Genomic DNA, 114,129 nt, shown 5'->3' with positions numbered 1-114,129 from the left:
AGCGGCGCCCGCGCCGCCCCGCGCCCCGCCCCCCGGAGGGCACACCGGCCCCCGCGGAGCTGGCCAGAATGGCGCGCTTCCAACTGGCCGCCGCCGCCCGCGTCGCCCGCTGGGCCGACGTCGCGCTCGGCCCGGGCAGCGACGGCGCGGGAGACGGCAAGGCCACCCTCGCCGACGCGACCGCCGAACGCGCCGCCGGGGACCTCGGCCTGACCGCCGCTCAGGTCCGCGCCGACTGGGACATCGCCCGCCTCGCCGGCCTCGTCGAGGTACACGGCGACAGCGCCCGCCCCGGCTGGCGGCTGCGCGCGTGGGACCGCGACGACAGCGCCGTGCTGCGCGGCTGGGTCGCCCTCTTCGACGCCTGGTCGCTCGCCTACCCGGAGCCCGCGGACCACGAGCCCGCCGCCGTCGCCGAGGTCGTCTCGGCCATGCCCCAGGTGCTCTCCTTCCTCCAGCTCTCCGCCGGGCCCGTCCCCGTCGAGCAGCTCCTGGACCTGCTGGAGCAGCGCGTCACCGAACTGCGCACCGAACGCTGCGAGATCCCCTACGGGCCGCAGCCCGAGCCCGTCGAGCCCCCGCGGTCCGAGGACACGCCGCTCGCCCCCCTCCTGGACTGGGCCCTGCACGCCCTCGCCTCCGTCGGCGCCCTCACCTACGGCGAGGGGCACGCCACGCTCACCCCGCTCGGCAGCTGGGCGGTGTGGGTCAAGCTGGAGCAGATCTGTGTGGCCGCGCAGAGCCCCGCCGGGAACATCGAGGCCGTCGCCGAGGAGATGCTGCGCGGCTGCGCCCAGCTCCGCCCGAACGCGGCCCGCGCCGAGTACCGCGCCTGGCTCGCCGCCCGCCCGGTCGGCAGCGCCGTCACCGAGCTGATCGCCGCCGCCCGCGGCGACGACGCCCTGCTGCGCGGCCTGGCCTTCGAGGCACTGCGCGTGGTCGGCGCCCCCGCCGAGCCCGACGTCCGCGCCGTCGCCGAGGAGCCCACCCTGCGGCCGTACGCCCTGCTGTGGCTGGCCGAGCACGACGGCGCCGACGCCGAGGACGCCCACGAGGTGCTCACCCGGCAGGAGGCCACCTGGCTGTGGGTGGACACCGCGGCCGCCGTCGCCGACCACGGCGAGGCCCCGATGCTCGTGCGGCACCTGGAGTCCGCCGTGCAGCCCACCGTGCCGATGCTCCTCGACGAGGTCCGCGCCGTCGGCCACCCCCGCACCGTCCAGGTCCTGGTCGCCCTCGCCGCCGCGCATCCCGACCCGGCCCTCGCCAAGGCCGTGCGCCGGGCCGCCTTCCAGGTGCACACCGGAGGGAACTGACAGGTGCCCACCGGAGGGAACCGACAGGTGGGCACCTGGGGGGACCGAGGAGTGCCGTAACGAACACCTGGACGCCGGAAAAGTCCTTGCACGGCCCCGTTAGACTTCTCCCATGGCCATTCTCCTCGCGCATTAGACGGCGGGAACGTCCTCAGCCGCCCACCCGTCGAAACCCATATCCGCCCTGGAGTCTGTCCGTGATCTCCGCCTCCGGTATCGAGCTGCGCGCCGGCGCCCGAGTCCTCATCGAGTCCGCCACCTTCCGGGTCGCCAAGGGCGACCGCATCGGCCTGGTCGGCCGCAACGGCGCCGGCAAGACCACCCTCACCAAGTGCCTGGCCGGCGAGGGCATCCCCGCCGGCGGCCAGATCACGCGCTCCGGTGAGGTCGGCTACCTCCCGCAGGACCCCCGCACCGGCGACCTCGACGTCCTCGCCCGCGACCGCATCCTCTCCGCGCGCGGCCTGGACGTCCTGCTGCGCAAGATGCGCGAGAACGAACAGCGCATCGCCAACGGCCAGGGCGCCACCCGCGAGAAGGCCATGAGGCAGTACGAGCGCCAGGAGACGGAGTTCCTCACCAAGGGCGGGTACTCCGCCGAGGCCGAGGCCGCCACGATCGCCGCGGCGCTGAACCTGCCCGACCGGGTCCTCGGCCAGCCCCTGCACACGCTCTCCGGCGGTCAGCGCCGCCGTATCGAGCTGGCGCGCATCCTGTTCTCCGACGCGGACACCCTGCTGCTCGACGAGCCCACCAACCACCTCGACGCGGACTCGATCATCTGGCTGCGGGACTACCTGAAGACCTACCGCGGCGGCTTCATCGTGATCTCCCACGACGTCGACCTGGTCGAGACGGTCGTCAACAAGGTGTTCTACCTGGACGCCAACCGCGCCCAGATCGACGTCTACAACATGGGCTGGAAGCTCTACCAGCAGCAGCGCGAGGCCGACGAGAAGCGCCGCAAGCGCGAGCGGCAGAACGCCGAGAAGAAGGCCGCGGCCCTGCATTCGCAGGCCGACAAGATGCGCGCCAAGGCCACGAAGACGGTCGCCGCGCAGAACATGGCCAAGCGCGCCGACAAGCTCCTCGCCGGCCTCGAGGCGGTGCGGATGCAGGACAAGGTCGCCAAGCTCCGCTTCCCCGAGCCCGCGCCGTGCGGCAAGACCCCCCTGACCGCCGAGGGCCTGTCGAAGTCGTACGGCTCGCTGGAGATCTTCACCGACGTCGACCTGGCCATCGACAAGGGCTCCCGGGTGGTCATCCTCGGCCTCAACGGCGCCGGCAAGACCACCCTGCTCCGGCTCCTCGCCGGCGTCGAGCAGCCCGACACCGGCGCGGTCGTGCCCGGTCACGGCCTCAAGCTCGGCTACTACGCCCAGGAGCACGAGACCCTCGACGCCGACCGCAGCGTCCTGGAGAACATGCGCTCGGCCGCCCCCGACATGGACCTCGTGGAGGTCCGCAAGGTGCTCGGCTCCTTCCTGTTCTCCGGCGACGACGTCGACAAGCCGGCCGGCGTCCTCTCCGGCGGCGAGAAGACCCGTCTCGCCCTGGCCACGCTCGTGGTGTCCTCCGCGAACGTCCTGCTGCTCGACGAGCCGACCAACAACCTCGACCCCGCCAGCCGCGAGGAGATCCTCGGCGCCCTGCGCACCTACAAGGGTGCGGTCGTCCTCGTCACCCACGACGAGGGCGCCGTCGAGGCGCTGCAGCCGGAGCGCATCATCCTGCTGCCGGACGGCGTCGAGGACCTGTGGGGTGCCGACTACGCGGACCTCGTGGCCCTGGCCTGAGGGTCATCGCCGCTTGATCGAATGTGTGATCAACGGCGTATGGATCATTCGGCCGACCGGTGATCCACCATCTGAGTGAGATCTCCTCGTACCGTCGTGTGTCCTACATCCATTTCGCGGCCGAGTCCTTCATCGACAAGGGCTCGGCCGTCGTACGTCTCTGACCTGCCGGTTGTCGAGAGAACCCGTTCGGCGGTACGAATGCCCCGTCGTGGAATTCCTGATTCCACTTGTGGGGATGCGCTCCTGTCGTCAAAACCCTGTCTCACGGACCTTGCCGAATGGGTGGCCATCGCGCCCCGGAGGGGTGATCATGAGGAGACCAGAGCGCACTTCCCATGAGGAGGCACGGGTGGCCGAGACTCTGAAGAAGGGCAGCCGGGTGACCGGCGCCGCGCGCGACAAGCTCGCGGCAGACCTGAAGAAGAAGTACGACTCCGGTGCGAGCATTCGGGCACTGGCCGAGGAAACCGGCCGCTCGTATGGCTTCGTGCACCGGATGCTCAGCGAGTCGGGCGTCACGCTTCGTGGGCGTGGCGGCGCGACACGGGGCAAGAAGGCCGCCTCGTCCTGACCCGGGCGGCCCATCGGCTTCGATGGTGGCCACCCGGTCGGTCGGCTGACCGGCCGGGTGGTTACTGTGCAGTCACTTAGCTTGTACGTCTGCTCTGCTGACCGCACTCATCGGAGGCGCCCCATGGCCACGCCCGCCAAGGACCTCGGTCCCGTACTCGACAAGGACGGCGTCCGGCTCACCGTCGACGACGCGATCGCCACGGTGACGCTGACCAACCCGGCCAAGCGCAACGCGCAGAGCCCCGCCATGTGGCGCGCGCTCGCCGAGGCCGGGCGGGTTCTGCCGGGCTCCGTCCGCGTCGTCGTGCTGCGTGCCGAGGGGCAGTCCTTCTCCGCCGGCCTCGACCGGCAGATGTTCACGCCCGAGGGCATCGAGGGCGAGCCGACGTTCATCGACCTGGCACGCAGCAGCGACGGTGAACTCGACGCGAGCATCGCCGGCTTCCAGGACGGTTTCACCTGGTGGCGGCGCAGCGACCTCATCTCCGTCGCCGCTGTGCAGGGGCATGCCATCGGCGCGGGCTTCCAGCTCGCCCTCGCCTGTGACCTGCGCGTCGTCGCCGACGACGTGCAGTTCGCCATGCGCGAGACCAGCCTCGGACTGGTGCCGGACCTGACGGGCACGCACCCGCTCGTCGCCCTCGTCGGCTACGCCCGCGCCCTGGAGATCTGCGTCACCGGCCGCTACGTCCAGGCCGAGGAGGCGGTCGCCACCGGCCTCGCCAACCTCGCCGTCCCCGCCGACCAGCTCGACGCCGCCGTACGGGACCTCGCCTCGGCGATCCTGGCCGCGCCCCGCGACGCCGTGATCGAGACCAAGGCCCTGATCCGCGGGGCGCAGGGGCGTTCCTACGACGACCAGCGGGCCGCGGAGCGGGCCGCGCAGGCCCGTCGCCTGCGGGACCTCGCCGGCCTCGGCGAGTGACCCCTCAGACGATCGCCGTGACCAGCACCGCCACCGTCGGGTGATCCGGTAGCGCCTCGGCGACCACCGCCCGGACCTCCCGGGCCACCTCCACGGCCCGGTGGTCCGCGCGCACCGCGATCTCGACGCGCGCGTGGCGGCGCGGCAGGGTGCCCTCCCGGTGCTGTTCCTCGAGGTGCACCGCGCGGCCCAGGCCGGCGGTGAGGCGGTCGACGCCGGGGACCGACAGCGCGGCGGAGGCCGCGCGCGTCTCGTCCCCGGCGGCCGGCTCCCCGGCAGGCGGCTCCTCGGCGGCCGGCGGCCCGGGCGGCGCCACCGGGGCCGGTTGCGGTACCTCGTCCAGCAGGGACGTGACCCGCAGGTCCACCTCCGTGACCCTCAGGCCGAGCAGCTCGGCCGCCGCGTCCGCCAGCGTCGTCCGCACCCGGGCGGCCGTCACCGGCAGCGGCTCGGCCGGTGACGCCGCGAGGTCCGCCGTCACCCGCAGCGGGCCGGGCGGCAGGGCGCTCGGCGGCGGCGGGACGACGGGCTCGTCCGTGTCCTGCGGATCGGCGAGGCCGATGCGGAGCGCGTCCAGCCGTGCTCCGCGCAGTTCCCCCGCGGCCCGCCGCAGTGCCGTCTCGGCGGCCTCCTCCGAGATCCACGCGCCGTCGTGCGGCCCGCCCAGCGGCAGCAGCCTGCCCAGCCCCAGCCGGTGCCGTACCGTCCGCGTCCATCCGTCCGCCGTCATTCCTCCAGCCTGCCGCATCCCGGGCGCGCTGCGGCGTTGCGCCACTTACCGTGGTCACAGGACGACGAACCGAAAGGGACGTGCGGCGATGACCGACATGACGCAACCGAACCGGACGGGGACCCCGGGAGTCGAGACGGAGGTGCCGGAGACCTCCGGCACGCGGAAGGCGCAGATGACCCGGCGCGGCGGCGGAGACCCCGGCGCACGGGGCCGGACCACGATCGCCGACGGGGTCGTGGAGAAGATCGCCGGGCTGGCCGCCCGGGACGTGCTCGGCGTCCACGCCCTGGGCAGCGGGCTCAGCCGCACCTTCGGGGCCGTGCGCGACCGGGTGCCCGGCGGCTCGAAGTCCGTGACACGCGGCGTGAAGGTCGAGGTCGGCGAGGTACAGACGGCGCTCGACCTGGAACTCGTCGTCGACTACGGCGTGTCGATCTCCGACGTCGCCCGCGCCGTGCGGGAGAACGTCATCGCGGCCGTGGAGCGGATGACCGGCCTGGAAGTGGTCGAGGTCAACATCGCCGTGAGTGACGTGAAGCTGCCCGAGGAAGAGGACGAGGAGCCGGAGCCCCGGCTCCAGTGACCGGCGGGCGAGCGGACAACCGTGAGGGGAGCGCACGATGAGCATGGCCGTGGTCGGCATGATCGCCGGAATGGCCCTGGGCTTCGCCGGCTATTTCGGCGGCTTCGGAGCCTTCCTGCTGGTGGCCGCCCTGGGAGCCGTCGGTTTCGTGGTGGGCCGGTTGCTGGAGGGGGACCTGGAACTGGGTGACTTCTTCCGCACCCGTGACGACCGGCGGCGGTGACGGCGTTGACCACGGTGCGCGAGAGCGTCGGCGAGCGGGGCGGCCCGCGCGGCGCCGTCGCGCCGGGGGAGCGCGGGGCCACCCGGATCGCCGACCGGGTCGTGGCGAAGATCGCCGCGCAGGCGGCCCGTGAACGCCTCGGCGACCGGTCGAGGCGGGCCGCGTCCCCGCACGCCACGGTCGTCGTCCACCACGGGACCGTCCGCGTCCGGCTCCATCTCGAACTCGACTACCCCTGCGACATCGGGGCCCGGTGCGCGGATGTGCGTCGACATGTCGCTTCCCGGGTACGCGCGTTGGTGGGCATGGAGGTTCCGGAGGTCGCCGTTCACGTGGAACGGCTGCACCTGACCCCGGCACACGGCGCGGTACAGGGGAGGACGCGATGAGCGAGCCCCAGGGCTCCGAGGGCATCACACAGCGGCTGCCGGTGATCGAGAGAGCACCGGAGGAGGAGCCCGACCACGGACCGCCACCGCCGACGGGCGGTCAGGGCCGCTTCTGGTCCGCGCGCCGCGTCCCCGCCGCCGTCGTGGCGGTGCTGCTGCTGGCCGTCGCGGGCATCTTCCTCTACGACATCGCGTCCGTCCGGGCCCACCGGCCCGCGATGGCCTGGCGCCGCGAACTCGCCCGGCAGCTCGCGCAACGGCCCCTCGACGACCTCTGGGTCCTGATCGGTGCCGGGGTCGCCGCGGCTCTCGGCCTCTGGCTGATCGCGCTGGCCTGCACCCCCGGCCTGCGCGGCGTCCTGCCGATGCGACGCCTGCATCCCGACGTCCACGCCGGCCTGCACCGCGAGGCCGCCGCCCTCGTCCTGCGCGACCGCGCCATGGAGGTGGCCGGCGTCCAGTCGGTGCGCATCCGCCTGCGCCGTTCCCGCGCCGACGTCCGCGCCGTCTCCCACTTCCGTGACCTGGACGACGTGCGGGCCGACCTGAACGCGGCCCTGGAGTACGCGATCGAGGGGCTGGGGCTCGCCCGTCCCCCCGCGCTGTCGGTCCATGTCCGGCGACCCGGGCGAAAGGGGTGAGCGGGATGCTCCGCATCGTCAACCGCGTACTGATCGGGCTCGTCGGGCTCGTGCTGATCGTCGTCGGCGGCTCGGTGCTCGCCGTCGGGCTGGGCGCGCCGCCGCCCTCCTGGTGGATCCACGACGGGCGGCACGACGTCCTGCTCAGCGACGCCGAGCGGACCAAGTGGCAGGGGCACGGTTGGTGGTGGCCGACCGTTCTGGCCGTCCTCGCGGTCCTCGTGCTGCTCGCCCTGTGGTGGCTGACGGCCGTGCTGCGCCGCCGCCGTCTGACCGAGGTCCTGGTCGACACCGGCGACGGCGAGGGCGCGCTGCTGCGGGGCCGTGCCCTGGAGAACGTCCTGGCGGGCGACGCGGCCGAACTCGACGGCGTGGCCCACGCGCAGGCCCGGCTGACCGGCCGCCGTACCGCCCCCGGTTCCCGTGTACGGCTCCTGCTGGAACCCCATGTGGACCCGGCGGCGGCCCTGCACCACCTCGCCACCGGGTCCCTGATGCGCGCCCGCGCCTCGGCGGGACTCGCCGCACTGCCCTCCGAGGTCCGCATGAAGGCGGTCAAGCACCGTGCGGAGAGGGTCAGTTGAGGCTGCGGTCCCGGTTCAGAACCCGTGCCGCATACCGCCGTCGACCGGCACCATGATCCCGGTCAGGTAGGAGGCGGCCGGCGACAGCAGGAACGCCGCCGTCCGCCCGAACTCCTCCGGCCTGCCGTAGCGCCGCAGCGGGATACGGGACTCATGGGCCGTCCGCGTGGCCTGCGGGTCCGCGGACATGCCGTCGAGCTCGCGGACCCGGTCGGTGTCGATCCGGGCCGGCAGCAGCCCGACGACCCGGATGCCGCGCGGCCCCAGCTCGTCGGCGATCGACTTGGCGAACCCGGCGAGCCCCGGCCGCAGACCGTTGGAGATCGTCAGCCCCGGAATCGGCTCGTGCACCGAGCCCGACAGCACGAACCCGATGACACCCCCCGCCTCCAGCTCCTGCGCCGCCGCCCGGGCCAGCCGCACCGCGCCGAGGAACACCGACTCGAAGGCGGCCTCCCACTGCTCGTCGGTGTTGTCGGCGACGAACCCCGGCGCGGGGCCGCCCACGCTCACCAGGATGCCGTCGAACCCGCCGAACCTCTCCCGCGCGGCCTCGATCAGCCGGGTCGGCGCCTGCGGATCGGCGTTGTCGACGGCCACCCCGAAGGCGTTCGGCCCCAACTCGCCCGCCGCGTCGGCCACCCGCTTCTCGTCCCGGCCGGTCACGACGACCTTCGCGCCGTCGGCCACCAGCTCCCGTGCCGCCGCGTTGCCGAGGCCGCGCGTGGCCCCGGTGACGACGTACACCCGGTCCTTCAGTCCAAGATCCATGGCCCCTATCCTGCCTCCCCGTCCCCGTCACCGGACAGGGCGAGGGCGGTGTTGACCAGACCGACGTGGCTGAAGGCCTGCGGGAAGTTGCCCAGCTGACGTCCGCTCACCGGGTCGTACTCCTCGGACAGCAGTCCCACGTCGTTGCAGAGGCCCACCAGCCGTTCGAACAGCTCCCGTGCCTCCTCGCGGCGGCCCGTCATGTGCAGGGCGTCCGCGAGCCAGAACGAGCACACCAGGAACGTGCCCTCGTCGCCGGGCAGCCCGTCGACGGTCGTGCCGTCCGTGCTGTAGCGGCGCAGCAGGCCGTGGTGCCCCAGCTCGCCGCGGATCGCCTCGATGGTCCCGGTGACCCGTGGATCGTCCGGCGGCAGGAAGCCCAGGCGCGGGATCAGCAGCAGCGCGGCGTCGAGTTCGCGGGAGCCGTAGGACTGCGTGAAGGTGTTGCGTTCGGCGTCGTAGCCCTTCTCGCACACCTCCCGGTGCACCTCCTCGCGCAGCGCGCGCCAGCGGTCGAGGTCCCCGCCGAGCTCCGGTTCCTCCTCCAGCGTCCGTACCGCGCGGTCCGCGGCCACCCACACCATGATCTTGGAGTGGACGAAGTGGCGTCTGCCGCCGCGGACCTCCCACAGCCCCTCGTCGGGCTGCCGCCACTCCTCGCACAGCCAGTCCATCAGCGCCCGCTGGATCGACCACATGTGCGGCCGCGGGGGCAGGCCCGAACGGCGGGCCAGCGCCAGCGAGTCCATGACCTCGCCGTACACGTCGAGCTGGAGCTGGTTGACGGCCTCGTTGCCGATCCGTACGGGCGCCGAGCCGTCGAAGCCCGACAGCCACGGCAGCTCCGTCTCCGGCAGCCGCCGCTCGCCCGCGAGGCCGTACATGATCTGCAGGTCGGCCGGGTCGCCGGCGACCGCGCGCAGCAGCCAGTTCCGCCAGGCCTCCGCCTCCTTGCGGTAGCCCGCCGCCAGGCCCGCGTTGAGGGTCAGGGTGGAGTCGCGCAGCCAGCAGTAGCGGTAGTCCCAGTTGCGCACACCGCCCGGCTCCTCGGGCAGCGAGGTGGTGGCGGCGGCGACGATGCCGCCGGTCGGCCGATAGGTCAGGGCCTTGAGGGTGATCAGGGAGCGGACGACGGCGTCGCGGTACGGGCCGTCGTAGCGGCAGCGTCGCACCCACTTGCGCCAGTCCTTGACGCTGGCGTGCACCGCCTTGTGCGGGTCGACGAGGGGTGGCCGCTGCTGGTGCGAGGGATGCCAGGTCAGGACGAAGGCGACCTTCTCCCCCTCCTCGACGGTGAACTCCGAGTACGTGGTCAGGTGCTCGCCCCAGGTGCGCACGGACGGCTCGCTGCGCAGCCACACCGAGTCCGGCCCGGCGACCGCGACGCGGTGCCCGTCGGACTTGCGCATCCACGGCACGATCGAGCCGTAGTCGAAGCGCAGGCGCAGCGTGCTGCGGACGGTCACCCTGCCGCTGAGACCCTCGACGACGCGCACCAGATCGGGGGCGCGGTCGCGTTGCGGCATCAGGTCGGTGACGCGGATCGCGCCCTCGCCGGTCTCCCACTCCGTGTCCAGTACGAGGGTGTCCGGGCGGTAGGCGCGGCGGGTGCAGGGCCCGTCGGCGTCCTTGGGGGCGATGCGCCAGTGGCCGTTCTCCTCGTCGCCGAGCAGCCGGGCGAAACAGGCCGCCGAGTCGAAGCGGGGCAGGCACAGCCAGTCCACGGAGCCGTCCCGGCCGACCAGGGCCGCGGTCTGCTCGTCGCCGATGAGGGCGTAGTCCTCGATACGGGGATGCACGAAGGTGCGGGTTCCCGGCCTGCGGAGCGGGCAATCAGGGGGTGGGCCGAGGGAGTGAGTGCGCCGGGGCGGACCGGCGGGTCACACCGAAGCGGGGGTCGCCTCCGCCTCGGCCTCCTGGGCCGCCGCCGCCCGGTCGCGGCGCTCCCGGCGCACCAGGACCCACCAGCCGTACGGCACACCGGCCGCGAACAGCCACCACTGGATCATGTACGCGTAGTTCAGCGGGGCGTCCTCCTTGCCCGGGTCGGAGATCTGCTCCGGGCTGCCGCCCTTCGGCTCGGGCGCCGTCTGCTGGATGTAACCGCCGAGGACCTCGGCGTGCAGGCGCCGGGCCTGCTCCTCGCTGTTGATCAGCATGATCTGCCGGGCCGGCAGCCCCTTGAGGTCCTTGATGCCGCTCGCCGACGTCGTCTCGTCGGGCATCAGCCGGCCCTGGACGGTGACCTGGCCGCTCGGCGGCGCGGGAACCTTGGGGAAGGTGGTCTGGCTCGGGCCGTCGGAGGGGATCCAGCCCCGGTTGACCAGCAGCACCCGGCCGTCCGACAGCACGAAGGGGCTCAGGACGTGGTAGCCGACCTCGTCGTCGGAGTTGGTGCGGCGGCGGACGACGACCTCGTGCGCGGTGTCGAAATGCCCCTTCGCGGTCACCGTGCGGTAGCGGTCGTGGGTGGTCACGGCATGCCCGGGCGAGGTCAGCTCCTCCACGGGGACGGGCTTGGCGTGCAGCGCGTCCGACACCAGCTGGTTGCGCGCGGAGCGCATCTCGTAGCGGTGCATCTGCCAGATGCCCAGCCTGATCATCGTGGGGATGAGCAGCAGGGCGACCAGCGTGAGGATCACCCACTGCCGGGTCAACAGGAAGCGGTACACCCCACGACCGTACCTCTCGGGCCGTGGGGTGCCGTCGCCAGGGGTGTGCCTCAGACGCGGTCGACGATGCCGGCCTTCCCGGCCGCCCGGGCGCAGTGGGCACCGCAGTACCACTGGCCGTCGGCCTCGACGCCCTGACCGATGATCTGCACCCGGCAGTGCTCGCAGATCGGTGCCATGCGATGGATCGCACAGGAGAAGCAGTCGAAGACGTGCACCGCGCCCTGCGCGTGCACCTCAAAGCTCATTCCGTAGTCATTGCCGCAAACTTCGCATCTCGCCATGGGCCACAGGGTGGGCCGTCGGCGCCGCGCGGGCGAGCGGGCGCCGGGCGAGTCGCGCGGCAATCACCCGTCCGTACGGGTCACTCGTCCGCCGGTTCGACGTCCCTGAGCAGCTGTCCGAACGCCGCCTCGTCCACCACCGGCGTCCCGTACTGCCGGGCCTTGACCACCTTCGACGTGCCCGAGTCGGGGTCGTTGGTGACCAGCAGGCTGGTCAGCCGGGACAGGCTGGTGGCCACATGCAGGCCGGCCTCGGCCGCGCGGTCCTCCAGCAGTTCCCGCTCGACGGAGGTGTCCCCGGAGAAGGCCACCCGCATGCCCTGCTTGAGCGGTTTGCCGTCTTCGTAGCGGCCCGGGTTGGGATGGGGGCATGCGGGCCTTTTGCGGGAGGGGCGCCAACTCGTCGGACGGTAGCCGCCGTAGCCGCCCGCCTGGCGGGGCACCGGCCGGTCCGTGAACTCCGTCAGCGGCCGGCACTCCAGCAGCGGCAGCCGTACGCCGCCCGCCGCCGCGGCCCGCAGGCTCGGCCGGAACGCCTCCGCCAGCACCCGCGCGTCGTCCAGCGCGTGGTGCGCGCGCCGCTGCACCACGCCGAAGTGGGCGGCCAGCGACTCCAGCTTGTGGTTGGGCAGCGGCAGCGCCAGCTCCTTGGAGAGCGCGATGGTGCACAGCCGCTGCCGCACCGGCGCCTCCCGCCGGGCGCGCGCGTACTCCCGCGCGATCATCTGCCAGTCGAAGACCGCGTTGTGCGCGACGAGCACCCGGCCCTCCAAGCGGGTCGCGAACTCCTCGGCGATGTCCGTGAAAAGAGGCGCGCTCTCCAGCACCTCGCTCGTCAGACCGTGGATCCACACCGGGCCCGGGTCTCGCTCCGGGTTGACCAGCGTGTACCAGTGGTCCTCGACCTCGCCGTGCGCGTCCAGCCGGTAGACGGCTGCGGAGATGATGCGGTCGTCCCGGGCCAGGCCGGTCGTCTCCACGTCAACGACCGCGTATCCAGGGGGATACGCCGCCGGCCACCCGGTGGGCAAGGACGCTGCGGTCGTGGGGTCTTCGAGCATGGTCCCTGAGGATACGGGCCGCGACTGACAGTCCCGTCCAACAGGGGCTCCACGTACGGAATGTCCGTTCTCGCGGCAATGGGGCCTTCCCAATCCACGCGCACGCCCCGTTCGTTGGTCGAGCCCCTGTGCGATGCCGGTGGGGGCCGCGAGAGCGTCGGTGCGCGTGCGAACGGCGTTCGGGTGGCATCCTCCGGGTGTGACCGAACCAATGCACAGCGGCGAAGCCCACGGGGGCGCACTGGGACAGCGGCTGAACTGGCTGCGCGCGGCCGTGCTCGGCGCGAACGACGGCATCGTCTCCACCGCCGGCCTCGTCGTCGGCGTGGCCGGCGCCACCGACAGCCGCTCCGCGCTGCTCACCGCCGGCCTCGCGGGGCTGCTCGCCGGGTCGATGTCGATGGCCGCGGGCGAGTACGTCTCCGTCTCCACCCAGCGCGACTCCGAGGTGGCCGCCCTCACCCTGGAGAAGCGGGAGTTGCGCGAACAGCCGGAGGCCGAGCTGGAGGAGCTGACCCAGCTGCTCCGGGAGCGCGGCCTGTCCCACGACGTCGCCCGGGAGGCGGCCGAGCAGCTGACGGAACGTGACGCGCTCAGGGCGCACGCGCGCGTGGAGCTCGGCATCGACCCCGACGAGCTGACCAATCCCTGGCACGCGGCGTGGGCGAGCTTCCTCGCGTTCACCGTCGGCGCGCTGCTGCCGCTGCTCGCGATCGTGCTGCCACCCGCGGGGTGGCGGCTGTGGATCACCGTGGTGTCGGTGCTCGCAGCCCTCGTCCTGACCGGGTGGAGCAGCGCCCGCCTCGGCGCGGCCGAGCCGGGCCGCGCGGTGCTGCGCAACGCGGTGGGCGGGGCGCTGGCCATGGGGATCACCTACGCGGCGGGGGCGCTGCTGGGAGCGGTCGGGGTGTAGCCGCGCACCGCGCCGCCCGGGCCCTTTGGCGGAGATCACCAAGAAGCAAGCGCGTACCCCGGCCCATACTTGTGGGTAACAACGTCTGGCCCTCAGCGACCAGCGGTTCTACGGTGCCCCCATGCCGAACCTGCCCGATGTCGTGCTGTGGTCGATCCCCGCCTTCGTCCTGCTCGCCGTGGTCGAGATGATCAGCGTCCGTCTCCATCCCGACGAGGACGCCGCCGGATACGAGGCGAAGGACGCCGCGACGAGCGTCGGCATGGGACTGGGCAGCCTCGTCTTCGACTTCCTGTGGAAGATCCCGATCGTCGGCGTCTACGGGGCGGTCTACGAACTCACGCCCCTGCGCGTGCCGGTGTTGTGGTGGACCGTCCCGCTGATGCTCCTCGCGCAGGACTTCTTCTACTACTGGTCGCACCGCGGCCACCACGTCATCCGCATCCTGTGGGCCTGCCACGTCGTCCACCACTCCAGCAGGAAGTTCAACCTGACGACCGCGCTCCGCCAGCCCTGGACGTCGTGGACGGCCTGGCCGTTCTACGTCCCCCTCGTGGCCGCCGGCGTGCACCCGGCCGCCGTCGCCTTCTGCTCCTCGGCCAGCCTTGTGTACCAGTTCTGGATCCACACCGAGCGCATCGACAAGATGCCCCGCTGGTTCGAGTCCGTCCTCAACACCCCGTCCCACCACCGCGTCCACCACGCCTCCCAGGGCGGCTACCTGGACCGCAACTTCGGCGGCATCCTGATCGTCTGGGACCGCCTGTTCGGCTCGTTCGTGGCCGAGGCCGAGCGACCCGTCTACGGGTTGACCAAGAACATCGACACGTACAACCCGGTCAAGGTGGCCACCCACGAGTACGCCGCGATCATCAGGGACGTCAGGGCGGCGGAGAGCTGGGGCGAACGCGCCGGGCGGGTCTTCCGCGGCCCGGGCTGGCGGCCCGCCCGCCTCGCGCCACCGGCCCTGGTGACCGGACCGGCCCCGGCCGAAGGGACCGCGGCCGCGTGAGACCGGACGACAGCGCATCCGCACCCCCGGCCGCGAGCCTCCCCGGGCCCCGCCCCGGCGTCCCCGGGGCCGACAGCCCCTGGCCGGCCCGGCTGCTCGGCCTCTTCGTCGTGGCCACCCTCACCGACCTCGTCTCCCTCGCCGTCGGCTTCGAGCCGGGGCACACCGTCGCCAAACCCCTGCTCATGCCGCTCCTCGCGGCCTACGCCGGCGTGCGCGGCGCCCCCCGGCTCCTGCTCGCCGCCCTTCTGTTCGGCTGGGGCGGCGACGTCCTGCTCCTGTCCGACGCCGACCCGGCCTTCCTCGCGGGGATGGCCTGCTTCGCGGCGGGGCACGTCTGCTACCTCGCCCTCTTCCTGCGCCACGGCGCCCCCCACGCGCGGGCCCGTCTTCTCGCCCCGGTCTACGCCGTCGCCCTCGCCACCACGGTCGCCCTGCTGTGGCCGGACCTCCCGGCGGACCTGCGCGTCCCGGTCGCCGGCTACAGCACCCTGCTCACGGCCATGGCGTACGGCGCCGCCACCCGGCTCGGCCCCCGGGCCGCCGCCGGCGGCGCGCTCTTCATGCTCTCCGACACCCTGATCGCGACCGGCGTCGCCGACTGGCCACAGCCGCCGCGGCCCGACCTGTGGATCATGCTGACCTACGCCGCCGCCCAGTTCCTGCTGGTCCAAGGCGCCCTCGACGAGCGGCCCGCGACGGCGACGGCGTACCGTGAAGTGCGCTCGACCACCCCCTGAGCGCGCCCACGACACCGCACGAGAAGGATCCTCGCCATGCGCGCCACCACCATCCACGCCCCGTACGACATGCGCGTGGAGGACGTTCCCGAGCCCGTGGTGCAGCTGCCCACCGACGCCGTCGTGCGGGTGCTGCGCGCCTGCATCTGCGGGAGCGACCTGTGGGCGTACCGCGGCGAGGCCGCCCGGCAGCCGGGGCAGCGGATCGGGCACGAGTTCCTCGGTGTCGTGGAGGAGACCGGCAGCGAGGTCGCGGGCTTCCGGCGGGGAGACCTCGTGGTCGCCCCGTTCATGTGGTCCGACGGCGTCTGCGACTACTGCCGGGAGGGCCTGACCACCTCCTGCGAGCACGGCGGCTTCTGGGGCTCCGTCGGCTACGACGGCGGCCAGGGAGAGGCGGTGCGCGTCCCGTTCGCCGACGGCACCCTCGTGCAACTGCCCAAGGAGGCCGCCTCCGACGAGCACCTGCTGTCCGCCCTGCTGACCCTCTCCGACGTCCTGGGCACCGGCCACCACGCGGCCCTCGGCGCGGGCGTCCGCCCGGGCGCCACGGTCGCCGTCGTCGGCGACGGAGCCGTCGGCCTGTGCGCGGTCCTCGCCGCCAAGCGGCTCGGCGCCGAGCGGATCATCGCCCTCGGCCGCCACGAAGTGCGCACCGACATCGCCCGCCGTTTCGGCGCCACCGATGTCGTCGCCGAGCGCGGGGAAGCGGCCGTCGAGGCCGTGCGCGCACTCACCCGCGGCCAGGGCGCGCACGCCGTGGTCGAGGCCGTGGGCACCGAGCAGTCCATGCGCACGGCGGTCGAGATCACCCGCGACGGCGGCGCCATCGGCTTCGTCGGGGTGCCGCACGGCAGCGGCACCGGTCTCGACCTGGGCGTCATGTTCGACCGGAACATCGCGCTGCGCGGGGGAGTCGCACCCGTGCGCGCGTACATCCCGCAACTGCTGCCCGACGTCCTCGACGGCACCGTGGACCCCTCGCCCGTCTTCGACATGACCGTCGACGTCGAGGGCGTGCCCGACGGCTACAAGGCGATGGACGAGCGCACCGCCCTCAAGGTCCTCGTCACCAACGGCTGATCGGCGCTCGACGTCAGGACCAGCGGATCGGCAGCGGCAGCGCCGTGAGCAGACCCGACACGGCGACCACCGCGCCGAGGGCGACGACCTCCGCGCGGGCGGGAGCACAGGCCGTGAGCGGGTCGGCGGCGCGGCGCAGCCGCAGCCGCGCCCACCCGGCGAGCACGGCGACGGCCGCCACCAGGATCACCTTGGCCAGCAGGGTGCGCCCGTAGGCCGTCGTCGTCAGCTGGTCCAGGATCGTCGCCGACGGCATGCGGCGCAGCGAACTCCACACGCCCGTCGCGGTGATGACGGCGAGCAGCACGGCCGCCACGCGCGCGTACAGCCCCAGCAGCGCGGGGCCGGCCTCGGCCCGGCCCCAGCGGCGCAGCGTCCGCAGCGCGTGGAGCAGACCGCCCGTCCACAGCGACGCGCACGTCAGGTGGATGAGCGTCAGCCCGGATCCGACCAGGGGGCCGTGCTCGGCGGTGGGGTGCGCCCTCAGGGCCTCCGCCACGATCACCGCGGCCACCGGCCAGAGCCGGACGGCCGGGTGGCGCGAGCGGGCGCACAGGAGGGCCGCGAGGAAGGCGTTGACCTCGACCAGGGCGAGCCTGCCGTCCCGCGAGCCGTACAGGCCCCCGACGTCGATCTGGGCCAGGCTGTGCGGCACCAGGTTGCCCGTCGAGACGACCGACGCCAACCCCAGGGCGGCCACGAGACCGGCGATCGCCGCGTACGGGGCCCAGTTGCGGGGCGCCTCCCTGGGGGCGCCGGGCAGCGAGCGCGCCAGCCGGTTCACGAACGCCTCGCCGACCGGGACGCACAGCGCGGCGAACAGCACCGCCCGCAGCAGCCCGATGCCCCGCGTGCCGGGCGCGGCGGCCTCCCCGGTGCCGTGCAGGGCGGCGGACGGGCCCAGCAGCGGTATCAGCGCCGCCAGCGCGACCAGGACCAGGACGGCGACGGCCCGGCCGGCACCGGGGCGCCGTCCGGGCCCGCTCGCGTCCGCCACCCCGGCGGAGGGTCGTATCGACGTCACCTCGAGAACTTCACCAGCCGTCGCAGAACAGGGCAACCGAAGTAAAACAACTGACGGTACGCCATTCCGCCCGCACAAGAGGTTCTTGGCCGTCCCTTGGCTCAGACCCAACGCGCGGGAGCGGACCCCCACGGCACCGGCGGGCGCGCCCAGCCGGCCGGTCCGCCGTCGAAGGACACCGGCGGCAGGGCGTGCCGCAGCCTCCCCAGGGCGCTGTCCGTCTCGGTCAGCCAGGGCTCCGGTCCGCCGTACGCGGCCTCGCCGTCACCGCCCGCCTCGACGTCGTTCACGAGCCACCCGGCCGTCCGGGCCAGCGCCAGCCGCACGGACCGGCCGCCGCCGTCGTACGACTGCTCGGTCAGCGCCCGCAGCACCGCGGCCGCCAGCAGATACCCCGTCCCGTGGTCCAGGGCCTGCGCCGGCAGCGCGCCCGGCCGCTCCGGCGAACCCTCCAGGGTGGCGATGCCGGTGGCGACCTGCACCAGGCTGTCGAAGCCCCGGCGCCCGGCCCACGGTCCGTGGGCGCCCCACGCCGACACCTGGGCCACGACCAGTCCCGGCCGCCGCTCGGCCAGCGCCTCGGGCGACAGCCCGAACCGGTCCAGGGCGCCCGGCCGGTAGCCGGTGACGACGACGTCCGCGTGCGCGAGAAGGTCGTCGAAGGCGCGCCGGTCGGCCCTGAGGTCCAGCAGCGCCGAGCGCTTGCCGAAGCCCGTGTCCGCGTGCTGGTCGGGCAGTTCGGGCAGATCCGGGGGGTCCAGGCGCAGGACGTCCGCGCCGAGCAGGGCGAGCGTGCGGGTGGCGACCGGTCCCGCGAGCACCCGGGTCAGGTCCAGGACGCGCAGTCCGGCGGCGGGCAGCAGGACGGGTCCGTCGAGCGGCGGGAGCACGCGCGCGGGTGCGGAGTCCAGCCGTCCGCGCCCGACGAGCGGCCCTCGGCGCACCTCGGCGGCCTGTTCGTGCGCGGCCCACTCCTGCGGTGTCCGCAGCGCCACCGCGAGACCACCGGCCGCGTACACGGCCTCCTCGACCTCCAGCGACGACCTTCGCGCCAGCGCCGCCTCGACGGCGGCCACGTCCTCGGGCGCCCCCAGCACGTCCAGCAGCCGGGCCCGGTGGTGGGGGTAGTTGGCGTGCGTGCGCACCCACCCGTCCGCGGTCCGCCAGAACCGCGACAGCGGCGCGAAGACGACCGGCGTCCGCCCGTCGACCCGCAGATACCGCTCACTGTGGAACGCGGTCGCGACCGCCCCGTCGTCGACCCGCACCCGGGGCACCCGCGCGAGCCCGGCCCGCCGCGCCCCCAGCTCGGCGGCGGCCAGCGCACACGCCCCGACGCAGGCCCGCGCCAGCACCCGCACGGGAAGGCGCCCCTGAAGAGCGCCCTCCCACGCGGTGGTCGACACTCCGGAGAGCAGGGCGGGATCGCCGCCCAGCTCCGACCATGCGGACTTGATTGCAGTCATGACTGCACTATGCAGTATTGACTCAATCAATATATTGCGGAGTCACCGTCCGATTACTTGGTCACCGCCGCCAGCGCGTCCACGGTGCCCCAGCCGTAGAAGCCGTTGCGGTTCTTGGTGCCCTCGCACACCGCGTCGACCTTGCCGTCGCCGTCGATGTCGTACGGGTCCGTGCACCGCGTGCCGTCGGCCTCGGCGTACAGCAGCGCCTTCACCAGGGCCGGCGAGGCGTGCGGATGCGTCGACTTGATCAATGCGGCGACCGCCGCGACGTGCGGCGAGGCCATCGACGTCCCCGCCATGTAGCCCCACTTGCCGCCGGGCAGCGTGCCCAGGATCAGGCCGCTGGTGGCCGGCGGGGCCGGGGTCTGGTAGCGGGTGGAGTCGCCGCCCGGCGCGGCGACGTCGATGACGCCGAGGCCGTAGTTGGAGAAGGACGACTTCAGGCCCTTCGCGCCCGTGGCCGCGACCGTCACCACACCCGGCAACTGGGTCGGTATGTCGAAGCACTTGGTCGGGTCGATCACCCGGTCCGAGGGCGTGCCGTCGTTCGGCGACACCGGGTCGGTGATCGTGTCGGCGGCGAGGTCGTAGTTCTCGTTGCCGGCCGCCGCCACGTTGACCGCGCCCCGTCGCTCCGCGTACCGCGAGGCCCGGGTGACGGCGTCCACCAGCGCCTTCTGGTCGGGGTCGTCGGTGCAGTTGAAGTACCAGGGGTCGGTGTAATAGCTGTTGTTCGTCACGTCGACGCCGTGCTCGGCCGCCCACACGAAGCCGCAGACCACGGCCTCCGTGTAGAAGTAGCCGTCCGGGTTGGCCACCTTGATGCCGGCGACCTTCACCCCCGGAGCCACGCCCGTCATGCCGACGCCGTTCTTCGCGGCCGCGATCTCGCCCGCCACGTGCGTGCCGTGCGGGCTCTCCGAGGCGCTCGGCCGCCAGGCGCCGTCCGCCGTGTCCGGCTTGCCCGCCACACAGTTGACCGACGCCTTGCGGTCGAAGTTGGGCGCGATGTCCGGGTGCGTGTCGTCGACGCCGGTGTCGATGACGGCGACCGTCACCTTCGGGCTGCCCAGCGACACCTCGTGCGCCTTGTCCGCCTTGATGGCGGCCAGGTCCCACTGCTGGGGTTCGAGCGGGTCCTGCCCGTCGGCTGCCCGCGCGGCGGCGACCTCGCGCGCGGAGAGCACCTTCGGCGTACCCATGTCGTCGGTCGACTGCGCGGGCAGCGGCGCGTTGCGGGTGTTGCCCGCCGACTGCACGCCGGGCACCGCGCGCAGGATCTTGGCGAAGTCGGCGTTCGACGAGTGGACGACGATCACGCCGATCTGGTCGTACGACGTCACGATCGTGCCGCCGGCCTCGGCGATCGCCTTCTTCACGCGCGCCGAAGGGCCGTGCCCGGGGCGGACGTTGACGACGTAGCTGAGCGAGGTCGCGTCGTCGGCCGTGGTCGTGGCCGTGGCCGTCGAAGCGGTCTCCGCCGCCGAGGCCGTGATGTTCGGCAGGAACGCGAGAGCCGTCGCCATCGCCATCCCGAGCGGAAGGGCGAGCGCGCGGCGCGAGCGCGGATGAGGCGCTGTCATGTGTCGGGGTCTCCAGTTCGTTCGCGGTACGAGAGGGCCGTGCGGGAGCCCCGGGGGACGAAGGCGTCCCCCGGAGCGAGTGGACGGTGAGTCGGCCGCGGTCACTTCACCGCGCGCAGCGCGTCGACGACGCCGAAGCCGTAGAAGCCGTTGACCCGCTTGCCGCCCACGCAGGTCGCGTCCACCACGCCGTCGCCGTTCCCGTCGTAGGGGTCGCTCGGACAGCCCGGGTTGACGGCCTCCGCCTTGAGCAGTGCCTGCAGCTGGGCCGGGGTCGCCCACGGGTGCGCCGACTTCAGGAGCGCGGCGACGGCCGCCACGTGCGGCGTGGCCATCGACGTGCCCTGCAGGAAGCCGTACTGGTCGTTGGGCATGGTGGAGAGGATGCGGCCGTTCTTGGACGGCGTGTCCGGGATCTGGTACTTGTCGCCGCCCGGTGCCGCGACGTCCACGCCCCCGTAGCCGTAGCTGGAGTAGTACGACTTGGTGCCCTTGACGCCCACCGCGCTGACGGTGACGACGCCCGGCAGCTGGGTCGGCACGTCGAAGCACTTGTGCGGGTCGACCGTGCGCGTCACCGGGGTCGAGTCGTCGGGGCTGGCGTCGTCGACGAGGGCGTCCGAGTCGAGGTCGTCGTTGGCGTTGCCCGCGGCGGCCACATTGAGCGTGCCCCTGCTCTGCGCGTACAGCTGGGCCCTGTTGACCGAGTCGACGATGGCGCGCTGATCGGGGTCGTCCATGCAGTTGTACTGCCAAGGATCGACGTAGTAGCTGTTGTTGGTGATCTCGACGCCGTGGTCGGCGGCGAACACGAACGCGCAGACCACGCTCTCGGGGAAGAACAGCTGGTTCTCGTCCGGCTGGGCCACCGTGATGCCGGCGACCTTCACGCCGGGCGCGACGCCCGCGACACCGATGCCGTTGCGGGCGGCGGCTATCTCGCCCGCCACATGGGTGCCGTGGTAGTGCTGGGCGTCCACCGGCCGCCAGGAGCCGTACGTCGTGTCCGCCTTGCCGCTGACGCAGTTCGCGGACTGCGAGGGGGAGAAGTTCGGGGCGAGGTCGGGGTGGGTGTCGTCGACGCCCACGTCGATCACGGCGACCGTCACCTTCCTGCTGCCCGGGTCGATCGCGGCCGCCTTGTCGGCGCCGATCGCCCTGAGGTCCCACTGGTCGGCCTCCAGCGGCTCCTCACCGGCCGCCGAGCCCTTCTCCACCTTCGCGGCCTCGGCCTCGGACAGGTACTGTGCGGCGCCCTCGTCCGTCGTCCCCGCCGCCTGCACCGGCGAGGTCCGCGAGGCACCCGCGGACTGCACGCCGCGCACCCCGCGTATCTTCTTCGCGAAGTCGAGGTCCGTGGAGTGGACCACGATGACACCGATCTTGTCGTACGACACCACGACCGAACCGCCGGCAGCCTTGATCGCCGCCTTGACCGACTTGATCGTGGAGGAGTCCGTCCTCGTGTTGACGAGGTATGCATACGTGTCCGCGCCGGCGGCCGCCTGAGCGGCGGACTCCACGCGCGGAGCGGCCTGGGCCGCCGCCGGCAGGAAGCCGAGCGAGGCGGTCAGCGACAGCACGACCGGCACCGCGAGAGCGAGCCGACGTCTGGAACGCAGATGAACCATGGGGTCTCCACATCATCCGGAAACGAAGCCGCCCGAGACACAGGTGGTGCTCGGGCAGGTACATGACGGGCGGTCCAGGCCGAAAACTATCTCTCGAAGTCGCTGGTCAGCAATGAGTTGCCCAAGGCGAGTTAGAAAAACGGTCAAGGGAGTTGAACCCGCTCTCGCGCGGCGCCGTGACCTTGGGCAGGGAGCAGCGGGACACGCGCCGGCTCCCCGAGACGACCGCATCCGCAACGCGAGGAGACTACGTGGCCACCGAGACACCGCCCCCCTCGAAGACTCCCACCCGGCTCCCTGCCACCGAGGCGTTCGTCGCCGAGCAGGAGAGCGCGGAATTCGGTGAACTGCGCCGCTCCTACCGCTCGTTCGCCTTTCCGCTGACCGTCGGCTTCATCGCCTGGTACCTGCTGTATGTCCTGCTGTCGAACTACGCGGGCGACTTCATGGGCACGAAGCTGTTCGGCAACATCAACGTGGCCCTCGTCCTCGGCCTCGCGCAGTTCCTGACCACGTTCCTCATCGCCTGGTGGTACTCACGGCACGCCGCCGCCAAGCTCGACCCCAAGGCCGAGGCGATCAAGTCCCGGATGGAGGGCGGCGCATGAGCCCCGCACAGCACACCCTGATCGCGGCCGGCGAGGCGAGCCAGCACCGGACGCTGATCATCACGTTGTTCGCGGTGTTCGTCGCCGCGACCCTCGTGATCACCATCTGGGCGGGCCGCCAGACCAAGGACGCGGCCGACTTCTACGCCGGCGGCCGCCAGTTCACCGGCTTCCAGAACGGCCTCGCCGTCTCCGGCGACTACATGTCCGCCGCGTCCTTCCTCGGCATCGCGGGCGCCATCGCCCTCTTCGGCTACGACGGCTTCCTGTACTCCATCGGCTTCCTCGTCGCCTGGCTCGTCGCCCTGCTCCTGGTCGCCGAGCCGCTGCGCAACTCCGGCCGCTACACCATGGGCGACGTCCTCGCCTACCGGATGCGCCAGCGCCCCGTCCGCACCGCGGCCGGCACCTCCACCATCGTCGTCTCGATCTTCTACCTGCTGGCCCAGATGGCCGGCGCCGGCGTCCTGGTCTCCCTGCTGCTCGGCATCACCAGCGACGGAGGCAAGATCGGCATCGTCGCCCTGGTCGGCGTCCTGATGATCGTCTACGTCACCATCGGCGGCATGAAGGGCACCACCTGGGTGCAGATGGTCAAGGCCGTCCTGCTGATCGCCGGCGCCCTGCTGCTGACCTTCCTGGTGCTGCTGAAGTTCCACTTCAACATCTCCGACCTGCTCGGCTCGGCCGCCGACAACAGCGCCAAGGGTTCGGCCTTCCTGGAGCCCGGCCTGAAGTACGGCGCCACGGGCACCACCAAGCTGGACTTCATCTCCCTCGGCATCGCCCTGGTCCTCGGCACCGCCGGCCTGCCGCACATCCTGATCCGCTTCTACACGGTGCCCACCGCCAAGGCCGCCCGTAAGTCGGTGATCTGGGCGATCGGCCTGATCGGCGCCTTCTACCTGATGACCCTCGCCCTCGGCTTCGGCGCCGCCGCGCTGATCAAGCCGGACGAGATCATCGCCTCCAACAAGGCGGGCAACACCGCCGCGCCCCTCCTCGCCCTCCACCTCGGCGGCGTCGACTCCAACTGGGGCGCCATCCTGCTCGCCACGATCTCGGCGGTCGCCTTCGCCACGATCCTCGCGGTCGTCGCCGGCCTCACCCTCGCCTCTTCCTCGTCCTTCGCCCACGACATCTATGCCAACGTCATCAAGAAGGGCACGGCTACCGAGAAGCAGGAGCTCGGCGCCGCCCGCTGGGCCACCGTCGGCATCGGCGCCGTCTCCATCGTCCTGGGCGCCCTCGCCCGCGACCTGAACGTCGCCGGCCTGGTCGCCCTCGCCTTCGCGGTCGCCGCCTCCGCCAACCTCCCGACGATCATCTACAGCCTGTTCTGGAAGCGGTTCACCACCTCCGGCGCCCTGTGGTCGATCTACGGCGGCCTGGTCAGCGCGGTCGGCCTGGTGCTGTTCTCGCCGGTCGTCTCGGGCAAGCCGACGTCGATGTTCCCGGACGTCGACTTCCACTGGTTCCCGCTGGAGAACCCGGGCATCATCTCGATCCCGGTCGGCTTCCTGCTCGGCGTCCTCGGCACCTACCTCTCCAAGGAGGAGCCGGACGCCGGCAAGTACGCGGAACTGGAGGTCCGCTCGCTGACCGGCACCGGCGCCCACTGACACCCCCCCGGTACGCCCCCTGAGCGGCCGCGTCGTAGATCCCTACGACGCGGCCGCGCCGCACCTCGTGGGATCCGGGCCGCTGTCGTTGTCGGTGACGTCACGTAGGCTCGCAAGTGACGGACATGACGACCCGCACTGATCCGCTACGAGGGAGGGGGCCCACGTGCTCATCGACACCTACGGCCGGGTGGCCACCGACCTGAGGGTCTCACTGACCGACCGGTGCAACCTCCGCTGCACGTACTGCATGCCAGAGGAGGGCCTGCAGTGGCTGGCCAAGCCCGATCTGCTCACCGACGACGAGATCGTCCGCCTGATCGACATCGCCGTCACCTCCCTGGGCATCGAGGAGATCCGCTTCACCGGCGGGGAGCCCCTGCTCCGCCCGGGCCTGGTCGGCATCGTCGAGCGGGTCGCGCGGCTGGACCCCCGCCCCCAGATGTCCCTGACCACCAACGGCATCGGCCTGGGACGCACGGCGAAGGCCCTGAAGGCCGCGGGCCTGGACCGGGTCAACGTCTCCCTGGACACCCTGCGCCCCGACGTCTTCAAGACCCTCACCCGCCGGGACCGCCACAAGGACGTCCTCGAGGGCCTGCGGGCCGCCCGCGACGCGGGCCTGACCCCGGTGAAGGTCAACGCGGTCCTGATGCCGGGCCTGAACGCCGACGAGGCCCCCGACCTGCTGGCCTGGGCCGTCGAGCACGACTACGAACTGCGGTTCATCGAGCAGATGCCCCTGGACGCCCAGCACGGCTGGAAGCGCGAGGGCATGGTCACCGCCGGCGACATCCTCGCCTCCCTGCGCACCCGCTTCGACCTCACCCCGGAGGGCGCCGACGCGCGCGGCTCGGCCCCGGCCGAGCGCTGGCTGGTCGACGGCGGCCCGCACCGCGTGGGCGTCATCGCCTCGGTCACCCGCCCCTTCTGCGCCGCCTGCGACCGCACCCGCCTGACGGCCGACGGCCAGATACGCACCTGCCTGTTCGCCCGCGAGGAGACGGACCTGCGCACCGCCCTGCGCGACGGCTCCCCGGACGAGGAGATCGCCCGCATCTGGCGGCTGGCCATGTGGGGCAAGAAGGCGGGCGCGGGCCTGGACGACCCGTCGTTCGTCCAGCCGGACCGGCCGATGTCGGCCATCGGCGGCTGACCGGCACCGGCCGGCCGCCCCGCGCCCGTCCCCTGCGCTCAGGTCACGCGTCGCCTGGCTCCTCCGCGGGAACCGCACCGGTGCGCGCCACCGCGGCGTACCACCGTGCGCTCGCCTTCGGGATGCGCCGGCCGGTGGGGTAGTCCACGTACACCGCGCCGAACCGCTTGCTGTAGCCGTAGCCCCACTCGAAGTTGTCCAGCAGCGACCACAGGAAGTACCCGCGGACGTCGACGCCCGCCTCGATCGCCCGGTGCACGGCGCTCAGGTGCCCGCGCAGATAGGCGATGCGGTCGGGGTCGACGACGCGGCCGTGCGGGTCCACGTAGTCGTCGAAGGCCGCGCCGTTCTCCGTGATCATCAACGGCAGCCCGGGGAAGTCCGCCTTCAGCCGCAGCAGCAGCTCGTACAGACCGCTCGGATCGACCGCCCAGCCCATGGCCGTCCGGTCGCCCGGCGGCAGGTGGAAGGCCACCTGGTCCGCGGCGGGCCACGGGCTGTGGTCGCTGCGGCCGTGGCCGTCCGAGTTGTGGGTGCCGCGCCCGTCCGCTGCCGAGACCAGGGTCGGCGAGTAGTAGTTGACGCCGAGGAAGTCCAGCGGCTGCTGGATGGCGGAGAGGTCGCCGTCCTCCACGAAGCTCCAGTCCGTCAGCCGGGAGGTGTCCGCGATGAGGTCCTCCGGGTAGGCGCCGAGCAACTGGGGTCCGGTGAAGACGCGGTTGGCCAGCGCGTCGATCCGGCGGGCCGCGTCGACGTCCTCCGGGCGGTCGGTCAGCGCCCGGACGTGGTGGATGTTGAGGGTGATCGACGTCTGCGCGTCACCTGGCAGTTCGGCCCGCAGCGCCTGAACCGCCTTGCCGTGGGCCAGGTTCAGGTGATGGGCGGCCCGCAGCGCCGCCACCGGGTCGGTGCGCCCGGGAGCGTGCACCCCGGAGCCGTATCCCAAGAAGGCGCTGCACCAGGGCTCGTTGAGCGTGGTCCAGATCTTCACCCGGTCGCCCAGGGCACGGGCCGCGAGCGAGGCGTACTCGGCGAAACGCTCCGCGGTGCCCCGCTCGGGCCAGCCGCCGGCGTCCTCCAGCTCCTGCGGCAGATCCCAGTGGTAGAGGGTGACCACGGGCTCGATGCCCTTCTCCAGCAGGGCGTCGGTCAGCCGCCGGTAGAAGTCCAGGCCCTTCTCGACCGCGGGGCCGCGACCGGTCGGCTGCACCCGCGGCCACGAGATCGAGAAGCGGTAGGCGTCCACGCCGAGGTCGGCCATGATGTCGACGTCCTCGCGCCACCGGTGGTAGTGGTCGCAGGCCACGTCGCCGGTGTCCCCGTTGCGTACCCGTCCGGGCGTGTGCGAGTAGGTGTCCCAGATCGAGGGGGTGCGGCCGTCCTCGGCGGCGGCGCCCTCGATCTGGTAGGCGGCGGTCGCGGTGCCCCAGCGGAAGCCGGTGGGGAAGACCAGGGCGGAGGTGTTCTGCGGCCCGGGTGCGACACGTCGGGTAGCGGTGGTCACGGAGATCCTTTCGGGTGGGGCGAGAGACATGCCTGTGCAGGGGGAGGCGTGCGGAGACCGCGCGGGTCAGCCCTTGACGGCGCCCTGCATGATGCCGCCGACGATCTGGCGGCCGAAGACGACGAACAGGGCGAGCAGCGGCAGGGTGCCCAGCAGGGCGCCGGCCATGATCAGCGACTGGTCGCGCACATACCCCGCGCTGAGCTGGGTGAGGGCGACGGGAACCGTCGGGTTGGTCATGTCGAGCACGATGAACGGCCAGAAGAAGTCGTTCCACGCGTGCACGAACGTGATCATGAACAGCACCGCCATGGCCGGGCGCGCGACGGGCAGCACGATGCTCCAGAAGATGCGCAGCGAGTGCGCGCCGTCCACCCGGCCCGCCTCGACCAGCTCGTCGGGAAGGGCCTCGGCGAGGTACTGCCGCATGAAGAACACCCCGACGGCGCTCACCAGGGTGGGGAAGATGACGGCGGGCAACTGCTGCCCCCAGCCGAGGTCCGTCATCATCATGAACAGCGGCACCACACCGAGCTGCGGCGGCACCATCATCGTCCCGATGACCAGCATCAGCAGCGCGTTGCGGCCCTTGAAGCGCAGCTTGGCGAACGCGAACCCGGCCAGGGTGGCGAACAGCACGGTGGACAGCGCGATCACCCCGGCCACGATCAGGCTGTTGACCATGGCCTTGCCCAGCGCCGCGTCGCGCCAGGCCTTGCCCAGGTTCTCCAGCAGGTGCGGGCCGGGCAGGAAGGGCGGCGGGCTCTGTGTCACACGGGTGTTGTCGCTGGAGGCGGCCACCATCGTCCAGTACAGCGGGAACAGCGACACCAGGGCGGCGAAGCCGAGCAGTACGTAGGCCAGGGGACCGGCGTGGTGCTGGCGTCCGGCGCGCGGCCGCAGCCACAGGCGCGTGCGGCGCCGGCCGGTGGACCCTTCGGGGGTGCCGGTGCGGGGCCGGGTGTCCGCCGTCCGGACCGGGAGACTGTCAGTGGTCATGGGAAGCACTCCTGGTCAGGACCTGCGCGCCAGGGCGCGCTTGAGGACTCGCTGGACGACGAAGACGAGGATGAGCAACAGGAACATCGCCCAGGCGACGGTGGCGGCGCGGCCCATCTGGTAGTTCTTCCAGCCCTCCTCGTACAGCAGCAGGCCAAGCGTCTGGTATTGGTTGTCGGCGCCGCCGGTGATGCCGTTGGGCCCCTGCCCGAAGATCAGCGGCTCGCCGAAGAGCTGGGTGGCACCGATCGTGGACAGCACGATGGTGAAGACGATCGTGGCCCGGATGCCCGGCACGGTGACCGTGAGGAACTGCTGCCAGCGGGAGGCCCCGTCGATGGCCGCGGCCTCGTAGCGGTCGCGCGGGACGGCCTGCATCGCGGCGAGGTACAGCAGGGCGTTGTAGCCGGTCCAGCGCCAGATGACGATCGTCGAGATCGCGATCTGGGCGGCCCACTTGTTGTTCTCGAAGTCGATGTGGTCCACCCCGACCAGGCTCAGCATCCAGTTGATCATGCCGAAGTCCCGCTCGAACAGCATGGTGAACACCAGGGCGGCCGCACCGACCGAGGTGGCGTACGGGGTGAGGGTCGCGACCCGGAAGAACGTCGACCCGCGCATCCGGTAATTGAGCAGATGCGCCAGGCCCAGGGCCATCAGCAGCTGCGGGACCGTGGAGATCACGCCGATGGTGATGGTGTTGGCCAGCGCGTTCCAGAAGCGGTCGTCGTTCCACAGGGCCGTGTAGTTGTCGAAGCCGACCCACTCCATCAGGCTCAGCGACGACAGTTCGACGTGGTGGAGGGAGATCCAGGCCGTGTAGATCAGCGGGTAGAAGCTGAAGGCGGCGAAGACCACGAAGAACGGGGCGATGAACGCGTACGGCGCTCCCCGCAGGTCGAGCCGGTGCAGCAGGTTGCGCAGGCCCTGGCGGTCTTCGCGCGCCCTCTTGGCGGGCGGGGGAGCGGTGCCTGGAGCACCACCCTGGGTGATCGGGGTGGAGGTGGCCACCGGGAGGCTTCCTTCCTTCGCGGGGTGACGGGCTGAGGACCCGGCGGCCCGAACCGGGCCGCCGGGCTGGTGCGACGGAGGGACGGCTCAGCCGGTGGCCTTCTTGATGCGCTCGTCCGTGGTCTTCCAGGCGTCGTCGGGGCTCTTGTTCTGCGACTCGATCAGCGTCAGGCCCTGCGAGAAGATGTCCTTGATCGTGCCGTCCTTGCGGCCGAGCACCTGCTCGTCGGGGATCTCCGTGGCGGCCTCACCGAAGATCTTGCCGATGGGCGCGCCGCTGAAGTACTCCGACTTCGCCCCGGTCACCGCGGGCGACTTCAGTGCCGTCTCCGACGACGGGAAGTTGCCGATCTTCTCGAAGAGGTAGGACTGCTGCTCGGGAGCGGTGAGCCAGGCGACGAGCTCCTTCGCCTCCTTCTTGACCGGGCTCTTCTCCATGACGCCGAGGAAGGACCCGCCCCAGTTCGCGCCCTTCGGCGCCTTGGCGACGTCCCACTTGCCCTTGTTCGCGGGCCCGGCCTTCTCACTGATGTGGGCGAGCATCCACGCCGGGCACACCGTGGTGGCGAAGGTGCTGTTCGCCAGACCGGGGTCCCAGCCCGGCTGGAACTGCCGGAGCTTCGCGGTGAGCCCCGAGGTGGCGGCCTGCGAGGCCAGCTTCCAGGCGTCCTTGACGACCGGGTTCTCGGCGTAGATCAGCTTGCCGCTCTTGTCGTAGAACTGCTCGGAGTTGCCGTAGATCATGGCGTTGAACAGGCCGCTGGAGCTGTCCATGAAGGCGGCCTTGGAGCCCTTGAGGTTGGCCTTGAACTGCTTGCCCACGGCGACGTACTTCGACCAGTCGCCCGCCCACAGCTGAGCCACCTTGTCCCGGTCGGTGGGCAGCCCGGCCTTCTCGAAGAAGTCCTTGCGGTAGCAGACCGCCATCGGGCCGATGTCCGTGCCGAGTCCGATGACCTTCTTGTCGGGGGCGGTGACCTGGCTGAGCTTCCAGGGCAGGAAGTGGTCGGTGCCGGGGACGTCCGCGAGGTCGGCGAACTTGTCCTTCTGGGTGTCGACCAGCTCCTTGGCGCGGCCCACCTCGATGCCCTGGATGTCCTTCAGGCCGCTGCCCGCGGCGAGATGGGTCTGCAGAGCGGTGTAGTACGTCTGCTCGTCGCCGGCGACGTCCGCCTTGATGACGACGTTCGGGTGCAGCTTCATGTACTTCTCCAGCAGACCGGTCTCCTTGAAGCCCATGACGCCGAAGAGGCCCATGGTGATCACGGTCTTGCCGTTCTCGTGGCCTCCGCCGGTGCCGGAGCCACCGCCCGAACCGCAGCCCGCGACCAGCCCGAGGACCGTCGCGGCCGATATCGCGGCCGCGATTCTTGTACGCAACTTCGTGCGGGTGCTGCTCATTTCCGTCTCCCTAGCCGTGGCTGCCGACGCACCGGGACACCAGTCGAAACAGGACGGCTTTTTGTCCGTATTAGTCTGGTGGGTACGTTCCCAAACGTTGGTGGGAACGTGCCCACCAAGGTGGGTGAAGACTGACCGTGTCGCCGTCGTCATGTCAAGAAGGTGAACGCGGTCGGTTACGGGGCGATGTCGCGGCGGCCCCCGGCCGGCGGGATCGGCACCCGTGGGGCTCTGGCACAATGCGCAGGTGGCACGCGTCCGGCGGCGCGGCAGGCAAGGAGGGGCCATGGGGGAGAGGCAGCGGCCGACGATCAAGACCGTCGCCGCACGCGCCGGTGTCGGGCGGACCACGGTTTCACGAGTCATCAACGGCTCGGAACTCGTCAGCGACAAGGCGAAGGCCGCCGTTCTGGCCGCCATCGCCGAACTGAACTACGTCCCCAACTCCGTGGCCCGCGGCCTGGTCACCAGCAAGACCAACTCCGTGGCCCTCGTCATCCCGGAGTCCGAGAGCCGGCTCGGCTCGGAACCGTACTTCTCGGCCGTCATCCGCGGGGTGAGCACGGTCCTCACGGAGACCCGCACCCAGCTCCAGCTCATGCTGGTCCGCGACCAGGGCGAACGCGACCAGCTCACCGCGTCGGTGGCGGAGCGGCGGGTCGACGGCGTGCTCCTCGTCTCCGTCCACGAGCACGATCCGCTGCCGGGCATGCTGGAGGAGATGGGCCTGCCCACCGTGCTCGCCGGCCGGCGCGGCCGGCAGGAGCCGCTGAGCCACGTCCACTCGGACAACGAGGGCGGGGCCGCGGCGGCGGTACGGCACCTGCTGGACCAGGGGCGCTCCAAAGTGGCCACCATCACCGGGCCGCTGGACATGGACGTGGCCCGCAGCAGGCTCCAGGGATGGCGGGAGGCGCTGGAGCGGGCGGGCCTGCCGGCCGGTCCCGAGCTGGTCGCCAGGGGCGACTTCACCGAGGACGGCGGACGGGCCGCGATGCGTTCACTTCTCGAACAACTCCCGGATCTGGACGCCGTGTTCGCCGCCTCCGACGTGATGGCGGTCGGCGCGTTGCTGGAGCTGCGCCGGTCGGGGCGCCGGGTCCCCGACGACGTGGCCGTGGTCGGGTTCGACGACTCGATCCTCGCCCGGCACAGCAATCCACCGCTGACCAGCGTCAGCCAGCCCGTCGAGAAGATCGGCAGCACCATCGCTCGGCTGCTCCTGGAGGAGATCGACGACCCGCGAACCCCGCGCCGGCACGTCGTCCTGCCGACCCGGCTGGTCGTACGCGAGTCGTCCGGGGGGCCGTCCGCCGAGTGAAGGACGCCGGGGCCGTGGACCGGCGCCGGAGTCAGCTGTCGCGCACCCCGTCGGTGCCCGGTGCGTCGGCGGACTTCCCGGCCTCCCAGTCCGGCAGGGTCACGACGTCCTTGAGCATCCCCCGTACCCCGAGGAACTGCGACAGGTGCTCCCGGTGCTCGTCGCAGGCGAGCCAGGTCTTGCGGCGCTCCGGCGTATGGATCTTCGGGTTGTTCCACGCCAGCACCCACACGGCGTCGGCACGGCAGCCCTTGGCGGAGCAGATGGGGGTGTCACTCACAGGTATGTCTCACAAACCGCTGCAAACAAGGCGACGCCGAGCAGCCACGGGGGGAGCTGCCCGGCGTCGGTCCGTCGCTCCGACGGGGGATGCGGAGCGCCTACGAAGTATGTCACGGGTCACCCGCCGCCCGGCACCTGAACAACATGATTGATCTGAGCTTTTCTTGAGGTTGGCGCGAAGGCGCCTTCCGTTTGTCACGCCCCGGTGCGGGTCACGCCGGGTCGTGCGGCTCGCTTCGTGCGCCCGCCGCGGGCTCCGCCGCGACATCTTCCGGAGCCGGTTCCGTGAAACCGTCGTTCGTCCGCGACGGCGTGATCATCGGGCGCATCGGCACGGAGACGAACGTCGACGGCAGACTCGGCGCGTTCTCCCGCCCGGCGTTGGCGACCACCACCGCGATGTACGGCAGGACCGCGCCGAGCACCAACGCCACGATCGCGACCGGCCGTTCCACGTTCCACAGCGAGGCCGCGAGGATGACCGACACCGTACGGATCGACATGGAGATGACGTACCGGCGCTGCCGCCCGCGCACGTCCTCCTGCAGGGCCCGTCCGGGCACCGGTGATCCGGAACACCTGGCCGTTGCCGCCGCCGTGCTGCTTTCGCATCACATTCCACCATCCGCCCGCATCGGCCCTGCCCGTCCCCGTGTCCGGTCCACCCCGGCCGGGGTGGGGGTCCGGACTGCTTCCACGGTACGCCGCGCCTGCGCCGCCTACGAGACCGGGGCCCCTCCACGCTGGGCGAACGCCCTCGGCCGGAGCACGTACGGCCGTACCCGACATGCGCCGTACGGCGTACCGCCCGACCCTTGTCGTAATACTCGCGTCGAGCCGTACAAGGAGGCAGCCATGGGCTGGTTGTGGGCGATCATCGTGGGATTCGTGCTCGGTCTGATCGCCAAGGCGATCATCCCGGGCAAGCAGCACAGCCCCCTCTGGCTGACCACCATCTGCGGCATCCTCGGCGCCGTCGTCGGCAACGCGATCGCGAGGGCGTTCGGAGTGGAGTCGACCCCGGGCATCGACTGGAGCCGGCACGCCTTCCAGCTCGTCGCCGCCATCGTCATCGTCTTCGTGGTCGACATGCTGTACATGGCGACCCTGGGCAAGCGGAAGCAGACCGCCTGAGCGCGGACGGGGTACGACGAAGGGGCGGGCCGCCCGGCGTGCGGCCCGCCCCTTCGCGACGTCGTCCTAGGCGGACGCGACCTCGACCGCCGCCAGGTTCTTCTTGCCCCGGCGCAGCACCAGCCACCGCCCGTGGAGCAGGTCCTCCTTGTCGGGCACGGCGTCCTCGGAGGCGACCTTGACGTTGTTCACGTACGCGCCGCCCTCCTTCACCGTCCGTCGCGCGGCCGACTTGCTGGCCACCAGGCCGACCTCGGCGAACAGGTCGACGACCGGGCCGAGCTCGGCGACCTGGACGTGCGGGACCTCGGACAGCGCCGCGGCCAGCGTCCTGTCGTCCAGGTCCGCCAGCTCGCCCTGCCCGAACAGCGCCTTGGACGCGGCGATCACCGCGGCCGTCTGGTCGGCCCCGTGCACCAGGGTCGTCAGCTCCTCGGCCAGCGCGCGCTGGGCGGCGCGGGCCTGCGGGCGCTCCTCGGTCTGCTTCTCCAGCTCCTCCAGCTCCTCACGGGACCGGAAGGACAGGATGCGCATGTACGTGGAGATGTCCCGGTCGTCGACATTCAGCCAGAACTGGTAGAACGCGTACGGCGTGGTCATCTCGGCGTCGAGCCAGATGGCGCCGCCCTCGGTCTTGCCGAACTTGGTGCCGTCCGCCTTGACCATGAGCGGTGTCGCGAGGCAGTGCACCTCGGCCTCGGGCTCCAGCCTGTGGATGAGGTCGAGGCCCGCGGTGAGGTTGCCCCACTGGTCGCTGCCGCCCTGCTGGAGCGTGCAGCCGTAGCGCCGGTACAGCTCCAGGAAGTCCATGCCCTGGAGCAGCTGGTAGCTGAATTCCGTGTAGCTGATGCCCTCCTGCGACTCCAGCCGCCGGGCGACGGAGTCCTTGGTCAGCATCTTGTTGACGCGGAAGTGCTTGCCGATGTCCCGCAGGAACTCGATGGCCGACATGCCGGCTGTCCAGTCCAGGTTGTTCACCATCACCGCGGCGTTCTCGCCCTCGAAGGACAGGAACGGCTCGATCTGCGCGCGCAGCCGGTTCACCCAGTTCGCGACCGTCTCCGGGTCGTTCAGCGTGCGCTCCGCCGTGGGCCGCGGGTCGCCGATCTGTCCGGTCGCCCCGCCCACCAGCGCCAGCGGGCGCAGTCCGGCCTGCTGGAGCCGGCGCATGGTCAGGACCTGCACCAGGTGACCGACGTGCAGGCTGGCCGCGGTGGGGTCGAAACCGCAATAGAACGTGACGGGACCGTCCGCGAGCGCCTTGCGCAAAGCGTCCTCGTCAGTGGACAGGGCCCACAGCCCACGCCACTTCAGCTCGTCGACGATGTCCGTCACGGTTCTCGTATCTCCTTGGATGATCCTCGGGCAGTCGGCTGACAGCCGCCTACGAGGTTATACGCCCTGGCTGACAGAGCTCATGTTGAAGTCGGGCACCCGCAGGGCGGGCATCGCGGTCCTAGTGAACCAGTCGCTCCACTCCCTGGGCAGCGTCTTTTCCGTGCGCCCGGCCTCGGTGGCCCGGCCCAGCAGGTCCACCGGCGACTCGTTGAAGCGGAAGTTGTTCACCTCACCGGTCACCTCGCCGTTCTCCACGAGGTAGACGCCGTCCCTGGTCAGGCCGGTCAGCAGCAGCGTGGCCGGATCGACCTCGCGGATGTACCACAGGCAGGTCAGCAGCAGCCCGCGTTCGGTGTTCGCGACCATCTCCTCCAGGGAGCGGTCCTCGCCGCCGGTCAGGATCAGGTTGTCGATCGCCGGGGCCACCGGCAGTCCGGTCAGACCGGCGCTGTGCCGGGTGGTGGCGAGGTTCCGCAGCACCCCCTCGCGCACCCACTCGGTGGCCGTGAGCGGCAGGCCGTTGTCGAACACCGACTGGTCGCCGCCGGAGGAGTGGGCGATCACGAAGGGCGCCGACTCCAGGCCGGGTTCGTTCGGGTCGCTGCGCAGTGTCAGCGGCAGCTCGGTGAGCCGGTCGCCCACGCGCGTGCCGCCGCCGGGCTTGGAGAACACCGTGCGCCCCTCGACCGCGTCCCGGCCCGAGGCGGACCACAGCTGGTAGATCAGCAGGTCGGCCACGGCGGTCGGCGGCAGCAGCGTCTCGTACCGCCCGGCGGGCAGCGCGATCCGCCGCTCGGCCCAGCCGAGCCGTACGGCGAGCTCGGCGTCCAGCGCCGCCGGGTCGACGTCCTTGAAGTCCCGCGTGGACCGCCCGGCCCACGCCGAGCGCTTGCGGTCGGGCGACTTGGCGTTGATCTCCAGCGTGCCGTTGGGCTGGTCGTGGCGCAGGCGCAGACCCGTCGACGTCCCCACGTACGTCGACACCAGTTCGTGGTTGGCGAAGCCGTACAGCTCGCGTCCGCCGGCACGCGCGCGGGCGAAGGCCTCGCCGAGGGCCGGCGCGAAGTCGGCGAACACGGCGGAGCCGGTCTCCGCGGGCGCGTCCGTGAAGTCGGGGGAGGCCGGCACGTCCGCGACGAGCGGTTGCGCGTCCTCGGCCGGGCCCGCGGCTCGCGCGGCGGCCTCCGCGGCCCGCACCAGCGGCTCCAGCTCCTCGACGGTGACGGCCGAGCGGGAGACGACACCGGAGGCCGTGCCCTCCTTGCCGCCGACGGTCGCGATCACGGTGAGCGTACGGCCCCTGGTGACACCGTTCGTGGTGAGCGCGTTGCCCGCCCAGCGCAGGTTGGCGGTGGACTGCTCGTCGGCGATGACGACACAGCCGTCGGCGGTGGACAGCTCCAGCGCCCGCTCGACGATCTCGTGCGGCTTGCTGCTGCGGGCGCTCATCGACCGGCCTCCTGCGTGGTGTTGAGGATGTTGACGCCTCGGAAGAGCGCCGAGGGGCAGCCGTGGGAGACGGCGGCGACCTGGCCCGGCTGGGCCTTGCCGCAGTTGAAGGCGCCGCCCAGGACATAGGTCTGCGGGCCGCCCACCGCGGCCATCGAGCCCCAGAAGTCGGTGGTCGTCGCCTGGTAGGCGACGTCCCGCAGCTGCCCGGTGATCCGCCCGTTCTCGATCCGGAAGAACCGCTGGCCGGTGAACTGGAAGTTGTAGCGCTGCATGTCGATGGACCAGGAGCGGTCCCCGACGACGTAGATCCCGCGGTCGACCCCGCCGATCAGGTCCTCCGTCGACATCCCGGCCGGGTCCGGCTGCAGCGAGACGTTGGCCATGCGCTGCACGGGCACGTGCGCGGGGGAGTCCGCGAAGGCGCAGCCGTTGGAGCGCTCGAAGCCGGTCAGCTTCGCGATGCGGCGGTCGAGCTGGTAGCCGACGAGCGTGCCGTCCTTGACCAGGTCCCAGGACTGGCCCTCGACGCCCTCGTCGTCGTAGCCGATCGTCGCGAGACCGTGCTCGGCGGTGCGGTCGCCGGTGACGTTCATCAGCTCGGAGCCGTAGCGCAGCTTGCCGAGCTGGTCGAAGGTGGCGAAGGAGGTGCCGGCGTACGCGGCCTCGTAGCCGAGCGCGCGATCCAGCTCGGTGGCGTGGCCGATGGACTCGTGGATGGTCAGCCACAGGTTGGACGGGTCGACGACCAGGTCGTACAGGCCGGCCTCGACGCTCGGCGCCCGCATCTTCTCCGCGAGCAGCTCCGGGATCCGCTCCAGCTCGCCCTCCCAGTCCCAGCCGGTGCCGGTCAGGTACTCCCAGCCCCGTCCGACGGGCGGCGCGACGGTCCGCATCGAGTCGAACTCGCCGCTCGACTCGTCGACCGACACGGCGGTCAGGGACGGGTGCAGCCGCACGCGCTGCTGCGTCGTCGTGGTCCCCGCCGTGTCGGCGTAGAACTTGTTCTCGTGGACGGTGAGCAGGGAGGCGTCGACGTGGTTGACGCCGCTCGCGGCGAGCAGCCGCGCGCTCCAGTCGGCCAGCAGCGCCGACTTCTCCCCGTCGGGCACGGAGAACGGGTCGATCTCGTACGACGACACCCACGTCCGGTCGGCGTGCACGGGCTCGTCGGCGAGCTCCACCCGCTCGTCGGAGCCGGCGGCCTTGATCACCTGGGCGGAGAGCTTCGCCATCGCCACCGCCTGCGAGGCGACCTTGGCCGCGGCGTCCAGGGTCAGGTCGACGCCCGAGGCGAAGCCCCAGGTACCGCCGTGCACGACGCGCACCGCGTACCCGAGGTCGGTGGTGTCCGACGACCCGGCGAGCTTGGCGTCCCGCAGGCGCCAGGAAGCGCTGCGCACCCGTTCCAGGCGGAAGTCCGCGTGCTCGGCGCCCAGCGCACGCGCGCGGGCGAGCGCGGCGTCCGCGAGGGCGCGTAGCGGGAGTGCCGTGAAGGCTTCGTCGATGGTATGAGGCACCTGCGTCTCTTCCTGTTGACCCGACAGTGACCGGCGGTTGCCCCCGATCATGTCGCGACGACCGGGTGGCGGACCACACGTTTGCGGGCGTGCTCGGCAACTTTCTGTAGGGACCCGACAGCGAGTCCCCCGAGCCACTGTCGGTGCCCGATTGTCCGCGGGAGGGCACGGCCCGATAGGTTTTCGAGGGAAGCCGCCTGTCGTCCAGCTGTCCGGGCGGATGTGTCAGACCCCTATCGAAAGGGTGATCCGTTGAGCCGCTCGGTTCTCGTCACCGGAGGCAACCGGGGCATCGGCCTCGCCATCGCCCGCGCGTTCGCCGATGCCGGCGACAAGGTCGCGATCACGTACCGTTCGGGTGAGCCGCCGGCCGGCTTCCTGGCCGTCAAGTGCGACATCACCGACACCGAGCAGGTGGAGCAGGCCTACAAGGAGATCGAGGACGCCCACGGCCCCGTCGAGGTCCTGATCGCCAACGCCGGCATCACCAAGGACCAGCTCCTGATGCGCATGTCGGAGGAGGACTTCACGTCCGTCCTCGACACCAACCTCACCGGCACCTTCCGCGTGGTCAAGCGGGCCAACCGCGCCATGCTGCGCGCCAAGAAGGGCCGCGTGGTCCTGATCTCCTCGGTCGTCGGCCTGTTCGGCGGCCCCGGCCAGGCCAACTACGCCGCCTCCAAGGCCGGACTGGTCGGCTTCGCGCGCTCCCTCGCCCGGGAGCTGGGCTCGCGCAACATCACCTTCAACGTCGTCGCGCCTGGCTTCGTCGACACCGACATGACCAAGGCGCTCACCGACGAGCAGCGCGAGAACATCGTGTCCCAGGTGCCGCTCGGCCGTTACGCACAGCCCGAGGAGGTCGCCGCGACGGTGCGGTTCCTCGCCTCGGACGACGCCTCGTACATCACTGGAGCCGTCATCCCCGTTGACGGCGGACTGGGAATGGGTCACTGAACACCATGAGCGGAATCCTCGAGGGCAAGCGCGTCCTGATCACCGGTGTGCTGATGGAGTCCTCCATCGCCTTCCACGCCGCCAAGCTGGCCCAGGAGCAGGGCGCCGAGATCATCCTGACCGCGTTCCCGCGGCCCACGCTGACCGAGCGCATCGCCAGGAAGCTCCCGAAGCCCACCAAGGTCATCGAGCTCGACGTCACCAACGACGAGCACCTGGGCCGCCTGGCCGACGTGGTCGGCGAGGAGCTCGGCGGCCTCGACGGCGTCGTGCACTCCATCGGCTTCGCGCCGCAGGACGCGCTCGGCGGCAACTTCCTCAACACGCCGTTCGAGTCGGTCGCCACGGCCATGCACGTCTCGGCGTACTCCCTGAAGTCGCTGACCATGGCCTGCCTGCCGCTGATGCAGAACGGCGGCTCGGTCGTCGGCCTGACCTTCGACGCGCAGTACGCGTGGCCGCAGTACGACTGGATGGGCCCGGCGAAGGCCGCCCTGGAGGCCACCAGCCGTTACATCGCCCGCGACCTGGGCAAGCAGAACATCCGCTGCAACCTGATCTCCGCGGGCCCGATCGGCTCCATGGCCGCCAAGTCCATCCCGGGCTTCAGCGACCTGGCCGCCGTCTGGGACAGCCGTTCCCCGCTGGAGTGGGACCTGAAGGACCCGGAGCCGGCCGGCAAGGGCATCGTGGCCCTGCTGAGCGACTGGTTCCCGAAGACGACCGGCGAGATCATCCACGTGGACGGCGGTCTGCACGCCATCGGCGCCTGACCGCTCCCGCGCCGTCCGACGGCGCCCGCGTCGCCGACGCCCCGCTTCCGCAAGGCAGCGGGGCGTCGCCCGTTCGGCCTATCCGGCCGGGCGCCGGCGGCCGGTGACCGGGCACGCTGGAGGGGCGTTCACCACACGCTCCCTCCCCAGCCCGGCCGAGGAGGTCCCCGTTGTGCGCCTGTCCCGCAGCCTGGCCTCAGTGACCGCCGCCGTCGCTCTCGTGATGTCCCTGCCGTTCGAGGCGGTGCCGCACGTGCGCGTGCCGAGAGCCGCCTCCGCCGAGCCCTTCGGGGCCGAGTGCCGCACCAGGGTCACCGGCTCCCATGTGACCGCGTACTGCCACAACCCCTATCCCGAGACCGACCGCGTCAGCCTGCACATCGAGTGCGACCCGTGGTGGGACATCGACAGCGACGGCACCCCCGTCGATGTCTCGCCGGCGCTGACCGTACGGCTCACCGGCCGCTGCTGGGAGGACGTGCGCACGGCGTGGGTCAGCCACCAGAAGGGCTGAACCGCCCGGCACGGCACAGGAACGGATAGCTCGCCGCCTCCGTGCCCGCCGCCTCGGCGTCGCCCGCGCGGATCGCGTCGACCAGCCGCGTGTGGTCCATGTACGTCTCCGGCGTCAGCTCCTCGCCGACGTCGTCGCGCAGCCAGTCCCGCAGCACCTCGCCGAGGTCGGCGTACATCTCGGTCATCACGTCGTTGTGCGACGCGGAGACCACCGCGAGATGGAAGGTGGAGTCGGCCGTCACGAACGCCTCCGTGTCGCCCGACGCCCACGCCTCCTCGCGCCGCACAAGCAGTGCGTCGAGCTGCTTGAGGTCCTTCTCCGTGCGCCGCCGGGCGGCCAGCCGCGCCGCGGAGGACTCCAGCGTGGAGCGCAGCTCGGCGATGTGCCGGGGGTCGGCGTCGGCGAACCGGCGGTGCATCACGCCGGCCAGCTCGCTGGTGGCGACGACGTAGGTCCCCGAGCCCTGGCGGATGTCCAGCAGGCCGTTGTGTGCGAGGGCGCGGACGGCCTCGCGGACCGTGTTGCGGGCGACGCCGAGCTGCTCGACCAGCTCCGGCTCCGTCGGGATGCGCGAGCCCACCGGCCATTCGCCGGAGGTGATCTGGTTCCGCAGCGCGGCGATGACCTGCTCGGACAGGGCCGAACGACGGGGATGGCTCAGGGGCATGGCACACCTTCGCACGCGGCGGCCGGGTACGGCCGACCCGGGCATGGACAACCAATCATCCCATGATTCTATGATGGCTCTCATGGCACGTGAGGAAACCAGCACGACGACGTCCACGGCGGTGCGCGGCCCGGCCGCCCAGGAGCCGCCGCGGCCCGCCACGCACGCGTGGACGACACGACTGCTCCTGATCGGCATCGTGCTGACCGCGCTGAACCTCCGCCCCGCCATCACCAGCCTCGGCGCGCTCCTGAAGGAGGTCCGCGACGGGCTGGGCATGAGCGGCAGCGTCGCCGGACTGCTCACCTCCGTACCCCCGCTCTGCTTCGCCGTCTTCGGCGTCATGGCCGCTCGCCTGGCCCGCCGCTTCGGCCCCGCCGCGGTGGTGTGCGCGGGCATGCTCGCCATCACCGCGGGCCTGCTGATACGGCCGTACGCGGGCGGCACGGCGGGCTTCCTGGCCGCGAGCGCGCTCGCCCTCATGGGCATCGCCGTCAGCAACGTCCTGATGCCGGTCATCGTCAAGCGCTGGTTCCCCGAGAGGGTCGGCTCCATGACCGGCCTGTACTCCATGGCCCTCGCCCTGGGCACCGCGTCCGCCGCCGCGATCACCGTTCCCATGACCGACGCCCTGGGCGGCTCCTGGCAGACCGGCCTCGCGGTGTGGGCGGCGCTCGCCGGGGCGGCCGTCCTGCCGTGGATCCCGTTCGTACGGCGCCGGGAGGCGGCCCCCGCCGAGGAGCCGGCGGTGCGGGGGGAAACGCGCGTGCGGGAGCGCTCCGCCCACGACGCGGCGCCCGCGCTGCGCATCACCCGGAGCCGTACCGCCTGGGCCCTCGCCGTCTTCTTCGGCCTCCAGGCCACCGCCGCCTACATCACGATGGGCTGGATGGCGCAGATATTCCGGGACGCGGGCGTGTCCGCCGGCACGGCGGGGCTGCTGCTGGCGGTCACGATGGTGATGGGCGTGCCGCTCGCCTTCGTCATCCCGCGCGTCGCCACCCGGCTGCCGCACCAGGGACCGATCGTGCTCGCGCTCGGCGTCTGCGGACTGGCCGGATACGCCGGCCTCTACCTCGCGCCGGCGGGCGGCGCCTGGGCCTGGGCCCTGCTGCTCGGCGTCTCCAACTGCGCCTTCCCGCTCGCCCTGACCATGGTCGGCATGCGGGCCAGGACCGGCGCCGGCGTCGCCCAGCTGTCGGCCTTCGCGCAGAGCACCGGGTACCTGATCTCCATCCCCGGCCCGCTGCTCGTCGGCGTGCTCTACCAGCACAGCGGCGGCTGGGGCCTGCCGATCGCCCTCATGTCCGCGCTGATGATCCCCCAGATGGTGGTCGGCGTGCTGGCGGGCCGCGACCGCACGGTCGAGGACGAGGCGGCCCGCTGACCTCACCCCGACGGCCCCCGGGCGGGGGAGGGGTGCGAGACTTGCCGTATGCCAGTGCTCGATCCGAACCCCCAGAACGGCCAGAAGAAGATGCTGATCGTCTTCGGCGCGTTCTTCGCCATCTTCGTGATCATCGCCGTCATCGCGACGCTCGCCTCCCCCTGACACCCCCTGCGGGGGGCCATGGTGGTGCTAGCCCCACCATCCCCTAGGGGGCGAGTGTCAGGGTCAACTGGGTGGATCTCCGGATGGGTTGAGGGCGCCCGGCTCCGTACCTTCGAAGTGTGGCCGCGCCAGGCGGACCACCGACCCGAAGACCCACGGAGGAACCCATGTCGGCCCAGTCGCACACCCGGCCCCACGCGGCGACCACGGGCCGCGTCGACATCCGGCTGCCCTGGTGGGCCCTCGCGCTGCCCACCGTCGCCTTCATCGTGCTCCTGGCGCTCATGCTGAACCCGACGGACGCGCAGGCGGCGGCGGGCGACCCGGCGATCACGCACCTGTTCGAGCGCGTGCAGCAGCTCATGGCCCGCTGAGCACGCCCGAAGCCGCCGGTCAACTCCCTGCGCCCGATGGCCTGTTTCATGCGAAGCTGGGTGGCATGAGCGTCGCAGAACCCCGCAGGATCGTCCTCTTCCGGCATGCGAAAGCCGACTGGCCCCAGGTGACCGATCACGAGCGCCCCCTCGCCGAGCGGGGGCGCATGGACGCCGCAGTCGCCGGACGCAAGCTGGCCGACTCCGCCGTCCCCTTCGACCTGGCCCTGTGCTCCACCGCGACCCGGACCCGGGAGACCTGGAAACTCGCCGTCCACGAGTTCCCGCACCGGCCGAAAACCGTCTATGAGGAGCGGATCTACGAGGCCTCGCCCGGCGAGCTGATCGCCCTGCTGAACGAGACCCCGGACGACGCCCAGAACGTCATCCTGATCGGTCACAACCCGGGTGTGCAGGGCCTCGCCGACATCCTGGCCGGCTCGGCCGAGGGCGACGCCCGCGAGCGGATGAACGGCCGCGGCTTCCCGGCCGCCGCCTTCGCCGTCCTGACCTTCGACGGCTCCTGGAAATCCCTGGAGCCGGCCGTGGCCACCCTCACCGACTACTGGGCGCCCAGCGAGTGACACCCCGCGCGGACGCCAGAGGGGCCCGGCACCATGGTGGTGCCGGGCCCCTCGGCCTTACGGCCTGAGGCGTGGTCCGCGCGGCGACCGGCTACCGGTCGTCCTGGGTGTCCGCGGCCTCGACCTCCTCGCGGGTGACGCCCAGCAGATACAGGACGGTGTCCAGGAACGGCACGTTCACCGCGGTGTGCGCCGCCTCCCGGACGACCGGCTTGGCGTTGAAGGCGACCCCGAGACCGGCCGCGTTCAGCATGTCCAGGTCGTTGGCGCCGTCGCCGATCGCCACGGTCTGGGCGAGCGGCACGCCCGCCTCGGCGGCGAACCGGCGCAGCAGCCGCGCCTTGCCCGCGCGGTCCACGATCTCGCCGGTCACCCGGCCGGTCAGCCGCCCGTCGACGATCTCCAGCGTGTTGGCCTGGGCGAAGTCCAGCCCGAGCCGCTCCTTGAGATCGTCGGTGACCTGGGTGAACCCGCCGGAGACCACACCCACTTGGTAGCCCAGCCGCTTCAGTGTGCGGATCAGCGTCCGGGCACCCGGTGTCAGCCGCACCTCGCTGCGCACCTTGTCGACGACCGAGGCGTCCAGGCCCTCCAGCAGCGCCACGCGCGCGTGCAGCGACTGCTCGAAGTCCAGCTCCCCGCGCATCGCGGCCGCGGTGACCTCGGCGACCTTGTCCTCGCAGCCCGCGTGCGCGGCGAAGAGCTCGATCACCTCGTCCTGGATGAGGGTGGAGTCGACGTCCATGACGACGAGCCGCTGCGCCCGCCGGTGCAGCCCCGCGGCGACGACCGCCACGTCGACACCCAGTGCCGCCGCGTCCGTCACCAGGGCCGTGCGCAGCGGTCCGGTCTCGACGCCGGAGACCGCGAACTCGACCGCCGTGACCGGGTACTTGGCGAGCCGGAAGATACGGTCGATGTTGCCGCCGGCATCGGCGATCTTCGCCGCGATCCGGGCGGTCGCCTCCGCCGTGAGCGGATGACCGAGGACGGTGACCAGGGAGCGGCCCAGACCGCGGGGACGGTTGTCGCCGTGGCCGGAGATGATCTCCGCCTGCATCTTCATCGACTCCGCCCAGCTGTGGACGGTCGCCCGCAGGTCGCCCTCGAGTCCGGCGGCCACCGGCTGCGTCACGAGCGCGCACAGCGTGAGACGGCCACGGGTGACGACCTGCTCGATGTCGACCACGTCGACGGAGTAGGCGGCGAGGGTGTCGAAGAGTCCGGCCGTGATGCCCGGCCTGTCCTTGCCGAAGATCTTGACGAGGAGAGTGGGGACGTCAGGGGCCACGTCGGAGGGCGAGGTCTGCGAAGCGCTCATGGTGTACCCACCGTATCCGGCACCCAGTGCCGTCCGCCGCCGCGGTCCGTCTGGCGGACACCGAACATCGGGTGTCGGGCGGGTGACCGGCACCTTGCGACGCGGTCACGACGTCCAGCCCCCCTGCGGCGGGACTCAGCGATCCTTCTTCGGCCTCCCCGGCGGGGGAGCGGGGGGCGGCGGAGGCGGCGGAGGCGGGCCGTCGCCCCACGACGACCGGGGACGCTCCCCGCGGCCCGGCCGCGGCGGCTGCCGGCCGGGCGGCGGGTTGCCGAGCGGCCGGACCACGGTGGGAGCGCCGTACACGTCGCTGTTGCGGCTGCCGGGCGGCGGTACGGCCTCCCCGGAGCCGGAGCCGGAGCCGGAGCCGGAGCCGGAGCCGGAGCCGGAGCCGGAGCCGGGGCGGTCGGGTGGCCGTGCGTCCTCGGGCTCCCTGGCCTCGTCCGGCACCCGCAGGTACGGATTGGTGGCAGGGTTCGGCGCCCGGTACGACCCGGCGGGCGTGTACGGCCCCGAACCACCCGCATACGGCGCCGCTCCGCCCCCGTGTGCGCCCGTCGCCCCCGCGGGCACCCCGGACTCCGGCGCGTACCGCGGCTGCGCGGCGCCCGTGCCTCCGGCCCCCGCCGTCCCGCCGACCCGCGCCAGGGGAGCCGCGCCGCGCCCCGCCGCACCGGTCGCCCGGGCCAGCAGAGCGCCCACCGCACCCGCCGCCGCGCCCCACGCCGCACCGAGCAGCAGGGCCATGCCGAGGTTCCCCCGCAGGCTGATCCCGGCACCGAACGCGTCGAAGCCCAGCACCGACAGCGAGGCGTCCACCGACACCTCGGTCAGCCAGGCGAGCAGCGGCAGGGTCAGCGCCGTGACGACGCCCAGCCGCAGCGCGCACCGCCCGGCGAACCCGAGGACGCCGGGACCCCGGCCCCCCGCGTCCCCGACCGGCGTTCGAACCGCCGTCAGCACCCCCGCCAGCAGCATCGCCACCACCGCCGCGACCCCGAGCAGCCACACCCGCCCGTCCAGGTCGGCCAGCCTGCCCAGCGTCACCGACTGGTCGGTCTTCGCGGTGAGCAGGTCGTCCAGGGGGTTCGGCAGCAGCTTGGCCAGCGCACCCGTGGCCTTGCCGTCGAAGGGGACGAACAGGCCGATCGGGATGCCGAGCCAGGTGCCGTTGGGGGCACCGAGCAGGGCCGCGCCGAAGATCCGTCGGGGATGGGCGTCGCCGATCGCCGCGTACACCGCCGCCGCGCACCCCGCCGCCACGGTCACCAGCAGCACCGTGACGAGCGCCGAGGCCGCCGGCCGGACGACGCGGTGCACCGCCTCCCAGCCCCGCGGCAGGGGAGTGCGGCGCGAGGCGAGCAGGGCGATCAGCAGGACCCCGGCCGACCAGCCGAGGCCCCCGAGCAGGGTGGCCGCCGTGTCGACCGAGAAGCCGACCCCCGCCTTGGCCTTGATCAGATTGCCGATGTTGTCCGGGAGCAGCCCGCCGATGTCCCCGAGGTCGCCGAGGCCCGGGACGCTGATGCCGCCGCCCCCGCCCGATCCGCCGGGCAGCCTGCCGAGACCCAGCGAGCCGCCGTCGATGGTGATGACGTCGTGCCCCGCCCAGGCGAGCCCGCCCAGCGTCGCCACGAACAGTGCGACCACCGCGCCCGCGCGCGCGAGGAGTTCGGCCGGCGCGACCACAACTCCGGCCGCGCGCAGGGACCGTAGGAAGAACCACGACAGCAGCAGGGCGCCGACCAGGCTCACCCCGAGTGGCGTGATCGTGACGGCCGTATGGGCCTCGGCGCCCTTCAGGCCGAAGGCGGAGACATCGCCGGACGGAGTGACCGAACCGCCCGCGCCGAGGGCCACCACGGCCGCGGTCATCGGTCCCAGCGAGGCCGCGGCGTCCGCCCGCAGCAGATGCAGGCCGAGCGCCGCCGTGCCCGCCATCCCGATCACCGCCCAGCTCACGGAGGCGATCGCGGACAGCACGACGTCTCCCCACGGCACTTGTGAGCCGCGGGTGCCGTGCTTGGCGCTCTCGACACCGAACGACGCGCTCATGGCAGACCCCCCGATCCGCGGCGCGGCCCGGTTGCCGCGCATGTCCCCCTCGCGTGGATTACCACTCTCCGGGTCGGTTTCCACCCCGTCAACGGAACCGGACGACCCGTCCGCGCGTGGTGTTCACAAGGCCCGACTTTCGGTCAGAGGGGCGAGCCTGAAATAGTTCCCGACGATGTTCGACATCCCTAGACTCCCTGTGTCGGGGGTATCTCGGGGGACTACTCAGTGGGGCATGGAGTGCCGGAACTCGTACTGGAATTGAACGGACGCACCTGGACGCTGGATCCGTCCAGGCCTTACACCCTCGGACGTGATCCGCAGGGGGACGTCGTGGTCGACGACGCCAGGGTCTCCTGGCGGCACGCCACGATCAGCTGGAGCGGCCGCGGTTGGGTCCTGGAGGACAAGGGCTCCACCAACGGCACCTTCGTGCAGGGGCAGCGCGTCCACCACATGGAGATCGGCCCCGGTACGGCGGTCCATCTCGGCAACGCGACCGACGGCCCGCGCGTGACGGTCTCCGGCGCCGCGGCCGCCGTCGCGACCCCGCAGGCCCAGCCGCAGCAGCAGCCGTACGCCGCGCAGGGAGCGGGCCCCGGCTGGGCGCAGCAGGCCCCGCCGCAGCAGTCGGCTCCGCAGCCGCAGGTCTCGCAGCCGCAGGGCGCCTGGCAGCAGCCGCAGCAGGCCGCGGCGCAGATCCCGCAGCAGCAGAACCCCGGTGGTGGCGCGGGGGCGCCGCCGGTCTACGGCGACCGCAGCCCGACGACGTTCCACCAGTTCTCCATCGGCCGCGTGATGCGCATCGGCCGTGCCCTGGAGAACGAACTGGTCGTCTCCGACCTGCAGGTCTCCCGTCACCACGCCGAGTTCCACTCGACGCCCGACGGCCGCATGGAGATCCGCGACCTGGGCTCGCACAACGGCACGTACGTCAACGGCCAGCCCATCGCCAAGGGCGGTTCGCAACTGCTCGGCCCCGCCGACGTCGTCGGCGTCGGCCACTCCACCTTCCGGATCGTCGGCGATCGGCTGGAGGAGTTCGTCGACACCGGCGAGGTCTCCTTCTCGGCCCGCCATCTGACCGTGACGGTCGACGGCGGCAAGCAGATCCTCAAGGACGTCTCCTTCGGCGTCCCGGAGAAGTCGCTGATCGCGGTCATCGGCCCGTCCGGTTCGGGCAAGTCGACCCTGCTCAAGGCGCTCACCGGCTACCGGCCCGCCAACCAGGGTGACGTCCTGTACGACAACCGCAACCTGTACAAGCAGTTCGCCGAGCTGCGCCAGCGCATAGGCCTGGTCCCGCAGGACGACATCCTGCACAAGGAACTGACGGTCAAGAAGGCCCTCAAGTACGCGGCCAAGCTCCGCTTCCCGGCCGACACCACCGCGGCCGAGCGCGAGGCGCGCATTGACGAGGTGCTGCGTGAGCTGAAGCTCGACATCCACAAGGAGAAGAAGGTCACCTCCCTCTCCGGAGGCCAGCGCAAGCGCGTCTCGGTGGCCCTGGAGCTGCTCACCAAGCCGTCCCTGATCTTCCTGGACGAGCCGACCTCGGGTCTCGACCCGGGCATGGACCGCGATGTCATGCAGCTGCTGCGCGGTCTCGCCGACGACGGCCGCACGGTCCTCGTGGTCACCCACTCCGTGGCCGAGCTCGCCCTGTGCGACAAGCTGCTCGTGATGGCCCCGGGCGGTGCGGTCGCCTACTTCGGGCCGCCCGAGGAGGCGCTGAACTTCTTCGGCTACGACACCTGGGCCGACGTCTTCTCCGCCTTCGAGAACTACCGCGACTACGACTGGGCCGGACGCTGGAAGGGCTCGCAGCACTACCAGATGTACGCCGCGGACATCGACGCCGTTGCGCCGCAGTCCGTACAGATGCCTCCGATGCAGGCGATGAAGCCGCCGAAGCCGCAGGGCTGGATGAGCCAGTTCGGCACGCTGGTGTGGCGCTACATGTCGGTCATCGCCTCCGACAAGGGCTTCCTGGCGCTGACGGTGATCCTGCCGCTGGTCCTGGGCTCGGTGAGCCTGCTCATCGACTCCGGCAAGGACCTGCTGGTCAACACGGAGATCAACCCGACCACGCAGCAGCCCGTGCCGAACGGCACGGCCACCACGGTGCTGCTGATCCTCGCGGTGGGCGCCTGCTTCGCCGGCGCCGCCAACTCCGTCCGCGAGCTGATCAAGGAACGGGTCATCTACGAGCGGGAGCGCGCGACCGGCCTGTCCCGCTCCGCGTACCTGATGTCCAAGGTGTTCGTGCTCGGCCTGATCACGATCCTGCAGGGCCTGATGGTCGGGGTCATCGGCTTCGCCAGCCGCACCGTCCCGGACAAGGGCGTCGTCCTCGGCAACGCGGTGCTCGTCGAGCTCTGCCTGCCGATCATGGCGCTGGGCTTCACCTCGATGATGTTCGGCCTGATCATCTCCGCCCTGGTGAAGACCTCCGAGAAGACCATGCCGCTGCTGGTCATGTTCGCGATCGTCCAGGTCGTCTTCACCGGCTGCCTCTTCGCGCTGAACGGCGCGATCGGCGTCAACCAGTTCTCGTACCTGATGCCCTCGCGCTGGGCCGTCGGCGCCGCGGGCGCCACGCTGGACTTCAACCGGATCGCCCCGCCGGGCAAGGGCAAGCCCGACGACCCGCTGTGGGCGCACAGCGCCGGCGCCTGGACCCTGGACATGGTCGCCCTGATCGTGCTCGGCGTGATCTGCGCCTTCTTCGTGGCCCGCTTCCTGCGCCGCCACGAGCCGGAGGTCATGCGCAAGTAGGGCCTTGAACGACCCCGAAGGGCGGCACCCGTCAGGAGGTGCCGCCCTTCGGCGTTCACGGGCTGAGGTCCGCGCTGACCTCAGTACGCGCTGTTGACGTTGTCGATCGTGCCGTACTTGTCGGCCGCGTAGTTGGCGGCGGCGGTGATGTTGGCGACCGGGTCGTAGATGTTCCAGGACGTGCCGGCGACGTGGTAGGCGGTGAACGTCGGCGGGATGACCTGCAGCAGGCCCTTCGACGGGATGCCGTTGATCGCGTTGATGTCCCAGTTGTTGATGGCGTTCGGGTTGCCCGAGGACTCCCGCATGATGTTGCGGTACAGACCGTTGTACGAACCCGGGATGCCCTTGCTGTGCATGATGTCGAGGGCGTGGTTGATCCAGCCGTTCAGGTTGTTGCCGTAGCTCTTCACGGCGGCCTTCTTCACGGCGGCCTTCTTCAGGGCGACGCGCTTGGCGGAGCGGCTCGCGGCCTCCTTGGCCCGGCGCTCGGCCTCGGCCTTCCGCTGGGCGGCGGCCTTGGCGGCGGCCGCGGCGGCGGCCTTCTTCTTCGCGACGGCCGCGGCGGCGGCCTTGGCGCGGGCGTCGGCCTTCGCCTTGGCGGTCTCGGCCTTGATGCTGTCGACGGCGAGCCGGTCGGTGACGCTGGCCTTCACGTCCTTGATCTGCTCGGTGCCGTAGGCGACCTTGGCCGTGGAGACGGCCTCACTCGTGGTGGTCTCGGCGCTGCTGGGCACCGCGGAGAAGGCGAGGGCGGCGGCACCGAGGGTGGCGACACCGGCGAGCGCGATCTTGTGGTGGCGGGTCAGCGCACGACTGTGACCGCGGGTGTTGGTGTTCTTGGGCATGACAGACGGACCTCTTCGAATAGCGCGGAGGTCGCTCGACGTCCTGCGGGGGACTCGGGTCCTTCCCGCACGAACGCCGCGGGCGGAACCCGCGGCGCTGAGCGACGGCTGCCATTCTTAGCGGCCGCAAAATCACCAGGCAAAGATGTGACGTACGATCCCGGGTAGTGGATCAGGGAAGGGCAAATCGGGGCAGACTAGACCGTCTCTGCCGCTCATCATGTGAGTCTTCCTCTCCTACCCACCTTCGTACGTGACCTGCGCCCTATGTGCGGGCTCACATGGCCTCTGAGGTTTCCTCACCAACAGTTGCTGGCGCAATGCTGTGCGTGAGGGTCCTCCCGCGGGAGGACGAGATGGACGTCGCCGAACTCGTGCCACAGGTACCGCCCGCGCAGCGCCTCCTCGTACGCGCGGTCCACCGCCTCCCGCCCGGCGACCGCCCGCAGCATCAGCAGATGCGAGGCCTCCGGCTCGTGCAGCCCGGTCAGCAGCCCGTCCACCACCCGCACCCCGCGCTCCGGGGTGACCACGAGATCCGTCCACCCCTCACGCGCCCGGACGACACCGTCGGCGCCGGCCGCCGACTCCACCGCCCGCACGGCCGTCGTCCCCACGGCCACGACCCGCCCGTGCCCGGCCCGCACCGCGTTGATCAGCCGCGCCGACGCCTCCGGCACCGAGAACCGCTCCGGATACGGCGGCTCGTGCGCCTCCGGAGAAGCCACCCCCGTATGCAGGGTGACCGGGGCGAACTGCACGCCCCGGCTCACCAGCTCCGCCACCAGGCGCGCGGTGAAGGGCCGCGCCGCGCTCGGCATCTCCGCGCTGCCCGCCCCGCCGGCCGCCGGCAGCGCGAACACCGTCTGGTAGACGGACAGCGGCTGATCCCGCTCCGTATAGGAGTAGCGGATCGGCCGGCCGTGCTCCCGCAGCATCCCCGGAACCCCGGCCCCGGCCGCCCGAGCCCACCACAGGCGCTCGCCCCGCGCGCTCAGCGGCTCCTCCAGGACCAGCCGCACACCTCCGGGCAGCCGCACCTCCGTCCCCGCCGGTCCCCCCGCCCCCTTCGTCCAGGGAGCGCTCCGCGTCCACCCCGGCGCCGGCGGGCGCGTGGTGCCCCTTCCGTCCGGTTGCCGCAGCTCCACCGCCCATCGCCCGTCGTCCCCGCGCGTGGAGAAGTGCACCACCACGCGCGCGTGCCCGACCCGCCCGTCCACGGCGGCGGCCAGCGTCGGGGAGGTGTTCACCACCAGCAGATCCCCGGCCCGCAGCACGCCCGGCAGCTCTCTGAACGCGTGGTGCGACACCTCCGTCCCCCGCGACACCAGCAGCCGCACGGCATCCCGGTCCAGCCCCGGGCCACGCTGCTCGGCCGGGACACGGGCCGACAGCTCCTCAGGCACCCTCACCGCGAGCGTCATCGCCCCTCCACCAGCAGCGAGAGGGCCGCGTACCGCCCGCTCGCCGGGCGCTCGTCCAGCAGCCGCAGGAACGCCGGCACCACCCCGGCCGGCGCCGGCCGGGGATCGTCGTCGTCCGGTACGGCGGCCGCGTACAGATCGGTCGCCATGTCCCCGGGGTCCACCGCCCACACCCGCAGTCCCGGCTCCTCCGCGCCCAGTACGGCCGCCAGACGGTCCAGCGCCGCCTTGGAGGCCCCGTACCCGCCCCACGTCTCGTACGCCTCGGCGGCCGCGTCCGAGCTGACCGTGATCACCGTGCCCGCCTCGGACGCGCGCAGCAGCGGCAGCGCCTCCTGGACCAGGCCCAGCGCGGCCACCACGTTCACCTCCAGCGCCCGCCGCAGCCCCTCCGTGGGCAGCGCGTCCAGGCGTACGAGAGGCTCGGCGCCCAGCGCGCTCGCGTTGCTCACCAGCAGATCGACGCCGCCCAGCTTCTCGGCCGCCGCCACCAGCTCGGCCCGGTGCCCGGCGTCCGTGACGTCCCCGGACACCGCCGTCACGCGCGTGCCGTGCGCCTCCAGCTCAGCCGCCGTCTCCCGCAGGACCTCCGTCGTCCTCGCGTCGAGCACCAGGTCCCAGCCCCGGGCGGCCAGGGCCCCGGCGAGTGCCCGCCCCAGCCCCTTCGACGCCCCCGTGATGATCGCTACCGGCATGACTCCACGTCCCCTCGTCGACGCCGTCCCACGACGGCCTGCCCTCAACGTAGGAACCGGCCCCTCCGCCCCGCCTCGGACGCGGGGCGCAAAGCGACGGGGCCCTTCGCCCTAAGCCGCCGGTCGGGGGCGGTGGGCCTACGCCACCGGACCTAGGGCCACCGCCCCATCCGCCGCCGTCACAGGTCCGATCCGATGTGTCACACCCCGCCGGTACCGTGAGGTCATGAGTCAAGGCCCCCGGTCCGGCCTGGCAGCGGTGAGCGCCGCGCTGCTGGCCATGAGCAGGCATCTCGAGGTGCGCGACGTCCTCAAGACGATCGTCGCCTCGGCCCGCGAACTGCTGGACGCGCAGTACGCCGCGTTGGGCGTCCCCGACGACCACGGCGGCTTCGCCCAGTTCGTCGTCGACGGCGTCAGCGCCGACCAGTGGGCGGCCATCGGCCCCCTCCCGCGCCAGCACGGCATCCTCGCCGCCATGCTCCAGGAGGCCAAGGTCGAGCGCCTGGCCGACGTGCGCAAGGACCCCCGCTTCGAGGGCTGGCCCGCCGCCCACCCCGACATGTCCGACTTCCTGGGCCTGCCCGTCCGGGACGGCGACGAGGTCATCGGCGCCCTGTTCCTGGCCAACAAGAACTGTTCCCGGCCCAGCGGCGGCTGCGGCTTCACCGCGGAGGACGAGGAACTGCTCGCCATCCTCGCCCAGCACGCGGCGATCGCCCTCACCAACGCCCGTCTGTACGAGCGCAGCCGTGAACTGACCATCGCCGAGGAGCGCTCCCGCCTCGCGCACGAACTGCACGACGCCGTCAGCCAGAAACTCTTCTCCCTGCGCCTGACCGCCCAGGCCGCGGCCGCCCTGGTGGACCGCGATCCCTCCCGCGCCAAGGGCGAACTGCAGCAGGTGGCCGCGCTCGCCGCCGAGGCGACCGACGAACTGCGCGCCGCGGTCGTCGAGCTGCGCCCGGCCGCCCTCGACGAGGACGGCCTCGTCGCCACCCTGCGCACCCAGATCCAGGTCCTCGACCGCGCCCACAGCGCGCGCGTGAGCTTCGACGGCAAAGGGGTGCGCGCCCTGCCCTCCGCCCAGGAGGAGGCGGTCCTGCGCGTCGCCCAGGAAGCCCTGCACAACGCGCTGCGGCACTCCGGAGCCGATCATGTGGACGTGACCCTGACCCGGCGCGGCACGGCGGCGGTCCTGCGGGTGACGGACGACGGCGTCGGCTTCGACCCGCACGGCATACGGCGGGCCGGCCGTCACCTCGGCCTGGTGTCCATGCGCGACCGCACCAGCGGGGTCGGCGGCCGGCTGACCGTGGAATCGGCGCCCGGCAAAGGCACCGTGATCGAGATGGAGGTCCCCGGTGGCTGACGCAATCAGGGTGCTGCTCGTCGACGACCACCAGGTGGTCCGCCGCGGCCTGCGCACCTTTCTCGAGGTGCAGGACGACATCGAGGTGGTGGGCGAGGCCGCCGACGGAGCCGAGGGAGTCGCCCGCGCCGAGGAACTCAGGCCCGACGTCGTCCTGATGGACATCAAGATGCCGGGCATGGACGGCGTGGACGCCCTGCGCAGGCTCCGGGAACTGGACAACCCCGCGCGCGTGCTGATCGTCACCAGCTTCACCGAACAGCGCACGGTGGTGCCGGCCCTGCGCGCCGGCGCCGCCGGCTACGTCTACAAGGACGTGGACCCCGACGCCCTCGCCGGCGCCATCCGCTCGGTGCACGCCGGGCACATCCTCCTGCAGCCCGAGGTGGCGCTGGCCCTGCTGTCCCAGGAGGAGGCGAACTCCGCGCCGGGCCGAGCCGGGTCCCTCACCGAGCGGGAGCGCGAGGTCCTCGGCCTGATAGCGGACGGCCGTTCCAACCGCGAGATCGCCCGCACCCTCGTCCTGTCCGAGAAGACGGTCAAGACCCATGTGTCGAACATCCTGATGAAGCTCGACCTGGCGGACCGGACGCAGGCCGCGCTGTGGGCCGTACGACACGGTGTGGCCGGCTGAAACGCGGCGCGAGCGCCGGTGCGGCACGGCAACACGGAGCGTCCCGCTCCGGACCGAGATTCATACTGTCGTGGGAATGTCCCCCGAATGGCGCAACCTCCGGGGAGCGCCGCCGTTCTCCAGTGCGTGCTGCGGCGACTGCCGCGGCCATCGCTAGGAGGACTCAGAAGTGAAGAACCTGAAGAAGGCAGCGGCCGTGACGATGGTGGCCGGCGGCCTGATCGCCGCGGGAGCCGGGATGGCCTCCGCCACCACCGGCGGCTCGCACGCCGACGGCCAGGCCGTGGGCTCGCCCGGCGTGCTGTCGGGCAACCTCGTTCAGGCCCCGGTCCACGTCCCGGTGAACGCCGTGGGCAACAGCGTCAACGTCATCGGCGTGCTGAATCCCGCCTTCGGCAACCTGGGCGTCAACCACTGACGTCCGCCCCACGGCGTGCAGTGATCTCCGGCCTCCCGGGCCCAGCCCGGGAGGCCGGAGGGCTGTCAGGGGGCGGGGCTCACCTCATGCCCCGCTCCCGCTCCTCCACATACGCGTTGTACGCGGCGACCTGTGCCCGGCGCGCCGTCCGCTCCACCGGCCGCAACGCCTCCGCCCGCGCCCCCATCTCCGCCGAACTCACCGCGCCGCCATGACCGTTGCCGTGGGCCAGGGACACCAGCAACCCCACCCGCTGCGCCAGCTCCAGCACGCGGACCGCCCGCGGCGGATACCCCGGTGCCAGCACCTCCCGGCCCCGCTCGGCCCGCGCCCGGTACGCGTCGATCGCCGCCTCCGCCACCGGGCCAGACCCGGCGACGTCCAGCCGCGACAACACCTCCGTCGCCTCCCGGAGCGCCTCCGCCAGCTCCCGCTCCGCCTCACCGAGCGACGGCACGTCGGCCGGGGGAGCCTCCCGCACCGGCAGACAGTTCCAGACCACCTCGACATGCACATCACCGTCGGGACCGGCCTCGTACACCTCCGGCACCAGCCCCAGCGCGGCGCCGTGACAGACCACCGCCTCCTCGGCCTCCATCGCCCGCGCGTTGAACTCCGGCGGCCCGCTCAGCCCCAGCGGATGCCCCGGGGCGGGCAGCGCCACCCGCAGACCGGCCACCCCCAGCGCCCGCAGCCGGCCCAGCCCCAGCGTCAGCCCCACCTGCCCCGACTCACCCGGCAGCCCCTCCATCCGGTGCACGGCGTCCTCACCGACGATCGCGAGCACGGCGTCGTCCGGAGAGACAAGTCCGGCCAAAAGGGCGTTTCCCCAAGCGGCAAGGCGTCCTGAGCGCGGTTCCGAGAGCATGCCCCCACCCTAAGGACCGGACCGATGGAATGGAGGGGCCGACCAGTGGCGTAGATTTCTTCGAGGGCTGCGCCCACAAGCGCACGCGACAGCCGAGACGCCGACCCGAGACCGGTCACACTGCAAGGGGAGACAACGCGCTCATGAGCGATGTTCTGGAGCTTCAGGACGTATCCGTGGTCCGGGAGGGCCGGGCTCTGGTGGACCAGGTCTCCTGGTCGGTCAAGGAAGGCGAGCGCTGGGTCATCCTCGGCCCCAACGGCGCGGGCAAGACCACCCTCCTCAACGTCGCCTCCAGCTACCTCTACCCCAGCACGGGCACCGCGACCATCCTCGGCGAGACCCTCGGCAAGCCCGGCACCGACGTCTTCGAACTGCGCCCCCGCATCGGCGTGGCCGGCATCGCCATGGCCGACAAGCTCCCCAAGCGCCAGACCGTCCTGCAGACCGTGCTGACCGCCGCGTACGGCATGACCGCCGGCTGGCAGGAGGAGTACGAGGAGATCGACGAGCAGCGCGCCCGCGCCTTCCTCGACCGCCTCGGCATGAGCGACTACCTCGACCGGAAGTTCGGCACCCTCTCCGAGGGCGAGCGCAAGCGCACCCTCATCGCCCGCGCCCTGATGACCGACCCCGAGCTGCTCCTGCTCGACGAGCCCGCCGCCGGCCTCGACCTGGGCGGCCGCGAGGACCTCCTACGCCGCCTCGGCCGCCTCGCCCGCGACCCGATCGCCCCCTCGATGATCATGGTCACCCACCACGTCGAGGAGATCGCCCCCGGCTTCACCCACGTCCTGATGATCCGTCAGGGCAAGGTCCTCACCGCCGGTCCGCTGGAGCTCGAACTCACCTCCCGCAACCTCTCCCTCTGCTTCGGCCTGCCGCTCGTCGTCGAACAGGCCGGCGACCGCTGGACCGCGCGCGGTCTGCCGCTGACCTGAGCCCCTTGCGCCCTGTCCGCAAAGGGACTTGCGGTCATACCATGACCATGTGAACGACATCGACGCATGGGTGTGGTGGCTCGTCGGCGCGGCCGCGCTCGGAATTCCGCTCGTGGTCACGGCGATGCCCGAGTTCGGCATGCTCGCCGTCGGCGCCGTCGCCGCCGCGGTCTTCGCCGGACTGGGCTTCGGCATCGTGGCCCAGGTCCTCGCCTTCGTCGTCGTCTCGGTCGCACTGATCGCCGTGGTACGCCCCATCGCGCTCCGGCACAGCGCGCAGCGCCCCCAACTCGCCACAGGTGTGGACGCGTTGAAGGGCAAGCAAGCCGTCGTGCTGGAGCGCGTCGACGGCTCCGGTGGCCGGATCAAGCTCGCCGGAGAGGTCTGGTCGGCCCGTGCCCTCGACACCGAACGCGCCTACGAAGTAGGCCAGGAAGTGGATGTCGTGGAGATCGAGGGAGCGACCGCCATCGTCATCTGACCTCGTAGGACTCAACTGATACGAACAGCCCACGAGTTGTACGACGGTCTGTCAGACTCGACCAGCAAGATCTTCAACAACCATAAGATCTTCCGAGAGCGCCGAGGCGGAGAAGGGTACGGGGAACGACGATGGAACCGGTCATCATCGTCCTGATCATTCTGGTGGTGTTGGTCTTCATCGCCCTTATCAGGACCATCCAAGTCATCCCACAGGCCAGCGCGGCCATCGTCGAGCGCTTCGGCCGCTACACGCGCACACTCAACGCGGGCCTCAACATCGTGGTCCCGTTCATCGACACCATCCGCAACCGCATCGACCTGCGCGAACAGGTCGTTCCGTTCCCGCCGCAGCCGGTGATCACCCAGGACAACCTGGTCGTGAACATCGACACGGTCATCTACTACCAGGTGACCGACGCGCGAGCCGCGACCTACGAGGTCGCCAGCTACATCCAGGCCATCGAGCAGCTCACCGTCACCACACTCCGCAACATCATCGGTGGCATGGACCTGGAGCGGACCCTGACCTCCCGTGAGGAGATCAACGCGGCCCTGCGCGGCGTCCTCGACGAGGCCACCGGCAAGTGGGGCATCCGCGTCAACCGCGTCGAACTCAAGGCGATCGAACCCCCCACCTCCATCCAGGACTCGATGGAGAAGCAGATGCGCGCCGACCGTGACAAGCGCGCCGCGATCCTCACCGCCGAAGGTACGCGCCAGGCCGCCATCCTCACCGCCGAAGGTGAGAAGCAGTCCCAGATCCTGCGCGCCGAGGGTGAGGCCAAGGCCGCCGCCCTGCGCGCCGAGGGCGAGGCCCAGGCCGTCCGCACCGTCTTCGAGGCCATCCACGCCGGCGACCCGGACCAGAAGCTCCTCTCCTACCAGTACCTCCAGATGCTCCCGAAGATCGCCGAGGGCGACGCCAACAAGCTCTGGATCGTGCCCAGCGAGATCGGCGACGCCCTCAAGGGCCTGTCCGGCGCCATGGGCAACTTCGGCCCCATGGGCGGCGGTTCGGGCGGAGGGGGCGGCTCGGAGAAGGCGACCGAACGCCGCGAGAAGCCGTCGATCGACTGACGTAGGCTCCCTGTTACGTGACTGGGGCCCGCCTCCCTCAGGAGGCGGGCCCCAGTTCCACGTCGTGCGCCCTACGCCGCGTCCCGCGCCAGCCAGTCCGGCAGCGCGTCGAAGTCCTCGGTGCCGAGAGCCAACAGCATCGCATCGGCCGGCGTCGGCTCGAACGGCTGCCGCAGCAACGGCATCCCCGCCTGCTCCGGAGTCCGGTCGGCCTTACGGTGATTGTCCTCCGCGCACGAGGCCACCGTGTTCAGCCAGGAGTCCTGACCCCCCTGCGCCCGCGGCACCACATGGTCCACCGTCGTCGCCCTGCGCCCGCAGTACGCGCACCGGTGCCGGTCCCTGACCAGCACTCCCCGCCTCGACCACGGCGCTTGTCTTCGGAACGGCACCCTCACGTACCGGCACAACCGGATCACCCGCGGCGCCGGTATGTCCACATCGGCACCGCGCATGCGCAGTTCGGGGTGGGCCTGCTCGACCACGGCCTTGTCCTGCAGCACCAGCACGACGGCGCGGTTCAACGTCACCGTCGACAGCGGCTCGAAGCTCGCGTTCAGAACCAGTGTGTCCCGCATTCCAGCCCACCTCCCGTGCAATCGGCCCACCCCGTGGCGGGCTGGATCAACTCTGGCCGGGCACGCCGAGATGGACAACGCAATAAAAAATGCCCGCCTCTGATCAATTCCAAGACCAGAGGCGGGCAAACGTTCCATGAACGTCAGGCTTCGGCGGGCACCTCGTACTCACCGACGAGCTGCGCCCGGGCGATCGTGTGGAAGCGCAGGTTGAAGCCCACGACGGCCGGGGACGCGTCCGCGTCCGGACCGAGCTTCTCCTGATCCACGGCGTACACGGTGAACACGTACCGGTGCGGCCCGTCCCCGGCGGGCGGAGCGGCACCACCGAAGTCCTTCGACCCGTAGTCGTTGCGCGCGTGGACCGCGCCCTCGGGCAGCCCCTCGAACTTGCCGCTGCCCGCACCGACCGGCAGCTCCGTCACGGAGGCCGGGATGTCGAACACCACCCAGTGCCAGAATCCGCTGCCCGTCGGCGCGTCGGGGTCGTAGCAGGTGACGGCGAAGCTCTTGGTCTCGGCGGGGAAACCCTCCCACCGCAACTGCGGCGAGGTGTTCCCGGCCGCGTAGACCTGAGCGTCCTTGAGCGTGGCGCCTTCCCGCACGTCCTCACTCGTGACCGTGAACGACGGCACGGGCGGGTGGAAGTCGTGGGGGAGCGGCCGCCGCTTGAGCTCGGACACCTCGGTACCTCCTGATCGGTTACGGAATCAGTGGTTCCCGAGCCTAGAACCAGTTGCGCTTGCTGCCGACCTCGGACAGCCACTGGTTGAGGTAGGCCGCCCAGTCGGTCCCGTGGAAGTCGTTCAGTCCCACCTGGAACGACCGGAAGGTGTCACTGCCCTCGCTGAACAGCCCCGGCTTCTTGTCCATCTCCAGCACGACGTCCATCGCGTGCTCGTCGGCCACGAAGCTCAGCTCGACCTGGTTCAGCCCGCGGTACTGAGATGGCGGGTAGAACTCGATCTCCTGGTAGAACGGCAGCCGCTGCCGCGTGTTGCGGATGTGCCCGCGCTCCATGTCCGCGTTCTTGAAGCGGAAGCCCAGCTGGATGAAGGCGTCCAGGATCGCCTTCTGCGCCGGCAGCGGGTGCACGTTGATCGGGTCCAGGTCGCCGGAGTCGATGGCCCGCGCGATCGCCAGCTCGGTCGTCACCCCGATGTTCATCCCGCGCAGCGCCTGCCCGTCGATCATGGTGATCGGCGTCTCCCACGGGATCTCCAGCCCGAACGGCACGGCGTGCACGGCCCCGGCCTGCAGCTCGAAAGCGCCACCGAGCCGCACCTTGGTGAACTCGATGTTCTGCTTGTACTCCTCGTCGCCGCTCTCGACCTCGACCTTGGCCTGCAGGCCCACGGACAGGCCCTCGATCTCCTGGTTCACGGACCCGCCCTGGATCCGCACCTCACCCTGGACGACGCCGCCCGGAACGGTGTTCACCTCGGTCAGCACCGTCTCGACCGAAGCCCCACCGGCCCCCAGACTCGCGAGCAGCTTCTTGAACCCCATGTCTCTCCCTCTACGTGCGGTGCGTGCGGACCCTTGATCCCTGTAAACGCGATCCGGGCACGGCCGGTTCCGCCCCACACCCTCGCAAGGAGACGGAACCTTGACCAGCCCTTGGCATCCACCCGCCTGGACTACCCTCGGACGGCATGATCGCGCCCACGGACCGTACGCCACTCCCCAGGGAGTTCTTCGACCGCCCCGTCCTGGAAGTCGCCCCCGACCTCCTCGGCCGCATCCTGGTCCGTACGACCCCCGACGGTCCGATCGCCGTGCGCCTCACGGAGGTGGAGGCCTACGACGGCCCGAACGACCCCGGCTCCCACGCCTATCGGGGCCGCACCGCCCGCAATGACGTGATGTTCGGCCCGCCCGGCCATGTGTACGTCTACTTCACCTACGGCATGTGGTTCTGCATGAACCTGGTGTGTGGTCCCGAGGGCAGGGCGAGCGCGGTCCTGCTGCGGGCCGGCGAGGTTGTCGAGGGCGCCGAGCACGCCCGCAAACGTCGACTCTCGGCCCGGAACGACAGGGAACTGGCCAAAGGCCCGGCACGCCTGGCCACGGCCCTGGGCGTCGACCGCGCCCTGGACGGCACGGACGCGTGCGCCTTCGGCGAGACCCCCTGAGGATGCTGACCGGCACCGCCGTCGGGTCCGACCAGGTAGTCAACGGTCCGCGCACCGGCGTCGCAGGTGAAGGGGGTGTCCACCCCTGGCGCTTCTGGGTCGCGGACGACCCGACGGTGAGTCCCTATCGGGCCCACGTGCCCAGGCGCCGCCGAAGTTGACGCGCCCTTGCGAGGTGCGTAATGTAGCCCGAGCCGCTTGAACCGGGTACGGCGTTCGCCAGCAGCCGGAAGCGGCCAAACCACTACCTACGATCAACCCCTGGCGGGGTCGAATTCGTCATGTCTTCATGCCTGAATTCGAACTCGCGGAACTCGATTATGAGTTTCCCGGAGAGATCGGCTAACGTAGTGAATGTCGAAAGGCCCCGCCGACAGGGAATCAGGCCCGAAAGGATCTGATAGAGTCGGAAACGCAAGACCGAAGGGAAGCCCGGAGGAAAGCCCGATAGGGTGAGTACAAAGGAAGCGACCGTTCCTTGAGAACTCAACAGCGTGCCAAAAGTCAACGCCAGATATGTTGATACCCCGACACCGGGATTTCCTGGTGGCGAGGTTCCTTTGAAGAAAACACAGCGAGGACGCTGTGAACGGTCGGGCTCATTCCGCCTGACCGTTCCGCTCTCGTGGTGTCGACCGGATTACCGGTAAACATTCACGGAGAGTTTGATCCTGGCTCAGGACGAACGCTGGCGGCGTGCTTAACACATGCAAGTCGAACGATGAACCACTTCGGTGGGGATTAGTGGCGAACGGGTGAGTAACACGTGGGCAATCTGCCCTTCACTCTGGGACAAGCCCTGGAAACGGGGTCTAATACCGGATAACACTCTCGCAGGCATCTGTGAGGGTTAAAAGCTCCGGCGGTGAAGGATGAGCCCGCGGCCTATCAGCTTGTTGGTGAGGTAATGGCTCACCAAGGCGACGACGGGTAGCCGGCCTGAGAGGGCGACCGGCCACACTGGGACTGAGACACGGCCCAGACTCCTACGGGAGGCAGCAGTGGGGAATATTGCACAATGGGCGAAAGCCTGATGCAGCGACGCCGCGTGAGGGATGACGGCCTTCGGGTTGTAAACCTCTTTCAGCAGGGAAGAAGCGAAAGTGACGGTACCTGCAGAAGAAGCGCCGGCTAACTACGTGCCAGCAGCCGCGGTAATACGTAGGGCGCAAGCGTTGTCCGGAATTATTGGGCGTAAAGAGCTCGTAGGCGGCTTGTCACGTCGATTGTGAAAGCCCGAGGCTTAACCTCGGGTCTGCAGTCGATACGGGCTAGCTAGAGTGTGGTAGGGGAGATCGGAATTCCTGGTGTAGCGGTGAAATGCGCAGATATCAGGAGGAACACCGGTGGCGAAGGCGGATCTCTGGGCCATTACTGACGCTGAGGAGCGAAAGCGTGGGGAGCGAACAGGATTAGATACCCTGGTAGTCCACGCCGTAAACGGTGGGAACTAGGTGTTGGCGACATTCCACGTCGTCGGTGCCGCAGCTAACGCATTAAGTTCCCCGCCTGGGGAGTACGGCCGCAAGGCTAAAACTCAAAGGAATTGACGGGGGGCCCGCACAAGCGGCGGAGCATGTGGCTTAATTCGACGCAACGCGAAGAACCTTACCAAGGCTTGACATACACCGGAAACGTCTGGAGACAGGCGCCCCCTTGTGGTCGGTGTACAGGTGGTGCATGGCTGTCGTCAGCTCGTGTCGTGAGATGTTGGGTTAAGTCCCGCAACGAGCGCAACCCTTGTTCTGTGTTGCCAGCATGCCCTTCGGGGTGATGGGGACTCACAGGAGACCGCCGGGGTCAACTCGGAGGAAGGTGGGGACGACGTCAAGTCATCATGCCCCTTATGTCTTGGGCTGCACACGTGCTACAATGGCCGGTACAATGAGCTGCGATACCGTGAGGTGGAGCGAATCTCAAAAAGCCGGTCTCAGTTCGGATTGGGGTCTGCAACTCGACCCCATGAAGTCGGAGTCGCTAGTAATCGCAGATCAGCATTGCTGCGGTGAATACGTTCCCGGGCCTTGTACACACCGCCCGTCACGTCACGAAAGTCGGTAACACCCGAAGCCGGTGGCCCAACCCCTTGTGGGAGGGAGCTGTCGAAGGTGGGACTGGCGATTGGGACGAAGTCGTAACAAGGTAGCCGTACCGGAAGGTGCGGCTGGATCACCTCCTTTCTAAGGAGCACTTCTTACCGAGTTCGCTCGGTCAGAGGCCAGAACATCAGCGAATGTCTGATGCTGGTTGCTCATGGGTGGAACGTTGACTATTCGGCCGGGTTCTGGGTCGGAGGCTGCTAGTACTGCTCGTAAGAGCGTGGAACGCATGATCTCCGGGCGGGAGCTGGCCGGGCACGCTGTTGGGTGTCTGAGGGAATGGTTTTCCTCAGTCGCCGGCCCCAGTGAACTCACCGCTTGTCGGTGGGGTGATGGGTGGCTGGTCGTTGTTTGAGAACTGCACAGTGGACGCGAGCATCTGTGGCCAAGTTTTTAAGGGCGCACGGTGGATGCCTTGGCACCAGGAACCGATGAAGGACGTGGGAGGCCACGATAGGCCCCGGGGAGTCGTCAACCAGGCTTTGATCCGGGGGTGTCCGAATGGGGAAACCCGGCAGTCGTCATGGGCTGTCACCCTTGCCTGAACACATAGGGCAAGTGGAGGGAACGCGGGGAAGTGAAACATCTCAGTACCCGCAGGAAGAGAAAACAACCGTGATTCCGGGAGTAGTGGCGAGCGAAACCGGATGAGGCCAAACCGTATGCGTGTGAGACCCGGCAGGGGTTGCGCATGCGGGGTTGTGGGATCTCTCTTCTGTCGTCTGCCGGCGACAGGACGAGTCAGAAACCGTTGATGTAGGCGAAGGACATGCGAAAGGTCCGGCGTAGAGGGTAAGACCCCCGTAGTCGAAACGTCAGCGGCTCGTTTGAGAGACACCCAAGTAGCACGGGGCCCGAGAAATCCCGTGTGAATCTGGCGGGACCACCCGCTAAGCCTAAATATTCCCTGGTGACCGATAGCGGATAGTACCGTGAGGGAATGGTGAAAAGTACCGCGGGAGCGGAGTGAAATAGTACCTGAAACCGTGTGCCTACAAGCCGTGGGAGCGTCGGACATCAGCTTGCTGGTGTCTCGTGACTGCGTGCCTTTTGAAGAATGAGCCTGCGAGTTTGCGGTGTGTTGCGAGGTTAACCCGGGTGGGGAAGCCGTAGCGAAAGCGAGTCCGAATAGGGCGATTCAGTAGCACGCTCAAGACCCGAAGCGGAGTGATCTAGCCATGGGCAGGTTGAAGCGGAGGTAAGACTTCGTGGAGGACCGAACCCACCAGGGTTGAAAACCTGGGGGATGACCTGTGGTTAGGGGTGAAAGGCCAATCAAACTCCGTGATAGCTGGTTCTCCCCGAAATGCATTTAGGTGCAGCGTCGTGTGTTTCTTGCCGGAGGTAGAGCACTGGATAGGCGATGGGCCCTACCGGGTTACTGACCTTAGCCAAACTCCGAATGCCGGTAAGTGAGAGCGCGGCAGTGAGACTGTGGGGGATAAGCTCCATGGTCGAGAGGGAAACAGCCCAGAGCATCGACTAAGGCCCCTAAGCGTACGCTAAGTGGGAAAGGATGTGGAGTCGCACAGACAACCAGGAGGTTGGCTTAGAAGCAGCCACCCTTGAAAGAGTGCGTAATAGCTCACTGGTCTAGTGATTCCGCGCCGACAATGTAGCGGGGCTCAAGCGTACCGCCGAAGTCGTGTCATTGCAGCAAATACTCCCAACGGAGGCTGTGATGGGTAGGGGAGCGTCGTCTGCCGGGTGAAGCAGCACCGGAAGGTAGTTGTGGACGGTTGACGAGTGAGAATGCAGGCATGAGTAGCGATTCACACGTGGGAAACGTGTGCGCCGATTGACTAAGGGTTCCTGGGTCAAGCTGATCTGCCCAGGGTAAGTCGGGACCTAAGGCGAGGCCGACAGGCGTAGTCGATGGATAACCGGTTGATATTCCGGTACCCGCTGTGAAGCGTCAAACATTGAATCCAGTGATGCTAAGCCCGTGAAGCCGCCGGCTGAGTCTTCGGACGAGGTCGGAGTGGTGGAGCCGGTGACCCGAGCTGGTAGTAGGTGAGTGATGGGGTGACGCAGGAAGGTAGTCCATCCCGGGCGGTGGTTGTCCCGGGGTAAGGGTGTAGGCCGTGATCTAGGCAAATCCGGATCACTTAAGGCTGAGACCTGATGCCGAGCCGATTGTGGTGAAGTGGATGATCCTATGCTGTCGAGAAAAGCCTCTAGCGAGTTTCATGGCGGCCCGTACCCTAAACCGACTCAGGTGGTCAGGTAGAGAATACCGAGGCGTTCGGGTGAACTATGGTTAAGGAACTCGGCAAAATGCCCCCGTAACTTCGGGAGAAGGGGGGCCACACTCGGTGATCCGTTTTACACGGTGAGCTGGGGGTGGCCGCAGAGACCAGCGAGAAGCGACTGTTTACTAAAAACACAGGTCCGTGCGAAGCCGTAAGGCGATGTATACGGACTGACGCCTGCCCGGTGCTGGAACGTTAAGGGGACCGGTTAGTCACATTTCGGTGTGGCGAAGCTGAGAACTTAAGCGCCAGTAAACGGCGGTGGTAACTATAACCATCCTAAGGTAGCGAAATTCCTTGTCGGGTAAGTTCCGACCTGCACGAATGGCGTAACGACTTCTCGACTGTCTCAACCATAGGCCCGGTGAAATTGCACTACGAGTAAAGATGCTCGTTTCGCGCAGCAGGACGGAAAGACCCCGGGACCTTTACTACAGTTTGATATTGGTGTTCGGTTCGGCTTGTGTAGGATAGCTGGGAGACTTTGAAGTCCATACGCCAGTATGGGTGGAGTCGTCGTTGAAATACCAGTCTGGTCGTGCTGGATGTCTAACCTGGGTCCGTGATCCGGATCAGGGACAGTGTCTGATGGGTAGTTTAACTGGGGCGGTTGCCTCCTAAAGAGTAACGGAGGCGCCCAAAGGTTCCCTCAGCCTGGTTGGCAATCAGGTGTTGAGTGTAAGTGCACAAGGGAGCTTGACTGTGAGACCGACGGGTCGAGCAGGGACGAAAGTCGGGACTAGTGATCCGGCGGTGGCTTGTGGAAGCGCCGTCGCTCAACGGATAAAAGGTACCCCGGGGATAACAGGCTGATCTTCCCCAAGAGTCCATATCGACGGGATGGTTTGGCACCTCGATGTCGGCTCGTCGCATCCTGGGGCTGGAGTCGGTCCCAAGGGTTGGGCTGTTCGCCCATTAAAGCGGTACGCGAGCTGGGTTTAGAACGTCGTGAGACAGTTCGGTCCCTATCCGCTGCGCGCGCAGGAATATTGAGAAGGGCTGTCCCTAGTACGAGAGGACCGGGACGGACGAACCTCTGGTGTGCCAGTTGTTCTGCCAAGGGCATGGCTGGTTGGCTACGTTCGGGAGGGATAACCGCTGAAAGCATCTAAGCGGGAAGCCTGCTTCGAGATGAGTATTCCCACCCACTTGATGGGGTAAGGCTCCCAGTAGACGACTGGGTTGATAGGCCGGATCTGGAAGCACGGTAACGTGTGGAGGTGACCGGTACTAATAGGCCGAGGGCTTGTCCTCAGTTGCTCGCGTCCACTGTGTTAGTTCTGAGGCAACGACCGTTGCCGGTATAGAGCAGAACGCATAACAGAAAAGTGTGCTTGTTCGCTCGAAACCATTAGGGTTTCGGTGGTTATAGCGTGAGGGAAACGCCCGGTTACATTTCGAACCCGGAAGCTAAGCCTTACAGCGCCGATGGTACTGCAGGGGGGACCCTGTGGGAGAGTAGGACGCCGCCGAACAATCTTTGGAGGACCCCTGGTCCCAGCGTTCAGCTGGGACCAGGGGTCCTTTTGTTTTTACAATGCTTGCGGTACCGAAGACAGGAGTCACCCATGTCCACCAACTCTCCCGACGACCGACCGGAGCGCGACCAGCGGCGACGGGACAGTGGCGACCGGGGCGACCGTGGTGGTTACCGCGGCGGCTCCGACCGCGGTGACCGCGGTGACCGTGGTGGCTTCCGTCGCGACGACACCAACCGTGGTGGTGGCTATGGCCGTCGCGACGACCGACGCGGCGATGACCGTGGTGAGCGTCGGGACAGCGACCGTGGTGGTTTCCGTCGTGACGACAACCGCGGTGGTGGGTACGGCCGGCGCGACGATCGTCGGGACGACCGCGCCCCCGGTTCCCGTCCCTCGTTCCAGCGTGACGACCGTGACCGTGGGCCGCGTCGTGACGACCGGGGCGACCGTCCCCCCTTCCGCCGTGACGACCGTCGCGATGACCGCCGCGACGACCGTGGCGGTTTCCGTCGTGACGACAACCGCGGTGGTGGGTACGGCCGGCGCGACGATCGTCGGGACGACCGCGCCCCCGGCTCCCGTCCCTCGTTCCAGCGTGACGACCGTGACCGTGGGCCGCGTCGTGACGACCGGGGCGACCGTCCCCCCTTCCGCCGTGACGACCGTCGCGATGACCGCCGCGACGACCGTGGCGGTTTCCGTCGTGACGACAACCGCGGTGGTGGGTACGGCCGGCGCGACGATCGTCGGGACGACCGCGCCCCCGGCTCCCGTCCCTCGTTCCAGCGTGACGACCGTGACCGTGGGCCGCGTCGTGACGACCGGGGCGACCGTCCCCCCTTCCGCCGTGACGACCGTCGCGATGACCGGGGCGACCGTCCGGTCCGCCGCGACGACCGACGTGACGACCGTCGTGACGACTTCCGCCGTGACGACCGTGGTGAGCGTCGGGACAGTGACCGTGGCGGCTTCCGCCGCGACGACAACCGGGGTGACCGTGGTGGCTTCCGTGGTCGTGACGACCGCGGTGGGCGGCCCGGTGGGTTCCGTGGCCGGGACGACCGGCGGGACGACCGCGGCGGACGCCCTGGTGGCTTCCGTGGCCGGGACGACCGACGTGACGACCGTAGGGACGACCGCCGTGGTGGCGGGCGCTTCCGGGACGAGCGGGACCGGGACAGGGAGCCCATCAAGCGGCTGCCGATCCCGGAGGATGTCACGGGCGACGAGATCGACAAGGACGTACGGCAGGAGCTGCAGAGCCTGCCGAAGACGCTCGCCGAGGACGTCGCCAAGAACCTGGTGATGGTCGCCAGGCTCATCGACGAGGACCCCGAGGGCGCGTACGGCTACTCCAAGGTGGCCCTGCGGTTGGCGTCGCGCGTGGCCGCCGTACGGGAAGCGGGCGGATTCGCGGCGTACGCGAACCAGAAGTACTCCGAGGCGCTCGCCGAGTTCCGGGCCGCTCGGCGGATGACCGGCAGTGCGGAGCTGTGGCCGGTCATGGCCGACTGCGAGCGTGGGCTCGGGCGGCCCGAGAAGGCGCTGGACATGGCCGGGGCGCCCGAGGTGAACAAGCTCGACAAGGCGGGGCAGGTCGAGATGCGGCTCGTCGCGGCCGGCGCCCGGCGTGACATGGGTCAGCTCGACGCTGCCATCGTGACGCTTCAGAGCCCCGAGCTTGCCTCCAACTCCGTCCAGCCGTGGACCGCGAGGCTCCGGTACGCCTACGCCGACGCGCTGCTCGCCGCCGGTCGTGAGGGCGAGGCGCGCGAGTGGTTCGCGAAGGCCGTCGAGGCCGACCGGGACGGCAGCACGGACGCCTCGGACCGGCTCGCCGAGCTGGACGGCGTCGAGTTCGTCGACGCCTTCGACGACAGTGACACCGCGGACGACGCTGAGGCCGAGGACGACACTGAGGCTGAGGCTGAGGCTGAGGCCGAGGCCGAGGCCGAGGTCGAGGGCGAGGTCAAGGCTGAGGCCGAGGTCGAGGACGACAAGGACTGACCTGTGCGAAAGGGCGGGACCGATGCGGTCCCGCCCTTTCGTATGTCAGGGCTCCAGCGCGCGCAGCACCAGCCCCGAGGCTGGTTTCGGGCCGAACGACGTCGACTTGCGGGGCATCGTCACGCCCTGGCGTGCCAGGTCGCGGACGACCTCCTCGCGGACGGGGTGCATCAGGACCGCCGTACCGCCGTCGTGTTCCGCCTTGGCGACCGTCGCCGCCGTGTCGTGGATGTAGGCGATGTGGGCCGGCGAGTCCTCCGGGATGCGCCACACGTGGTCCAGGAGCGTGGCGTGCAGGACCGTGGCGTCCAGCGTGCGCCAGGCCGCGGGGCGGTCGGTGGGGATCGTACGGGCCAGCAGGTCCGGATCCGGGCGGTCCAGGAGGTGGAAGGCCCCGTCGCCGGCCAGGAGGAAGGCGTTGCCGGCGCAGGCGGCGTCGGCGAGGACCTCCAGAGCCTCGGCCAGCGGCACGTCGAGCCGTCGTACCCGGAACAGGCCCTCCACGGCGGCCAGCGCGTCCGTGAGCGGGAGGGCGTGCAGGAGGCGGTGGATGGCGCGGACGCGCAGCGGGTAGCGGGCTGTGTCGACCAGGAGGACCAGGCCGTAGTCCCAGGGGCTGGGGGAGGGGTGCTCCGCGCGCAGTCGGCGGTAGGTCGCCCAGCGGTGGTGGCCGTCGGCGATCAGGGCCTGGTGACGGGCCAGTTCGGACTGGATGGCGGTCACGTCGGAGGGGTCGGTGACCGACCACAGGCGGTGGTTGTAGCCGTCCTCGGTGGTGGTGGACAGCAAGGGGGGCTTGTCGGCGAGGCGTTCCACCACGTCGGCCGTGGTGGCCGTCGAGCCGTTGCCGCGGTAGGTCAGGAGCAGCGGTTCCAGGTTCGCGGAGGTGGCGCGCATCAGGGCCGCGCGGTCGGCGACCACGTGCGGCATGACGTCCTCGTGCGGCAGGACGACGCCCTCCGCCGGGTCCGAGACGCGCAGGGCGCCGATGATGCCGCGCTGGAGGATGCCGTCGGCGTGCCGCTGCTCGTAGACGTACAGGCCCGGTTCGGGGTCGGTGGTCAGGACGCCCTCGGCCTGCCAGCGGCGCAGCGTGTCCGAGGCCTGTTCGTTGCGGTCCGTCGGGGTGGGCGCCTGGGGGAGGATCAGCCGGACGATGTTGTACGGGTCGGCGTCCTGGAGGTGGTGCAGGCCGTCGGGGCGCACGACGACGTCGTACGGCGGGGATGTCACCGCGGAGAGGCTGCCGACCCGGTCGGGGTCGTAGCGAAGGCCGCGGAACGGGGTGAGTTCCAGGCCTCGGCGCGCCGTTGCCTCCGAGTGACCTGCTGTGTTCATCCCGGCATCGTACGTGTGTCGGTGGCATGAGGGATGATCGGGGGAAAGCCGTCGAACGAGGAGCGATGCGGAATGAGCCAGAGCGTCAGGACGAGTCCCGCGGGCAGTGAGCGGGCCCTGAGCGAGGCGTACGACACGGCGCTGCTCGACCTGGACGGTGTGGTGTACGCGGGGGGCAACGCCATCGCGTACGCGGTCGAGTCGCTGGCGACCGCGCGCGATGGCGGGATGCACCTCGCCTACGTCACCAACAACGCGCTGCGGACGCCGGATTCGGTGGCCGCCCACCTGACCGAGCTGGGGATACCGACGGGGGCCGACGACGTCATCACCTCGGCGCAGGCGGTGGCCCGGCTGATCAGCGAGCAGGTGCCGGAAGGCGCGCGGGTGCTGGTGATCGGCGGCGAGGGGCTTAAGGTCGCGCTGCGGGAGCGCGGGCTGGAGCCCGTGGAGTCGGCGGACGACGATCCGGTGGCGGTCGTGCAGGGATACGGCGGCCCCGAGTTGCCGTGGGGGCGGTTCGCGGAGGCGTCGTACGCCGTCGCGCGCGGGCTGCCCTGGTACGCCTCCAACACCGACCTGACGATTCCGAGCGGCCGCGGGATCGCGCCGGGCAACGGCGCGGCGGTGGAGGTCGTGCGCATCGCGACCGGGGCCGAACCGCAGGTGGCGGGCAAGCCGTTGCCGCCCATGCACCGGGAGACCATCCTGCGCACCGGCGCCGAGCGGCCGCTGGTGGTCGGGGACCGGCTGGACACGGACATCGAGGGAGCCTTCAACGGCGAGGTCGACTCGCTGCTGGTGCTGACCGGTGTCACCGACGGCGCCCAGCTGCTGGCCGCGCCGCCGCAGCACCGGCCGACGTATGTCGACGCCGATCTGCGCGGCCTGCTGACGGGCCAGCCGGAGGTCGCGGCGGCGGACGGCGGCTTCCGGTGCGGCGGGTGGACGGCCGTCGCCGGTGGGGAGCGGCTCGAACTCGACGGTGACGGCGAGGCGTTGGACGGGCTGCGGGCGCTGTGCGCGGCGGCCTGGACGGCGGCCGGGGACGGTGTGTGTGAGCTGGACGCGGGGAAGGCGCTGGCGCGGCTGGGGCTCTGAGCACCGGGAATCGATCGGCCATGCGAGGGTAGGCTAACCTAACCTCGTGTTGGTCGACAGTCCTCCAGAGCAGCGCGCGGAGACCGCCCCCGCGCCCCCGACCCGCCGGGCGGTCCGTGCCCTCGGTCTCCTGATCGCCGTCCTCGTCCTGGTGCTCGTCGCTTTGGCGAGCATCGCGATCGGGGCGAAAGGGCTGTCCCTGGGGCAGGTGTGGCACGGCCTGTTCCAGGACACGGGGACGTACGGCGACGTGGTCGTCGACGAGCGGCTCTCGCGCACCGTCCTCGGGCTGCTCGCCGGTGCCGCGCTCGGCCTGTCCGGGGCCGTGCTTCAGGCACTCACCCGCAATCCGCTGGCCGACCCCGGACTGCTCGGCATCAACGCCGGCGCGTCGGCCGCGGTCGTCACGGCGATCACCTTCCTCGGTGTCACCAGCCTGAGCGGCTACGTCTGGTTCGCGTTCCTCGGAGCCGCGGCGGTCGGGGCGCTCGTCTGGTTCCTGGGCGGCAGCCGGGGCGCGACACCGGTGCGGCTCGCGCTCGCCGGCACCGCGATCAGCGCCGCGCTCTACGGCTACCTGCAGGCCGTGATGATCACGGACCAAGCGGCGCTGGGCAAGATGCGCTTCTGGACCGTCGGTTCGCTGTCCTCGGCGACCGAGTCGACGATCACGCAGGTGCTGCCGTTCTTCGTGGCCGGCACGCTGCTCGCCCTCGGCCTCGCCCGGCCGCTGAACGCCGTGGCCATGGGTGACGACACCGCCAGGGCCCTGGGCGCCGACCTCAACCGCACGCGGGCGCTGTCCATGCTGGCGGCGACCGTGCTGTGCGGGGCGGCGACCGCCGCGTGCGGGCCGATCGCGTTCGTCGGGCTGATGGTCCCGCACGCCGTCCGGTCCTTCACCGGCCCCGACCTGCGCTGGATCCTGCCGTACGCGACGGTCCTGTCGCCCGTGCTGCTGCTCGGCGCCGATGTCGTCGGCCGGGTCGTCGCCCGCCCCGCGGAGCTTCAGGTCGGCATCATCACCGCGCTCGTCGGCGGGCCGGTCTTCATCTTTCTGGTACGACGGCGCAGGGCGGCCCAGCTGTGAGGAACCACCGTGTGCTCAGGGCCCCGGGCGGGCTCTCCCTGCGTCTGGACGTGCGTGCCGTCACCGTCGTCGTCCTGCTGCTGCTCGCCGCGCTCGCCGCGAGCGTCGTGCTCATCGGCACCGGCGACTTCCCGATCCCGGCCGGCGACGTGGTGCGCACGCTGCTCGGCGACGGCGACGCGGGCCAGGAGTTCATCGTCAACGAGCTGCGGCTGCCACGGGTCCTGGTCGGACTGCTGGTCGGCGCCTCGCTCGGGCTCGGCGGAGCCCTCTTCCAGGCCGTCACCCGCAACCCGCTCGGCAGTCCGGACGTGCTCGGCCTCGGACAGGGCGCGACCGCCGGGGCGCTGGTGATGATCGTGCTGTTCTCCGGCAGCGCGGCCCAGGTCACCGTCGGCGCGCTCGTGGGCGGACTGGCGACCGGCCTCGCCATCTACCTGCTGGCCTGGAAGCGGGGCGTCCACGGCTACCGGCTGGTCCTGGTCGGTATCGGCGTCTCCGCGATCGTCACGGCGGTCAACGGCTATCTGCTCACGGTCTCGGACATCGTCGACGCGGCCCGCGCGCTCGTGTGGATGACCGGGTCCCTCAACGGCCGCGACTGGGACCAGGTCTGGCCGCTGCTCGGGGTGTGCGCCGTGCTCGTGCCGCTCGTCCTCGCCGGCGGGCGCGGTCTGCGGATGATGGAGATGGGCGACGACGTCGCGAACGCCCTCGGGGTGCGCGTGGAGCGTGTGCGGGCGCTGCTGATGGTGGCCGCCGTGCTGCTCGTCGCCACGGCGACGGCTGCGGCCGGGCCCGTCGGCTTCGTCTCGCTCACCGCGCCGCAGCTTGCCCAGCGCCTCACCCGATCGCCGGGCCCGAACCTGCCGGCGTCGCTGTGCATGGGCGCCGCGCTGCTGGTCACCGCCGACTGGGCCTCGCAGCGGGCGTTCGGTGCCGACCAGCTGCCCGTCGGCGTGGTCACCGGTGTGCTCGGCGGCGTCTACCTGCTGTGGCTGCTGGTCGCGGAGCGCAGGGCGGGCCGGATATGAGCGGCCCGCAGACTACGTACACCCCAAGGAGCGCAGTGAACCGCCTGTCCGCCGAGAACCTGACCCTCGCCTACGACCAGCGGGTCATCGCCGAGCAGCTCTCCGTGGAGATCCCCGACCGCTCCTTCACCGTGATCGTCGGCCCGAACGCGTGCGGCAAGTCCACGCTGCTGCGCGCCCTGTCGCGGATGCTGAGGCCGAGCCACGGCCGGGTGCTGCTCGACGGGCAGGTCATCCAGTCGATGCCCGCGAAGAAGGTCGCGCGGACTCTCGGCCTGCTGCCGCAGTCGTCGATCGCGCCCGACGGGATCACCGTCGGCGACCTCGTCGGCCGCGGCCGGTACCCGCACCAGGGCCTGCTGCGCCAGTGGTCGGCCGACGACGAGCGGGTCGTGCGGGAGTCCATGGCGCGCACGGGGGTCGCCGAGCTCGCCGAGCGGTACGTGGACGAGCTGTCCGGCGGTCAGCGCCAGCGCGTGTGGATCGCCATGGCGCTCGCCCAGCAGACACCGCTGCTGCTCCTCGACGAGCCGACCACCTACCTCGACATCCAGCACCAGATCGACGTCCTCGACCTGTGCGCCGAACTGCACGAGGAGCAGGGGCGGACGCTCGTCGCCGTGCTGCACGACCTCAACCACGCCGCCCGGTACGCCACCCATCTGATCGCGCTCAAGAGCGGCCGGGTCGTCGCCGAGGGCGCGCCGAACGACATCGTCACGGCGGAACTGGTCGAGGAGGTCTTCGGGCTGCGCTGCCAGGTCATCGACGACCCGGAGACGGGGACCCCGCTCGTCGTGCCCGCGGCGCGCAAGGCCCGCGCGGCGGTGGCTACAGAAGCTTCCTGAGGCGGAACAGGTCGACCAGGCTCGCCTCCAGCTTCACCCGGCCCGAACCCCAGGCGCGGGCGAAGTTCAGCTCGCCGTCCACCAGGGCCACCAGATCGTCGCCGGACATCGCCAGCCTGATCTGGGCCTTCTCCTTCGGCGGCCCCTGGACGACCTCGTCGACGGCGATGCGGCCGTCGGTCATCCGGCCGACGAAGGTCACGCCCAGGTCGGTGATCCGGCAGCTCACCGAGCGGTCCAGGGCGGCGGCCGCGCGGACGTCGCCGTCGGCGCCCCGCATGCTGTCCGAGAGCTTCTCGAGTGCGGTACGGCACTCCTCGATCGTTGCCATCGCGATCGACGGTACCCCAGGGCTTCGATGTAGCGTCTGGGCATGAGCGACTCTGTGCCCGAGGCCCCACCGGAGCAGGAGCGGCCCGAGGTCGAACCGGAGTACGACCCCGCCGCCCCCGCCCCGCTGGACGTGCCCCGCACCCCCACCGGCAACGCCGAGGTCGACGCCCACCTGGAGCGGCTCGGCGACGCCGACCACCTCGCCACCGACGGACACGTCGAGGTGTACGAGGATGTACACCGGGAGCTGCGCGACGCGCTCACCGCGCTCGACGCGCGCCCGGGACCCCCGGCGCCCTCGCCGTCGTACGACCCGAGGACGCCTTCACCCTCGTATGGCAACAGGAGCTGAACCGAACGTGGCAGGAGTCGCACGCCGCCGTCTGGACGCGGAGCTGGTCCGCCGTAAGCTCGCGCGCTCGCGTGAGCACGCGAGTCAGCTGATCGCGGCCGGGCGGGTCACCGTCGGCAAGACCGTCGCGACCAAACCGGCCACGCAGGTGGAGACCGCGGCGGCGATCGTCGTCTCCGACGACGACGGCGATCCCGACTACGTCTCCCGGGGCGGGCACAAGCTCGCGGGCGCCCTGGAGGCGTTCATGCCGCAGGGGCTCGTGGTGAAGGGGCGGCGGGCACTGGACGCCGGCGCCTCCACCGGCGGGTTCACGGACGTGCTGCTGCGCTCGGGTGCCGCGCACGTCGTCGCCGTGGACGTCGGTTACGGCCAACTCGCCTGGACTCTGCAGAGCGATGAACGCGTCACCGTCAAGGACCGTACGAACGTACGCGAGTTGACGCTTGAAGCGATCGATGGGGAACCTGTGGATCTTGTCGTGGGCGATCTGTCCTTCATCCCGCTGGGGCTGGTGCTGCCGGCCCTCGTGCGGTGTGTGAAGCCGGACGCCGACCTGGTGATGATGGTCAAGCCGCAGTTCGAGGTGGGGAAGGAACGGCTGGGCAGCGGGGGAGTCGTGCGGAGTCCGCAACTGCGGGCGGAAGCCGTGCGCGGCGTGGCCCAGAAGGCGTGGGAACTGGGGCTCGGGGTGCGGGGTGTCACCGCCAGTCCGCTGCCCGGACCGTCCGGGAACGTCGAGTACTTTCTGTGGCTGCGGGCCGGAGCAGCCGAACTGGACCCGGCCGATGTCGACCGAGCAGTGGCGGAGGGGCCGCGTTGAGTCAGAACCGAGCTCGTACTGTTTTCCTCCTCGCCCACACGGGTCGGCCGGCGGCCATCCGCAGTGCCGAGCTGGTGGTCAAGGGCCTGCTGCGCGAGGGCATCGGCGTGCGCGTGCTGGAGTACGAGGCCGCCGACCTGCCGCTGCCGGACGAGGTGCAGCTGGTCAAGGAGGCCACTCCGCAGTGCCTCGACGGGTGCGAGCTGCTGATCGTGCTCGGCGGTGACGGGACGCTGCTGCGCGGCGCCGAGTTCGCCCGCGCGTCCGGCGTGCCGATGCTCGGCGTCAACCTCGGGCGCGTCGGCTTCCTCGCCGAGGCCGAGCGGGACGACCTCGACAAGGTCGTCGACCGGGTCGTGACCAAGGCCTACGAGGTCGAGGAGCGGATGACCGTCGACGTCGTCGTTCACCAGAACGGCGACATCGTGCACACCGACTGGGCGCTGAACGAGGCGGCCGTGCAGAAGGCCGGCGCCGAGAAGCTCCTGGAAGTCGTCCTGGAGATCGACGGGCGGCCCGTGACCGGGTTCGGCTGCGACGGGATCGTGCTGTCCACCCCGACCGGGTCGACCGCCTACGCGTTCTCCGCGGGCGGTCCCGTGGTGTGGCCCGAGGTCGAGGCGCTGCTCATGGTGCCGATCAGCGCGCACGCCCTGTTCGCCAAGCCCCTGGTGACCTCGCCGGACTCGGTGCTGGCGGTGGAGGTGCTGCCGCACATCCCGCCGGGGGTGCTGTGGTGCGACGGGCGCCGGACGGTGGAGCTGCCGCCCGGGGCCAGGGTCGAGGTGCGGCGGGGGGCCGTGCCGGTGCGGCTGGCCCGGCTGCACCACGCGTCGTTCACGGATCGGCTGGTGGCGAAGTTCGCGCTGCCGGTGTCGGGCTGGCGGGGGGCTCCGCACTAGGGGCTGGGGGCGGGGACCGTCGGCGGGTGCGGGCCGGCTGTGGCTTGTCGCGCCCGCGCGGCGGAGCCGCACATGTCGAAACAGCCCCGCGCCCCTTCAGGGCGTTGCACTCGCCCGGGTGACAGGGTGCCTCGCACATCCCGGCCCTTACCTCGTAAGGTCTTCATCGTGCTGGAAGAGATGCGGATACGGTCGCTCGGCGTCATTGATGACGCGGTCGTCGAGCTGTCACCCGGGTTCACCGCTGTCACCGGTGAGACGGGTGCGGGCAAGACCATGGTGGTCACCAGCCTGGGGCTGCTCCTGGGCGGGCGTGCCGACGCGGCGCTCGTGCGGATCGGGGCCGACAGGGCCGTGGTCGAGGGGCGGATCTCGGTGGCCGCGGGCGCCGCGGCCGTCGTGCGCGCCGAGGAGGCCGGGGCCGAGCTGGACGACGGGGCGCTGCTGATCAGCCGCACCGTCTCCGCCGAGGGGCGGTCGCGGGCCCACGTGGGCGGGCGGAGCGTGCCGGTCGGACTGCTCGCCGACCTCGCCGACGACCTCGTGGCCGTGCACGGGCAGACCGATCAGCAGGGGCTGCTGAAGCTGTCCCGGCAGCGGCAGGCACTGGACCGGTACGCGGGCGACGCGGTCGCCGGGCCGCTCGCCAAGTACGGCGAGGCCTACCGGCGGCTGCGGGCCGTGTCGGTCGAGCTGGAGGAGATCGTCACCCGCGCGCGTGAGCGGGCCCAGGAGGCCGACATGCTGCGCTACGGGCTCGACGAGATCGCCGGGGTCGAGCCGCGGGCGGGGGAGGACGTCGAACTGGCCGAGGAGGCGGAGCGGCTCGGACACGCCGAGGCGCTGTCGTCGGCCGCCACGGCCGCGCACGCCGCCCTGGCCGGGAACCCCGAGGACCCCGAGGGCATCGACGCCGCGACCCTCGTCGCGGGCGCCCAGCGGGCGCTGGACGCCGTGCGGTCGCACGACCCGGCGCTGTCCGCGCTCGCCGATCGGATCGGGGAGATCGGCATCCTGCTGGGCGATGTGGCCGGTGAACTGGCGGGCTACGCCGACGACCTGGACGCCGATCCGCTGCGGCTGGCGGCCGTCGAGGAACGGCGGGCCGCGCTCACCGGACTGACCCGCAAGTACGGCGAGGACGTCAACTCCGTCCTGGCGTGGGCCGAGCGCAGTGCCGCGCGACTGACCGAACTCGACGGCGACGACGAGCGGATCGGCGAACTGACCGCCGAGCGGGACGCGCTGCGGGCCGAACTGGGCGGGCTCGCCCAGGCGTTGACCGACGCGCGGGCGGAGGCCGCCGAACGGTTCGCGGCCGCCGTGACGGCCGAACTGGCCTCCCTCGCGATGCCGCACGCGCGCGTGTCCTTCGAACTGCGGCAGAGCGAGGACCCGGAGGGCGTGGAGGTCGGCGGACGCACCGTCGCCTACGGGCCGTCCGGCGTCGACGAGGTCGAGCTGCTGCTCGCCCCGCACCCGGGGGCGCCGCCGCGGCCCATCGCCAAGGGCGCCTCCGGCGGTGAACTTTCGCGTGTGATGCTCGCCGTCGAGGTCGTGTTCGCGGGGACCGACCCCGTGCCGACGTACCTCTTCGACGAGGTCGACGCCGGTGTCGGCGGCAAGGCGGCCGTCGAGATCGGGCGGCGCCTCGCCCGGCTGGCGAAGAGCGCGCAGGTCGTGGTCGTCACCCACCTTCCGCAGGTGGCCGCCTTCGCCGACCGGCAGTTGCTGGTGGAGAAGACGAACGACGGTTCCGTGACGCGCTCCGGCGTGAAGGTCCTCGAAGGGGAGGACCGCGTACGGGAGTTGTCCCGGATGCTGGCCGGCCAGGAGGACTCCGAGACGGCTCGGGCCCACGCCGAGGAACTGCTGGCCACGGCCCGCGCCGACGTCTGACGGCCGAAGCGGGGGGTGACGGAGCGGTCCGTCGCCTCCGTACGCCGGTACGGGCCGACGCGCTTCCGTCGGACCCGGGCACCGACACGGAGCCTTCACCTCCCCACCCGGAATCACCCCGTCTCACCCGTGTGAGTGACCCCACCCCGTTCCCCGGCACGTTCGCGTTGCCGGAACACCCGTACGTGCTGGCATCCTTGGCGTAGAGCGTGGAGGAAACCGCGCGGTACACCCCCTCCGCCCGGTCCTTCTGTACCTTCTTCGTGACCGCCCGACGCCGAATCAGGAGCCCCGGCCGCGTGAGCCCCGTCAGCAGCCATCCGCCGCACGGCCAGTCGTCGCTGCGCACCGTGCAGGTGCTGGGCGGCGGCAACGCCGACAGCAGCGCGCATGTGCGTTCGCTGGCCTCCGGCCTCGTCGCGAGGGGCGTACGGGTCACGGTGTGCGCCCCCGCCGAGGCCGACCGCCTCTACGACTTCACCGGCGCCGGCGCCGAACACGTCCACGTGCCCCGCAGCAGCGACCCGGCGTCCGTGGCCGGGCTGCGGGAAGCGTGCAGGAACGCCGACCTGGTGCACGCGCACGGGCTGCACGCCTCCTTCCGCGCCGTGCTCGCGCTCGGCGGCCGGCGCACCCCGCTCGTCGTCACCTGGCACAACCGGGCGCACGCCGAAGGCGCCCGGGCCCATCTGCTGCGCCTGCTGGAGCGGCGGGTCGTCAAGGCCGCCACGGTGGTCCTGGGGACCACCTCCGACCTCGTCGACCGGGCCCGCGGCTCCGGCGCCCGGGACGCGCGGCTGGCCGCCGTCGCCCTGCCCGTGCCGTCCCGGCCGGCGGACCACGACGACCCGGAGCGGGCCGGCTCCAAGCTCCGGGCCGAACTCGGCACGACCGGAAGCCCGTTGCTGCTGGCCGTCGGCTCGCTGGACCGGCACCGCGGTTACCGCACCCTCCTGGACGCCGTGCACGGCTGGCGGCGCCTCGATCCCGTGCCGCTCGTCGTGATCGCCGGAGAGGGCCCGCTGCGCGGGGTGCTGCAACGCCGTATCGAGGACGAGGAGCTGCCCGTCCGGCTCATCGGGCGCCGCGACGACGTGGGCGACCTCCTCGCCGCCGCCGACCTCGCGCTGCTGCCCAGCGGCTGGGAGTCGCGGTCCGTGTTCGCCCAGGCCGCCCTGCACGCGCGCGTGCCGCTCGTCGCGACCCGCGTGGGCGGTATCCCCGAACTCGTCGGCGACGCGGCAGACCTGGTCCCGTACGGCGACGCCAAGGCCCTGGCCGACGCCGTGACCGCGCTCCTCGCCGACCCAGAGCGGTGCGAGCGGCTCAAGGACAACGGCACCCGGCAGGCGGCCACCTGGCCGACCGAGGACGAGACGGTCGCCCAAGTGCTCAGCGTCTACGACGAGTTGACCCAGCCCCGGCCGCTCGTCTAGCCGCCGGTGCGGCGGCCGTCCTGGGGCACGTGCCGACGGGCCCGCAGGGCCAGGCTCAAGGCCAGTACCGTTTGCGGGTCGTCGAGGTCGGTGCCGAGCAACTCGCCGATCCGGGCGAGGCGGTTGTAGAGGGTCTGGCGGTTGAGGTGCAGCTCCCGGGCCGTCTCCGCCTTGCGGCCGGCGTGCGCCAGGTACGTCTGCAGCGTGGGCAGCAGGGGCGGCTTCGAACGGTCGTCGTGGTCCCGCAGGGGGCCGATGGCACGGTCCACGAACGCGGCCAGGTCGGGATGGTCGCGCAGCCGCCACAGCAGCAGGTCGATGTCGAGGCGGCGGGCGTCGTACCAGGGGCGGTCCGTCAGCCCCTGGGCGGCCGTGGCCGTCTCCGCCGCGTGCCGCAGCCCCGCCGAGGCCGCCGCCCAGCCGCCCGCGACGCCGACCACCACCACCGGCGGCTGTGCCCCCGGCCGCCGCATGCCCGCCCGCTCCACGCCCGCCCGCAGCGCCGCCGCCACCCGGTCCGCCACCGCCGACCGCTCCGACTCCGACCGCAGGCCCAGCAGCACCAGGACACGGCCCTCCACGGGCCGTACGCCCAGCAGCACCGGCACCCCGACCGCGGCCAGCTCCTCGGACACCGCGCGCGCCAGCACCGCCCACCCGCCGCCCGGGGACAGCGCGTCGCCCAGCCGCATCACGACCGGCAGCAGCGGACTGCCGCCGGGCTTGAAGCCCAGCACGCGCGCCTGGGCGGGCGCGTCCTCGGCGGTGATACGGCCCTCGGCCAGGTCGGTGAGGAAGTCGCCGCGGCCGCGCGCCGCGAGTTCCTCCTCCTGCCGGGCCTGCATCAGCACGACCGCGAGGATGCCCGCCGCCCGTTCGGCCGCCATCCGGTGCACCGTCGCCAGCGGCGCCCGTACCGGAAGCAGCACCAGCCGGGCCCGTACCGCACCCGTCCCCGGCCCGCCCCCGGGCACGTCCACGAGCACCGACCCCGACGGCGGCGGGGCGTCCTTGCGCTGGCCGCGCAGCCCCTCCCAGACCTGCAGCGGGTCCGCGCCCTCGGGGCCCTCCCCGGCGGCGTACAGCAGCTGGCCGTCCGGCGTCTCCAGGAAGACCGGGTTGCTGCCGAAGTCCGCCAGGATGCCCAGTACCTGGGGCACCCCGCCGCCGCCCAGCAGGGCCTCGGTGCAGCGCCGGTGCACCTCCTCGGCCCGCTGCAGCAGCGCGTAGTGGCCGTTGACGATCTCGGTGTGGATCTCCTCCGTCACCGCGACGAACGGCACCTCGCGGTGCAGCTGCACCAGCGGCAGGCCCATCGTGCGGGCGGTGTCGACGAGCGTGGCGGGCAGCCGGGTGAACCGGGGGCCCAGTTCCACCACGAGGGCCGCGATGCCCCGCTCGGCCAGGGTGCGCACGAACGCCCGCTGGTCGGCGGGGCGGGTGCCGAGCCCGTAGCCCGTGGTCAGCAGCAGCTCGCCGCCCTTGAGCAGCGAGGCGATGTTGGGCACCTCGCCGGCGTGCACCCAGCGCACGGTCCGCCGCAGCCGGTCGGCGCCCGCCACCACCTCGGGCAGACCGCTGCGCAGTCCGGGCAGCTCCAGCGCCCGCTGCACGGTGATGCCGCCGCCCTGGGTGTCGAATCCGCTGTCCATGCCGCTGTCCATGGAGCGGACGCTACCTGCGCGGACGCCCCGGGGACACTTCCGGTCGGTGGGCGGCGGCGCGGCCCTGGACGAGCCCGCCGCCGTACCCCCGCGCGGGGTCAGCCGCCGTAGGCCCCCGACGCCGTCAGGCGCAGGGCCGTGTCGATGAGCGGGACGTGGCTGAAGGCCTGCGGGAAGTTGCCGACCTGGCGCTTGAGGCGCGGGTCCCACTCCTCGGCGAGCAGGCCGAGGTCGTTGCGCAGGGAGAGCAGCTTCTCGAAGAGCTTGCGCGCCTCGTCCACCCGGCCGATCATCGCCAGGTCGTCCGCCATCCAGAACGAGCAGGCCAGGAAGGCGCCCTCGTCGCCGGGCAGGCCGTCGACGCCCTCGCTGTCGCCCTCGGTGGGGTAGCGCAGGATGAACCCGTCCGAGGTGGACAGCTCGCGCTGGATCGCCTCGATCGTGCCGATGACGCGCTTGTCGTCCGGTGGCAGGAAGCCCATCTGCGGGATGAGCAGCAGCGACGCGTCCAGTTCCTTCGAGCCGTACGACTGCGTGAAGGTGTTGCGCTCCTTGTCGTAGCCCTTCTCGCACACGTCCCGGTGGATCTCGTCGCGCAGCTCCTTCCACCGCTCCAGCGGGCCGTCGGCGTCGCCGGACTCGATGAGCTTGATGGTGCGGTCGACGGCGACCCAGGCCATGACCTTGGAGTGCACGAAGTGGCGGCGCGGGCCGCGCACCTCCCAGATGCCCTCGTCGGGCTCGTCCCAGTGCTGCTCCAGGTAGCGGATCAGCTTCAGCTGCAGCAGGGAGGCGTAGTCGCTGCGGGCCAGGCCCGTCATGTGGCCCAGGTGCAGGGCCTCGGTGACCTCGCCGTACACGTCGAGCTGGAGCTGGTGGGCGGCGCCGTTGCCGACGCGCACCGGCGCGGAGTTCTCGTAGCCGGGCAGCCAGTCCAGCTCCGCCTCGCCGAGCTCGCGCTCGCCCGCGATGCCGTACATGATCTGCAGGTTCTCGGGATCGCCGGCGACCGCGCGCAGCAGCCACTCGCGCCAGGCGCGGGCCTCCTCGCGGTAGCCGGTGCGCAGCAGCGAGGACAGGGTGATGGCCGCGTCGCGCAGCCAGGTGTAGCGGTAGTCCCAGTTGCGGACGCCGCCGATGTCCTCCGGGAGGGAGGTCGTGGGCGCCGCGACGATGCCGCCCGTCGGCGCGTACGTAAGAGCCTTCAGCGTGATGAGGGAGCGGACCACCGCCTCGCGGTACGGGCCGTGGTACGTGCAGTGCTCGACCCACTCCCGCCAGAAGTCCTCGGTCGCCTCCAGCGAGGTCTCCGGCTCCGGCAGCGGCGGGGGCTCCTTGTGCGAGGGCTGCCAGGAGATGGTGAAGGCGATGCGGTCGCCGGGAGCGACGGTGAAGTCGGAGTACGTGGTCAGCGACTTGCCGTAGGTCTCGCACTCGGTGTCGTACCAGACGGAGTCCGGGCCGGCCACGGCGACCGTGCGGCCGTCGTGCTTGTGCACCCACGGCACGACCCGGCCGTAGGAGAAGCGCATGCGCAGGGCCGAGCGCATGGGCACGCGGCCCGAGACGCCCTCGACGATGCGGATCAGCTGGGGGGCGCCGTCGCGCGGGGGCATGAAATCCGTCACGCGGACCGTGCCGCGCGGGGTGTCCCACTCGGATTCCAGGATCAGCGAGTCGCCGCGGTAGCTCCGCCGGGCCGCGGTGGGGGGCTCGGCGTCGGAGGCGTGGGCGGGGCCCAGGCGCCAGAAACCGTGTTCCTCGGTGCCCAGCAGGCCGGCGAAGATGGCATGCGAGTCGAAGCGGGGCAGGCACAGCCAGTCCACCGTGCCGTCCCGGCAGACCAAGGCGGCGGTCTGCATGTCTCCGATGAGTGCGTAGTCTTCGATGCGCCCGGCCACGTGCAACTCCAGTCGAACGGCCACGTCACCCCCAGCAGGGGGCTGTCGCTATTGCGGTCAAGGGGTCGTTGTAATGCGTCGTTGAGCGGTGAAGCAAAGCAGTCGTGCCTGCCGTGTGGCAAAACGACGATCGATGCTCAACGATCTGACGAGCTCTCGTTGTTCCGGTGATTACAGGCGGGGGTGGTGCCGTGTACCCGGCCGGGCTCGGCAGCGAGTGTCCGAGCAGGATACGACGCACGTAGATGATCTGTGTGCCGCTCCGGGCAACCCACGTCGGCCGAACGGGTGAGCAACGAGGGGGAAACAGTCGGAAGCGTGTACGTCCGTGGCGACCCGTGCGCGGAGCGTGGCCGGAAGCCATCGGCTGCCTTCGCTGATACCCTGGTAGCCCGTGGACCGGTGGGCGACAGAACCCCGGAACCGCACCCCAAACCGCGACCACGGGAGCCCCCTCTTGGCCATGCCGCCCAAATCTTCGACGACCAAGCACATCTTCGTCACCGGGGGTGTCGCCTCCTCTCTCGGCAAGGGCCTCACCGCCTCCAGCCTGGGCATGCTGCTCAAGGCCCGGGGCCTGCGCGTGGTCATGCAGAAGCTCGACCCGTACCTGAACGTGGACCCCGGCACGATGAATCCCTTCCAGCACGGTGAGGTGTTCGTCACCAACGACGGCGCCGAGACCGACCTGGACATCGGCCACTACGAGCGTTTCCTCGACCGCGACCTGGACGGCTCGGCCAACGTCACCACCGGCCAGGTGTACTCGACGGTGATCGCCAAGGAGCGGCGCGGCGAGTACCTCGGCGACACCGTGCAGGTCATCCCGCACATCACCAACGAGATCAAGCACCGCATCCGCCGTATGGCGACGGACGAGGTCGACGTCGTGATCACCGAGGTCGGCGGCACGGTCGGCGACATCGAGTCGCTGCCGTTCCTGGAGACCGTCCGCCAGGTGCGGCACGAGGTCGGCCGTGACAACGTCTTCGTCGTCCACATCTCCCTCCTGCCCTACATCGGCCCGTCGGGAGAGCTGAAGACGAAGCCGACCCAGCACTCGGTTGCGGCCCTGCGCAACATTGGTATCCAGCCGGACGCGATCGTGCTGCGCTGCGACCGCGAGGTGCCCACCGCGATCAAGCGCAAGATCTCGTTGATGTGCGACGTCGACGAGGCAGCGGTGGTCGCCTGCCCCGACGCGCGCTCCATCTACGACATCCCGAAGACCGTGCACGGCGAGGGCCTGGACGCCTATGTCGTCCGCAAGCTGGACCTGCCGTTCCGCGACGTGGACTGGACGACCTGGGACGACCTGCTCGACCGCGTCCACAACCCCGATCACGAGATCACCCTGGCCCTGGTCGGCAAGTACATCGATCTGCCCGACGCCTACCTGTCGGTCACCGAGGCGCTGCGCGCCGGCGGCTTCGCCAACCGGGCCCGCGTCAAGATCAAGTGGGTCACCTCCGACGACTGCAAGACCCCGGCCGGCGCCAAGGCGCAGCTGGAGGACGTCGACGGCATCTGCATCCCCGGAGGCTTCGGCGACCGCGGCGTGCTCGGCAAGGTCGGTGCGATCAAGTACGCCCGCGAGAACCGGATCCCGCTGCTCGGCCTCTGCCTGGGCCTGCAGTGCATCGTGATCGAGGCCGCGCGCCACCTGGCCGACATCCCGGACGCCAACTCCACCGAGTTCGACCCGGCCACCGGCCACCCGGTCATCTCCACCATGGCCGAGCAGCTGGACATCGTCGCCGGCGAGGGCGACATGGGCGGAACGATGCGCCTGGGCATGTACCCGGCCAAGCTGGCCGAGGGCTCCATCGTGCGCGAGGTGTACGACGGCAAGGAGTACGTCGAGGAGCGGCACCGCCACCGCTACGAGGTCAACAACGCCTACCGCGCGGAGCTGGAGAAGAAGGCGGGCATCCTGTTCTCCGGCACCTCGCCGGACGGCAAGCTCGTGGAGTACGTGGAGTACCCCCGCGACGTGCACCCCTACCTGGTCGCCACCCAGGCGCACCCCGAGCTCCGCTCCCGCCCCACCCGGCCGCACCCGCTGTTCGCGGGGCTGGTCAAGGCGGCCGTCGAGCGTCAGCGGGCCGGGGCCGCTCAGGAGATTTCCGACTGACACAAGAGTTGTACGGTGGCCGGGGCGCGCCCATTCAAAAGGTGCGCGTCCCGGCCGCTTCTTTTTGCACATGGGGAAGGACAGGGCATGACCATCAAGGACACCGCCGAGGAGTGGGAGATCCGGGCGACGGAGACCCCGTTCACGGGCAACAAGACCTCCGTCCGCACGGACGAGGTGGTCATGCCCGACGGCACGGTCGTCCGCCGCGACTACCAGGTCCACCCCGGTTCGGTGGCCGTGCTCGCCCTCGACGACGAGCAGCGCGTCCTGGTCATCCGCCAGTACCGCCACCCCGTGCGGCAGAAGCTGTGGGAGATCCCGGCCGGTCTGCTCGACGTGCCCGGCGAGAACCCGCTGCACGCCGCCCAGCGCGAGCTGTACGAGGAGGCCCATGTCAAGGCCGAGGACTGGCGGGTGCTGACCGACGTCTACACCACGCCCGGCGGGTGCGACGAGGCCGTGCGCATCTTCCTGGCCCGGGATCTGTCCGAGGCGGACGGCGAGCGCTTCGAGGTCGAGCACGAGGAGATCGACCTGGAGTACGAGCGGGTGCCGGTCGAGGAGTTGGTGCGGGGTGTCCTCGCGGGCGAACTGCACAACAACTGCCTCGTCGTGGGGGTCCTGTCGCTGGTCGCCGCGCAGAACGGGCAGGGCCTGGACGCGCTACGCCCGGCGGAGGCGCCGTGGCCCGCGCGTCCGTTCGAGGCCTGAAGCCGTCGAGGCCTTCGGGATCGCCGCCGGTGTGACCATCTGCTGATCCGATCGGGGGACCTGCCCGCCGCGCTCCACCTGGACCGTTGCAGAGCGTGAACTAGGCTCTGTTACCGCCCGGACCGGAGTCCCGGCGGGCTCTTGCGTGTGGTGGGACGGGAGTGTGCCCGTGACGGATCAGGCGGTGGACCCAGGCGGCGTACGGCTGTCGGAGCGGGGTGCTGCGGAGCGTCAGTTCCTCGGCCGTACAAGGGAGTTGAAGGAACTGCGCGCCGACATCGAGCGCGCTGGCCTGGACACCCTGTCCGGCAAGAAACCTCCTCGCGCGCGCGTGCTGCTCATCGCGGGCCGCCCCGGCTCCGGACGCACGGCCCTCGCCGAGGAACTCGTACGGCAGGTCGCGGACCGTTACGACGACGGGGTGCTGCGGGCGCGGCTCAGCGAGCCCGACGGCACCCCCGTCCCCACCGAACGCACCGCACGCGAGCTGCTGGCCGCGCTGGACCGGCCGACCCCGGCCGGAGCGAGCGCGGACGAGCTGTCCGAGGCGCTGCGCACGGCCCTCGCCGACCGCCGCACACTGATCCTGCTCGACGACGCGGCCGACGCCGAACAGGTCGACGCCCTGCTCCCGGACAGCCCGGACAGCCTGGTCGTCGCCGTCTCCGACGGCCCCCTCACCGGCATCTCCGACGTCCGCCCCTGCACCCTCGGCGGCCTCGACACCAAGTCCGCCGTCGAGCTGCTGAGCGCGTACACCGGCTCCGTGCGCATCACCGTCGACCCGCGGGCCGCGGAGGGCCTGGTCGAGGAGTGCCAGGGTCAGCCCGCCGCGCTGGAGCTGGCGGGCGGCTGGCTCGCCGCACGCCCCAAGGCCGCCGTCTCCGACCTCGCCAAGCAGCTGCGGGCCGACGGCCAGGAGGGCACCCCGCTCGGCCGCGTCTTCCGGCTCACCTACGCCTCGCTGCCCCCCGCCGCCGCCCGGATACTGCGACTGCTCTCCCTCGCCCCGGGCGGCCTGATCGACCCGCACACGGCGTCCGCGCTGGCCGGCTGCTCGGTGGGCGGCGCCCGCACCACGCTGGACGACTTCGTCGCCCTCGGCCTGCTGCGCTCCCTGGAGTCGCCGCTGCCGCAGTACGAGCTCCCGGGCTGTCTGCACCCCCTGCTCAAGACCCTCGCCGAGACCCAGGAACGCCCCGCCGAGCTCCAGCTCGCGCGCGCCCGGATGCTGGAGCGGACGGTGCGGCTGCTGCAGTCGTGCCGGGCGATCACCGAGACCGACAACGCCGAGGCCCGCGAGAAGCTCCAGGGCATGCCCCGCTCCCTGCGCTTCCCTCACCCGCGCGCCGCCGAGGAGTGGCTGAGCCTGCGCCGCCCGGCCCTGCTGGCCGCCGCCCGGGCCGCGGTGGCCGACGGAGAGCTGGACACGCTGGCCCGCCGCCTGATGTCCCAGCTGGTCAGGACGATGGTCGCGCACTTCGGCATGCAGGCCGCCGCGCCGGACCTGTACGGCGTCCACGGGCTGGTCCTGGACGTCGCCGAGCGCCGCAAGCTGCCCCGCGAGGCTGCGGCGGCCCTGCTGAACCTGGGAGACCTGGACGCGCAGACGGGGCGCACGGCGGACGCCCTGGTGCGCTATCGGGCCGCACTGGACGCCGGACGCGAGGCGAACGACCCGTACGCGACCGGTCGCGCGATGGAATCCGTAGGAGGCGCGCACCTGGAGCTCGGGGACTACGACCGGGCCGCCGACTGGTTCGGCCGCGCCCTCGCCCAGCGCCTCGCCCGGGACGAGCGCGCCGAGGCCGCCCGGCTGTACGGCCGTATCGCCGCCGCGCACACCTACGCGGGCCGCTACGGCGAGGCTCTGCGCAACTGGCGGTCGGCGGCCGCCGGACACCGCAAGAACGGCGACGTGGCCGCCCACGCACGGGCGTTGAGCGAGATCGCCCGGGTGCAGGAGTACGCCGGACGCCCGGAGGAGTCGCTGCGCACCTGCCACGAGGCGCTGGATCTCGCGCGCCGCGCCGACGACGTACGGCTGCAGGCGGCGCTCCAGCTGAGGCTCGCCGACACGATGGAACACCTCGGCGATCCGGCGGCCGCCCGGCTGCACCGGGGCGCCGCCGAGCGGCTGCTCAGGGAGGAGCCCGGCCTCCCGGAAGAGATCGATGAAACGAAACAAGCCGCTGACACCTGCGAAATCCGCAGTACACCCGCTGAAGATTGATGCAATGAAAGGCTAGACAGCGGGAACACCTTCATTAGACTGGCTCTGCCGCACCTTCTCCTGCGGTGTCTCCCGGTGTGCTCATGCATGCCTGGGTATGTGTTGTATTGCCCCACATCCACTGAGCCAAGGACCGTGATCGACGTGAAGGTCGGCATCCCCCGCGAGGTCAAGAACAACGAGTTCCGGGTGGCCATCACCCCGTCCGGCGTGCACGAGCTGGTGCGCCACGGCCACCAGGTCGTCATCGAGCAGGGCGCCGGTGCCGGCTCGTCGATCCCGGACGAGGAGTACGTCGCCGCGGGCGCCCAGATCCTCGGCACCGCCGACGAGGTGTGGGCCACCGCGGACCTGCTGCTCAAGGTCAAGGAGCCCATCGCGGAGGAGTACCACCGCCTCCGCAAGGACCAGACGCTCTTCACCTACCTGCACCTGGCCGCCTCCAAGGAGTGCACCGACGCGCTCATCGAGTCCGGCACCACCGCGATCGCCTACGAGACCGTCGAGCTGCCCTCCCGCGCGCTGCCGCTGCTCGCCCCGATGTCCGAGGTCGCGGGCCGGCTCGCCCCGCAGGTCGGCGCCTACCACCTGATGCGCTCGGTCGGCGGCCGCGGTGTGCTGCCCGGCGGCGTCCCCGGCACCCAGCCCGCGCGGGCCGTCGTCATCGGCGGCGGCGTCTCCGGCTGGAACGCCACGCAGATCGCCGTCGGCATGGGCTTCCACGTCACCCTGCTCGACCGCGACATCAACAAGCTCCGCGAGGCCGACAAGATCTTCGGCACCAAGGTGCGCGCGATCATGTCCAACTCCCTCGAGCTGGAGAAGGCCGTCCTCGACGCCGACCTCGTCATCGGCGCCGTCCTCATCCCGGGCGCCAAGGCACCGAAGCTCGTCACCAACGAGCTCGTGGCGCGGATGAAGCCGGGAAGTGTCCTTGTCGACATCGCGATCGACCAGGGCGGCTGCTTCGAGGACTCCCACCCGACCACGCACGCCGAGCCGACCTTCCAGGTGCACGACTCGGTCTTCTACTGCGTCGCCAACATGCCCGGCGCGGTGCCCAACACCTCCACGTACGCGCTGACCAACGCCACGCTGCCGTACATCGTCGAGCTGGCGAACCGCGGCTGGGTGGAGGCGCTGCGCCGCGACCCCGCGCTCGCCAAGGGCCTCAACACCCATGACGGCAAGGTCGTTTACCGCGAGGTCGCGGAGGCGCACGGCCTGGAGCACGTGGAGCTCGAGACGCTCCTCGGCTGAGTCCCCCCGAGGGTCGTCGGGTCACCGGAGAACTAAGTCACCTTTTCGTAAAGGCGATACGTCAACAAGACGCGTCAACCCTGCGCACACGGCCGGACCTTGCCCCACAAGGTCCGGCCGGATGTGTGTATGGTCACTTTGCGACTCTCGGTCAACTCGCCTCGAACGTAACTCTTCGGTCCATTCGCACACCGGTGAAACCTGCCGTGCGACGGCCGTACGCCCTTGACAGTGGGATGTTTCATTGTCGACACATCGAGCCGGGTCCGGCGGATTGTGTTGCTGCGAACACCCGACACGCCATAGAGTCGCCAACCGTCGGCATGATGCCACGCTGACCTGTCTAGAAGTTTCCTGGTCACCAAGGAGGTAAGACGACTTGTGAATGAGTCGACATTTTCTCCCGGGGGTGGTCAACCAGGAACGCCTGTACGGGGCCAGGGCCCCGCGGGGTTCGAGGCTGTCGGCTCCGTTGCTGTGCGCACCTTCGCAGCCCACCAGAGCCCCGGCCCGCAGCTTGCCGGGACTGCACACCAGAGCATGGATGGCCATCACGTGAACGCCATGGCCGGCGACGGAAGTGGCGCGCCCCACAACCACTTCGCCGACTACGACGAACTGCCCGACGGGCACTTCTACGACCCGGACGCCGAGTACGAGCCCGATCCCGAGTACGCGGCCACGCTCGCGCCCGACGCTGCCCGGCAGCGCCGTGAGCGCGTCGGCCCGACCGGGCGCCCGCTGCCGTACTTCCCGATCCCGGGGCCGCTGACCGACCACGGCCCCGCGAAGATCATCGCGATGTGCAACCAGAAGGGCGGCGTCGGCAAGACGACGTCGACCATCAACCTGGGTGCCGCGCTCGCGGAGTACGGACGCCGCGTGCTGCTCGTGGACTTCGACCCGCAGGGCGCGCTGTCGGTGGGTCTCGGTGTCAACCCGATGGAGCTCGACCTCACCGTCTACAACCTGCTCATGGAGCGGGGCATGGCGGCCGACGAGGTGCTCCTGAAGACCGCGGTCCCGAACATGGACCTGCTCCCGAGCAACATCGACCTGTCGGCGGCCGAGGTCCAGCTGGTCTCCGAGGTCGCGCGCGAGTCGACGCTGCAGCGTGCGCTGAAGCCGCTGATGGCCGACTACGACTACATCGTGATCGACTGTCAGCCCTCGCTGGGTCTGCTGACGGTGAACGCGCTGACGGCCGCGCACAAGGTGATAGTGCCTCTGGAGTGCGAGTTCTTCGCCCTGCGTGGTGTCGCGCTGCTGACGGAGACCATCGAAAAGGTCCAGGAGCGGCTCAACCCCGAGCTGGAGCTCGACGGGATCCTCGCCACGATGTACGACTCGCGCACCGTGCACAGCCGTGAGGTGCTCGCGCGGGTCGTCGAGGCGTTCGACGACCACGTCTACCACACGGTCATCGGGCGCACGGTCCGCTTCCCGGAGACCACGGTCGCCGGTGAGCCGATCACCACGTACGCCTCCAACTCCGTCGGCGCCGCCGCCTACCGCCAGCTCGCCAGGGAGGTGCTCGCCCGGTGTCACGCCGAGTGAGTCTGCCGGGGGCCGACGAACTCTTCCGTACGACAGGGGGAATGGCGCTCCAGCCGTCCACGCCGCGGCGTGGGGCCAACGGCGAGGCACGGGTGCCCGCGCCCGCCGGCGAGAGCGACCCGGCGGCGGTGACGTCCGAGGACGCGCCGCAGTCGGTGCCAGCGCAGGGCGGTGACGGCGAGGGCGCCGAGCACGTGGCGGCGGAGTCGGAGCAGCCGATCGACGCGGGCGAGTCCCGCAGCCGTCCCACGCGGCGGCAGACGGCGCAGGAAGGTTCTGCCACGCCGGCGGCGGCCGCACAGTCCCGCAAGCGCGGACGAGCGGCCAACCGGCGCCCCAGCGGCCGGGAGCGGCACGACGAGAAGATCACCGTGTACGTCTCCGCCGAGGAGCTCATGGACCTGGAGCACGCCCGTCTCGTCCTGCGCGGCGAGCACGGGCTGGCGGTCGACCGCGGGCGGATCGTCCGCGAGGCGGTCGCCGTGGTGCTGGCCGATCTGGAGTCCCGAGGGGACGCGAGCATTCTGGTACGCCGGCTGCGCGGGCGGTAGGCGGTAGCCTGCGGGGGCCATGACCTCGAACGACGTTCCCAGCCCCGGCGCAGGCGCCGGCCGTCGGCGTGCGCTGGGGCGGGGACCGGGGGCCACGCCTGCCACCGGTGCACCGGCCGTCGTGGAGCCGGCCGTGGCGGAACCGCCGAGCGAGGCACCGGCCGTCACGGGGGCACCGGCCGTCACGGGGGCACCGGCCGTCACGGGGGCACCGGCCGTCACGGGGGCACCGGCCGTCACGGGGGCGCCCGCCGTCACGGGGCAGTCCGCCGTCGCGGAGCCGCCTGTCGCCGCACCGACCGTCGTCGAGCCGGCGGCCGTCGAGCCGGAACCCGAACCTGAGCCATCGCCCGAGCCGGCGTCGGAGCCGGGACCCGAGCCCGAGTCGGCGTCGGAGCCGGGACCCGAGCCCGAGCCGGGGAGGGTGCCCGAGGCCGTTTCCGAGGGGCCTCGCGCCTCCGCCGAGTCGGCCGCGCCCGCTGAGGTCGCAGCGGCCCAGGAGCCCGGTGACGGTGTCTTCAAGGTGCGGCTCTCCAACTTCGAGGGTCCCTTCGACCTGCTGCTCCAGCTGATCTCCAAGCACAAGCTGGACGTCACCGAGGTCGCGCTGTCCAAGGTCACCGACGAGTTCATGGCGCACATCCGGGCCATGGGGCCGGACTGGGACCTGGACCAGACGACCGAGTTCCTCGTCGTCGCCGCCACCCTGCTCGATCTCAAGGCCGCCCGTCTGCTGCCGTCCGCCGAGGTGGAGGACGAGGCAGACCTGGCGCTGCTGGAGGCGCGGGACCTGCTGTTCGCGCGGCTGCTGCAGTACCGGGCGTACAAGCAGATCGCCGACATCTTCAGTGCCCGGCTGGACGACGAGGCCCGGCGCTACCCCCGGACCGTCGGCCTCGAACCGCAGCACGCCGAGCTGCTGCCCGAGGTCGTCATCAGCATCGGAGCGGAAGGTTTCGCCAGACTCGCGGTCAAGGCGATGCAGCCCAGGCCCAAGCCGCAGGTGTACGTCGACCACATCCACGCGCCGCTGGTCAGCGTGCAGGAGCAGGCCGGGATCGTGGTGGCGCGGCTGCGGGAGCTCGGCGAGGCCAGTTTCCGGGACCTCGTCGCGGACACCGACGACACACTGACGGTCGTGGCGCGCTTCCTGGCGCTGCTGGAGCTGTACCGGGAGAAGGCCGTGGCCCTGGAGCAGGAGGCGGCCCTGGGGGAGCTGCTCGTGCGGTGGACCGGCGGCGAGGGGGAGGTCCGGCCGATGGTGACCGACGAGTTCGACCGACCGCCCGAGCCGCCCAAGGAGGACAAGGCGTGAGCGAGGACACCACCGAACGCGCGGCCGGGCCGCGCTCCGTCGCCGACCTCGACCTCAAGCCCGCCCTGGAGGCCGTCCTGATGGTCGTGGACGAGCCCGCGACGGAGGAGCACCTGGCGAAGATCCTGGAGCGGCCCAGGCGGCAGATCGCGAGCGCCCTGCGGGAGCTGGCCGACGACTACACCGTGCAGGGCCGCGGCTTCGAGCTGCGGTTCGTCGCGGGCGGCTGGCGCTTCTACACCCGCCCCGAGTACGCGGCGGCCGTCGAGCGCCTCGTCCTGGACGGCCAGACGGCACGCCTGACGCAGGCGGCCCTGGAGACCCTGGCGGTCGTCGCCTACCGCCAGCCGGTGAGCCGCAGCCGCGTCTCGGCCGTACGCGGGGTCAACTGCGACGGGGTCATGCGCACCCTGTTGCAGCGGGGTCTGGTCGAGGAGGCGGGCACGGAACCCGAAACAGGTGCGATCCTGTACAGGACGACGAACTATTTCCTGGAGCGGATGGGCCTGCGTGGTCTGGACGAGCTCCCGGAGCTCGCGCCCTTCCTCCCGGAGGCGGAGGCGATCGAGGCCGAGACCCAGGAAGGCGTGCCGTCGTTCGATCCGGACGCTCCGGATTCCGACGCAGACGACAAGACGGAACTTTGATGCGAAGCAGCAGCGGCAGGAACAGCAGCGGAAACAACGGCGGGAGCCGTGGTGGCAACAGCGGCGGCCGCGGCGGGAGCGGCGGTGGCCGCGGTAACCACCGCGGCGCCGGCAACTCCCGTGACGACAAGCAGGGGGCCGGCCGGCCGAAGAAGCCGCGCCCGGAGGAGCGGCGCTACGACGTCGGTCCCGGCGCCACCCATGACGGGCCGAAGTCGGGTCGCGGCCCCGCGGCCCGCGGCGGCGCCAAGGGCGGCCCCAAGCAGGGACAGCAGCGCGGCGGCCGGACGGCTCCCGCGCGGTCCCGTGAGTACGAGGCGCGGACCGAGGAGCGCAACCGGGATCGGTACGCGGACAAGAAGGACGTCAAGCTGCCCAAGACCTTCCCGGGCGCCGAGCAGGAGGGCGAGCGGCTGCAGAAGGTCCTCGCGCGCGCGGGCTACGGCTCCCGGCGGGCCTGCGAGGAGCTGATCGAGCAGGCGCGGGTCGAGGTCAACGGCGAGATCGTCCTGGAGCAGGGCAAGCGCGTCGACCCCGAGAAGGACGAGGTCAAGGTCGACGGCCTGACGGTCGCGACGCAGTCGTACCAGTTCTTCTCGCTGAACAAGCCCGCCGGTGTCGTCTCCACGATGGAGGACCCGGAGGGCCGGCAGTGCCTCGGGGACTACGTCACCAACCGGGAGACCCGGCTGTTCCACGTGGGCCGGCTCGACACCGAGACCGAGGGCGTCATCCTGCTCACCAACCACGGCGAGCTGGCGCACCGGCTGACCCACCCCAAGTACGGCGTGAAGAAGACCTATCTCGCCGCCATCGTCGGCCCGATCCCGCGCGACCTGGGCAAGAAGCTCAAGGACGGCATCCAGCTGGAGGACGGCTACGCCCGCGCGGACCACTTCCGGGTCGTGGAGCAGACCGGCAAGAACTACCTGGTCGAGGTGACCCTGCACGAGGGCCGCAAGCACATCGTGCGCCGCATGCTCGCCGAGGCCGGCTTCCCGGTCGAGAAGCTGGTGCGCACGTCCTTCGGGCCGATCACCCTGGGCGACCAGAAGTCGGGCTGGCTGCGCCGGCTGTCGAACACCGAGGTCGGCATGCTGCTGAAGGAAGTCGATCTCTGATCCTGCCCGCGGGGCTTCGGCCGGTTCGGACGTGTCCGGGCCGGCCGATTCGTCTGTGTGCCTCCGCGGGCCGGTCCGGGGGCGGCCGGTCAGCCGCCGTCGAGCAGGCGCCGCATCAGCTCGGCGGCCCGGACGGCCGCGGCGCCGCAGCAGTTGTTGAACAGGACGTGGAGCCGGTCGACTCGGGCGGCGAGGTCGCGTAACCGCGGTAGCCACTCGGTGAGTTCGGCCTCGCCGTAGTCGTGCCGGAAGCGGTCCTCCTTGCTGCCCGACCCCCAGGCGGTACTGCGTCCGTGGAACCGGACGACCGACAGCCGGGGCGAGGTCACCGGGGTGACCGGCGCGATGGACGACGGCAGCGTCCGGTTCATGTCGACGGCCACCGCCGCCATGCCGTACCGGCCGAGCAGGGCGCAGGTCGCCTCCGCCCACTCCGGGCGCCACCAGTCGGGATGCCGGAACTCCACGGCGAGCGGCCAGCTCGCGGTCCGCTCGGCGCACTCCTCGAGGAACTGCCCCGCGCGCCGGCCGGGCCGGAACCACGGCGGCAACTGGAACAGCACACTTCCCAGCCGCCCGGCCTGCCGCAGCGGCTCGATCCCGTCGGTGAAGCGCGCCCACACCTCGTCGAGCACCTTCGGGTCGTGCGGTCTGGCCGGAATGCCGTCCGGCAGGGCCGAGTCGCGGGTCGGGTGCCCGGTGAGCAGCGAGAAGGCCTTCACGTCGAACACGAAGCCGTCCGGGGTCCGTTCGGCCCACAGTCGACTGTTGCGGGTGCTCGGCAGCCCGTAGTACGTCGAGTCGACCTCGACGACCGGGAACCGCTCGGCGTAGTACCGCAGCCGCCCCTCCGGGTCCTTGCGTCCCGCCGGATACCAGCCGCTGCCCACCAGCGCGCGGTCCGTCCACGAACACGTGCCCACCAGGATCTCGCCCATGGCGTGCCGGTTACCCCGGGAGGGCTTGTGAAAGCACGGCCCCCGTGTTTATAGTCCAAGTGACTATTAAGGGGGTGGGGGCATGGAGTACGACAAGTACGCCTACGAACCCTTCGCCGTCACCGTCGACCTGGCCGTCCTGACCGTCCGCGACGGCGCCCTGCACGTCCTGCTCGTCGAGCGCGGACAGGACCCGTACGCCGGCCACTGGGCGCTGCCCGGCGGTTTCGTCGAGCCGGACGAGTCCGCCGAGACGGCCGCCCGGCGCGAACTCGCCGAGGAGACGGGCCTGTCGGACGTCACCGGACTGCACCTGGAGCAGCTGCGCACCTACAGCGAGCCCGGCCGTGACCCCCGGATGCGGGTCGTGTCCGTCGCGTTCACGGCACTGCTGCCCGACGCACCGGAGCCGCACGGCGGCAGTGACGCGGCGGACGCGCGATGGGTGGAGTGCGACACGGCACTGCCGCTCGCCTTCGACCACGAGCGCATCCTCGCCGACGCCCGCGACCGTGTCGGCGCCCAGCTCGAGTACACCTGCCTCGCCACCGCCTTCTGCCCGCCCGAGTTCACCCTCGGCGAGCTGCGGCAGGTCTACGAGACGGTCTGGGGCACCGAACTCGACCGGCCCAACTTCCGCCGCAAGGTGCTCGCGACGCCCGGCTTCGTCGAACCCGTCCCGGGCGCCGCGCGCCTGACCGGAGGGCGCGGCAAACCAGCCGCCCTCTACCGCGCGGGACCGGCCACCAGCCTCGTTCCGCCCCTCCTCCGACCGTCCCGGGAAGGACGCCCCGCATGACCGCACCCCTCGTCGACAAGCGCGCCGCCACCGGGGCGCTGACCGGTCTCGCCCTCGGGGACGCGCTCGGTTTCCCCACTGAGTTCAACGACGTCCCGGCGATCCTCGCCAAGTGCGGGCCGTGGCGGCAGATGCCGCTGCCGAAGCCCGCGATCGTCACCGACGACACCCAGATGACACTGGCGCTCGGCCGGGCACTGCGGACGGCCATGGACCGCGGAGTGCTCGCGCCCAAGCTGCTGGAGCGGCCGCTGCGCGAGGAGTTCGTCGACTGGTACCGGTCGCCGGAGAACAACCGAGCGCCCGGCAACACCTGCCTGCGGGCCTGCGACCTGCTCGAGGACGAGAACCGCGCCTGGCAGGACGCCAGCCAGATCGGATCGAAGGGCTGCGGCGCCAACATGCGCGTCGCGCCGATCGGACTCGTACCCAACCTGAGCGACGAACAGCGCGCCGGGGCCGCCCAGTTGCAGTCGGCCCTGACCCACGGGCACCCCACGGCGCTCGCCGCCTCCGACCTCACCGCCCGGGCCGTGCGCCTGCTCGCCCAGGGCGCCGAGCCCACCGGACTCGTCGGACAGCTGCGGTCGTACGCCGTGGAGAACCGCGGCCGCTACCACGAGCGCTGGCTCGGTGACCTGTGGAAGCGCAGCCAGGACCCGAGCCCCGAGCACTTCATCGCGCGCGGCTGGGACGAGTGCCTGGAGGTCCTCGGCCGCCTCCGGGACGCCGTGCGCACGGTCTCGCCGGAGACCGACCCGTGCCTGGCCACCGGCGCCGGCTGGATCGCCGAAGAGGCCCTCGCCACCGGCCTGTTGTGCTTCCTGATGTTCGTCGACGAGCCCGTCACCGCGATCCGGCGGGCCGCCTGCACCTCCGGCGACTCGGACTCCATCGCCTGCCTCACCGGCGCCTTCGCCGGCGCGTACCTGGGCGCCGACGCCTGGCCGACGGAGTGGGTGGACCGCATCGAGTACCGGGGCGACCTGATGACCCTGGGCGCCCTCTGGGACGCTTGAGCGGTGATCGACACCCTGGACATCGACCTGACGCCGGTGGTGGCCGAGCAGCCCGACCCCGTGCTGTTCGCCACCGTCTCCGGTGCGCACCTGTACGGCTTCCCCTCCCGTGACTCGGACGTGGACCTGCGCGGCGTGCACCTGCTGCCCACGGCCGCCCTGCTGGGGCTGCGGGAGCCGGCGGAGACCCGGTCGCGGATGTGGGACCGGGACGGCGTCGAGATGGACCTCGTCACCCACGACCTGCGCAAGTTCGTCCGGCTGATGCTCAAGCGCAACGGCTATGTGCTGGAGCAGCTGCTGTCGCCCCTGGTCGTGCACACCACCGACGCGCACCGGGAGCTGGCCGCGCTCGCGCCGGGCGTGCTCACCGGGCATCACGCCCACCACTACCGGGGGTTCGCGAACACGCAGTGGCGGCTGTTCGAGAAGACCGGCGAACTCAAGCCGCTGCTCTACACGTTCCGGGTACTGCTGACGGGCGTGCACCTGATGCGCAGTGGCGAGGTGCAGGCCCATCTGCCCACCCTGCTCGGCGAGGTGGACGCCCCCGCCTATCTGCCGGAGCTGATCGAGGCGAAGGCGCGGCAGGAGCGCGGGGACGCCGATGTCGACCACGCACGCGTGCGGGCCGACGTGGAGCGGCTGCACGCCGTCCTGGACGAGGCGCAGCTGGCTTCGTCGCTACCCGACGCCCCGACCGTGTACGACGCCCTGCACGACTTCGTCGTACGGGTCCGGCTGGAGGGCTGAGGCGCGGCGGACGCGGACGAGGAAGTCCTCCACCCGCCGCCGGTCCGGCTCCTCGGGCAGCGGGCTGCGGTGGGCCTCCGCCTCCGCCTCGTCCGCCAGGCGGCCCATCCACGACTCCACCTCGGGCCAGGGGACCTCGCCGCGCTTGACGGCCAGCAGGGGCTCGCGCAGCTCGCCGACGTCGATCGTGAGGACGCCCGTGCGCAGCAGGTCGCGGGAGCTCGTCAGCAGGCGCAGCAGGTGCATGGCGTGCTTCCAGCGCGGGGCGCCGTGGACGCGGACGTCCGCCTCCAGCTTCTTGCGCTGGCCGAGCGCGTAGCGGGCGAACGTGTCGTGGGCCCGGCGGGAGAGGAACGCCCCGCGCAGGGCGAGGAGTTCACGGCCGGTGTCGTCGGCGTACTCGACGAGCGGGGAGTGCAGGCACTCCAGGATGTTCGGGTTGGCGCGCAGCGCGAGCTCGCAGAAGCGCTCCAGCTCCCAGCCGAACTGCTCCTCCCCGGGCCCCTCGACGTGCGTCGGCGGTTTCTCGAAGCGCCAGAACAGGGGAGTGGGGGCGAGGAACACGCCCCGGCGGTCGGTGTCGCTGCCGTCCGTCGCCAGACCGAAGGCGCGCGAGCCCATCACGCAGGCGTAGATCGTGTGGTCGCGGACCAGGGTCTCGGGGTGCATGGACGGGAGCGTACGCGGCGCCTCACGCCAGCCGGATCGAATTTCCCTTCACCTCGATCTGCTCGGCGGGCAGCGGCTTGGGCGCGGGACCGCCGGCCACCGAGCCGTCGGCGATGCGGTACTTGCTGCCGTGGCAGGGGCAGTTGATCGTGCCGTCCGCCACCGAGCCCACCGTGCAGCCCAGATGGGTGCAGATCGCCGAGAACGCCTTGAACTCGTCCTTCTTCGGCTGGGTGACCACGACCTTCTGCTCGTCGAAGATCTTCCCGCCGCCGACCGGGATGTCGGAGGTCTTCGCCAGCTCCTGGCCCGCGGAGGCCTTCGCCGACGACGACCCGGAGCCGTTGCCGTCGCCGTACGTGCTGCAGCCCGCGGCGAGCGCCGCCGCGCCCGTCGCCAGGATCACCGTGCGCCGAGTCGAGCGGTGGGTCATGTCGTCACTCCGAACGTGCGGAAGAACCAGAAGGCGGACGTCAGCCAGATGAGGGTGAGGGCGGTGAGGACCAGGCCGCCGACGAGCGGCAGGAGCGCGGCGGGCAGCCGCTCCGAGCGCAGCAGCAGCATCTTGGCACTGAAGGCACCGAAGAAGAAGCAACCGAGGGCGGAGTGCCACATCACGCGTGTCGAGTACGTCTGGTAGCCCAGCGCGTAGAGGCAGTGCACGGCGACCGGGACCGCCACCAGGAACGCGATCCGGCCCGACCAGCGGTGCAGGGCGGCCGCCCAGCGTGGCCCCGGCAGCCGGCCGTAGACCATGAGGGCGCTGACCAGCTGGACGAGCGCGAAGAAGAACGCGGTCGAGGCCAGCCAGGACTTCACCGCGCCCGTGCTGCTGAACCCGGCGAGGTTGAAGGCGATGCCGCTCGGGTCGTGGGTCCTGCCGTACACCCCGAGGGCGACCGCCACCGCGCCCGCGACCAGGGCCGGGACGAGATAGCGGGCCGGCCCCGGGGCGGGGCGGGCCGGCTCCGGCGGGAAGCTCTGGGTGGCGGCGTTCGGGTCGACGGTCATGTCGGCTCCCTGGGCAGGAGGGGCGGGGATCAGGGCGTGACGGGCCGGGCCGTGAGGCGCTGTCCGTCGACCGTCACCGCGCCGGTCTCCGGATCGATGGCGGGCGCGGCCGCGGGCTTCCCGTCTCGGGTGACGATTCCGACCTGCCTGCCGCCCGGCAGGACGATCCAGCCGCCGACGATCCTGGCTCCGGCCACCTGGCTGTTCGCCCGGTAGATCCCGGACGGCTTCTTCGCCCGGTCGAGGGTGAAGGCGTAGTGCCCGCCGCCGACGTCGGCCGTGCCGGTCAGCTTCCCGCCGCCCTTCAGGGCGCCGTTCAGGCGTGCGCCGTTCGCGCCGGTCAGCCGCATGGCGCCGGCACCTCGTACGTCGCCCTTGAGCCACGACTCGATGTTGCGGCCGTCGCAGAAGTACGCGATCGCCTTGCCGCCGCGCAGCGAGACGGCGACGGCGGAGGAGTCGTCGTCGGTACGGCCCGTGTAGACGCCGGCCGGCGCGGCGGACCGCTTCGGGGCCGGCGACGGGCTCGTCGCGGCCGCCGACTGCGACGGCTTCACGGACGACGGCTTCGCGGACGACGGCCTCTCGTACGTGGACGAGGCGCTCCTCGTGCCCGTCGTCGAGTCGAGCGTGAGGATGAAGACCGCGAGCAGCAGCCCCGCGAGCAAGGTCAGCAGTGGTCCAGGACGCTTCATGACGGGCCTCCCCCGAGGCGAGTTCCCTGTCATCAGAGCGGACCGGCGGGGCGGCGTAAAGAGGCGCACGGGGTGTTCACCCCCGAAGTGGCGGAACGGAGACAATCGGGTGACATCGCCATGGATCGCCGGACCGTCTCAGCGGGCGGTCGGCGCGCACCCCCAGCACGTGGGCTGACTAGGCTGGAGGGTCGTAGAGCCGATACCCGAGCAAGGAGCAGCGCCGTGGCGGTACGAGCGGTCCGGGGAGCCGTCCAACTGGAACGGGACGAGGCCGGACACATGGACGAGCAGGTCGGCGCCCTGCTCACGGCCGTCCTGGAGCGCAACGGCCTGACCGCCGACGACCTGATCAGCATCTGGTTCACGGCCACGCCCGACCTGCACAGCGACTTCCCGGCCGCCGCGGCGCGCAAGCTCGGCATCGTCGACGTCCCCCTGATCTGCGCCCAGGAACTCGACATCGCGGGCGCCATGCCCCGCGTCGTCCGCATCCTCGCGCACATCGAGACCGACAAGCCCCGCAACGAGGTCAACCACGTCTACCTCGGTGCCGCGGCCGCCCTGCGCAAGGACATCGCCCAGTGAGAACCGCACTCGTCATCGGCACCGGCCTCATCGGCACGTCCGCCGCGATCGCCCTGTCCCAGCGGGGCGTCGTCGTCCACCTCACCGACCACGACCCCGAGCAGGCCCGCACCGCCGCCGCGCTCGGCGCCGGCACCGACGAGGCCCCCGACGGGCCGGTCGACCTCGCGATCGTCGCCGCCCCGCCCGCGCACGTGGCGACGGTGCTCGCCGACGCCATGCGCCGCGGTGTGGCCCGCGGCTACATCGACGTGGCCAGCGTCAAGGGCGGCCCGCGCCGGGAACTGGAGGCGCTGGGCCTGGACCTGGCGTCCTACATCGGCACGCACCCCATGTCCGGCCGCGAGAAGTCCGGCCCGCTCGCCGCCACCGGCGACCTCTTCGAGGGCCGCCCCTGGGTGCTCACACCCACCCGGGACACCGACACCGAGGTGCTCAACCTCGCCCTGGAACTGGTCTCGCACTGCCGCGCCGTGCCGGTGGTCATGGACGCCGACGCCCACGACCGGGCCGTGGCGCTCGTCTCGCACATGCCCCACCTGGTCTCCAGCATGGTCGCCGCGCGCCTGCAGAACGCCGAGGAGGCCGCCGTACGGCTGTGCGGACAGGGCATCCGGGACGTGACCCGGATCGCCGCCTCCGACCCCGGCATGTGGATCGACATCCTCTCCGCCAACCCCGGGCCGGTCGCCGACCTCCTCTCGGACGTCGCCGCCGACCTGGACGAGACGGTGCGGGCGCTGCGTGCCCTGCAGTCCTCCGACGACGACAAGCGGCACGAGGGCACCTCCGGCATCGAGGACATCCTGCGGCGCGGGAACGCCGGACAGGTCCGGGTCCCCGGCAAGCACGGCTCGGCCCCGCGCGCCTACGAGGTCGTGGCGGTGCTCATCGACGACCAGCCCGGCCAGCTCGCCCGCATCTTCGCCGACGCCGGACGGGCCGGCGTCAACATCGAGGACGTACGCATCGAGCACGCGACCGGGCAGCAGGCCGGTCTGGTGCAGCTGATGGTGGAGCCCCAGGCGGCGCCGGTGCTCACCGCGGCGCTGCGGGAGCGGGGCTGGGCCATCCGGCAGTGATCTTCCCGATGATCCGCCTGTAAGAGGGGACCCCGGAAGCCAGTAACCTTGTGCGGGGCGCGCTCGCGCCCGCACACCACCCGCCACACGCACCAGGAAGGTGTCCCCCCGTGGAAAACGGCGCCGCCAAGCCCGTGATCGTCGCCATCGACGGTCCCTCCGGCACGGGCAAGTCGAGCACGTCGAAGGCCGTCGCCGCGCAGCTGGGCCTGAGCTACCTGGACACCGGCGCCCAGTACCGGGCGATCACCTGGTGGATGGTCACCAACGGGATCGACATCGACGACCCCTCCGCGATCGCCGCCGTGGCGGGCAAGCCGGAGATCGTCTCCGGCACCGACCCGGCCCACCCGACGATCACGGTCGACGGCACCGACGTGGCCGGCCCGATCCGCACCCAGGAGATCACCTCCCAGGTCAGCGCGGTCAGCGCGGTGCCCGAGGTGCGCGCCCGGATCACCGAGCTGCAGCGCTCGGTGGCCGCCGCCGCCGAGGACGGCATCGTCGTCGAGGGCCGGGACATCGGTACGACCGTGCTGCCGGACGCCGACCTGAAGATCTTCCTCACCGCCTCCCCGGAGGCCCGCGCGGCCCGCCGCAGCGGCGAGCTCAAGGGCGCCGACGTGCACGCCACCCGCGAGGCCCTGATCAAGCGGGACAGCGCCGACTCCTCCCGCAAGACCTCGCCGCTGGCCAAGGCGGACGACGCGGTCGAGGTCGACACCACCGAGCTCACCCTCCAGCAGGTCATCGAGTGCGTCGTCACCCTTGTCGAGGAGAAGCGGGCCGGGAAGTGACCACCGTCCCCGTCGCCTCCGAGCGCGGCGCCGAGGTCGGCCGGCGCATCGGCGTCGGCCTGATGTACGGGCTGTGGAGGCCGCGCGTGCTGGGCGCCTGGAAGGTGCCCGCCACCGGCCCGGCGATCTTCGCCGTCAACCACTCGCACAACATCGACGGCCCGATGGTCATGGGCGTGGCGCCGCGGCCGACGCACTTCCTGATCAAGAAGGAAGCGTTCGTCGGCCCGCTGGACCCCTTCCTGACCGGGATCGGCCAGCTGAAGGTCGACCGCTCGGTCGCCGACCGCGGGGCGATCACACAGGCGCTGGACGTGCTCTCGGCCGGCGGGGTCCTCGGCATCTTCCCGGAGGGCACCCGGGGCGAGGGCGACTTCGCCTCCCTGCGTGCCGGGCTCGCCTACTTCGCCGTCCGCAGCGGCGCCCCGGTGGTGCCGGTGGCGGTGCTGGGAAGTTCCGGGCGCGGCGGACGGTTGATAAAGGGGCTGCCTCCGCTGCGCAGCCGTATCGACGTCGTCTTCGGCGAGCCCTTCGAGGCGGGCGACGGCTCCGGACGGCGTACCCGCAAGGCGCTCGACGAGGCGACCGAACGCATCCAGAAGCAGCTGAGCAGTCACCTGGAAAACGCCAGGCGCCTCACCGGGCGCTAGGCGACACTGAGTAGTGGATCAAAACGGCGACAACCGGGCGGTCCACCGATCACCACGATGAACGAGGTACGGACTTCATGAACGACCACATCCACTCCGAGGGCTCTGCCGAAGAGCACGACCACGGAGAGCTTGGCGACGCCGAGTACGCGGAGTTCATGGAGCTCGCCGCGGAAGAGGGCTTCGACATCGAGGACGTCGAGGGGGCCATCGAGGCGGCCGGTCACGGCCCGCTGCCGGTGCTCGCCGTCGTCGGCCGGCCGAACGTCGGCAAGTCGACCCTGGTCAACCGCATCATCGGCCGTCGTGAGGCCGTCGTCGAGGACAAGCCGGGCGTCACCCGCGACCGCGTCACCTACGAGGCCGAGTGGGCGGGCCGCCGCTTCAAGGTCGTCGACACCGGCGGCTGGGAGCAGGACGTCCTCGGCATCGACGCCTCCGTGGCCGCCCAGGCCGAGTACGCCATCGAGGCCGCCGACGCCGTCGTCTTCGTCGTCGACGCCAAGGTCGGCGCGACCGACACCGACGAGGCGGTCGTACGGCTGCTGCGCAAGGCCGGCAAGCCCGTGGTGCTGTGCGCCAACAAGGTCGACGGGCCCAGCGGTGAGGCGGACGCCTCCTACCTGTGGTCCCTCGGCCTCGGCGAGCCGCACCCCGTCTCGGCGCTGCACGGCCGCGGCACCGGCGACATGCTGGACGCCGTCCTGGAGGCGCTGCCGGAGGCGCCCGAGCAGACCTTCGGCGGCACGGGGGTCGGCGGACCGCGCCGCATCGCGCTCATCGGCCGCCCGAACGTCGGCAAGTCCTCCCTGCTGAACAAGGTGGCGGGCGAGGAGCGCGTCGTCGTCAACGAGGTCGCGGGCACCACCCGCGACCCGGTCGACGAGCTGATCGAACTCGGCGGTGTCACCTGGAAGTTCGTCGACACCGCGGGCATCCGCAAGCGTGTCCACCTGCAGCAGGGCGCCGACTACTACGCCTCCCTGCGCACCGCGGCCGCCGTCGAGAAGGCCGAGGTGGCGGTCATCCTGATCGACGCCTCCGAGTCCATCTCGGTGCAGGACCAGCGGATCGTGACCATGGCCGTCGAGGCGGGCCGCGCGCTGGTCATCGCCTACAACAAGTGGGACACCCTCGACGAGGAGCGCCGCTACTACCTGGAGCGGGAGATCGAGACCGAGTTCGGCCAGGTCGCGTGGGCGCCCCGGGTGAACGTCTCGGCGCGCACCGGGCGGCACATGGAGAAGCTGGTCCCGGCGATCGAGACGGCCCTCGCGGGCTGGGAGACCCGGGTCCCGACGGGCCGCCTCAACGCCTTCCTCGGCGAGCTGGTCGCCGCCCACCCGCACCCGATCCGCGGCGGCAAGCAGCCCCGCATCCTCTTCGGCACCCAGGCCGGCACCAAGCCGCCGCGGTTCGTGCTCTTCGCCTCCGGCTTCATCGAGGCGGGCTACCGGCGCTTCATCGAGCGCCGGCTGCGCGAGGAGTTCGGCTTCGAGGGAACGCCGATCCATATCTCGGTGCGGGTGCGCGAGAAGCGCGGCAACAAGAAGAAGTAGCGCCGACCGGCAAACAAGAAGGGCGGCCCCGACCGGGGCCGCCCTTCTTGGCGTTCCTCAACTGCTTCTCGACGGCCCTGGTGGCAGGGCCGCGGGCACATGATGCATTCCCGTGCCGCCCTGCTGGCCGATGTGCCCGACACGCTGCCACTGCGACTGCTGCCGGGCACTGTGGGCCCCCGCGCTGTACGCGCCGTACGAGCTGCTGAACGACCCCGGCCGGTGCGCGGTGTACCCCTCGGAGCTGTGCGGGATGTTCCCGAAGGCGGTGAAGCCCAGATCCTCCTCGCCGCTGCGGTCACCCGGCAGTGTGCGGAAGGACTTGACGTACTCCGCGTAGAGCGCGTCGTAGATCGGGGTGGCCGAAGGGCCGCCCGGGAAGTCCGGGGCCGACGACCGCGAGGACGGGATCGGCTGGTAGGACGAGCGGCGAGGAACGTCGTAGGAGTGCACGTATGTCCAAACGACCTCGGGCCACTTGGGATGCGGTTTCCCCCGGCGGGCGCCCTCAGGTGCCCGCGAGCGGCATGGCCGCGGCGACCAGCTTCCCGTTCGCCGCCGCCTTGTCCAGCGCGTCCCGCAGCAGGTCCTCGCGCGGCTGACGGCCGATCGACCCCACCGGCGCGGCGAACATCAGCACCTGCTGGTGCTTGTTCGCGGCGGCCCGCCAGCTCTCCGTGACCTGCAGCGGCTGGTGCGCCTGCCACCAGGCCACCGGCTGCCCGCCGTTGGCGTTCGGCTGGAGTACGGCGTGCAGCTGGCCCACGGCGAGCAGTACCGACCAGCCGTGCAGCACCGGGGGCACCTCGGTGATCTGCGTCAGCGGCATGAAGCCCTGCTCGATCAGCAGCGGCAGGAAGTCGTCCCCGAGCCCCGTGGCGCCCGGGCGAACGATCGGCCCCGTCGGCTCGACCACCAGCGCCGGGTGCAACTCCCCGGCGATCAGCACGAGTCCGCTGGTCACGCCGAGCACGGCCTGCTCGGGGGTGACCTTTTCGGGGTTCAGGTCGACGGTGTCGCCGGAGATGGACCGCACGGCGCCCCGGAGCTGCTCCTCGGTGACCTGGACGACCTGCGAGGGCAGGCAGGTGGCGTGGGCGAAGGCGAGGACCGCGGTCTCGTCGCCGATGAACAGGACGGTGCTGGTGCGCTCCTGTTCGGAGTCGCCCGGAGTGCGGCAGGACGTGCAGTCGTAACCGCCGGGGGCGTTCTCGCCGGCGAGCAGCCGGTCGGCCTCTTCGTCGCCGATCTCGGCGCGTACCTCGTCGCTGACATCGAGCATGCGCGGCACGGGTGGCTCCCCTCGGGAAGTGGTGAACCGGGCGGGTCCCGGGCTCATGAAGAAGACAACGGACGATCTGTGGCGAGAGTCACGCCCCAGGGCGAAGGGAATCAATCCATCCGACGCGCATGGTCACCACTCGTGCGGAATTGGTCACTCATGGTCAAATGCTCGGAACCGCAAGGGAGTTGGTTGCGTGAAGTGAGTCACAGATCAAAGGAGTCGCTGGTCGACAAATCCTGAAATCAGGGAATGAAGTGGGTGACCGGAATTCGCTGATACCGGCGGTAACAGCGAACTGGCCTGGAATGACGAGGAGTTGGTTGCTGACGCCTCGACAGGCTCTTTAGATTCCTCGGCCGTGTGCAACGAGCACCGCTCGGGAACGTCCGCCGGTCGCGCCGGCCGGCCAAGCAAGGCCGGCGCGAGCAGACGGACGGGGCGGAGCGCGGCGACCGGCCCAAGTGCCGCGAGCGCGCCCCGTCCTGGGGGACCCCGGGTGTCGGGAGAGGGAATTACATGTCCGAGTGTGCCGATACCAACCGCCACAACGGTCGCAAGACGCGTACGACGGCGGCCCTCGCCGGGGCCGCACTGCTCGCCGTCCCGCTGGGACTGCTGGCCGCGTCCGGCAACGCAGCCGCGGCCGACGGCGGAGTCTGGGACCGCATCGCCCAGTGCGAGAGCGGCGGCAACTGGCACATCAACACCGGCAACGGCTACTACGGCGGGCTCCAGTTCTCCGCCGGCACCTGGCGTGCGTACGGCGGGTCCGCCTACGCCTCCACGGCCGACCAGGCCTCCAGGGAAGCCCAGATCGCCGTGGCCACCAAGGTGCAGCACGCCCAGGGCTGGGGCGCCTGGCCGGTCTGTTCGGCACGGGCGGGCGCGTCCGGAAGCGCCCCCGCCTCCTCCGGCTCGGTGACGACGAAGTCCGCCGAGACCACCAAGTCCACCAAGGCGGCCCCGTCGAAGAAGGCGCCGACGCGTTCGACGGGCCACACCAACCGCAGTTCCTCCCGAGGGAACTACACCGTCCGCGAGGGCGACACCCTGAGCAAGATCGCCGCCCGGCACGGGACCACCTGGCAGCACCTGTACGCCGCCAACAAGGCCGTCATCGGCGGTGACCCCGACGTGATCCTGCCCGGGCAGCGGCTCGTCGTCTGAGGCGCTCCCGGTCACGCCCCGGTGCCCCGTCCGGTCGTCCGACCGGGCGGGGCACCGGCGTCATCCCGGTACGTCCCGGCGCCCCCGCGACGGCCCACGCGGTGTCCCTCGGCCCAGCTCGCCCGCCTGCCCGCCGAACACCACCGCACCGCGCCGCAGTTCGTACACGAACACGGCGCCCCGGCCCTCCAGCGCCGGCGGCAGCCGCTGCTCGGCGACGACCACGCACGCGTCGAGACCGCCCAGCAGCTCGTACGTACGGGCGGCGACCGGCGGGGACATGCCCTGCGCGGGTTCGTCGACGAGCACCACGCGCGCGCGTGCCAGCAGGGCGCGGGAGAGGGCGAGCATGCGCTGCTCGCCGCCGGAGAGGGTGCCGGCGCGGCGCGGCAGCAGCTTCTCCAGCGGGGGATAGGCCTCCAGGGCGAAGCCGACGTCCCGCGCCGCCAGTTCGAGGTTCTCGCGCACGGTGAGGGAGCCGAAGACCGCCTGCCGTTCGGGGACCAGGCACAGGCCCCGCCGGGCCCGCTCGTACGCGGGAATCCGGGTCACGTCGGCGCCGTCCCACACCACCGCCCCGCCGGACAGCGGCACGGCTCCGGCCAGCGCGCGCAGGACGGTCGTACGGCCGGAACCGTTGCGCCCCAGCAGGACGGTGAGGCCGGGGCCGGGCGCGGCGAGGGTGACGCCGTGCAGGGCCTCCAGGGGGCCGTAGCGCACGCGCGCGTGGCGCAGCGAGACGCCGGCGTTCACGGGACGGCCTCCTCCAGGACGCGGCCGGGCGGGCCGGAGGCGACGATGCGGCCCGCGGTCATGACGTGCACGACGTCGGCGAGGTCGGCGACCAGGTCGAGGTCGTGCTCGACGACCAGCAGTGCGGTGCCGTCGGCTGCCAGGGCCTTCAGGACGCGGGTCATCGCGGTGACCTCGGCGCTGTCGAGGCCGGCGGCGGGCTCGTCGAGGAGCAGGACGCGCGGGCCACCGGCGAGGGCCCGTGCCAGTTCGACGCGGCGGAGGGTGCCCGTGGGCAAGGCGGCGGCGGGGAGCGTGCGCAGGGGGCCGTCCAGGTCGAACAGGCGCAGGGCGCGGTCCACGGCGCCGGGGTCGATGAATCGGCCCTGTTCGGCGCCCACGCGGACGTTCTCGGCCACGGTCAGGGACGGGAAGACGGCCAGCTGCTGGAAGGTGCGGGCGATCCCGAGGCGGGTGCGGGTGTGTGCCGGCAGACGCGTGATGTCCCGGTCCGCGAGAAGCACCTGTCCGCGCGCGGGACGCAGGGTGCCGGCCAGACAGTGGAAGAGGGTGCTCTTGCCGGCACCGTTGGGCCCGATGACGGCGGTGACCTGTCCCGGGCGCACCTCCAGCCCGACGCCGTCGAGGGCGGTGAAGCCCCCGTAGCGGGCCTGGAGACCGCGGGCCACGAGAAGGGCGGCGCGCGGCCGCCGACGCACCGCGGCGCTTCCGCCCGCAGCGCCGGTGACGGCGGATGCGCCGCCGGGCACGGGCGCCGCTTGCACGGCCCGGTCCTCGCCGCCGGCCGAGCGCCGTGCGTGGGGGGCCTCCGGTTCTTCGCCGGCCGGGGTCGCGAGGTTTTCTGCGGGTGGAGGCGCGGGGTGTTTGTCGGGGCGGGGCGCGAGGTTCTCCGCCGACGGGGCTGGAGGGTGTTTGTCGGGCGGGGTCGCGAGGTTTTCTGCGGGTGGGGGTGCGGGGTGTTTGTCGGGCGGGGTCGCGAGGTTCTCTGCGGGTGGGGACGCGGGGTGTCTGTCGGGGCGGGCCGTGAGGTTCTCCGCCGACGGGGCTGGAGGGTGTTTGTCGGGCGGGGTAGCGAGGTTTTCTGCGGGTGAGGGCGCGGGGTGTTTGTCGGGGCGGGGCGCGAGGTTCTCCGCCGACGGGGTTGCAGGGTGCTTGGCGGGCGAGGCCGTGAGGTACTTCTCGGCCGGGGACGTCGCTTCCCCCGCACCCGGGGCGGCCGTGGCGCCCCCGGTGCCCGCAGTCGCACGCTCACCCGAGGCCCACCGCCCAGCGCCGAGCGCCGGCATCGCGGTCATGCCCGCCGGCATCCCCCGCAGGGGCGTCGCGAGCGCTGCGCGCCGGGCCCTCGCCCGCGCGCGCGAGCCCGCCTCGGTCAGTTCCGTCGCGCGGCGCGGGCGCAGACGTGTCGTCGCCGTTCGCCATGCCTCGTACGGGCCTCCGGGGAAGCGGCCGATCAGGACCGCCAGGACGCCGATCAGGGCCGCCGCGACGCCGCCCCGCGTGCCCGCGTCCAGGCCCACCAGGAGGGCCGCCGCGGCCAGGGCGCCCAGGGTGCTGTCCGCGCCCAGGACCACCACCGCGGCGAACCACAGCAGGCCGCGCACGGGGTCGTAGGCGCCCGGGTCGAACGCGCGCAGGCCCATGCCGAGCATGCCGCCGCCGAGCGCGGCCAGCGCGGCGCCCGCGACGAACGCCAGGAGTTTCAGGGACGGGACCGGCACGCCCGCCGCCGACGCCCCGGCCTCGTGGTCGCGCATGGCGGCCAGGGCACGGCCCGTACGGCCTCGGCGCAGCGCCCGGGTCGCCAGCAACGCGGCGAGGAGCAGGACGAGTTCGAGGACGTAGTAGGCGCGGTCGCCGTCGAAGCCGGCCGGGCGGCCCAGGCCCAGGTCCGAGGTGGCGTACGGCTGGGCGAAGACGAAGCGGCTCACCCCGACGCCCACCGCGAAGGTCGCCAGCGCCAGGGCGAGGCCCCTGCGGCTGATCGCCGGCCAGCCGGTCAGCAGGCCCAGGGGGGCGACCAGGACGACCGCGACGGCGAGCGCGGCCAGTTCCGGCAGGCGGGGCAGCCCCGGGAAGCGGCCCGCCGCCAGCAGGGCGGTGAACAGGGCGCCCAGCCCCGCGTAGGCGGCCTGGCCGAGGGAGATCTGGCCGCCCCGGCCGGTGACCACCACCAGGGACAGCAGGACCACGCCCAGCGCCGGCACCTGCACCGACGTGTGCAGGTCCGAGCCCGCGAAGCCCAGCGGCAGCAGGAACAGCACGACCGCGACGATCCACGCGCCCGGCGGCGTCGGCACGCGCGCGGTGGCCGTGCGCGGCAGCGCGTCCCGGGTGCCGACGCGCGGCAGCGCCAGGGCCGCCACCAGCAACGCCACCACGAACAGGTTCGCGCCCACCGTCTGCAGCAACGGTCCGGCCCAGCCCGCGGGATGCAGCCGCGTCAGCTGGCTCTGCGCGATCCCGACGCCCAGCGCGACCAGTACCGCGACCGGCAGACTGCGCATGCGTGCCGCGACCGCCACCGCGACGACCTCCATGACCAGCAGCGGCAGACCGTACGGGTCGAGACGCACGTACGGCGCGAGCAGCACACCCGTCAGGCCCGCGGTGAAGGCCCCGAACGCCCATCCCGCCGCCGCCACCCGGTCCGCGTCGATCCCGCCGAGCACCGCCAGCCGCCGGTCGTCCACGACGGCCCGCAGCTCCCGCCCGAACCGCGTCCAGCGGATCACCGCACCGACCCCCGCCGCCAGGACCAGCACGACCGCCAGCTGCCCCCACGGATCGGCGGACACCAGCTCCGGCGCGTCGTCCCGCGCCCCCTGCCCCCACAGCAACGCCGCCCCGCCGACCAGCAGCACGAACACCCCGATGGACGCGACGAGGGTCTGCGCCGGGTCGCCGCCCAGGACGGCGAGCGGACGGAACACGAAGCGCTCCAGCGCCACGCCGATCGCGGGGGCCAGAACGACCAGCGTCAGCGCCGCCGCAGGCCACAGCGGCCAGCCCCACTCCACCACGCACTGCCGCAGCACATAGGCGCACACCATGGCGATGGCCCCGTGCGCGAAGTTGAGCACACCGGTCGCCCGGTACGTCACGATCAGGCCGATCCCGGTGAGCGCGGCGGCGCTGCCGACGGACAGACCGGCCAGCGTGAGGTCGTAGGTGAGGGAGGACATCAGTCGGTTTCTTCGGACGGCTCGCAGATGGGACACGGGCCCAGCTCGCCGCCGGCCAGGACCTTGGCGTCCACCGGGACCGCCTCCGCCTTCCCGGCGACCAGGGGGCAGTCCGCGCGGTGCCACAGCGTGCCGCCCGGCACCATCAGCAGGTCCCCGCTGATCGCGAGGGGCGCGGTGACCGCCTGCCCGGACGCGCCGGCGTCGGCGGGTTCGGTGACGAGGAGGCCGTGGAGCTCCTCCACGCGCGCGGCCGCGAGGGCGCCCCGCCCGTGGGTGAGCAGCACCGCCCCGGCGACGATCAGCGCGGCGCCGGGGATCGTGCAGGAGGCCAGGTAGGGGAGCTGCCGTTCGGCGTAGCGCTCGCCGGAGACGCCGTACCAGCCGATGACGCACAGCACCGCGCCCGCGGCCAGCGCGGCCCAGCCGGCCCACAGCACGGGGTGCACGGTCCGCAGTCGCGCTGTCCGCATCTTTGGCTCCTCGTCCGTTCACACACGTCGTGTGTCTGTCCATGTCAGCCAATGGCTTGCACTATGCCTTCTGGAAGCTGACCCTGAAAGCACCGGGCGCACCTTGCCCGGATGGACACCCGGTGGTGAGCCAGATGGTTCTCGGGAGTGACCTCAGGCGGGGGAACGCGGCGAGGGGGCACGGCCCACGGGCGGCGGGACGGGGTACGGCGGCACTGGCCGCCCTCGTTCTCATCTTCGCCCCGGTCCTCGCGGCGTGCAGCGACAAGAGCGGCGGCGGCAGTTCCAGCCCGCCCCCCACGCCGTCCGTGCAGAAGACGACGAGCGCGCTGGCCACCGCGCCGGCCGACCCGGCGGCGGCCAAGCAGCGGATCAGCGCCAACTGGCAGAAGTTCTTCGACCCCAAGACCTCCTTGGCCGAGAAGCAGAAGGTCCTGGAGAACGGCACCAGGATGGCCCCGGTGCTCAAAGCCTTCAGCGGTGACAAGCGCGGCGGTCAGGTCCAGGCGAAGGTCCAGAAGATCGAGTTCACATCGCCGAACCAGGCGACCGTGACGTACGCGCTGACCCTGAACGGCGCCACCGCCCTGCCGAACGCCTCCGGCACGGCCGTCCAGCAGGGCGGCACCTGGAAGGTGTCCGTCAACACGCTGTGCGCGCTGGTCAAGCTGAGCGGCGATGCGTCCGCCTCGCCGGCGCCGGGCTGCTGAGCGCGCGGCCGCCGCGGCGCTGCTGCTGGTCGTCGCCGCCTGCGGCAGCCGGCTGCCCGAGAGCGACTTCGAGCACGGCACCCGCACCCCGGCGCCGGGCGGCGGCGCGCCGATCCCCGTCGGCATCGTCGCCAGCGCCACCAGCCCGGTCGGCGGCGACACCTTCACCGGCCCGGGCCAGGGCGCCAAGGCCTACTTCGACCGCCTCAACGCGCACGGCGGCATCGACGGCCGCCGCGTCGAGGTGCACGAGTGCGACGACGGCGGCAGCGGCGTCGGCGACAACACCTGCGTGCACAAGCTGATCGAGGAGGACAAGGTCGTCGCCCTCGTCGCCACCACCGCCCTGGACTACGCGGGCGCCCCCCGCGTCTCCCACGCGCGCGTGCCCGACATCGGCGGCCAGCCCATCGGCGCCGCCTACGACACCTGGCCGCACCTGTACGGCATCTACGGCAGCTCCGCGCCCCGCGACGGCACCCCCGGCTGGGGCGGCAAGCTGTACGGCGGCACGGAGGTCTACCGCTACTTCAAGCGGGTCAAGGGCGCGCGTACGGCCGCGGTCGTGTCCTACAACCAGGCCGCCTCCGCCGCCTACGCCCGGCTCGTGCAACGCGGCCTGAAGGCCGAGGGCTACAAAGTGGTCACCGAGCAGGTCGACTTCGCGCTGCCCAACTTCCGCGCCGCGGCGGCCGATCTGAAGCAGCAGGGCGCCGACCTGGTCTTCGACGCCATCGACGGCCACGGCAACGCCCAGCTGTGCAAGGCGATGGACGAGGTCGGCGCGAAGGTCGTCGCCAAGGTGACCAACGTGCAGAACTGGACGTCCACCGTCCCCGAGGACTACAAGGACTCCCCGCGCTGCCGCAACGCCCTGTGGGCGACCGGCTCCAGCCGCGACTACGACGACACCGGCAACGCGGCCGTACGGGAGTTCCGGGACGCCACCGAAGGACTGAAGACGCACTCCCAGTGGCAGCTGGAAGGCTGGGCGGCCGCCAGGTGGTTCACCGACGCTGCCAAGTCCTGTGCGCGGACGGGCATCACGCGCGCGTGCGTCGACGCCTTCGTGAACAGCAGCCGCGACTACACCGCCGGCGGCCTCCTCCTGCCCGTCTCCTTCGCACCCCTGCCGAAGCCGCCGAAGACCCGCAGAACCTGTCTCTCGGTGGCCCGCTGGCAGGACGGCAGGGGATGGGTGGCGCAAGGGGACATGAACCGTACGTGCTTCGAGGTGCCGCAGCTGCCGTACGAACCCTGAGACAGACTGGGGCCCATGCTGGAGACCTCGGCACGACTCCTGCGCCTGCTCTCGCTGCTGCAGGCGCACCGCGAATGGTCCGGAGCCGAGCTCGCCGACCGGCTCGGCGTCACCGCGCGGACCGTGCGCCGGGACGTGGACCGGCTGCGCGAGCTGGGCTACCCCGTCAACGCCAGCCCCGGCACCGGCGGCGGCTACCAGCTCGGTGCGGGCGCCGAGCTGCCGCCGCTGCTGCTGG

General features: G+C 71.4%; 106 protein-coding genes, 3 rRNA genes and 2 pseudogenes (2 of these 111 cut by a window edge). 68 read left to right on the top strand and 43 right to left on the bottom strand.

Annotation, left to right across the window (positions count from 1 at the left end; genetic code table 11):
• From LN251_RS03200 to LN251_RS03185, 4 genes are all read left to right on the top strand, one after another.
• A protein-coding gene (locus LN251_RS03200) for a hypothetical protein (protein ID WP_458242983.1) crosses the window boundary here: on the top strand, positions 1-1,316 show its 3' portion. Its footprint begins 82 nt before the window's first position; 1,316 of the gene's 1,398 nt are visible here — the last part of the coding sequence; its start codon lies beyond the left edge, outside the window; the stop codon is at positions 1,314-1,316.
• Positions 1,317-1,513: 197 nt separating this feature from the next.
• Complete coding sequence (locus tag LN251_RS03195; protein WP_458242982.1) at positions 1,514-3,112, top strand: ABC-F family ATP-binding cassette domain-containing protein; 1,599 nt, start codon at positions 1,514-1,516, stop codon at positions 3,110-3,112.
• Positions 3,113-3,464: 352 nt separating this feature from the next.
• The gene (locus LN251_RS03190) at positions 3,465-3,686 is read left to right on the top strand and encodes a helix-turn-helix domain-containing protein (protein WP_004002281.1); all 222 of its coding nucleotides are present in this window, start codon (positions 3,465-3,467) and stop codon (positions 3,684-3,686) included.
• 123 nt (positions 3,687-3,809) lie between these two features.
• Positions 3,810-4,613 (top strand): enoyl-CoA hydratase/isomerase family protein, encoded by an 804-nt coding sequence (locus LN251_RS03185; protein WP_458242981.1) that lies wholly within the window; start codon positions 3,810-3,812, stop codon positions 4,611-4,613.
• 4 nt (positions 4,614-4,617) lie between these two features.
• Here the strand turns inward: LN251_RS03185 and LN251_RS03180 are convergent, their stop codons facing one another.
• Complete coding sequence (locus LN251_RS03180; RefSeq protein ID WP_458242980.1) at positions 4,618-5,343, bottom strand: nucleopolyhedrovirus P10 family protein; 726 nt, start codon at positions 5,341-5,343, stop codon at positions 4,618-4,620.
• 88 nt (positions 5,344-5,431) lie between these two features.
• Here LN251_RS03180 and LN251_RS03175 point away from each other — a divergent pair, with 88 nt between their 5' ends.
• From LN251_RS03175 to amaP, 5 genes are read left to right on the top strand one after another with little or no spacing between them, the layout of a single operon-like run.
• The gene (locus tag LN251_RS03175; protein WP_458242979.1) at positions 5,432-5,929 is read left to right on the top strand and encodes an Asp23/Gls24 family envelope stress response protein; all 498 of its coding nucleotides are present in this window, start codon (positions 5,432-5,434) and stop codon (positions 5,927-5,929) included.
• 37 nt (positions 5,930-5,966) lie between these two features.
• Entirely contained in the window at positions 5,967-6,152 is a 186-nt protein-coding gene (locus tag LN251_RS03170; protein ID WP_334520463.1) for a hypothetical protein, read from the top strand.
• Positions 6,153-6,157: 5 nt separating this feature from the next.
• Positions 6,158-6,541, top strand: coding sequence for an Asp23/Gls24 family envelope stress response protein (locus tag LN251_RS03165; protein ID WP_458243255.1), 384 nt, complete (start codon positions 6,158-6,160; stop codon positions 6,539-6,541).
• The gene (locus tag LN251_RS03160) at positions 6,538-7,182 is read left to right on the top strand and encodes a DUF6286 domain-containing protein (protein WP_458242978.1); all 645 of its coding nucleotides are present in this window, start codon (positions 6,538-6,540) and stop codon (positions 7,180-7,182) included. Before LN251_RS03165 ends, LN251_RS03160 begins: the two co-directional genes overlap by 4 nt.
• 5 nt (positions 7,183-7,187) lie before the next feature.
• Complete coding sequence (gene amaP, locus LN251_RS03155) at positions 7,188-7,766, top strand: alkaline shock response membrane anchor protein AmaP (protein WP_458242977.1); 579 nt, start codon at positions 7,188-7,190, stop codon at positions 7,764-7,766.
• Between the two features lie 15 nt (positions 7,767-7,781).
• Here the strand turns inward: amaP and LN251_RS03150 are convergent, their stop codons facing one another.
• The 5 genes from LN251_RS03150 to LN251_RS03130 all read right to left on the bottom strand — a co-directional run bounded on the left by LN251_RS03150 (position 7,782) and on the right by LN251_RS03130 (position 12,554).
• Positions 7,782-8,537: an SDR family oxidoreductase gene (locus LN251_RS03150; protein ID WP_458242976.1), complete on the bottom strand. Its 756-nt coding sequence runs from the start codon at positions 8,535-8,537 to the stop codon at positions 7,782-7,784.
• Between the two features lie 5 nt (positions 8,538-8,542).
• On the bottom strand, positions 8,543-10,336 hold the full coding sequence (locus tag LN251_RS03145) for a glycoside hydrolase family 15 protein (protein WP_458242975.1): 1,794 nt from the start codon (positions 10,334-10,336) through the stop codon (positions 8,543-8,545).
• Between the two features lie 81 nt (positions 10,337-10,417).
• A complete protein-coding gene (locus tag LN251_RS03140; RefSeq protein ID WP_458242974.1) occupies positions 10,418-11,209 on the bottom strand; it encodes an SURF1 family cytochrome oxidase biogenesis protein in 792 nt (263 codons plus the stop codon).
• Between the two features lie 50 nt (positions 11,210-11,259).
• A complete protein-coding gene (locus LN251_RS03135) occupies positions 11,260-11,493 on the bottom strand; it encodes a hypothetical protein (RefSeq protein ID WP_063824492.1) in 234 nt (77 codons plus the stop codon).
• Positions 11,494-11,573: 80 nt separating this feature from the next.
• On the bottom strand, positions 11,574-12,554 hold the full coding sequence (locus tag LN251_RS03130; RefSeq protein WP_458242973.1) for a DEDDh family exonuclease: 981 nt from the start codon (positions 12,552-12,554) through the stop codon (positions 11,574-11,576).
• Between the two features lie 199 nt (positions 12,555-12,753).
• Between LN251_RS03130 and LN251_RS03125 the strand changes: the two genes are divergently transcribed.
• The 4 genes from LN251_RS03125 to LN251_RS03110 all read left to right on the top strand — a co-directional run bounded on the left by LN251_RS03125 (position 12,754) and on the right by LN251_RS03110 (position 16,302).
• Positions 12,754-13,467, top strand: coding sequence for a VIT1/CCC1 transporter family protein (locus LN251_RS03125; RefSeq protein ID WP_458242972.1), 714 nt, complete (start codon positions 12,754-12,756; stop codon positions 13,465-13,467).
• A 121-nt stretch (positions 13,468-13,588) separates the two neighbouring features.
• Positions 13,589-14,479, top strand: coding sequence for a sterol desaturase family protein (locus LN251_RS03120; RefSeq protein WP_458242971.1), 891 nt, complete (start codon positions 13,589-13,591; stop codon positions 14,477-14,479).
• Positions 14,480-14,571: 92 nt separating this feature from the next.
• Positions 14,572-15,219: a lysoplasmalogenase gene (locus tag LN251_RS03115; protein ID WP_458243254.1), complete on the top strand. Its 648-nt coding sequence runs from the start codon at positions 14,572-14,574 to the stop codon at positions 15,217-15,219.
• 36 nt (positions 15,220-15,255) lie between these two features.
• Positions 15,256-16,302, top strand: a complete 1,047-nt coding sequence (locus LN251_RS03110) for a zinc-dependent alcohol dehydrogenase family protein (RefSeq protein ID WP_249836809.1) — start codon at positions 15,256-15,258, stop codon at positions 16,300-16,302.
• Positions 16,303-16,315: 13 nt separating this feature from the next.
• On the opposite strand, the gene LN251_RS03105 is transcribed toward LN251_RS03110, so the two are convergent.
• The 4 genes from LN251_RS03105 to LN251_RS03090 form a co-directional block, all read right to left on the bottom strand.
• The gene (locus tag LN251_RS03105) at positions 16,316-17,326 is read right to left on the bottom strand and encodes a CopD family protein (protein ID WP_458242970.1); all 1,011 of its coding nucleotides are present in this window, start codon (positions 17,324-17,326) and stop codon (positions 16,316-16,318) included.
• Positions 17,327-17,427: 101 nt separating this feature from the next.
• Positions 17,428-18,792, bottom strand: a complete 1,365-nt coding sequence (locus tag LN251_RS03100; RefSeq protein WP_458242969.1) for a CoA transferase — start codon at positions 18,790-18,792, stop codon at positions 17,428-17,430.
• Positions 18,793-18,845: 53 nt separating this feature from the next.
• Complete coding sequence (locus LN251_RS03095; protein ID WP_458242968.1) at positions 18,846-20,378, bottom strand: S8 family peptidase; 1,533 nt, start codon at positions 20,376-20,378, stop codon at positions 18,846-18,848.
• 101 nt (positions 20,379-20,479) lie between these two features.
• Complete coding sequence (locus LN251_RS03090; protein ID WP_458242967.1) at positions 20,480-22,009, bottom strand: S8 family peptidase; 1,530 nt, start codon at positions 22,007-22,009, stop codon at positions 20,480-20,482.
• A gap of 251 nt (positions 22,010-22,260) precedes the next feature.
• On the opposite strand from LN251_RS03090, the gene LN251_RS03085 reads away from it, so the two are divergent.
• The 3 genes from LN251_RS03085 (at position 22,261) to moaA (ending at position 25,395) form a co-directional block, all read left to right on the top strand.
• Positions 22,261-22,617 (top strand): DUF485 domain-containing protein, encoded by a 357-nt coding sequence (locus LN251_RS03085; RefSeq protein WP_058926145.1) that lies wholly within the window; start codon positions 22,261-22,263, stop codon positions 22,615-22,617.
• Complete coding sequence (locus tag LN251_RS03080) at positions 22,614-24,239, top strand: solute symporter family protein (protein WP_058926146.1); 1,626 nt, start codon at positions 22,614-22,616, stop codon at positions 24,237-24,239. The genes LN251_RS03085 and LN251_RS03080 overlap by 4 nt, the downstream gene beginning before the upstream one ends.
• Positions 24,240-24,405: 166 nt before the next feature.
• Entirely contained in the window at positions 24,406-25,395 is a 990-nt protein-coding gene (gene moaA / locus LN251_RS03075; protein WP_458242966.1) for a GTP 3',8-cyclase MoaA, read from the top strand.
• Positions 25,396-25,438: 43 nt separating this feature from the next.
• On the opposite strand, the gene LN251_RS03070 is transcribed toward moaA, so the two are convergent.
• From LN251_RS03070 to LN251_RS03055, 4 genes are all read right to left on the bottom strand, one after another.
• Positions 25,439-26,899, bottom strand: a complete 1,461-nt coding sequence (locus LN251_RS03070; RefSeq protein ID WP_458242965.1) for a GH1 family beta-glucosidase — start codon at positions 26,897-26,899, stop codon at positions 25,439-25,441.
• Positions 26,900-26,965: 66 nt separating this feature from the next.
• A complete protein-coding gene (locus LN251_RS03065) occupies positions 26,966-27,898 on the bottom strand; it encodes a carbohydrate ABC transporter permease (protein WP_383672082.1) in 933 nt (310 codons plus the stop codon).
• A gap of 15 nt (positions 27,899-27,913) precedes the next feature.
• On the bottom strand, positions 27,914-28,909 hold the full coding sequence (locus LN251_RS03060) for a carbohydrate ABC transporter permease (protein ID WP_458242964.1): 996 nt from the start codon (positions 28,907-28,909) through the stop codon (positions 27,914-27,916).
• A gap of 87 nt (positions 28,910-28,996) precedes the next feature.
• Positions 28,997-30,310, bottom strand: coding sequence for an ABC transporter substrate-binding protein (locus LN251_RS03055; protein ID WP_458242963.1), 1,314 nt, complete (start codon positions 30,308-30,310; stop codon positions 28,997-28,999).
• A 286-nt stretch (positions 30,311-30,596) separates the two neighbouring features.
• Here LN251_RS03055 and LN251_RS03050 point away from each other — a divergent pair, with 286 nt between their 5' ends.
• Positions 30,597-31,631 (top strand): LacI family DNA-binding transcriptional regulator, encoded by a 1,035-nt coding sequence (locus tag LN251_RS03050; protein ID WP_458242962.1) that lies wholly within the window; start codon positions 30,597-30,599, stop codon positions 31,629-31,631.
• Between the two features lie 31 nt (positions 31,632-31,662).
• Here LN251_RS03050 and LN251_RS03045 read toward each other — a convergent pair whose 3' ends face one another.
• Positions 31,663-31,911: a hypothetical protein gene (locus LN251_RS03045; RefSeq protein ID WP_458242961.1), complete on the bottom strand. Its 249-nt coding sequence runs from the start codon at positions 31,909-31,911 to the stop codon at positions 31,663-31,665.
• Positions 31,912-32,125: 214 nt separating this feature from the next.
• Positions 32,126-32,525: pseudogene (locus LN251_RS03040) on the bottom strand (DUF3099 domain-containing protein).
• 243 nt (positions 32,526-32,768) lie between these two features.
• On the opposite strand from LN251_RS03040, the gene LN251_RS03035 reads away from it, so the two are divergent.
• Entirely contained in the window at positions 32,769-33,047 is a 279-nt protein-coding gene (locus tag LN251_RS03035) for a GlsB/YeaQ/YmgE family stress response membrane protein (RefSeq protein ID WP_458242960.1), read from the top strand.
• Between the two features lie 66 nt (positions 33,048-33,113).
• Here LN251_RS03035 and tyrS read toward each other — a convergent pair whose 3' ends face one another.
• The 3 genes from tyrS to LN251_RS03020 are packed head-to-tail and all read right to left on the bottom strand — an operon-like array spanning position 33,114 to position 37,354.
• Positions 33,114-34,382 carry a tyrosine--tRNA ligase gene (gene tyrS, locus LN251_RS03030; RefSeq protein ID WP_458242959.1) on the bottom strand — a complete coding sequence of 423 codons (1,269 nt, stop codon included), beginning with the start codon at positions 34,380-34,382 and terminating at the stop codon, positions 33,114-33,116.
• Positions 34,383-34,439: 57 nt separating this feature from the next.
• A complete protein-coding gene (locus tag LN251_RS03025) occupies positions 34,440-35,834 on the bottom strand; it encodes a metallopeptidase TldD-related protein (RefSeq protein WP_458242958.1) in 1,395 nt (464 codons plus the stop codon).
• Positions 35,831-37,354: a TldD/PmbA family protein gene (locus tag LN251_RS03020; protein ID WP_458242957.1), complete on the bottom strand. Its 1,524-nt coding sequence runs from the start codon at positions 37,352-37,354 to the stop codon at positions 35,831-35,833. Before LN251_RS03020 ends, LN251_RS03025 begins: the two co-directional genes overlap by 4 nt.
• 252 nt (positions 37,355-37,606) lie before the next feature.
• Here LN251_RS03020 and fabG point away from each other — a divergent pair, with 252 nt between their 5' ends.
• From fabG to LN251_RS03005, 3 genes are all read left to right on the top strand, one after another.
• Positions 37,607-38,311 carry a 3-oxoacyl-[acyl-carrier-protein] reductase gene (fabG, locus tag LN251_RS03015; RefSeq protein WP_058926158.1) on the top strand — a complete coding sequence of 235 codons (705 nt, stop codon included), beginning with the start codon at positions 37,607-37,609 and terminating at the stop codon, positions 38,309-38,311.
• A gap of 5 nt (positions 38,312-38,316) precedes the next feature.
• A complete protein-coding gene (gene fabI / locus LN251_RS03010; protein WP_058926159.1) occupies positions 38,317-39,084 on the top strand; it encodes an enoyl-ACP reductase FabI in 768 nt (255 codons plus the stop codon).
• A gap of 172 nt (positions 39,085-39,256) precedes the next feature.
• Positions 39,257-39,598: a hypothetical protein gene (locus LN251_RS03005; RefSeq protein WP_458242956.1), complete on the top strand. Its 342-nt coding sequence runs from the start codon at positions 39,257-39,259 to the stop codon at positions 39,596-39,598.
• Here LN251_RS03005 and LN251_RS03000 read toward each other — a convergent pair.
• Positions 39,579-40,268, bottom strand: coding sequence for a FadR/GntR family transcriptional regulator (locus LN251_RS03000; protein WP_458242955.1), 690 nt, complete (start codon positions 40,266-40,268; stop codon positions 39,579-39,581). The two genes, LN251_RS03005 and LN251_RS03000, sit on opposite strands and share 20 nt — an antisense overlap.
• Positions 40,269-40,338: 70 nt before the next feature.
• Between LN251_RS03000 and LN251_RS02995 the strand changes: the two genes are divergently transcribed.
• The 4 genes from LN251_RS02995 to LN251_RS02980 all read left to right on the top strand — a co-directional run bounded on the left by LN251_RS02995 (position 40,339) and on the right by LN251_RS02980 (position 42,778).
• The gene (locus LN251_RS02995) at positions 40,339-41,655 is read left to right on the top strand and encodes a CynX/NimT family MFS transporter (RefSeq protein WP_458242954.1); all 1,317 of its coding nucleotides are present in this window, start codon (positions 40,339-40,341) and stop codon (positions 41,653-41,655) included.
• 48 nt (positions 41,656-41,703) lie between these two features.
• Positions 41,704-41,820 carry an SGM_5486 family transporter-associated protein gene (locus LN251_RS02990; RefSeq protein ID WP_107416183.1) on the top strand — a complete coding sequence of 39 codons (117 nt, stop codon included), beginning with the start codon at positions 41,704-41,706 and terminating at the stop codon, positions 41,818-41,820.
• A 167-nt stretch (positions 41,821-41,987) separates the two neighbouring features.
• Entirely contained in the window at positions 41,988-42,194 is a 207-nt protein-coding gene (locus LN251_RS02985; RefSeq protein WP_458242953.1) for a hypothetical protein, read from the top strand.
• A gap of 65 nt (positions 42,195-42,259) precedes the next feature.
• Complete coding sequence (locus LN251_RS02980) at positions 42,260-42,778, top strand: SixA phosphatase family protein (protein ID WP_458242952.1); 519 nt, start codon at positions 42,260-42,262, stop codon at positions 42,776-42,778.
• 91 nt (positions 42,779-42,869) lie between these two features.
• Here the strand turns inward: LN251_RS02980 and serB are convergent, their stop codons facing one another.
• Both serB and LN251_RS02970 read right to left on the bottom strand, forming a co-directional pair.
• Positions 42,870-44,099 (bottom strand): phosphoserine phosphatase SerB, encoded by a 1,230-nt coding sequence (gene serB / locus LN251_RS02975; protein WP_458242951.1) that lies wholly within the window; start codon positions 44,097-44,099, stop codon positions 42,870-42,872.
• A 135-nt stretch (positions 44,100-44,234) separates the two neighbouring features.
• Positions 44,235-46,154 carry a streptophobe family protein gene (locus LN251_RS02970; protein ID WP_458242950.1) on the bottom strand — a complete coding sequence of 640 codons (1,920 nt, stop codon included), beginning with the start codon at positions 46,152-46,154 and terminating at the stop codon, positions 44,235-44,237.
• Between the two features lie 240 nt (positions 46,155-46,394).
• Here LN251_RS02970 and LN251_RS02965 point away from each other — a divergent pair, with 240 nt between their 5' ends.
• Positions 46,395-48,932 carry an FHA domain-containing protein gene (locus LN251_RS02965; RefSeq protein ID WP_458242949.1) on the top strand — a complete coding sequence of 846 codons (2,538 nt, stop codon included), beginning with the start codon at positions 46,395-46,397 and terminating at the stop codon, positions 48,930-48,932.
• Positions 48,933-49,012: 80 nt separating this feature from the next.
• Here the strand turns inward: LN251_RS02965 and LN251_RS02960 are convergent, their stop codons facing one another.
• The 3 genes from LN251_RS02960 to LN251_RS02950 form a co-directional block, all read right to left on the bottom strand.
• Positions 49,013-49,780, bottom strand: coding sequence for a transglycosylase SLT domain-containing protein (locus LN251_RS02960; RefSeq protein ID WP_458242948.1), 768 nt, complete (start codon positions 49,778-49,780; stop codon positions 49,013-49,015).
• A 299-nt stretch (positions 49,781-50,079) separates the two neighbouring features.
• Positions 50,080-51,204 (bottom strand): S-adenosylmethionine:tRNA ribosyltransferase-isomerase, encoded by a 1,125-nt coding sequence (locus tag LN251_RS02955; protein WP_458242947.1) that lies wholly within the window; start codon positions 51,202-51,204, stop codon positions 50,080-50,082.
• Entirely contained in the window at positions 51,201-51,899 is a 699-nt protein-coding gene (locus LN251_RS02950; protein ID WP_458242946.1) for an SDR family NAD(P)-dependent oxidoreductase, read from the bottom strand. Before LN251_RS02950 ends, LN251_RS02955 begins: the two co-directional genes overlap by 4 nt.
• A gap of 226 nt (positions 51,900-52,125) precedes the next feature.
• Here LN251_RS02950 and LN251_RS02945 point away from each other — a divergent pair, with 226 nt between their 5' ends.
• From LN251_RS02945 to chpE, 3 genes are all read left to right on the top strand, one after another.
• Positions 52,126-53,271 (top strand): GAF domain-containing sensor histidine kinase, encoded by a 1,146-nt coding sequence (locus LN251_RS02945; protein ID WP_458242945.1) that lies wholly within the window; start codon positions 52,126-52,128, stop codon positions 53,269-53,271.
• The gene (locus tag LN251_RS02940; protein WP_458242944.1) at positions 53,264-53,905 is read left to right on the top strand and encodes a response regulator; all 642 of its coding nucleotides are present in this window, start codon (positions 53,264-53,266) and stop codon (positions 53,903-53,905) included. Before LN251_RS02945 ends, LN251_RS02940 begins: the two co-directional genes overlap by 8 nt.
• 169 nt (positions 53,906-54,074) lie before the next feature.
• Positions 54,075-54,323 carry a chaplin ChpE gene (gene chpE / locus LN251_RS02935; protein ID WP_058926173.1) on the top strand — a complete coding sequence of 83 codons (249 nt, stop codon included), beginning with the start codon at positions 54,075-54,077 and terminating at the stop codon, positions 54,321-54,323.
• 79 nt (positions 54,324-54,402) lie between these two features.
• Here chpE and LN251_RS02930 read toward each other — a convergent pair whose 3' ends face one another.
• Entirely contained in the window at positions 54,403-55,191 is a 789-nt protein-coding gene (locus tag LN251_RS02930) for a hypothetical protein (RefSeq protein WP_458242943.1), read from the bottom strand.
• Between the two features lie 143 nt (positions 55,192-55,334).
• Here LN251_RS02930 and LN251_RS02925 point away from each other — a divergent pair, with 143 nt between their 5' ends.
• The 3 genes from LN251_RS02925 (at position 55,335) to LN251_RS02915 (ending at position 57,692) form a co-directional block, all read left to right on the top strand.
• Positions 55,335-56,132 (top strand): ABC transporter ATP-binding protein, encoded by a 798-nt coding sequence (locus tag LN251_RS02925; RefSeq protein ID WP_458242942.1) that lies wholly within the window; start codon positions 55,335-55,337, stop codon positions 56,130-56,132.
• A gap of 49 nt (positions 56,133-56,181) precedes the next feature.
• On the top strand, positions 56,182-56,613 hold the full coding sequence (locus LN251_RS02920; protein WP_458242941.1) for an NfeD family protein: 432 nt from the start codon (positions 56,182-56,184) through the stop codon (positions 56,611-56,613).
• A gap of 131 nt (positions 56,614-56,744) precedes the next feature.
• Positions 56,745-57,692, top strand: a complete 948-nt coding sequence (locus LN251_RS02915) for an SPFH domain-containing protein (protein ID WP_058926177.1) — start codon at positions 56,745-56,747, stop codon at positions 57,690-57,692.
• Between the two features lie 71 nt (positions 57,693-57,763).
• On the opposite strand, the gene LN251_RS02910 is transcribed toward LN251_RS02915, so the two are convergent.
• The 3 genes from LN251_RS02910 to LN251_RS02900 all read right to left on the bottom strand — a co-directional run bounded on the left by LN251_RS02910 (position 57,764) and on the right by LN251_RS02900 (position 59,779).
• The gene (locus tag LN251_RS02910; RefSeq protein WP_249841357.1) at positions 57,764-58,270 is read right to left on the bottom strand and encodes an HNH endonuclease; all 507 of its coding nucleotides are present in this window, start codon (positions 58,268-58,270) and stop codon (positions 57,764-57,766) included.
• A 143-nt stretch (positions 58,271-58,413) separates the two neighbouring features.
• Positions 58,414-58,953 (bottom strand): YbhB/YbcL family Raf kinase inhibitor-like protein, encoded by a 540-nt coding sequence (locus tag LN251_RS02905; protein WP_458242940.1) that lies wholly within the window; start codon positions 58,951-58,953, stop codon positions 58,414-58,416.
• A gap of 43 nt (positions 58,954-58,996) precedes the next feature.
• On the bottom strand, positions 58,997-59,779 hold the full coding sequence (locus LN251_RS02900) for a sporulation protein (protein ID WP_351569842.1): 783 nt from the start codon (positions 59,777-59,779) through the stop codon (positions 58,997-58,999).
• Between the two features lie 146 nt (positions 59,780-59,925).
• On the opposite strand from LN251_RS02900, the pseudogene LN251_RS02895 reads away from it, so the two are divergent.
• From LN251_RS02895 to LN251_RS02870, 6 genes and pseudogenes are all read left to right on the top strand, one after another.
• Positions 59,926-60,566 (top strand): annotated as a pseudogene (locus LN251_RS02895) (DNA-3-methyladenine glycosylase).
• A gap of 492 nt (positions 60,567-61,058) precedes the next feature.
• Positions 61,059-62,585, top strand: a 16S ribosomal RNA gene (locus LN251_RS02890).
• Between the two features lie 302 nt (positions 62,586-62,887).
• Positions 62,888-66,010 (top strand): 23S ribosomal RNA (locus tag LN251_RS02885).
• Between the two features lie 104 nt (positions 66,011-66,114).
• Positions 66,115-66,231 (top strand): 5S ribosomal RNA (gene rrf, locus LN251_RS02880).
• Together the 16S, 23S and 5S rRNA genes form the textbook arrangement of a ribosomal RNA operon.
• 205 nt (positions 66,232-66,436) lie before the next feature.
• Complete coding sequence (locus LN251_RS02875) at positions 66,437-67,543, top strand: hypothetical protein (RefSeq protein WP_458243253.1); 1,107 nt, start codon at positions 66,437-66,439, stop codon at positions 67,541-67,543.
• The gene (locus LN251_RS02870) at positions 67,435-68,244 is read left to right on the top strand and encodes a hypothetical protein (RefSeq protein WP_458243252.1); all 810 of its coding nucleotides are present in this window, start codon (positions 67,435-67,437) and stop codon (positions 68,242-68,244) included. The genes LN251_RS02875 and LN251_RS02870 overlap by 109 nt, the downstream gene beginning before the upstream one ends.
• 45 nt (positions 68,245-68,289) lie before the next feature.
• Here the strand turns inward: LN251_RS02870 and LN251_RS02865 are convergent, their stop codons facing one another.
• The gene (locus tag LN251_RS02865; protein ID WP_458242939.1) at positions 68,290-69,582 is read right to left on the bottom strand and encodes a DUF1015 domain-containing protein; all 1,293 of its coding nucleotides are present in this window, start codon (positions 69,580-69,582) and stop codon (positions 68,290-68,292) included.
• Positions 69,583-69,654: 72 nt separating this feature from the next.
• Here LN251_RS02865 and LN251_RS02860 point away from each other — a divergent pair, with 72 nt between their 5' ends.
• From LN251_RS02860 to LN251_RS02845, 4 genes are read left to right on the top strand one after another with little or no spacing between them, the layout of a single operon-like run.
• Positions 69,655-70,683: an HAD hydrolase-like protein gene (locus LN251_RS02860; protein ID WP_458242938.1), complete on the top strand. Its 1,029-nt coding sequence runs from the start codon at positions 69,655-69,657 to the stop codon at positions 70,681-70,683.
• A gap of 46 nt (positions 70,684-70,729) precedes the next feature.
• A complete protein-coding gene (locus LN251_RS02855; RefSeq protein WP_458242937.1) occupies positions 70,730-71,773 on the top strand; it encodes a FecCD family ABC transporter permease in 1,044 nt (347 codons plus the stop codon).
• A gap of 11 nt (positions 71,774-71,784) precedes the next feature.
• The gene (locus tag LN251_RS02850) at positions 71,785-72,807 is read left to right on the top strand and encodes a FecCD family ABC transporter permease (RefSeq protein WP_458242936.1); all 1,023 of its coding nucleotides are present in this window, start codon (positions 71,785-71,787) and stop codon (positions 72,805-72,807) included.
• Positions 72,804-73,655 (top strand): ABC transporter ATP-binding protein, encoded by an 852-nt coding sequence (locus tag LN251_RS02845; protein WP_458242935.1) that lies wholly within the window; start codon positions 72,804-72,806, stop codon positions 73,653-73,655. Before LN251_RS02850 ends, LN251_RS02845 begins: the two co-directional genes overlap by 4 nt.
• On the opposite strand, the gene LN251_RS02840 is transcribed toward LN251_RS02845, so the two are convergent.
• Positions 73,639-73,986 (bottom strand): SCP2 sterol-binding domain-containing protein, encoded by a 348-nt coding sequence (locus tag LN251_RS02840; protein ID WP_458242934.1) that lies wholly within the window; start codon positions 73,984-73,986, stop codon positions 73,639-73,641. The two genes, LN251_RS02845 and LN251_RS02840, sit on opposite strands and share 17 nt — an antisense overlap.
• 42 nt (positions 73,987-74,028) lie before the next feature.
• Here LN251_RS02840 and LN251_RS02835 point away from each other — a divergent pair, with 42 nt between their 5' ends.
• From LN251_RS02835 to LN251_RS02815, 5 genes are all read left to right on the top strand, one after another.
• On the top strand, positions 74,029-74,340 hold the full coding sequence (locus LN251_RS02835; protein ID WP_458242933.1) for a hypothetical protein: 312 nt from the start codon (positions 74,029-74,031) through the stop codon (positions 74,338-74,340).
• A 7-nt stretch (positions 74,341-74,347) separates the two neighbouring features.
• On the top strand, positions 74,348-75,163 hold the full coding sequence (locus LN251_RS02830) for a TlyA family RNA methyltransferase (protein WP_458242932.1): 816 nt from the start codon (positions 74,348-74,350) through the stop codon (positions 75,161-75,163).
• On the top strand, positions 75,160-76,065 hold the full coding sequence (locus LN251_RS02825; protein ID WP_058926191.1) for an NAD kinase: 906 nt from the start codon (positions 75,160-75,162) through the stop codon (positions 76,063-76,065). Before LN251_RS02830 ends, LN251_RS02825 begins: the two co-directional genes overlap by 4 nt.
• Before the next feature lie 180 nt (positions 76,066-76,245).
• Entirely contained in the window at positions 76,246-77,964 is a 1,719-nt protein-coding gene (gene recN / locus LN251_RS02820) for a DNA repair protein RecN (protein ID WP_458243251.1), read from the top strand.
• A 299-nt stretch (positions 77,965-78,263) separates the two neighbouring features.
• The gene (locus LN251_RS02815) at positions 78,264-79,400 is read left to right on the top strand and encodes a glycosyltransferase family 4 protein (protein ID WP_458242931.1); all 1,137 of its coding nucleotides are present in this window, start codon (positions 78,264-78,266) and stop codon (positions 79,398-79,400) included.
• On the opposite strand, the gene LN251_RS02810 is transcribed toward LN251_RS02815, so the two are convergent.
• A complete protein-coding gene (locus LN251_RS02810) occupies positions 79,397-81,064 on the bottom strand; it encodes a PucR family transcriptional regulator (RefSeq protein ID WP_458242930.1) in 1,668 nt (555 codons plus the stop codon). The two genes, LN251_RS02815 and LN251_RS02810, sit on opposite strands and share 4 nt — an antisense overlap.
• Before the next feature lie 98 nt (positions 81,065-81,162).
• Positions 81,163-82,965 (bottom strand): glycoside hydrolase family 15 protein, encoded by a 1,803-nt coding sequence (locus LN251_RS02805; protein ID WP_458243250.1) that lies wholly within the window; start codon positions 82,963-82,965, stop codon positions 81,163-81,165.
• A 463-nt stretch (positions 82,966-83,428) separates the two neighbouring features.
• Between LN251_RS02805 and LN251_RS02800 the strand changes: the two genes are divergently transcribed.
• The 9 genes from LN251_RS02800 to LN251_RS02760 all read left to right on the top strand — a co-directional run bounded on the left by LN251_RS02800 (position 83,429) and on the right by LN251_RS02760 (position 94,497).
• Positions 83,429-85,099 (top strand): CTP synthase, encoded by a 1,671-nt coding sequence (locus LN251_RS02800; protein WP_362994197.1) that lies wholly within the window; start codon positions 83,429-83,431, stop codon positions 85,097-85,099.
• Positions 85,100-85,186: 87 nt separating this feature from the next.
• Complete coding sequence (locus tag LN251_RS02795; protein WP_458242929.1) at positions 85,187-85,813, top strand: NUDIX domain-containing protein; 627 nt, start codon at positions 85,187-85,189, stop codon at positions 85,811-85,813.
• A 169-nt stretch (positions 85,814-85,982) separates the two neighbouring features.
• Positions 85,983-88,046, top strand: coding sequence for a tetratricopeptide repeat protein (locus LN251_RS02790; protein WP_458242928.1), 2,064 nt, complete (start codon positions 85,983-85,985; stop codon positions 88,044-88,046).
• A gap of 144 nt (positions 88,047-88,190) precedes the next feature.
• The gene (gene ald, locus LN251_RS02785) at positions 88,191-89,306 is read left to right on the top strand and encodes an alanine dehydrogenase (RefSeq protein ID WP_058928494.1); all 1,116 of its coding nucleotides are present in this window, start codon (positions 88,191-88,193) and stop codon (positions 89,304-89,306) included.
• Positions 89,307-89,687: 381 nt separating this feature from the next.
• Positions 89,688-90,863: a ParA family protein gene (locus LN251_RS02780; protein ID WP_458242927.1), complete on the top strand. Its 1,176-nt coding sequence runs from the start codon at positions 89,688-89,690 to the stop codon at positions 90,861-90,863.
• The gene (locus LN251_RS02775) at positions 90,848-91,414 is read left to right on the top strand and encodes a hypothetical protein (protein WP_403960099.1); all 567 of its coding nucleotides are present in this window, start codon (positions 90,848-90,850) and stop codon (positions 91,412-91,414) included. Before LN251_RS02780 ends, LN251_RS02775 begins: the two co-directional genes overlap by 16 nt.
• A 19-nt stretch (positions 91,415-91,433) precedes the next feature.
• The gene (locus LN251_RS02770; RefSeq protein WP_458242926.1) at positions 91,434-92,729 is read left to right on the top strand and encodes a segregation/condensation protein A; all 1,296 of its coding nucleotides are present in this window, start codon (positions 91,434-91,436) and stop codon (positions 92,727-92,729) included.
• Positions 92,726-93,376, top strand: a complete 651-nt coding sequence (gene scpB, locus LN251_RS02765; RefSeq protein ID WP_058926200.1) for an SMC-Scp complex subunit ScpB — start codon at positions 92,726-92,728, stop codon at positions 93,374-93,376. The genes LN251_RS02770 and scpB overlap by 4 nt, the downstream gene beginning before the upstream one ends.
• Positions 93,376-94,497 (top strand): pseudouridine synthase, encoded by a 1,122-nt coding sequence (locus LN251_RS02760; RefSeq protein ID WP_458242925.1) that lies wholly within the window; start codon positions 93,376-93,378, stop codon positions 94,495-94,497. The genes scpB and LN251_RS02760 overlap by 1 nt, the downstream gene beginning before the upstream one ends.
• Positions 94,498-94,586: 89 nt before the next feature.
• On the opposite strand, the gene LN251_RS02755 is transcribed toward LN251_RS02760, so the two are convergent.
• The gene (locus tag LN251_RS02755; protein WP_458242924.1) at positions 94,587-95,435 is read right to left on the bottom strand and encodes a DUF72 domain-containing protein; all 849 of its coding nucleotides are present in this window, start codon (positions 95,433-95,435) and stop codon (positions 94,587-94,589) included.
• Between the two features lie 82 nt (positions 95,436-95,517).
• On the opposite strand from LN251_RS02755, the gene LN251_RS02750 reads away from it, so the two are divergent.
• The 3 genes from LN251_RS02750 to LN251_RS02740 are packed head-to-tail and all read left to right on the top strand — an operon-like array spanning position 95,518 to position 98,006.
• Entirely contained in the window at positions 95,518-96,234 is a 717-nt protein-coding gene (locus LN251_RS02750; protein WP_458242923.1) for an NUDIX hydrolase, read from the top strand.
• Complete coding sequence (locus tag LN251_RS02745) at positions 96,231-97,253, top strand: ADP-ribosylglycohydrolase family protein (RefSeq protein ID WP_458242922.1); 1,023 nt, start codon at positions 96,231-96,233, stop codon at positions 97,251-97,253. The genes LN251_RS02750 and LN251_RS02745 overlap by 4 nt, the downstream gene beginning before the upstream one ends.
• Before the next feature lie 3 nt (positions 97,254-97,256).
• Positions 97,257-98,006, top strand: coding sequence for a nucleotidyltransferase domain-containing protein (locus LN251_RS02740; RefSeq protein WP_458242921.1), 750 nt, complete (start codon positions 97,257-97,259; stop codon positions 98,004-98,006).
• Here LN251_RS02740 and LN251_RS02735 read toward each other — a convergent pair.
• Genes LN251_RS02735 through LN251_RS02720 form a run of 4 tightly spaced genes read right to left on the bottom strand, consistent with a single transcriptional unit; the run spans position 97,938 to position 100,381 of the window.
• Entirely contained in the window at positions 97,938-98,675 is a 738-nt protein-coding gene (locus tag LN251_RS02735; protein WP_458242920.1) for a nucleotidyltransferase domain-containing protein, read from the bottom strand. The genes LN251_RS02740 and LN251_RS02735 overlap by 69 nt on opposite strands.
• Before the next feature lie 22 nt (positions 98,676-98,697).
• The gene (locus LN251_RS02730) at positions 98,698-99,108 is read right to left on the bottom strand and encodes a Rieske (2Fe-2S) protein (RefSeq protein WP_458242919.1); all 411 of its coding nucleotides are present in this window, start codon (positions 99,106-99,108) and stop codon (positions 98,698-98,700) included.
• Positions 99,105-99,686, bottom strand: a complete 582-nt coding sequence (locus LN251_RS02725; protein WP_458242918.1) for a DUF6529 family protein — start codon at positions 99,684-99,686, stop codon at positions 99,105-99,107. Before LN251_RS02725 ends, LN251_RS02730 begins: the two co-directional genes overlap by 4 nt.
• A gap of 29 nt (positions 99,687-99,715) precedes the next feature.
• Entirely contained in the window at positions 99,716-100,381 is a 666-nt protein-coding gene (locus LN251_RS02720; RefSeq protein ID WP_458242917.1) for a hypothetical protein, read from the bottom strand.
• A 225-nt stretch (positions 100,382-100,606) separates the two neighbouring features.
• Between LN251_RS02720 and aroH the strand changes: the two genes are divergently transcribed.
• The 5 genes from aroH (at position 100,607) to der (ending at position 105,057) form a co-directional block, all read left to right on the top strand.
• Positions 100,607-100,969 carry a chorismate mutase gene (gene aroH, locus LN251_RS02715; protein ID WP_458242916.1) on the top strand — a complete coding sequence of 121 codons (363 nt, stop codon included), beginning with the start codon at positions 100,607-100,609 and terminating at the stop codon, positions 100,967-100,969.
• Entirely contained in the window at positions 100,966-102,051 is a 1,086-nt protein-coding gene (locus LN251_RS02710) for a prephenate dehydrogenase (RefSeq protein WP_403960122.1), read from the top strand. The genes aroH and LN251_RS02710 overlap by 4 nt, the downstream gene beginning before the upstream one ends.
• Before the next feature lie 110 nt (positions 102,052-102,161).
• On the top strand, positions 102,162-102,848 hold the full coding sequence (gene cmk / locus LN251_RS02705) for a (d)CMP kinase (RefSeq protein WP_458242915.1): 687 nt from the start codon (positions 102,162-102,164) through the stop codon (positions 102,846-102,848).
• Entirely contained in the window at positions 102,845-103,498 is a 654-nt protein-coding gene (locus LN251_RS02700; RefSeq protein WP_058926213.1) for a lysophospholipid acyltransferase family protein, read from the top strand. Before cmk ends, LN251_RS02700 begins: the two co-directional genes overlap by 4 nt.
• Positions 103,499-103,575: 77 nt before the next feature.
• Complete coding sequence (gene der, locus LN251_RS02695; RefSeq protein WP_458242914.1) at positions 103,576-105,057, top strand: ribosome biogenesis GTPase Der; 1,482 nt, start codon at positions 103,576-103,578, stop codon at positions 105,055-105,057.
• A 57-nt stretch (positions 105,058-105,114) separates the two neighbouring features.
• On the opposite strand, the gene LN251_RS02690 is transcribed toward der, so the two are convergent.
• Positions 105,115-105,510, bottom strand: coding sequence for a hypothetical protein (locus LN251_RS02690; RefSeq protein ID WP_458242913.1), 396 nt, complete (start codon positions 105,508-105,510; stop codon positions 105,115-105,117).
• A 55-nt stretch (positions 105,511-105,565) separates the two neighbouring features.
• Positions 105,566-106,348 (bottom strand): hypothetical protein, encoded by a 783-nt coding sequence (locus tag LN251_RS02685; protein WP_458242912.1) that lies wholly within the window; start codon positions 106,346-106,348, stop codon positions 105,566-105,568.
• A 510-nt stretch (positions 106,349-106,858) separates the two neighbouring features.
• On the opposite strand from LN251_RS02685, the gene LN251_RS02680 reads away from it, so the two are divergent.
• Positions 106,859-107,509, top strand: a complete 651-nt coding sequence (locus LN251_RS02680) for a LysM peptidoglycan-binding domain-containing protein (RefSeq protein WP_458242911.1) — start codon at positions 106,859-106,861, stop codon at positions 107,507-107,509.
• A 60-nt stretch (positions 107,510-107,569) separates the two neighbouring features.
• Here LN251_RS02680 and LN251_RS02675 read toward each other — a convergent pair whose 3' ends face one another.
• From LN251_RS02675 to LN251_RS02665, 3 genes are read right to left on the bottom strand one after another with little or no spacing between them, the layout of a single operon-like run.
• Positions 107,570-108,262 (bottom strand): ATP-binding cassette domain-containing protein, encoded by a 693-nt coding sequence (locus LN251_RS02675; RefSeq protein WP_458242910.1) that lies wholly within the window; start codon positions 108,260-108,262, stop codon positions 107,570-107,572.
• A complete protein-coding gene (locus LN251_RS02670) occupies positions 108,259-111,447 on the bottom strand; it encodes an ABC transporter permease subunit (RefSeq protein ID WP_458242909.1) in 3,189 nt (1,062 codons plus the stop codon). Before LN251_RS02670 ends, LN251_RS02675 begins: the two co-directional genes overlap by 4 nt.
• Positions 111,447-111,920: a hypothetical protein gene (locus tag LN251_RS02665; RefSeq protein ID WP_458242908.1), complete on the bottom strand. Its 474-nt coding sequence runs from the start codon at positions 111,918-111,920 to the stop codon at positions 111,447-111,449. Before LN251_RS02665 ends, LN251_RS02670 begins: the two co-directional genes overlap by 1 nt.
• A 134-nt stretch (positions 111,921-112,054) precedes the next feature.
• Between LN251_RS02665 and LN251_RS02660 the strand changes: the two genes are divergently transcribed.
• The 3 genes in view from LN251_RS02660 to LN251_RS02650 are tightly spaced (at most 15 nt apart) and all read left to right on the top strand, a layout consistent with a single transcriptional unit that may run on beyond the window.
• Complete coding sequence (locus LN251_RS02660; protein WP_458242907.1) at positions 112,055-112,630, top strand: hypothetical protein; 576 nt, start codon at positions 112,055-112,057, stop codon at positions 112,628-112,630.
• On the top strand, positions 112,599-113,891 hold the full coding sequence (locus LN251_RS02655) for an ABC transporter substrate-binding protein (RefSeq protein ID WP_458242906.1): 1,293 nt from the start codon (positions 112,599-112,601) through the stop codon (positions 113,889-113,891). Before LN251_RS02660 ends, LN251_RS02655 begins: the two co-directional genes overlap by 32 nt.
• A 15-nt stretch (positions 113,892-113,906) precedes the next feature.
• Positions 113,907-114,129, top strand: partial view of a helix-turn-helix transcriptional regulator gene (locus LN251_RS02650; RefSeq protein ID WP_458242905.1) — the start only. 767 nt of this gene lie beyond the right edge of the window; only the first 223 of its 990 coding nucleotides appear in the window; it begins with the start codon at positions 113,907-113,909; its stop codon lies off the right edge, out of view.

It is taken from the genome of Streptomyces sp. MAI_2237 (genome assembly GCF_054189285.1).
The sequence above is the reverse complement of the archived record's forward strand: the minus strand, read 5'-3'. Positions and strand labels throughout refer to the sequence as shown.

Coding starts and splice junctions, on each gene's coding strand:
- LN251_RS02730 (WP_458242919.1), bottom strand. CDS start 99,108: ATGACCCACCGCTCGACTCGGCGCACGGTGATCCTGGCGACGGGCGCG.
- LN251_RS03090 (WP_458242967.1), bottom strand. CDS start 22,009: ATGGTTCATCTGCGTTCCAGACGTCGGCTCGCTCTCGCGGTGCCGGTC.
- LN251_RS03175 (WP_458242979.1), top strand. CDS start 5,432: ATGACCGACATGACGCAACCGAACCGGACGGGGACCCCGGGAGTCGAG.
- LN251_RS02725 (WP_458242918.1), bottom strand. CDS start 99,686: ATGACCGTCGACCCGAACGCCGCCACCCAGAGCTTCCCGCCGGAGCCG.
- LN251_RS02755 (WP_458242924.1), bottom strand. CDS start 95,435: ATGGGCGAGATCCTGGTGGGCACGTGTTCGTGGACGGACCGCGCGCTG.
- LN251_RS02900 (WP_351569842.1), bottom strand. CDS start 59,779: ATGGGGTTCAAGAAGCTGCTCGCGAGTCTGGGGGCCGGTGGGGCTTCG.
- LN251_RS03080 (WP_058926146.1), top strand. CDS start 22,614: ATGAGCCCCGCACAGCACACCCTGATCGCGGCCGGCGAGGCGAGCCAG.
- LN251_RS02680 (WP_458242911.1), top strand. CDS start 106,859: ATGTCCGAGTGTGCCGATACCAACCGCCACAACGGTCGCAAGACGCGT.
- LN251_RS02660 (WP_458242907.1), top strand. CDS start 112,055: ATGGTTCTCGGGAGTGACCTCAGGCGGGGGAACGCGGCGAGGGGGCAC.
- LN251_RS03170 (WP_334520463.1), top strand. CDS start 5,967: ATGAGCATGGCCGTGGTCGGCATGATCGCCGGAATGGCCCTGGGCTTC.
- serB (WP_458242951.1), bottom strand. CDS start 44,099: ATGAGCGCTTCGCAGACCTCGCCCTCCGACGTGGCCCCTGACGTCCCC.
- LN251_RS02970 (WP_458242950.1), bottom strand. CDS start 46,154: ATGAGCGCGTCGTTCGGTGTCGAGAGCGCCAAGCACGGCACCCGCGGC.
- LN251_RS03130 (WP_458242973.1), bottom strand. CDS start 12,554: ATGCTCGAAGACCCCACGACCGCAGCGTCCTTGCCCACCGGGTGGCCG.
- LN251_RS02845 (WP_458242935.1), top strand. CDS start 72,804: ATGAGCGGCCCGCAGACTACGTACACCCCAAGGAGCGCAGTGAACCGC.
- LN251_RS02720 (WP_458242917.1), bottom strand. CDS start 100,381: ATGAAGCGTCCTGGACCACTGCTGACCTTGCTCGCGGGGCTGCTGCTC.
- LN251_RS02985 (WP_458242953.1), top strand. CDS start 41,988: ATGTCGGCCCAGTCGCACACCCGGCCCCACGCGGCGACCACGGGCCGC.
- LN251_RS03160 (WP_458242978.1), top strand. CDS start 6,538: ATGAGCGAGCCCCAGGGCTCCGAGGGCATCACACAGCGGCTGCCGGTG.
- LN251_RS02915 (WP_058926177.1), top strand. CDS start 56,745: ATGGAACCGGTCATCATCGTCCTGATCATTCTGGTGGTGTTGGTCTTC.
- LN251_RS02865 (WP_458242939.1), bottom strand. CDS start 69,582: ATGAACACAGCAGGTCACTCGGAGGCAACGGCGCGCCGAGGCCTGGAA.
- LN251_RS02960 (WP_458242948.1), bottom strand. CDS start 49,780: ATGCCCAAGAACACCAACACCCGCGGTCACAGTCGTGCGCTGACCCGC.
- LN251_RS02665 (WP_458242908.1), bottom strand. CDS start 111,920: ATGCGGACAGCGCGACTGCGGACCGTGCACCCCGTGCTGTGGGCCGGC.
- LN251_RS02945 (WP_458242945.1), top strand. CDS start 52,126: ATGAGTCAAGGCCCCCGGTCCGGCCTGGCAGCGGTGAGCGCCGCGCTG.
- LN251_RS02840 (WP_458242934.1), bottom strand. CDS start 73,986: ATGGCAACGATCGAGGAGTGCCGTACCGCACTCGAGAAGCTCTCGGAC.
- der (WP_458242914.1), top strand. CDS start 103,576: ATGAACGACCACATCCACTCCGAGGGCTCTGCCGAAGAGCACGACCAC.
- LN251_RS03185 (WP_458242981.1), top strand. CDS start 3,810: ATGGCCACGCCCGCCAAGGACCTCGGTCCCGTACTCGACAAGGACGGC.
- LN251_RS02980 (WP_458242952.1), top strand. CDS start 42,260: ATGAGCGTCGCAGAACCCCGCAGGATCGTCCTCTTCCGGCATGCGAAA.
- LN251_RS02795 (WP_458242929.1), top strand. CDS start 85,187: ATGACCATCAAGGACACCGCCGAGGAGTGGGAGATCCGGGCGACGGAG.
- LN251_RS02950 (WP_458242946.1), bottom strand. CDS start 51,899: ATGCCGGTAGCGATCATCACGGGGGCGTCGAAGGGGCTGGGGCGGGCA.
- LN251_RS02955 (WP_458242947.1), bottom strand. CDS start 51,204: ATGACGCTCGCGGTGAGGGTGCCTGAGGAGCTGTCGGCCCGTGTCCCG.
- LN251_RS03110 (WP_249836809.1), top strand. CDS start 15,256: ATGCGCGCCACCACCATCCACGCCCCGTACGACATGCGCGTGGAGGAC.
- LN251_RS02800 (WP_362994197.1), top strand. CDS start 83,429: ATGCCGCCCAAATCTTCGACGACCAAGCACATCTTCGTCACCGGGGGT.
- LN251_RS02990 (WP_107416183.1), top strand. CDS start 41,704: ATGCCAGTGCTCGATCCGAACCCCCAGAACGGCCAGAAGAAGATGCTG.
- LN251_RS02735 (WP_458242920.1), bottom strand. CDS start 98,675: ATGCACCCCGAGACCCTGGTCCGCGACCACACGATCTACGCCTGCGTG.
- LN251_RS03000 (WP_458242955.1), bottom strand. CDS start 40,268: ATGCCCCTGAGCCATCCCCGTCGTTCGGCCCTGTCCGAGCAGGTCATC.
- LN251_RS03025 (WP_458242958.1), bottom strand. CDS start 35,834: ATGAGCGCCCGCAGCAGCAAGCCGCACGAGATCGTCGAGCGGGCGCTG.
- LN251_RS03120 (WP_458242971.1), top strand. CDS start 13,589: ATGCCGAACCTGCCCGATGTCGTGCTGTGGTCGATCCCCGCCTTCGTC.
- LN251_RS02925 (WP_458242942.1), top strand. CDS start 55,335: ATGAGCGATGTTCTGGAGCTTCAGGACGTATCCGTGGTCCGGGAGGGC.
- LN251_RS03135 (WP_063824492.1), bottom strand. CDS start 11,493: ATGGCGAGATGCGAAGTTTGCGGCAATGACTACGGAATGAGCTTTGAG.
- LN251_RS02655 (WP_458242906.1), top strand. CDS start 112,599: ATGCGTCCGCCTCGCCGGCGCCGGGCTGCTGAGCGCGCGGCCGCCGCG.
- LN251_RS02995 (WP_458242954.1), top strand. CDS start 40,339: ATGATGGCTCTCATGGCACGTGAGGAAACCAGCACGACGACGTCCACG.
- LN251_RS02770 (WP_458242926.1), top strand. CDS start 91,434: ATGACCTCGAACGACGTTCCCAGCCCCGGCGCAGGCGCCGGCCGTCGG.
- LN251_RS03180 (WP_458242980.1), bottom strand. CDS start 5,343: ATGACGGCGGACGGATGGACGCGGACGGTACGGCACCGGCTGGGGCTG.
- LN251_RS02810 (WP_458242930.1), bottom strand. CDS start 81,064: ATGGACAGCGGCATGGACAGCGGATTCGACACCCAGGGCGGCGGCATC.
- amaP (WP_458242977.1), top strand. CDS start 7,188: ATGCTCCGCATCGTCAACCGCGTACTGATCGGGCTCGTCGGGCTCGTG.
- LN251_RS03035 (WP_458242960.1), top strand. CDS start 32,769: ATGGGCTGGTTGTGGGCGATCATCGTGGGATTCGTGCTCGGTCTGATC.
- LN251_RS02860 (WP_458242938.1), top strand. CDS start 69,655: ATGAGCCAGAGCGTCAGGACGAGTCCCGCGGGCAGTGAGCGGGCCCTG.
- recN (WP_458243251.1), top strand. CDS start 76,246: ATGCGGATACGGTCGCTCGGCGTCATTGATGACGCGGTCGTCGAGCTG.
- LN251_RS02750 (WP_458242923.1), top strand. CDS start 95,518: ATGGAGTACGACAAGTACGCCTACGAACCCTTCGCCGTCACCGTCGAC.
- LN251_RS03095 (WP_458242968.1), bottom strand. CDS start 20,378: ATGACAGCGCCTCATCCGCGCTCGCGCCGCGCGCTCGCCCTTCCGCTC.
- LN251_RS03055 (WP_458242963.1), bottom strand. CDS start 30,310: ATGAGCAGCACCCGCACGAAGTTGCGTACAAGAATCGCGGCCGCGATA.
- LN251_RS03050 (WP_458242962.1), top strand. CDS start 30,597: ATGGGGGAGAGGCAGCGGCCGACGATCAAGACCGTCGCCGCACGCGCC.
- LN251_RS02670 (WP_458242909.1), bottom strand. CDS start 111,447: ATGTCCTCCCTCACCTACGACCTCACGCTGGCCGGTCTGTCCGTCGGC.
- LN251_RS03150 (WP_458242976.1), bottom strand. CDS start 8,537: ATGGATCTTGGACTGAAGGACCGGGTGTACGTCGTCACCGGGGCCACG.
- LN251_RS02835 (WP_458242933.1), top strand. CDS start 74,029: ATGAGCGACTCTGTGCCCGAGGCCCCACCGGAGCAGGAGCGGCCCGAG.
- LN251_RS02910 (WP_249841357.1), bottom strand. CDS start 58,270: ATGCGGGACACACTGGTTCTGAACGCGAGCTTCGAGCCGCTGTCGACG.
- fabI (WP_058926159.1), top strand. CDS start 38,317: ATGAGCGGAATCCTCGAGGGCAAGCGCGTCCTGATCACCGGTGTGCTG.
- LN251_RS02745 (WP_458242922.1), top strand. CDS start 96,231: ATGACCGCACCCCTCGTCGACAAGCGCGCCGCCACCGGGGCGCTGACC.
- LN251_RS02930 (WP_458242943.1), bottom strand. CDS start 55,191: ATGCTCTCGGAACCGCGCTCAGGACGCCTTGCCGCTTGGGGAAACGCC.
- LN251_RS03065 (WP_383672082.1), bottom strand. CDS start 27,898: ATGACCACTGACAGTCTCCCGGTCCGGACGGCGGACACCCGGCCCCGC.
- LN251_RS02760 (WP_458242925.1), top strand. CDS start 93,376: ATGCGAAGCAGCAGCGGCAGGAACAGCAGCGGAAACAACGGCGGGAGC.
- LN251_RS03100 (WP_458242969.1), bottom strand. CDS start 18,792: ATGACTGCAATCAAGTCCGCATGGTCGGAGCTGGGCGGCGATCCCGCC.